The sequence below is a fragment of the Candidatus Tisiphia endosymbiont of Xenochironomus xenolabis genome (assembly GCF_964264705.1).
Lineage (GTDB): Bacteria > Pseudomonadota > Alphaproteobacteria > Rickettsiales > Rickettsiaceae > Tisiphia.
Genome location: NZ_OZ183473.1, coordinates 1,441,789 through 1,531,547, shown reverse-complemented (window position 1 = coordinate 1,531,547; position 89,759 = coordinate 1,441,789). Strand labels below are relative to the sequence as shown.

Genomic DNA, 89,759 nt, shown 5'->3' with positions numbered 1-89,759 from the left:
TTGAACCCATTAGATCACATGAGTTTAGACAAGAAACTAATATTTATTAATGGTAAAGATAGCTTGCAAGTAGAGTGGTTTAGGCAGCAACAAAGCAACGAAGTAATAAAGGAAGAAGACAAATTAATATTAATCGCTGGCAGACCGCTGGATTTACAGAAAGAACTAAATAGAGAAGTATATTTTGATCAAGCAGGAATTTTAACGACAAAATTTAAAATTGAGCAAGTCCCAGCGATAATAGAACAAGAAGGCAAGTTATTAAGAATAAGAGAAGTAGAAATCGATTAGTGGGTGCAAAAAAACAGTTATAATGCACTATGAAACTATTTAACCTAAAGTTTGAGCTAGGTCTAATAATGTTAAAATGGTATTATAACTAAATTAATAAAATTAGAGGTAAATTATGCAAAAATGGCAGTTACAAGAGGCAAAGGAACATTTTGAAGAAATTATTGAACTCGCTGAAAACGGGCAACCTCAATTAGTAAATGATAAGAAGAGGCATAAAGCTGTCTATATTATCTCAGCGGAAGATTATATAGGTGATAAAATAAAACCCCCTATGTCATTTAAAGAATTTTTATTATCCATACCAAAAGTTGATAACGATGATGATGAGGATTTATTTGAAAGAAAACCAAGTAAAGCTAGGGAAGATATTGATATATGAGATATTTACTTGATACTAATATATTGTCAGAGTTCCGTAAGAAAAGTCCAAATAGCCAAGTAATATCTTGGTTATATCAAGTAGCTATAGAATCATTATATATAAGTTACTTAACAATCGGTGAGATTCAAAAAGGGATTGCTAAAAAGAGACAGACAGATTTAGTAGCATCATTAAGTTTAGAAAGGTGGCAAGATATTTTAATTAAAAATTATACCGCTAGAACCATTGGTATAGATAGTATAGATGTATGTAAATGTTGGGGAGAATTACTTGCTATTGATGCTACAAATCAGGTAGATAGCCTACTTGCTGCACAAGCAATAGTTCATGACATGGTTTTAGTTACTCGTAATACCAAACATTTTAATAAATTTGGAGTGAAATTACTAAATCCTTTTGAGGAATTTGGATTTAAATGATGTAAGAGGTAAAAAGTTGATAAATATCAATAATGCAGCCTTGAGCAGAAAGTTTGGCGACCCAGCTCAAGGTGCAAAGACACGGTTAAGCATCATACTGATAGTGGCTCTTTTTATGCCATTTTCAGTATCTGCCAGTATCACATGTAAAGGGCATTTTGTCAATCCAATTACTGACATTTGTTGGAGCTGCATATTACCAATAAGTATAGGCAATGTCATTACTATTGGTAGCGGTGTTATGCCTAAAAAAAGAGACACAAAAAATCCCTCATCACCAGTTTGTTTATGTATTAAATCAAATATTCCTGTACCAGGGATAACCATAGGATTTTGGGAACCAGTAAGACTTATTGATGTTACAAGAACGCCTTATTGTATGACTAATCTTGGTGGAGTACCTATTGGATCGGATGCAAAAAGGATTAGTAGCTTTAATAGAGGATACGATGATAGGCATGTTCACGATAGTTTTTACCATGTTCATTATTATGTTTACCCACTGATTTATTGGCTTGAACTTATCACTGATTTTATTTGTTTAGAACAAAATAGCTTTGATGTGGCTTATATGAGTGAATTTGATGTTACTTGGAATGATGAGAAATTGCAGAGCCTGTTAAATCCTGAAGCTTTTTTATTTGCCAACCCTATAGCCCAAGCAGCTTGTGCTTTAGATTGTGCAAGTAGTACAGTCAGGTTGCCATTAGATAGCATGTTTTGGTGTGCTGGTTGTTGGGGTAATATGTATCCATTTTCAGGAGCAAATGCTGATCATGTTGGCGGAGTTCAGAGTAGTAGTTTACTAGCTACCCGAATAATTGCCAAGATGCACCGAATAGGATTAGCACAGGAGACGTCAACTGATGAAAACACTTCTCTAACAGGTGGAGGTAAATTATGCCGTAAATCTAGGGCATTAAAGATCAAAAAGAGTCAATATAAGTTACAGATGGTCAACCCAGTATCAACATCCAGCAGCATTGGTTGCTGGTCTTTGGGCTTAAGTGACATGATGTATTCAACATTTAAAGAATATCCGTATGACGGACAAGATTGGGGGTACTTAGTATGGCGAAAGAAAAATTGTTGTGCCTTTTAGTTGCATTACTATTTGGCATTAGTCACTTAACTATAGCACAAAATATCAGCAACGCTAATAGCGAATTGCTAAATAATATAAAAAATATTGAGGCAACTGATCAGCAGCGAGATTGGGCTAAAGAATTGGGACAGGCAGGACAAATATTAACAAGAGAAGCTATTTTACAAAAGTTGCGTGAGTTAGATGAGCAACATTGTTTGAAACAACATCAAAATTGCAGTGATAAAGAATTGTGGGACAAAGAACTTATTAATTCAGCAGTGCTTAAGATATTTGTAAGTAGCGGGATGCCAGGTAATTTACTGAGGATATATCATAAACAAGCAGTTAAATATGGTGGAACATTGGTATTTAAGGGATTACCCAATGGTAGCTTTAAAGAACTTACCAAACTAGTTATGTCGATATCAAAAAATGGTGAAGTAGGTAGTATGCAAATAGATGACGAAGCCTTTGACCATTTTGGTATTAATGTTGTCCCAGCTATTTTGCTGGTTAAACAACAAGGTTACTTAGATGGGTGTTTTGGTAAATCTTGCAAAGTCACTTACGATAAGATTACTGGCAGTATCTCCGTTAAAAAGGCTTTAGAGAAATTTGCAATTAATGGTGATTTATCACAAGAAGCTGAGAGGTTAGTGAAAAATGATTAAATTTAAAATGACAAATAATTATATAGCTAACCTGATTAACATTACACCAAATTCACAAGCGTCATTGCGAGGAGGCTTCGAGCCGACGAAGCAATCCATATACAAGCTTCATGGATTGCCACGCTCATGTACATTCGCTCGCAATGACATATATGCAACTCAAACGTCATTGCGAGGAGCTACCTTAGTAGCATTGATGCAATCCAGAAAAGTGATGAGAAATGGATTGCTTCGTAGGCTTACGCCTACTCGCAATGACACCAGTTTATTATGGCTAAATGCTAATCTGGTTAGCTATAAAATAATATTTAAAAACTTTTGGTATATGAGTTGTTGTTTGCTAAGGCTCAGTGTAGCTCTGCTACCCTTTTGGCATCTAACTAGCTTAGCTGTATATACTGAACCTACTGCTAAAACTAATGTCAATAAAGTAGACCCGTTATTTAATGAGAAAATAGAGAACTATAAAGGGTTTGAACAAGTTTTAGAAAGACAAAAGGTATCTGCAGTAAAAGGAGCTGAATCTGAAACAGGTTTTAATGATCTAGTTGGTAGTAAGCAGGCAAGAACTAAAGGAGCAGAATTAAGTAATATTAGGGCAGAAGAGCTTGAAGGTTCTGGAATAAGAGAATCATTTAAAGAAGCTTGGGTTAATGAATATCTAGTTGATTACTCTAGACCTGGAATGATGAGACATAAAGATGATGCAAATAGCATAACTGAAGGAACAGGACAAATGATGTCGAGCTTATTAGGTTTTTTGAAAAGGTTAGATATTGATTGTAAGCAAGTTAAGGGCAATAAGGAAATAGAACCGCAGTATTATATCCAGTTAATAAAGGAACTCGATCGGGATAAGGGAGATACAATCTATGACAAAACTATATGTGAGGAACTACGTAACAAATATCGTTGCGTTGATGAACTAATACCTCAATGTTTGCACTTTGCTGAGAAGGTAGCCGAACTGACAATGAATGGATCGAATATGAAGTACAATCAAGGTTTAGCAGGTTCGGTTAAACATATTAGTTTTGCAGAGAAGTATGGCTCTGGTGGAGATACAACATTTTTTGGTCTCATAAATAAATCAAGTGGAACAGCTTATAGTTATGGTGGAGGTACAGTATTTTTCGGTCTCATAAACAAATCGAGTGGAACAACTTATAGTGCTGATGAAGCAAATTGGTACGTAGATTTTAATGTAACCACTAATCTGCTGACGATCAACAGATTACAGCTAACTGATGTTACTTACGGTATGTTCATTATGATCAAATTAAATGGTGTGGTGATATTTGTTGGTCCTAATGGTGGCAACAACTTATTTTTGAATGGTCATAAGGAAGTTAAGACTAAAGGGAAGAGAAAATATGTAGGTGTGGTTGGTAGGAGAGTAAACATCGTTACTAGTTATCCGAAAGTTAATACTGGTGTTAGTGAATATGCTCTTGGTTTAGATTGTATAGCTGATAGGTCTAGGATTGGAGTAGTAAACTTATTGCCTCATGTTAGGCAGGGAGCGAATAGATTGGAGATTAAGGCGATTAGTCTTGGAGCAAATAGAGTGAGTTTTAATTTAGATGTGAGTGAGCGTATTTGTTTGAACTGGCAGGAGAATTGGAGTGAGAAATGTATACTAAATATCACCCAGCCGTAAAATGGTTAGTATTGCTAGTAACCTTACTACCAATGTTATTGCTGTTTAACAGTAATTTTGTTATGGCGGGGGCGATGAAATATACCGAAGGGATTAAAACAAAGTTTACCCCGTCTTACAGGACGCATGATGGCAAGGTAGGGAGTGTAGAATGTGCTGATACTCCTAGGGTGTGTCTGGATATTAATAGTGAGAAAATTATTCAAGGGGTAAAAGTTACTAGACCATGTTGGCAATATGGTTATGGAAAGACTTGTCAGATATATCCATCTGAAAATGACTGTGTTAAATGGCGGCATTGCTACGTTGTAGCAGATAGGGAGTGTCTGACATGGGATAGCTATGGTAATTGCGTAAACTTACAAAGAGAATTTTCGTGTAAGAGATGGATACCAGCGGAAGTAGAGAATCAAAAGGCAAGAATGGGACTAACTGAAAAAGATGGTCAAGAAGGATTAGTTTGCAGGGGGGTACCTTGTATAGATGGTAACTGTGTTGATAAAAGCTACGAGACTAATGGTGAGATGATGGATTCAGTCTCCAAGCTTTACATGGTGAGCAAAATAAGAGATGCAAAGGATTTTAATTTTAAAATATTTGCTGGTTTTAATAGCCATTGTAGTAAGAAGGCTACTGGTTATATCAATTGCTGTGCAGTTAGTCTAAAGGGTTGGGGCAACCATTTAGGTGCCCACTGCAATAGCGATGAAAAACAATTAATTGAAAACCGCAAGAAGAATCTATGCGTATATGTCGGAAAAGAAAATAGGGGAATAATGAAGACAGTAGTAAAGCATCATTATTGTTGCTTTGGGAATTCACTACAAAAGGTTGTTCAGGTTGAAGGAAGAAAACAATTATATGCCAAGGGACTTATCAGTAGCACGGAAAAGAATTTTGGTAGTGGCGGCAACCCTAATTGTCGGGGATTAACTTTAGCAGAATTGCAGAATCTGGATTTTGACAAAATGGATCTTACTGAATTTATTGAAGACTTTAAGCTTAAGTTTGCTGGAAAATATAAAGCACCAAATGTCGGTGACATTACTATCAGGATAAAAGGTACAGCAACCTCTAACATCAGAAAAGGAGATAATAATCCTCATAATAAAGGAAATAATAAATCTGGTTGGAGTACCAAAATAGGAGACGATTAATGGCAAGTACACCAAATTTACAAACGTCATTGCGAGGATGCATAAGCCGACGAAGCAATCCAAATTTAATCATTTTTCTAGATTGTTTCGTCGCCACTAAAGTGGCTTCTCGCAATGACATATATGCCCCTCAAACGTCATTGCGAGGAGACCGTAGGTCGACAAAGCAATCCAAGAAAGTGATTAGAAATGGATTGCTTCGTCGGCTTACACCTTCTTGCACTAACGTCAGTTTATTATGGCTAAATGCTAGTCGGGTTAGCTATGCATATATTTTGAAAATATTATTAATTTGCATAGTTGCCACTAATTACTGCATCCCTAACTATTGTTATGCAAGTAACTTCTTTGATCAACGTTACCGTGGTTGGATATGGTTTGAGGAAAAAGAAAAAGCTGAGAAGGTGGCTAACAAACAAAAAGAGTTAACCTTAAAGGAAATACAGAAACAAAAATACGCTAAAGCAAGACAAGAAGTAGAGCAGTTTAGCCAGGAACTAGAGGAGTTAAAATTTATGATGATTAGATATCCAGAAAATATTGAACATGCAAGGAGATATAAGGAAAAGGAGGCACAGATGCTAGAAGATAGCTTAAAACTTGCTCATACCTTTAGGATGGTGAATTTTCTTTATCCTGAAATTATCAATTTAATTGATAACCCAATTAACCTATATGGCAGAAGAATAAAAGAAGAGATTAATGAACAGGAAATAACTAACAAGCTTAAAGAGCTTAGTAGCAAGATAGAACTCTTTGTATTCTTTTCCTCAACTTGTCCTTATTGCACAATACTTGAACCGGTACTTAATGATTTTGCTAAAAAATACCGATTTAAGGTAGAAGCAGTAAGCCTGGATGGCAGCACAAGTAAAATTTTTAAAACTCATCAAAATAAAGGGCTGGCTGATAAGCTAAACTTGCAACGTACCCCAACAATAGTAGTTGTAACTAATGACAGTAAGATCAATTTTGAACTAATTAGAGGAGCAGCATCAATGTCAGAGCTTGAGGAAGCTGCAATATTTGCTGCTGAATATCTGAATAAGATGGAAGGAACGAAGAGAATAGCTAAAGAAAAAACTCAGGTAGCGGAAAATGATAATTAGAAACTTCATACGGGAATTATCTATTTATTGCTTATTAGCAATATACTTACTCGCAAGCAGTAATAGTTATGCCGGTATAGAGAAACTGATTAAAAGCGTTATGCCAAAAGGTACCATGAGTAATGTTAGTAAAACTGCGATAGTACATGATCAATTATCGGGGCATATAGTTGGTGGATCAGTGTTAATTAAGTCTCCACCTATAGAAGATTTGCAGCTTGTTAACTTCCAAGCTCCTAGCTGTAAACTTGGTGGTCTTCCATGTGGAATACAACTTGATTTAAGAGGTGGGGCATTATCATTTCTCAAAAGTTCTGCTATGGAACAATTTTTTAAAGAAATGGTACAAAATGTTGGTGGCTATGTGTCGATTATGGCTATTAAAACAGTCTGCCCTCAATGTGAAAACATTATGACTTACTTAGAACAAATGCAAAGAAACACTAACCAGTTCAACATTAATTCCTGCGATATGGCTACTCAGATAAGTAATGGTATAGCTAGCAGAATGAATAAAGGAGCAGAGCTTACTCGCCAGAGTGACTTGGCAATGACCAAAAGCGGAAGCGATATGGCAGATATTAGAGATAAAGCTAAAAAGGATAATGGAGACCCAACCAAAACCAATAAAGAACTCGAAAGTTTACTAGGTGATAATTTTAATTTGGTATGGAAAGCTCTTACCAAGAAAGCAAGTGGTGGTGGAGATGTAACTAGTTTCAAAGAATTACTAATGAGTATATCAGGGACTATTATTGGCAAAAAAGATAGTGAAGGACATCGTTCTATAATTCATAAGAAATCACTAGTTAATAAAGAATTAATAGAGGAATTTATTGGAATAAGAAACGGTAATGTAGATGTTGAGCAGTATCAGTGTGATGAAACAAATTTATGCTTGCTGCCACAAAAAGCAAAAACCAGATTATCAGCTAGCGATACATTATATGGCAGTATTGATAATATGTTAGTTTCGATGGTTAAAAAAATAAAAACTAATAATGGTGATTTTACTGAAGAAGAGGAAAACTTAATAGCTTTATCATCCATAGCACTAACTAACAAGATACAGAGAGAACTTGCCACTAACGCTGATAATAGCTACCTTACAGTCCGCATGGCTGAGTTTGTTGAAACCTTATGCTATGACGTGGTAACTAATTATCTTACCAAATTATTACAGCAAACTTCTGAAGCAGTATCAGAGTTATCTTACTTGCAGCTGGCAGATATAGGAGTATTTACCAGTTTTGAACAGGAAGTAAATAATACTATTAGCTTTTTGGTGGGTAGCAGAGAGAACGCCTTTAGGCGGTATAATATTATCGAACAAACCAAAATGAGAATGTTGCAAGAGGAAAAATACTTTGAGATGAAGTTTCAGGAGTTTATGTCGACTAATGAGATAGATGGATAACTCACCTTACGCATGGCATTTAAAAGTAATAGAGAAAATAGCATGGCGTCATTGCGAGGAGCTACTTTAGTAGCGACAAAGCAATCTAATGAATGTGGATTGCCACGACCTACTTGCGTGGTCTCGCAATGATGTCTTGTACTTTTCTGGAATTTTTAAATTGTCATGGGGTTTATGCGTAAGGTGAGTGGATAAATGTGAAATTGGCATGGATTAAGCATTATGCCGTCATTACGAGAAGGCGTAAGCCGACGAAGCAATCTATTCTTTTATAGATTGCCACTCCACCTACGGTGGCTCGCAATGACGGTGTATTGCAAACTGGTTCCTCGCAATGATGTTGGAGATGTACATACATACGTCATTGCGAGACCATGTAATGGTCGAAGCAATCCATTTTAATTACTTTTCTGGATTGCTTCGACGCTAAAGTGGATTCTCGCTAATAGACGCCAGTTTACTATGACTAAATGCTAATCTGATTAGCTATAATAGAAAGAAGGGAAGAAAAGGAAAATAGGTAGGAAATATGGAACTTGATTTAACAATTCACACTTACGGTTATTACGATGCTTTGTACTATGTGTTAAATGGTCTGGCAATGTTTCGCAATAGTGAATTTTATACAGATTTAGTAAATAGTCTATGCATAATTACCGGATGCTATTATGCAGTAAAAATGTCGTATAGTAATAGTAATATGGTGTGGCGGGCATATGTGTTTAAAGTACTTGGTATGATTATACTAATTAACACATTATTACTACCTAAAACAGAAATGATTGTTAAAGATCATGTCACTAAAAGAATAGGCAAGGTTGATAATATTCCCATAGCTTTTGCTCTTCCTGTTGGAATATTAGAGGAATTTGGTCATTTGATCACTATAGGTTTTGAGCAAGTATATGCACCGATAGAGTCTCTTGTTTCTGGGTCATCTACATTTTCTTATTATAATTATGGGATGTTATTTGGTGCAAGACTAAAAAAGGAATTACGTCAGGTTCGCATAAAAGACCCAGAATTTGTAGAAAATATGCGATCTTTTATCAAGCAATGTATTGTACTTCCAGCAATGATCGGCTACCAATTTACTCCTAAACAATTAATAGATACTCCAGATATTTGGAAATTAGTAAGTAGCAAAGCTGGAACTTTAACTCGTCTTTATCTGCGAATAGGAGATAAAATGCGTAATGTCACTTGTAGAGAGGCAGTAAATTTCTTTGAAAATTATTTTGATGAAGAAATCAAAAGAGTAGTATCAAAAAATGCCAATACAGAATTTGCTTTAGCAAGAGGTGGATCAAATTATACTCCATCAACTAGCTCATCAATTATATCAAATGTTTTAGAGAAAAATATTAAAGCACTCTATGGTGGCAGTCAAAAAGCAGGTGACATACTACGTCAGCAAATGATGATCAATAGTCTATCTGACTATACAGCCGGTAACTATGCAATGGCACGAGCACGAACTAATCAAGAAAGCGGCTGGCTATTATCAAGTGATATGGCAAGCTTATATCTCCCAATGTTACTAGTGGTAATAAAATGTATAGTCTATGCATCATTTATGTTCTTAGTGCCAATGTTGATCTTTAGTGGTGGCATAGCAAAATATACTTCTTACCTAACCCTAGTCGCATCACTACAATTATGGCCAGCATTAAATGCCATCATTAATATGATCATGGGTACGTATAGTCATTTAAAGACTGGCTCAAATTTAATGTTAAGTTTCAGTAGTAGCAGTACAATCACCAATCATGTTGATACAATAGTAACAGTAGCAGCAGGTTTACAAATGGTAATACCATTTTTGGCATTTGCTATTATGCAAGGTGGAGTTAGCAGTCTTGGTCACTTAGCTGGATCAATTATTGGTGGGCTGCAAGCAACAGGTGGTAGTATAGGAGCAGAGGCAGCAAGTGGTAATAGAAGCATTGATAATGTTTCAGAAGGGAACAGTCAGCAATATATGAAATCAGGATATAAGACCGACCATAATATGCAATATGTTGAAGGGGGTAATAGCTGGCAACAGGCTGATGGTAGTATAGCTCGCAATAATCCTGATGGCAACGTAATTTACACTGGCGGTCAAGGTATTAATACTTCGGTTGGTATTACCAAATTTAATCTGGAACAAACAGCCCAAAATCATGTGACTCAAGGCATACACACGTCTGAAAGTTTGTTGAAGTCAGATCAAAGAGCCCTATCAGATGCAAAGAGTAATACCTTTAGTAAAACAGCTGATTTTGTTTCCAGCTTAGCACAACGTGAACATAGTGGGGAAAGTTGTAATTATGATATAATGGGAGAGCAAGGCAAGTCACTTCAACGAGCAATAAACAACGTAAGAACTCTTAAAGAACAATATGGATATAGTTGGCAACAAGCAACAGATGCAGCATTGAAAGCATCTATGACTGCGTCTACTCCACTAAAAGGACTTACTGGTATTGGTGTCTCTGGTAGCGTAGAAGGTTCAGTTACTGCTAGAAATATGAGCGATCAGTCTTTTATGGAGGATAATGATACATCAAAACAAAATAATACTCATGAAGATTACAACAATATAGTCAAAGCAGCATCAAGCGAAGTATGGGGAAAAGATAATAGTGCTGAGAAACATTATAGTGATGCAGTAAGAAACAGCTATGAAAAACAGAAAAGATTAGAGGCACAAGTATCAATGCGTCAAGAAACAGTAGATAATTGGTACAAAACAAAAAGCAAACTTGAATTAGAATCAGCGACAGTTAACAAAGATATGTATCAAGAAGTGTTAGACCGCTGTGTAATAGAGTTTGGTATGGATGCAAACTCCGTGAGGAAGCTAGTAGACAAAAGGCATCCTGACGTGATGAAAGTATGGAATAAAATAGCATCTGAAGAATTACAAAATTTAATGCCTGAAATAAATAGCGGTAAGCAACAAGTATCGGGTCAGCATGCAGAAAAAGCATTGAATGATTTTAGCAATGAACATGATAAGCAAATTAATAGAAATCCTGAATCGCAAGTTAAAGAAGTAGCAACAAAAAGCGGTATTAATATTAATGAATTTGCAGCAAATATTCATGAAAAAGAAGGAGAACTAAAAAACAAGGGTAAAAAAGTAACGGATAAAAATTCTGAACAATATAATAATATCCGGCAAGTTAATCAACTTGAGCGAAAAGATTTACAGGCAGAGATTGATAAGTATGAAGAAGATAGGCTTGGGCAGGGAAAAATAGCCAGAACAACAGCTGGAGCTTTAGACATTGTAACATTTGGTGCAGCTGGTAAGACTATAGGAGGAGCAGCTAAAGGCTCCTCAAAAGGCTGGCAGTTTAACAAAGGAGCTTATCAAAATGCAAGGCAAGGTAAACCAAAAGATTATAAGTGAAAGATTTACTTTCTATGATAATACATATTACCAGGTAGATTACGATGTTCAATGCCAGTGTAATATATGTTATTGGAACTAAAGGTAGAAGAATGGACATTAGAATTATATGTCCCTGCTTTCATACCTATAATTTCTTGTTGCCAAGCATTTTTGTTAAATAAAATAGAAATAGGACAATTTTTATATATGAAATATAAAGTAGGAACAGATAACAAAGTACCAACTATCAAAATTGATGAAATAAAATCGTTAACATCTTTCCAATGGGTATCCAGCATGGAACCAACCCATACGGTAACAGCAAACATCAAAAGTATTACCCAAAATAATTGTTTAGGTAACCTATTCATTAAATTTTGCCCTTCACTATTTAGAAATATTTTGTCCTCTGTATATTTAACTTTATTACATCTAGCAATTAAATATGGTACTAACAATATAGTTATCCAAGCTGATATAAAATTGACAACTTTATTATGTAATAACTCGTCCAGCAATATAACCATAAAGACACTAAAAACCACCCCAGACCAGAACATTAAATTCCAGAAATTATCTTTATTTAGCCGTGATTTGATCCAATTCATAACAAACCTTAAGTTTAGCATACTCAAATCGATGATATCATGGTTTACTATTTTAAGTAAAGCAATAATAAAGATTTTGGTGGTTATAATATTTAGTTTTTCACAAAATATAACATTTGCCCAAGATTTATCTGAATTAATTACCATGGTTGAAAAAGAGCATAATATTCCAAGCGGTTTGTTGAAAGCCATTGTTGAAGTAGAATCTGGACTAAAAGCTTATGCAGTAAATGTAGCAGGTAAAGCTTTCATTGCGAAATCCCAGGTAGATGCAGTTAAAATTATACGTTCTTATCTAAAGAAAGGACATACCAATATTGATATAGGACTGGCTCAAATAAATTGGCACTGGCACGGTTGTAATTTTAGCAGCATCAATGAAATGCTTACCCCTAAAAATAACCTTAAATATGCGGCAAAATTGTTAACTGATTTATATGGGAAGCACGGTGATTGGCAAAAGGTAGTAAGGCTATATCACTCAGCTAAACCTCATCATCATAGGCAATATTCAAGAAAGGTGTTGTTATCATGGCTTGACGATTCTGATGGTACGTAGTCTGGTTACAACCCATAAATGAAAGGAGAAAGAAACAATAACTATGGGATTCATATGCTAAATAATTTTATTGGTGGTGGGCAAATATTCTTACATAAGATCAGGATGTTTTTGCAGGTATTTGGTCGTTCTATTGCTATCTCGTGTGTAGTCAGTGTGATAATTACCATAGTTCTAGCTTATCCCAAGCTAGAACTATATGATTTATCTGCCGCTGTAACTTATCAAAAAGCTTTACTAGTCAGTAAGTTTGATAATAGCATACGTTCTATTAGAACAATAATTAATCCTAAAAGTAAAAAATATGAACATATTACCACCATAAACGCCTATAACCAGGATGGTTTATATAAGTGTAATATTAATCCGAAAGTGATCTTAACTTCTCAGCAATTTAGTAAGAATTATTATCATCTGGTTAGTTTTATCAAAGTTGAGTTATTATTCTGCCTTGGGCTGATGTTTGGTATTTTTGTACTAATTTTCCTACTTTGGACAAAATTTGGTAAGTCGGTATCAATAGAAAAACAGATCAGCGGTAGTACTATCAAATATGCCAAAGAAATCACTAATTATTTACATAAAGCTAATAAAGCAAGTAAATTCATTGTAGGTGATATGCGACTTGTTAAAGATAGTGAAATCAGACATATCATAGCTATTGGTACTACAGGTTCTGGTAAAACTAATTTGTTTAATAACCTAATTCCACAAATCAGAAACTTTAAACAACCAGCCTTAGTGGTAGATCAAACAGGAGAAATGATAGAAAGATACTATAATCCTGATAGAGGAGATATTATTTTTAATCCGTTAGATGCGAGATCTCATGCTTGGGATTTCTGGGCTGACACTAGCTCTGATAGTAATAATATACCTAATTCAGAACAGGCAAAATATTTTGATCCAAAGTTAGATAAATTTGCTAAAGTATTGTTTAAGTTTGGCAAGAAAACTAATAGTGGCTTTGATCCATTTTGGGAGAATAGTGCTGCTACTATTTTCTGTGCTTGTGTACAAGTTTTAGTAACAGAGGGCAACAAGTCAATTATCGAATTGAAAAAGATGTTGAGTTTATCTTCCTGGGATAAGCTTAAGAATAGGCTGACTGGTACCTTAGCTGCTAGATATTTAACAGCTAGTAATAAGACTACTGCTAGTTCTATTTTATCAGTACTGGCAACTAGCACTCAACCCTTAAATCTGTTATTTGAGTCTGAGAAAAAATTCTCACTGACAGAATATTTTGCTGAAATTCAGCAAGGAAGCTCTGCCTGGTTATTTTTAAGTACTAAACCAGATATGCGAAATGTCACGATGCCTATCATTGCTTGTTTATTTGAGCTAGCGATCTCATGTTTAATTGGCATAGGTATCAACGAGAAAAGACGCATGTGGTTTATTATCGATGAGTTAGCTTCTCTAGGCAATTTATCTGGCTTTTCTACTTTAATATCGGAATCCAGAAAATATGGTGGTTGTATACTTAGTGCAACTCAATCAATTAATCAAATATTCGATAATTTTGGCATGCTACAGGGCAGCACTATATTTGGGCAATTTGCTACTAAGTTTCTCTTTAGAAGTGACGAACCAGCTACTGCTAAAATTATTACTGAGATATTTGGGCAACTGGAATATGCCACGTCCCAAAAAAATACTTCTTTTGGTGCTCATGAGTTTCGCGATGGTGTCAGCTATACTGAAGGCACCAAACGTAAAGCTTTGATTACCACCAATGATCTTGCTACTTTAGCAGATTTAGAATGTTTTGTCAGCCTACCAGAGCCAAAAGCTAGAATAGCTAGAATTAAAGTGCCAATAGCCTCTGATGTTCCGCTTAAACATCCTGGATTTGTTGCTGCAAATAGAGCTACTAATAATAATTCCATTATTAATTATCATCTTCAGGAGACCAGTATTCCTCATATTTCAAATAAGCCGACAAGTCAAACAGATAGTGAGCAAGTAATACCTCAAGTGCCACAAGATCAACAAGAAGAACAACCTTGGTGGCAAGAAGCTAGGCAAGAATATGTTGCTATGACTAAAATAAACAATAACGAAACATTTAAGGATAAGCAATGAGTAAAAAAATAACATATGATGTTGATTTACCGCATCAACAAGTGCAATTAAATAATAAAAGCCTAAATAAGCCAAAGAATAAACAAGCTTTATCAAATATCACATTATCTGATTTTGCAATAATTTATGATAAACTAGACCAGCACTTTACCGAATGTATGGAACTTGTTGAAGATTTGCCATATATTAAACGAGAGGTACAAGATATCTTAGCATCTTTTAATGATTCTATCAAACAATGTAGTAATAATATCAATGTTCAGTTAGAAACTTTTAAAAAGAATCTGTCCAAGCTTAGTGAAGAGTGTTATATTTTAAGCAAAATACCAGAAAAGTTAAATGAAAAGTTAAATAAAAGCATAATAACTATTGCTCCTGAAGTGGCTAGGACAATTCAAGATAATAACCAATTGAAAATAGAAGAAATGACTACAGCAATTAATGGCTGCATTCAAACTTTAAACAAGATTAAAGGTAATATTGAATTTTTTAGGATTGATCGTAGTAAAAATTTCTTTTTTATGGTAGCAATTAGTCTTATCTCATCAATTATTACCTCAACCACAGTCCTTTATTTTGTATTACAATGGTTTCCACCACGGCAAAAATATGTGGTTGAAAAAGCTCACGATGTTCATACAGAAGGAGTAGTACAAATATTTGATATGCAAGGTAAATTTTGTAATAAAGCACAAATAATCAAGGATTAAATGCAATCATACTTGATATTTCATAATTCAACAATTTTGAGATTCAATCAGAAAGCTATAAAAAACAGGTGCTTATTGAAAAAATTTGCTATTTTAACCTTAATTCTCGATAAGAATAAGCCTTTTAAAGAATGGGTATACTCAAAATCATTTGATTATAGTGTGTACTATCTCACTAATATATCCACAAATAACAAAATTAGTATTTACGGATCCAAATGTGCGTTATATAATGGATCCGAATATAAGCATTTGTTAATTTTAGGATCGAGTACTATGGTTAAATTTTTAGGTAGACACGAGGAATTGGAAAGACTTACAGCAATTAGCAAAAAGAAACTAGCCTCTTTCATTGTAGTTAAAGGTCGTAGACGAATTGGCAAAAGTCGGTTGATTGAAGAATTTAGCAAACAGTTTAGTAATTTTTATAGTTTTGAAGGATTGTCACCAGAAAAAGGGGTAACAGCTAAGGAGCAGCTTAATGAATTCTCAAGACAAATAGCCCAGCAATTCAAAGCACCCTATGCTAGGTACGATGATTGGAGTGATGCGTTATGGGCAGTTGGTGAACGCCTATTGACAGGTAAGTGTTTATTATTATTTGATGAAATTTCTTGGATGGCTGCGGAAGAGCCAACTTTCTTAGGAAAGATTAAAAATTTTTGGGATAATCATTTAAAAAAGAACGATCAACTTATATTTGTTATATGTGGCTCTGCTGCGGCATGGATTGAAAAGAATTTGCTAAGTAGTACAGGATTCGTTGGACGTATTTCATATAGTTTAACATTAGGAGAATTACCTTTAATAGATTGCCAACACTTTTGGTCTAGCAACATCTCAGCTTACGAGAAACTGAAAGTTCTTGCTATTACAGGAGGTGTTCCCAAATATCTAGAAGAGATTAGCCCTAAATTATCAGCAGAAGAAAATATCAAACATCTTTGCTTTACAAAAGGAGCCATCCTAGTGGAAGAGTTTAGACAAATATTTTCAGATTTATTTTTACGGGATAGTGCAGTTTATCAAAAGATTGTGGAAGTACTTGTTAGCGGTTCTAAAGAAAGAAATGAGGTATGCAATATTTTAAATATAGACCCTGGGGGGCGAATATCTGAATATTTTTTAGAACTTGAGCTATCAGGTTTTATTACCCGAGATCACACCTGGGATATTAAATCAGGAATTGACTCTAAATTAAGTAAATATCGTCTAAGTGATAACTATTTACGTTTCTACCTAAAGTATATACATAAGAATTTAAGCAAGATTAACCGTAATAGCTATAGTCTTAAGTCTTTAACCTCACTTGCTGAATGGAATATAATTATGGGTCTTCAATTTGAAAACCTTATTTTAAATAATAGAACCATCATCCATCAAAGTTTAAATATTAAGCCTGAGGATATTATTTCAGAAAATCCATTTTATCAACGAAAAACATCTCGTTATCCTGGATGTCAAATTGATTACCTAATTCAAACAAAGTTTGGTACCCTTTATATTTGTGAAATTAAGTTTTCTAAGAACTATATCGATTCTTCAATAATCAATGAGATGCAGAAAAAAATTAGTCTATTAAAGTATCCTAAAGGATATTCTTGTCGACCTGTGCTAATCCATGTTAACGGTGTATCAGAAAATGTCATTGATGACGATTATTTTGCTGCCATTATTGACATATCTGAATTTTTAAAGTCATAAAAATACTAGTATATATAATTGGATTTTGGGTTCTGTCCAAAAATATCTTATAATTCACAATCTTTCTGATAGACTCGATAGACCCTCAAATCTAGGAAATATTCACCTAAAATATAAGTTTAATTTCAACTACTTCAGATAATTACACTTCTAGTCTTTTATATTTGTATTAAACCCATAATTAAAACATCTAACACATCTGATATAACACTATTATTTTCAATACTACTAATTCTTATTGTACTGACAATCTTACCAGCCTCTATCATTTCCACAAGTTCTTTTACTACATTATGACTAAGAATATTATCATCAAGCCTTAGTTCGGATAAAGTTCTATTAATTTCTAAAGCCTTAACAAGTTGTCTAGCCCCATCATCACCAATATTATTCCCACTGAGATATAGTCGCTTGATAGTTCTATTATTTTCTAAAAATTTAGCTAGCTTGATTGCACCCTTATCACTAATATTATTATTACTTAGATCTATTTTGGTTACGGTTGTGTTGTTTTGCAAAAACTTTGCAACTATCTTTGCTCCATCATCGTAAATATTAGTATTATGTAGATTTATATGTGTTACCGTTTTATTATTTTTTAAAGCCCCACTAAGTAATTTAAGATCATTACTATTGATATTATAGTTTCTAAGGTTTATTTTGGTCAATTTCTCATTATCTTGTAGCTTTCTAATAAAGTCAGTAGGTTTAATAAGTTTAGTCATAAATTTACCTGCCAAAGTTAATAGATTATTTGTAATAGTTTTTTATTTCAATGGTTCTTAATCTGTTTATCTTTATTTGAACATTTTTTAATATTGTATTTCATAATAATACTAACCCGAATTCTGGATTAGAAAATTCATAAAAACCTTAACATACAAGGCTTACATCGTAGTAAAGCATAATAAAATTGATAATTTTATTCAAAATATTATATCGTATTACGACAATATTCAAGTTTTACTATAAGCTTCTTGTTAAAACAATTTTCTGATCGTATAACTAATTATTATACAGTTGATCCATCTAAGATTAAATAATAATTTGTTAAACAACGTATACTTGCAGCAAAACTGCTTCACCATCTTTCTCAATACAAATCACATTTTTCAACTACCTCGCCAAGTAAATTTTTGGTAAATTCTTCATTTACCAGGTCATAATTGTAAAAATCCTGCTCCTCTGCTTTGGTAATAAAATCTTGTCCCTGAGCAGCGGCATTAACCATAATGTTACCAATTTTCTTGTAAGCTGCAGCCTTAACAGCGTTATCATGACTTAAGCTGAATACATGCTGGTAACATGTTTTGGCTTTTTCAAATAAACCTATAGACTCAAAATACTCAGCCTGTTTTAGCATTATATCGGGATTTCTTTTATCTTGTTTCAGCCATGCTTTAAAACAGGCTTTTATCTCAAATTCATTATTCACTACTTTGTAGCAGTCAATCGCCTTAGCATATTCACCCTTGTTAAAAAATAGTTGCCCTAGATTTTCATATATTTTTGGTAAATGGCTATTCGCCTCTATAGCTTTTGCATAGTAAGCCAATGCAGCTTCATTGGCACTGTCATGCTCAGCAATACTAGCTAAGCAACTATAGGCTATAGCCTTAAGATTCTTGCAAGGCAGGAGAGTCTTGATAATTTTCTAGATATTTTATAGCTTTATGATAATATTCTGGGTTAGATTGCTCCTCATCAATCTTCAAACTACTAACTTGGTACTCAAGATTTTCTGTTACCTTAGCGTGGCAAGCTGTTATTAACTCTGCAATCTTTGCATGATCAGGTAATTTAGTTCCACAGACATTAGCAAAGAATTTCACATATTCATACTGCTGCCGTAAACAATAACCATAGTCTTGTATCTGATGTTGAAGTGGAGAATTATCAAACTCAGCATATTCAGCAAAAATATCCACTGCTTGCTTAAAGGTTGTTATGGCATCTGATATGCTAGACTTTTGCTCATAGTTAAGTACTTCTTGCAATCTTGATAATAACTCCAGCTTCAGAAAATATTCGCCTTCGCTATGTTGCTTTAGCTCATTGTAATTAATTGATGACGGAACCAAATCTTTGACAATCGCATAATTTTCGGAAAATGCATTGAGTGGATTAACATTTAAGCAATGAGTGGCATCACCAATAGCTTTAACTATCACCTCTAATAGTTGATTAAAATTATTACTCGCAGTATTTAACAGATGAGCAAGTGTACTCTTGTCAGCCCCGGTATTACCAAGAAGCAATATCCCCTTTTTGCCATGTTCCTGTAGGTGGTCATTACCATCTCGGATTAAATCTAATACTTGCTTTATAGTAGCCTGATCATCATTGTTAAGCTGATTATCCTCACCTGCTACCTCAAATAATTTTACAACCGGTATATTGGGGATATATTCTTTTACTTCTTGTTCAGCTATGTATTGTTTTACTAGAGCCTCTTTTTTGGCTTTTGCAGGAAAGTCTTTATTAATCTGCAGGGCTGCTTTTATCTCACTTGCTACAATATCTCCTATATTCTTAAAACTAGTGCCAAAATTAGCAATAGATTTATTAATCTTTAAGGCTTCTGCTAGATACCTCACTCCCACAGATCCTATTGGGTTATTACTATCAATGTAAAAATTAGTAATAGCTTTATTAACCTTTAAGGCTTCTGCTAGAGCCTGTGCTCCAGCATCTCCTATCTTGTTATTATTAAGGTTAAAATAAGTAATAGCTTTATTAACTTTTAAGGCTTCTGCTAGAGCCTGTGCTCCAACATTTCCTATCTGGTTATTATGAAGATAAAGAGTAGTAATAGATTTGTTATCCTTTAAGGCTTCTGCTAAAGCCTTTGCTTCAGTATCTCCTATCTTGTTATAACAAAGATCAATAGAAGTAATAGATTTATTAATCTTTAAGGCTTCCGCTAAATCCTTGGCTCCAGCATCTCCTATCCCTGTATTACTAAGATCAAGAGTAGTAATAGAGTTAGTTGTTATTTGATGTATAATAGTTTTGTCTAATGGCATTTTTTCCTCTCTTTATATTTAGGTCAAAATTTATCAATTACGTCATAGTCTCAGGTGGAGTAAACGTAATAGCCATCTACTACGTCCCTCATTAGATACATATCGTACCCTATTAAAGCAATGGGCTATAGCCATTCAACCTGATCTAAAAGATTAAATAATAATTTATCAAACAACGTATACTTGTAGCAAAACTGCTTTGCAATTTTTTAGCAATACAAATCACATTTTTCAACTACGTCGCCAAGTAAATTTTTGGTAAATTCTTCATTTACCAGGTCATAATTGTAAAAAGTATGTTCCTGTGCTTTGGTGGCAAAATTTTGCCCTTGAGCAGCGGCATTAAGCATAATGTTAGCAATTTTATTGTAAGCGGTAGCCTTAAAATTGTCATCATGACTTAGGCTAAATGCGTGCTGATAATATTTTTTGGCTTGCTCAAATAAACCTACAGACTCGGAATACTCAGCCTGTTTTAGCATTATATCAGGATTGTTTTGATCTTGTTTTAGCCATTTTTTAAAACATGTTTTTATCATAAATTCATTACTAACTACTTTGTAGCAGTCAATCGCCTTAGCATATTCACCCTTGTTAAAAAATAGTTGCCCTAGTTTTTCATATATTTTTGGTAGATGGCTATTCGCCTCTATAGCTTTTGCATAGTAAGCCAATGCAGCTTCATTGGCACTGTCATGCTCAGCAATACTAGCTAAGCAACTATAGGCTATAGCCTTAAGATTTTTGCAGGCAGGAGAGTCCTGATAATTTTCTAGATATTTGATAGCTTTATGATAATATTCTGGGTCAGATTGGTTCTCATCAATCTTCAAACTACTAACTTGATACTCTAGATTTTCTGTTACTTTAGCATGGCAAGCTGTTATTAACTCTGCAATCTTTGCATGATCAGGTAATTTAGTTCCACAGACATTAGCGAAGAATTTCACATATTCATATTGCTGCTGTAAGCAATAACCGTAATCTTGTATCTGATTCTGAAGCTGAGAATTATCAAACTCAGCATATTCAGCAAAAAGTTCCACTGCTATCTGCAAGATCATTAAGGCATCTGGTATCTTATCTATTTGATTATAGTTAAGCACTTTTTGCAATCTTGATAATAACTCCAACTCTGGAAAATATTCACCTTCGCTATGTTGCTTTAGCTCATTGTAATTAATTGATGACGGAACCAAATTTTTGACAATCGCATAATTTTCGGAAAATGCATTAAGTGGATTAATATTTAAGCAGTTAGTGGCATCAGCAATAGCTTTAACTATCACCTCTAATAGTTGATTAAAATTATTACTCGCAGTATTTAACAGATGCGATGAACACTCCATAGCTTTCTTTGAAATAGCTATGTCGACCATATCACTATTAGCGTCAGAATATGTGGATGATTTGTCTATTTCTGCAAGTAAGTCAGGTACAGTTAACTCACCTTCTTCAGTTGGTTTATAGAATAGATGTATTGAATTACCATCTTTGAGCTTACTAATCAGTTCCTTACATTTCTTTGTTGCTCCTTGATTATCTGTTAATATTTTCTCTATAGATTTTCTGATATTCTCAATATTTTTGTGTGGTGGTACATGAGTAACTACTAAAGATATGCTACCCTCTATAGAGTCAATGTCCTTAAAACTTTTTATAAAATTAGATAGAGCTGCAAGGAAAATATTACCTCTTTCAATAGCAATATTTAAAACTGATTCAGGTACCACCAACACAAATTTTAGCTGCTCTGTGGTCTCAAAAAGCCTTTTAATATAGAAGCTGTTAGCAATTTCCTGGACAGGGTCAGTATCATTAAAGCCAGGGCAGTCCCATATTATTAGCTCTTTAGCAAGACATTTATTAGGAATCTTAGTCTCAGAAGCTGATTTGTGACCAATGGCAATATTTTTAAGTGGCTGCATCGCCTCAATAACCAGTTCGGCAGTTTCATCATCCATAATCGCCTGTAGTTTTCTGCCACTAAACAAATGAGCGAGTGTACTCTTGCCAGCCCCAGTATTACCAAGCAGCAATATCCCCTTCTTGCCATGTTCTTGCAGGCGGTCGTTACCATCTCGAATTAGCTCTGATACTTCCTTGATAGTAGCCTGATCATCATCGTTAAACTGATTATCCCCACCCGCTACCTCAAATAATTTCACAGCCGGTATATTGGGGATATATTCTTTTACTTTTGCGTCCTCTAGGGCTTTTAATCTAGCCTCCTCTTGTTCTTTAAGTTTTGCCTGCTCGGCTATTTGTTGTGCTAGAGCCTTTTGTCTAGCTTTTTCAACTATAAGCATTACATCCATTGCATCTATTTCAGCTATCACTGCTTTTTGTTGCTGTTTTATTATCTTAGCAGCTTTTTTAGTAGGATCTTTATTAATCTGTAACTCTGTTGCTATCTCTTTCGTTACAATATCTCCTATATTGTTACCAGTAATGTCAAGAATAGTAATATATGGATTAATCTTTAAGGCTTCTGCTAGCTCCTTCGCTCCAACATCTCCTATCTTGTTATTAGTAAGGTAAAGAGTAGCAATAGATTTATTATCCTTTAAGGCTTCTGCTATATCCTTCGCTCCAGCCTCTCCTATCTGGTTATTACCAAGATAAAGATAAGTAATATTGTGATTAATTTTTAAGGCTTCTGCTAGAGCCTGTACTCCAGCATCTCCTATCTGGTTATTTTGAAGACTAAGAGTAGTAATAGAGTTATTATCCTTTAAGCATTCTGCTAGCGATTTCGCTCCAGCATCTCCTATCTGGTTAGTATAAAGGTTAAGAATAGTAATAGAGTGATTATCCTTTAAGGCTTCTGCTATAGCCTGTACTCCAGCATCTCCTATCTGGTTATGATAAAGGTAAAGAGTAGTAATAGATTGATTATCCTTTAAGGCTTCTGCTAGCTCCTTCGCTTCAACATTTCCTATATTTTTACTACCAAGGTTAAGAGTATCAATAGAGTTATTTCTTATTTGTTGTATAATAGATTGTTCTAATGGCATTTTTTCCTCTCTTTATAATTTAGGTCAAAATTTATCAATTATAGCTAACCCGACTAGTATTTATCCCGTGCGTCATTGCGAGGAGCCACTTTAGTGGCATTGATGCAATCCAAAAAAGTGGGTAGAAATGGATTGCTTCGTCGGCTTACGCCTTCTCGCAATGACGACGTAATACTAACCGGGTTAGCTATACGTCATAGTCTCAGTTTGACATAAAAGATTAAATAATAATAATTTGTTAAACAACTAAATAACTACTTATCACTATTTTTTTAGTAAGAGTTGTGATTTTTTTAGCATCACTAAATATACTAAAAATACGAGGTAAAAATATCACGAAATATGATGCAAATGGTGATTTTTTATGGTATAATAATTCCCTTGGAATACAGATACTACAGGGGATTTATATGAGAAAAATTACTGTCAAATTTAACAAGTTACAAGATATCGAAAATCTTAAAAAAATCATGAAAAATGTTTACGCGAGTAATAGCGATCATTTACCAGATATTGCTATAGTCAATTGATGAGAAGTTGGGGGCGTTGTCGCTCGTCGCTCGCCTATTACTTATAGGCGTCGCTCCATCGCTCCTAGCCCCAAATTCTCCTGAATTGACTATAAATTTCATTTGGGCGGAAAGATTTTTACACCTAGCCAGGTGGATAAAGCAGAGTTGCACATAATAAGAGTGATGACAACCTAAGTAGCCTTAGCCTTGAGAGTAGTAAAGATTTAAGCCAAAGCCTAACCTCACTAGCTAGTTTGCACCTATCAGATATTGCGGCAGAAGATAAAACAGTAATTTAGAACAAAGCCTATTTTTGTTCACAGACCCTAGACACTAGACTACTCAATAGATATAATTCTATGAAATTAGAAACTATTATGATATTTTACAAGATATGTATTTTCAAGATTATTATTAACCAATATTAATGAGCTGATGTGCTAAGTAATACTAAAAACATTGAGTTGAATGAGCAATTTGTCAAATCTCTTAATTTCATGGAATCAAATACTAAGAATGTTTTTATTACTGGTAAAGCAGGAACAGGAAAATCTACTTTATTAACTTACTTTAGAAAAAATACTCAAAAGAAAGTTGCAGTATTAGCTCCTACAGGTACGGCTGCAGTTAATATTAAAGGTCAAACTATTCATTCATTTTTTGGTTTTAAACCAGATGTAACCCTGGAATCAATTAAGACAAGAAGGAAAGATTTAGGTAATAAAAAAGAAGACATTTACAGAACTCTAGATGCAATAATTATCGATGAGATTTCGATGGTTAGAGCTGATCTACTTGATTGTATTGATAAATTTCTCCGTCTGAATGGCAAAAAAATAGACAAACCTTTCGGCGGCTTGCAAATAATATTTATCGGTGATCTTTATCAATTACCACCAGTAGTACCAAGTAAAGAAAAACTACTATTTAAGTCCTACTATTCTACCCCTTATTTTTTCAGTGCACATTGCTTTGAAGGGTTAGAAATGGAGTTTATCGAGCTTGGTAAGATTTACCGGCAAAGTGATCTAAAATTTATTCAATTATTAAATGCAATCCGTAATAATTCTATTATTGATACTGATATAGAAATAATTAATGAATGCTATAATGAAGATTTTGAACCTGATATAGATGATTTTTATATTTATTTAACCACCACCAATGCTAATGCTGAACTTATCAACTCACAAAGACTGAGTGTTATTAAAGGCAAAGAATTTACCTTTACAGGTAGAGTAGAAGGTAATTTTGCTAAAGAACAGTTACCTACTCTCATTGATCTAAAACTAAAGCTTGGTTCTCAAGTAATGATGCTTAACAATGATATTAACGGACGCTTTATTAATGGCACTATCGGTAAAATAATGAACATAGATAGAGATTATGAAATTCCTAAACTTATAATTTTACTTGGAACAGGCAAAAAAGTTAGCGTCACGCCGTATAGTTGGGAGTCATATAACTTTTATCTAGAAGGTACCGAATTAAAATCTAACATCACTGGCACTTTTACCCAATATCCTGTGATGTTAGCATGGGCAATTACCATACATAAAAGTCAGGGGAAGACTTTTGACAAAGTTATTTTAGATATCGGAAAAGGTACATTTGCTCATGGGCAAATGTATGTTGCTCTTAGTAGATGCACTAGTTTAAAAGGTTTAGTACTAAAAAAGAAAATTTCCAAAAAACATATCTGGATGGATTTTAACGTAGTAAAATTTGTCACTAATTATCAATACAAAAAGTCTGCAATTTTATGTCCTACAGAAGACAAGATTAAAATAATCCAAGAAGCTATAAAAAATAAATCCACTATTAATGTTACTTACTTAAAAGCTAACGATGAAAAGTCAAATAGGTTAATTCAACCTACTACCATTGGTAAAATGCAGTATTTAGGAAAAACCTATATTGGGGTTAAAGCATTCTGCTTAAAACGTCAAGAATATAGGGTGTTTAAAGTAGAACGGATGTTAGACATCAGCCATTGTCTCAAAAATTAGTAGAGTCAATCATTTATTTTAAACGCTCTACAATTTGCTTTAAATCACAGCAATTATCTTTTATATATATTATCTAATAATAAAAGTACGTTTTTGTTGAATAAGTTTATGGCAAACTTCAAGTAACTTCGCATACAAGCAACTATCGTAACTTTCTTCGGTTTAAAACTGTTAACAAGCCTATCATATAAATTGATTCATTTGAGTTATTACTCTGCTCACTTCTAAAACATTTGACTCATATAATTAAAAATAGTAACCCTTCTTTATTTAATAATTTAAAACCAAGTTTTTTATAATACTTCCTGAGTTTATTTCTTGCTATTTCTTTATCTTGTTCAAGCTCGTTAAGTCTCATTTCCTCGTCCCATTCATTGTTTGGTTTCTTTGAGTCTTGATATGCTAATTGCAATGGCATATAATCAACTATTACTAAATCATTTGCCTTTCCTATTGTATAGAGAGTGTTAGATATCAATGCTTCACCAAATTTCCTACCTCTATATTCAGCTAACACTTCAACAAGGTTAATTAAAACAATATTAGGCGGTCCGGGTAAATCATCCGTATCAATTATACTTTTCAATTTTTTACGATATTTATCTTTAACATCACAATTATTATAAAATAAACATAATAACTTCGCTACATTATCATCTATCATATCAAGTATATCTAAAGGAAGGAGAGCATCTTCATTGTCTTCGTCATAATCCCAATAACAAGAGTGAAGAGAAAAACGATAACCATCTAATTTACCAATTACTTTTTCATAGCCCTCACTATAATCATCATCATAGATTAAATATAACGCCTGACATTCAAACTTCTCCACATATCCTTTAAGTTCAGACATGTCTAATGGAGGTACGGAAATAGTAAATTCAAACCTAATATTTTCATCACAAATATTTATGTTGTGTATGTCCATAAAATTAAATTTTATTTTTTGTATTGTTAGTAACTATCCTTCCCTATGTTCTACTTTTAAACAACCATTAGTAATTTTACTAAAATGGATACCAAAGAAAATACCATTACCAGTTGAACTGTTAAATTTATATTTTGCATATAAGTTCTATCCTAGTCAATATAATAATAAAGTTTTTACAAATTAATCTTTGGTTGATATTTTTTGTATTATTGAGTAGTGTCATACTTGAGTTATTATATTACATCTACAAGGACAATTGTATTCGCTTGTTATTTTAATCCTTTCAAAATTTGGAAAATGTAATAAGATATTGATGGGTTTGAAGAATAAGCTTAATTCTCTATCAGATAAACGTAAGCTATACAGATTGATATGAACTTAAAATACTATAATTAATTATGGCAAGAAACAATGACTATATAAGCAAAATTGATAAATTGATAGGACAAAAAATCTATTCTCTAAGGCTTGCTAAAGGTTTGTCACGTCAGCAACTTGCAAAGACAATAGATGTAACACTTCAACAATTACAAAAATATGAGACTGGTTTCAATAGAATATCAATAGGTAGGCTGATTCTTATTGCTAAAGCATTAGAAAAAAATATTGATTATTTTTATGAAGGTTTAGAAGATATTAAAAATATTGAGCCTATTCAAACTCAGCATCAGCGTTTGTGTATAGAGGTGTCGAGGAATTTTATGAGAATCTGTAACCCAGAATATCAACAGGCTGTTAATGCATTGATACATTCGCTGATTAAAGAGTAGCATAGTAAGAGTAAAGTACTGATACAGTTATTGGTATCTAGTACAACACTTAGTAAATCCAATAGACTTGGCAAAACAAATATGGCAAGATGTTGGGAGTATTAGCTGTACAACCTCTGAGAATTGCTTATACACATTTGTTGAATTGTTTTTTTCAAATATCTAAGTGATTTAAAAATATTGCAAGGTTCTTATAGTTTTGACACTTTAACTTGGCATGTATAAAGTAACGTAACGTAGTTTTAACAAATCCCCCTTATGTAACAAGTGGAAGCAGTAATTTAAAAGAAGAGATATCTAAGAATCTTACTTTAAGAAATCACTATAAAATAAACGCAATAGGTGTTGAAGGGCTTTTTATGGAGTAGGTTATCAAATTAAGAAAGGTGGTAAGGCTTTTATAATTATACCTAACAGCATTTTTAATAGACAAAACGATAAAAAACTAAGGCAATATATTTTGGATAGTTGCTATATTGATGCTATTATTTCCCTCCCAGAGAAAATATTTTTTACAACGCCCAAAAAGACTTATATTTTAGCGATCACGAAAAAATCCAATATTTCGGATGTTCAGACTGATCCTGTATTTACTTATCTAGTCAGTGAAATAGGTGAAAGTAGAGATATTTATATATCTGATATTGAACAAGATGACTTGCAAAAAGCAGTTAATTTGTATAATATCTTTAAAAATAATAGTATGATGGTTGTTATATGTTTTATTGGTTTCCTAGTAGCAGGATTTATATGATTAAAATATTGAGATTTACAATAGGAGTACTGCCTATTATTCTAAAACAACTTATTGCTTTAATAGTTACAGGCTCTTTTATAATAGGGATAACAATCTTTATTAATGAAATTACTGAATATAGTGTTGAACATAGGTCAATCACCAATCAACTTATTAAAGAATTAGAAAAATCTCATAATGAAACTAAGAGCTATTCTACACTTTTTTCTATCAGTACAAAAGCCTTACAAATAAATCAAGTAGATAAATTGATCAGTACAAAGAATAAAGATAATCTTTATAACCCAGGACGTTATGTTGGTGCGACTTTAAAAATAAAAAACTTAACAGATAAAACATGTAATCTTAATCCTTCTTTCTTTGAGAAATTATTTGGAAAATATGATAAAATAGAAATTACAAAAAATACTCTTGTTCCAAGTGAAGAAACCTTGGTATATATTGTTTTTAGAAATATCCATAGTATCCATATATTTGAATCCAATTCTTTAAATTATAAATGGGTTGGATTAAAACAAACTGCCGATGAGAAAGAGTATAATGGGATAAATACACTACTAAATCATTATGATTATATATTACATGGAACTTCAGAATATTATAAAAACTGCATTGGAACTGAGAGTGAGCATTGTAAAGATAAAAATAGTGATAGCTGTAGATTTTATGAAGATAATGTTTCTAAATTAGAATATTTTACCAATTTACAAAATAAGATTAATACAGAAATGCCACTGGTTATTGAGCAACATTTTTGTAAATGATTTTTTTATATAAAAACTATATTATAGACTCATATTAAAGAATTAATAATTTAGGGGAAAAATTGAAAAACCGTTAACTCTCACAAAAATCTAACATCGTTCTTCTATGGCTATTCATTGATCTGCCGCATTTCCAAACACAAGCTCTGAATACTGGATTAATTTTCAGCAACAGTATGATATCTGGAATGCCAAAAAAATATTGATGTTTTCCATATAAAGGGATCGTTGAAAGATAAGAAATTGTTCTAATTTCAAAGAAAATATTTTGTCCAAAAAATTACAAAAAAACAGCTTGTATATTAACTATAAGTTGAATTTTGAAAATCAACTTTACTCTTATACATTTCCAACTATAATTACTTCTGTTGTTCTAAATGTTGTTGTTGCCTATATAGCTCTGTTAGCCTTTTATCTATTGTTGTATTTTTCAAATATGGGGCAAGTAGCTTATCATTCATCCTATATTTTAAATAGTCTATCTCATCATAAGTATTATCGTTAATCTTTACCATTCCATGACTATTTAGCTCTTTTAGCTCAGGACTTATCTCTTTTAATACATGTGCTTGACATGCCTTATATAGTTGCTTAGCCAGCATCCCTACCTGTGTTGTATCTTTTATCTTTTCTACTAGCTTGTCATCTGTTTCTATACTATCTCCTGTATAAATTCCTCCTATCTTAAATCTACTGACATTATTTATATCTCTCGCTAAATTGCTTAGTAGTTCAGGTTGCTCCTTATGCAAGTTAGCTATCGTCAGGAAATAATGATCTTGCTCCTTTTTACTATAATAATCTACCACCTCTTTATATTGCTTATACATATCAAGACAAAAATCTTTTTCTTTTTTTAATAGCTGTAAAACTTCACTCACTGATTTTGCTTCTTCTCTCTCTTTGTTAATTATAGCTCTTTTGGGTGTTACATAATCTTTGAATGCTTTTAACCATTCTGACCCTAGTAAATTAACTACTTCCTTCTCATCTTCTAGTTTTATCTTATTTTTTAGTTGCTCTATATCATATTTTGGCTGTAGTTTAACTATTGTCTCTATTTTACTCTGATACTTAGTAAACACTGATTTAATATACTTTCCATGATTTTTGGTCATCCCATCAAGATCAGTTCCTCTTATATAAGGTCTTATTTCCTTATTATTCATTAAGTCATCTAAATAACCTTGAACAGTCTTAAATTGTTTATTGTCTTTAATTAATACCCCTTGTTCTTCTATTACCTTTATATCTTGAGCAACTTGCTTCTTACAATGAAGTTGACTAAATTTAAACATTAATGGTGCTACTCTACCCTTTAGTTCTGACGTATTTCGCTTTAATTCTTTAATTAATAACTCTTCTTCCCATATATTGTATTTTGCTATATATAAACTATCTCTTTTTATATTCTCTAATAGATCAGGCTGACTGTCATATACTCTACTTTTATCATTTATGCTCTCCCCCTTCATTTCCTCTGATACATTATAAGTTAAGCTCTGATATTCCTTAGATATCTTTAAGCTTAATTCCCTATCTTGCTCGAGGCTATTCAATAATCCGTTAACTTCTTGTGTTTCTTGCCGCTCCTTTTCTATTTTATTAAATTGTGGAATTATCCAATCTCTAAAACTATCAACCCGCATTTGCTCTACTGCCTTTACCATATCATTATATTTTAATGGTTTTATTTTATGTTTTAGATATTCTATAGTTAACTTATCATTAAATTTCTGTATTTCATCTATCCTATCCTTATATACTTCAAATAGCACCCTTAATTCTTTATTCTTATCAGCATTAATACTCACTATTTCTTTCAATGCTTGCTCTAAGCCTTTTCTTTCCCCTATCTTAATAATATTACTTAAACTACCTGCATTATATGTTTTTAGTTCTGCTAATTCTTCAGTCCATTTATTTATCAATTCAGAATCATGGTTTTGTCCTTTATATTTCTCTACTATCTTTTCTATTCTTTCCTCATAACTATTATTTTTTATCTTAATTGGTTTTATAGGTATAGGTTGTGGCAAATTATTAAACTCTTGCTTTTTTGTCCTTTGTACTTCTGGCTGTAGTTCTTATTGTAATTTTTGCATGTAGGTTATATCTTGTACTACTAAACTTTGCCACAATTTACTACTACAAAGATTATCATAGATTTTGCTAGCTATTTTTACTTTATCATCATAATCTAATTTATTGCTTGTCTGACCTCTAGCTTGCTTTACTTGGTAAGTTTTTATTTGCTCGTATATTTTCTGCTCAATGACTTTTTGCTGACTTTTAATTATTCTACCTCTTAGCCCACTTAATTGCTCTTGATGTAACAAGCTTACGTCCCTAACCATAATGTGATATAGCTCTATTCTATCGCTACCGTACAACTCTAAACTTTTGATGTGAGATTGATAATGCTCATCATCACCGAAGCTATGGTGAGAACCAACCTGACTAATCCTGTGCTTTTGCTCATACTCACTTTGCAATTCATGTATTAATTCTGGTAGTTTTAAAGATTCTTTATCCTTAATTTTACCATTTTTGGCTATAGCAACTAATGTATCTCGATATATACCATCTTGTAATCCTAAAAATTCATGTTTACTACCGTCCTTTCCTGTAGTTTCAGCATATTTCATATAGTATTTAGCTTCTGGTGAGGTAAGCTTTTTTTGCCAGTTAAATTCTGTTGTAGCTTCTTGTATTATTTGTTCTCTTGTAAGTAGAGTACCAACACTTCTAGCTTGCCACAATATTCTTTCTCCTATCGCTAATTCTTGGGATTGTGGTAGTAATTGCTGTAGTCCTGCTGCAATAGACTGACTATTATGTAATGAAATATTTTGCTGCTGACCATTTCTAATAGCTTCCTTGAGATTATCTATATTTAAACCTGCTGGTAATCTATCAGCTAAATCCCATTTTTCTGGTAAGATGTTTTCATTGATAGTGCCATTAAATTCTAACCTACTTGGATCAATGATGGTTACATTACCAATACGACCATTAGCCTCATTAATCATCTGTCCTATTGTTTTAGCTGCTGTGATACCTGCTTGATCATTATCAGCCCAAATTACTATTTCCCTACCGGTAAGTTGTTGCCAATTTGCTTTACTTGCTCCATTACTACCACCCAGCCACGATAGTACAATATAATCAGGTAGTGATTCTTGTGCTTTATCACAAGTCTTTTCACCTTCTACTATCAATATAGTCCTTTGCTCATCTTTTATTTTATCTATATGATAGATTGGTTTATAACCATTATCACTAAAACCCTTTAATTTCCATGCTTCTTGATTTAATGATTCATTGTGGCAATAGCTAACTGGTAGTACTTGCTTCTTGCCATCTTGACGGCTGACCAATCTCACTGTTAAACCTATCAGTTGCTTTTGATTATTTCTATAATAATAGATGCCATCAACAGTGTTACTTTTTAGTAAACCAGCCAAATGAATTTTTGGATCGAATTTAGGTGCATAGTCAGGAACGTAAGGCTGTGCATACCATTCATTAATTGATTTCTTTATTACCTCTTCATGCCCCTTACTCTCTTGTGGTTGCTTATTATTATTTCTTTCATTGTCATTATGATAATTATAATAATTATTTTCTTTAGCACTAATACCAGCTGTCAACGCTACTCGTTCTAACGCTTCTAATTTACTACAGTATAGAGCCTTCTGAACAAAAGAAAATATATTACCTCCTTCTCCAGTGCTATGACGAATCCATAATCCTGTTCTTAAATTCATAGTTAAACTACCAAGACTAATCTCAGAACTAGTCTTTTTAAATCTTACATTGTCACCATTAATCCTTCTAGCATAACTCTCAAAAATATTACGATAATTATATTCAGTTAAACTTTGCTTAACTTCATTAAAGTCTAATCTGTTCTTTCTAGTTGCATTAACTCTATTATATTTGTTAGTTTTATTTTCATTAGTTTCTGTTTTATCTATTTTAATTGGTAGGCTGCTAGTTATTTCTTGCTGATTTTCACCTTGTATGTCAGCTGATTTAGTTGATTCAGCCAATTTTGCATTATTATTGGCATTATTAATATATCTATAATATTCATAAAGAAGACCTCGTAACTCGTCTGTCTTTACTATTGCTGCCAAATTTTCTATATTTAATTTGCCATCCTTTTGTAAAAGATCAAGCTGATCTAAAAATCTCTGTTCATATTCATTAGGCAAACTATCAGTTAACAACCTTATTTCTTTTGCTAAGCTTACAAGTAACTTCTGATAATTTCTTGTTGTTAGTTTGTCTTGCAGTTCTTGTGCTTTAATTGCCCCTTGTTCATAATTTCTAAACCTTTTTGCTATGACCTCGAAATTGCTAATAGCATCTTTCCGACGCCGGCTAATACCCAGAACTGTACTAAAGCCAATACCTCTCAAACTACCCAGTAAATTAGGATTTTGCTTTACTTTAGAAATGGCATCTGCTAATTGTTCATACCGACATTCTACTAACAAATTTTGCCATTTCTGCAATATTTCTGGTATAGGGGTTTTATATATACGGCTTAAGAATTCTGGGAATAATTTCTCCCGATAATGAGTTACTTCCTTTAACTCTTTTTTTATCTCTTGATGTTCAACGTTAGTCTTCTCTAATAGCTCAGTTTTTTCTATTAATGACAACTTAGTTTCATTAATAAATTCATGCAAGTCAGCTAAATTAGTAGTAAAAATATTTAACCAATCAGTGTTAATATTGCTTGTACTAACTATCTCTTGGCTATTTAATATATTTGGTACTGTAATATTTTGCGTCCTTAAACCATAACAAATTTCCATCATCTTTCTCCAATGGTTACTTGTAATTAAGGTCGCTCCTTGATTGATCTTTTTAAAAAAATACTTATCAGCTGAATAACCAGCATGCTTTTGAATCGTCTGATAATTTAAATCAAGTTGGATAATTCTATCACCCATACTTACTTGATCCTTAATGTCAGAATTATCAATAGCTTTATCCTTAACACTACCGTGATAATTATCACAAATAATTTTAGCCCATTGTTTTAACTCCTTCTTGCTCTCTGCTAGCTCTTCATATGTAGCTGCAAGTATCTGCCTATCATGTTCTGAGAGATGATTCCAAATAAGCTCATTTCGCTTTTCTCTTGATAATTTTGACCATGATATTTTTTCACTATTTTTATTAATAGGAGTCTTTTGTAATTCTACTTTTTTAAATTCCTTGCTAGATTGTAGTTCAGAGGGAGTGGTTTCCTCCTGAGTAGATCGATTAAGTATTAAACCATATGAATCTATAGTAATTTCTCTCGCATTTTTTATCTCTACATTAGCAGTTGTGGTTAATCTTCCATATAATCCAGCCAGTTTAATAGGTCTTTCTTGTTGCTCTTGCCATTCTTGCATTTTACCGTGCAAATCAAATACTACTTGTCTAAATTCTAGATAATTCTTAATGACTTGTTCATTAGGACTTAATTTATCAAATTTACGATAATTAATTGCTAAATTATTATTGACTCTTTTACTGACCCCTATAGTTAAACCAATATACCAGCTAGGCACCGGTTGTTTTCTTCGTTCTTTACCTTTACCTTGTAGGCTATATCCTTCTACACTAAATCGTACTCGTCCTTTTTCCGCATCTTCTTCCACTCTCTTATAAACAATATCTTCTAATACATCTTGAGCTGCATACAGATTTACCTCGTATCTGTACCTACTCATTAGCACGTTAAAGGCTTCATAACCTATAGTAGATTCATAATATACTTTCATATAATCCACCGTCTCACCTTGCAACTTATAACCAGTCACCGCATAACCATGTTTAAACCTAACTGGATATAGTGAGTCAGCTGTATCAATCTTGACTATCTTTTTACTGCCATCTGCTTTATGTACCAACAAATTCACTATGCCATGACCAAATTTATCTGGAGCAGTAAAATCTATAACTGTTGCTAATTCGCCATTTAGTACTCCATAAAAACCCTTATATTCTGCCTTATTACTGACGAAAACTATTTGCTCACCTCGCAATAATTCTACCATCTCATGACCAGATTTAAAGTTGCCACCCAATCCCTTTAAAATACCAGCCTGTTTTAGTCTTTCTCTTACTTCTATGTTAAAATAGTTCACCGATACATTAGTATAAGCACCTATTACTATCGACCTAATCGATACTAAATCATCCCTGGCTAAATTCTTGGCTTGTACTAGATACTCACTAACATAATTTTCTACCAATGCTTCTTTAGTTATTTTCTCATTCTCATAAATATTAAATATTTCAAGTTCTTGGTAAATCGCTAATGCTTCTTCTATTTTATAAAGACCCATTAGCTTGGTAGCTTCTCTCTGTAGTTCCCTAGTATATTCATCGGGATGTTTATGACGCATTACTGCAGTTAATTTACTAATATCAGCAATAGTGCATATCTTCTTAAAAGCACCTGCCATACCAATAGCAGAAAGCTGATTGTTATCACCTACTATTATGACTTTTGCCCCTGACTTTAATACTTGAGTTAGCAAATAATCCATATTCGCCAGCTCAATCATGCTTGCTTCATCTATGATGAATACGGTCTTATTGTCTAACTCGGCACTAACATTTTTCTGCTGACTAAAATTACTCTCCACTCTATCTGGATATTGGTATTCTCTTTCTGTATAATAATCAGTTCGTAAAGGCAACTCGAACTCATGCCCCCTAGCTTCTTGCCACTCTTTACGCCATAGTGTTGTATTCTTTGCTTCAATGCCAGTAGCACCTTCCAGAACTTTTGTAGCACTACTACTTTGGGCAGTCCCTACTACCCGATAACCAGCTTTTTGATATTGTCGTACTATTTCCCGCATGACAAATGTCTTACCAGCTCCTGGGTATCCTTCCAATACGCTAATATCTTTACCACATACAATATCTATTATTGCCTTGCGTTGTTCCTCTGTTAAAGAATGATTTTGTTCCTTGATTAGCTCGATCTGTAACCCAACCTTGTTGTTTACTACCTCCTGCACAGCCATACCAACTTTTTGAATACTGCCAATTAATTTATCTTTCATAGAACCTATTGCCCTATCATCAATAAACAAATTATGGTTCTGACTGTGCTGTAACTCTTCTACTGTGGTAATAAATCTCTGTTCTAACTTTACCCTTTTGGTTAATGCATACAAAGTACGACCTTTTAAATCACTAGGATTTATTAAACTAATCTTATCAGACGCCAACAAATTACTATAGAGTCGCATAAATTCAGTAGAATATGCTTGATCCAATAGCTCAACATTTGATAGTCCTGTACTATTATGACTGCTATGATCAATAGTAGTAATACTACCAGTAGTATTACTACCTTCTACAATACTAGTGCTAGATAGCTCACTATCTTGCTTACTACTACCATCTGCCAAAATAGTTAAATCTTGGTTAGGACTTTCCTTTACATTTTCTGTTACTAAACTTTCTATTAGTAAATCTTCTACTACTAATTGTTTGCTTATTTCTCTTAAACGTTGCTGAAATCCTTGTTTATTACCACCATCTAATTGTTTATCTGTTTGCCCTAACTCAATATCTATAGTTAACGCATCAGATAAGGCTATAGCAATTTCTTCCCTAGTAAAAACTGGCTTATTAATCGATAATTTATCAAATACTAACTCTGGATTTGTTCTAATCTTGGCAGCATTTTTTTTTAGTATTTGTTCATTTATTAATCTTAATTTTGAGTCTTTTATATAATGGGCTGCTCCTTCATGGATAGTTGGTACTAAATCAATGCCCCGTGCCTTATGAGATAAATGTGATACCCTATCTAAAGCCCCATGTTTTTCTAAATACAAATTGATGAAATGAGCTACATTTTCTCGGTAATAATATAAAAATTTCCTCCTTCCCCAATCGCGTCCTTTTTCACCAAAAACTACTTGGTCATTTTCCAGTGAACGTATTAGTTTTCTGGTAGTCATTTGAATATGAACATGTGGATTATCTTCACTGTCATAATGAATGTTTATATCTGCTACCATGCCATGACTAACTAAACACTCCAAAGCAAATTGTTCGATAAGTTCAATATTCTGTTGTAGGGTTAATTCTTTCGGTAAAGCTATGATTAGCTTTCTAGCTGTTTCAGCATTTTTTCTTGTTTCTACACTTTCTGCTCTGTTCCATAATTCTTGTCTATCGTATACCCAACTAGGAGCGTCATCTGAAGCTAGAATTATGCTATGAGCAAGCCCCTTTCTGCTGGTAGAATTATAGCTAATAGTTTGTTTCTCTTTTGTACTATTATCAGTTGTAATAAGCTGCAATTTACTTCTTGAAATATAGCTACTTGCTGCAACGGCATTATGTCCCTTGCTTCTTTGTACTTCTGATTTACTACAATGATATATTGCCATACTATCTAAGCCGTGAGTTTTGGGTAATAGCAAAGGCAAGAACCGAATCTTTGAACGCAGGCAAACTAGGTAAACCTAGTTTGCCCAAGTGCGCCTATCGGAATTCCAGCTGTCAATGCTAAAACCTTGGACGTAAATAAATCAGCTTATTTTGTGTGGTAAGATTCATATAGGCAGCAAAATCTCCATAGTGGCTAATGGACAGGGTGTCGGCAGAGGGAATGGGAAAAAGGCATATGTATGTTTTACAACGTATACTTCTAGTAAATTAAAGATTGTAAAAAGTTAGAGTAATGCAGTTATTAATTAAATAAAGCCGGACACTAGACTTTACGCTAAGCTAAGTACAAGTTGTTTTATAAGATCAAAAATACAAAAATATGTTAGTAAAATGTTTACCATATCGATAATTCAAAAGATAATTAGATAATTGCTGGAGCTGTTAGCTTATTTATGTTATAATTTCTTAAAGCGAATGTTTATAGTAACTCTTAAATGTAATAGAATAACATGACCTCTAAACTTTCTGATCTTAATACAACCGATCAAGATATTCATATCGGAAGTAATACGCTGCCGAGAATGAGAACAGGTACGGATGATTTTAAGACGTTATTGTTAAATAGTGATGTATTTGTTGATAAAAGCTTAATGATTAAAGAGTTATTGACAGATAGTGGAGATGTCATCCTAATCACTAGACCAAGGCGTTGGGGTAAGAGTTTGAATATGAACATGCTTCAGAAATTTTTTGAGATAGAGGTGGATGAGAGAGGTAAGGCTTTACCGTTGGAACAGAAGATCAATAACAAGCTATTTACAGGTGGTACAGTAGATTTAGGATTTGACGAAACTAAAGAGCTAAAGTCTTTAAAAATTGCAGGTAATGCTAGTAGCATGAAACGTCAAGGTCAATTTCCTGTGATTCTGTTCAATCTTAAAGATGTAAAAGGCAGTAGTTACCAAGAAATTGAAAGCGGGATAAGAAATCAAGTAACTAAGTTATTTGTAAACCATCGATACTTAAATCATTATATGGCAAAAGATGAAAATTTACTAGATGATGTACAAAAGGAAAAGTTAAGTCGATATTTTACAGGAAAGCTTGATAAGGAAGACTTAAAAGATAGCTTACGTTTTTTAAGTGAAGTACTGTACAAACATTTTAATCAAAAAGTGTATATATTGATTGATGAATATGATACACCGATTAATAGTTCTTACATTGAGTTTGGTGATAAATTAAAAGAATTTGATGATGTACTCAAGATATTCCGCGGAATGTTTGGTAATAGCCTAAAGACTAATCCCTGCTTAGAAAAAGGGGTAATTACTGGTATATTGCGGGTTGCTAAAGCTAATTTATTTTCGGATTTGAATAATGTTAGTGAGTATACCTTACTTGATGAAGAATTTTCTAAGTTCTATGGCTTTACTCAAGCAGAAGTTGATGAGTTATTAATTAAAGTACCAACAGCAACTAATCCTGAGAAAATTAAAAATTGGTATAATGGTTACAATTTTGGTGGGGAGATTATCTATAATCCATGGTCGATTATGCAATGTTTGGCTCATAAAGGGAAACTTGATCATTATTGGCTAGATAGTGGAGGAACGGGTCTTATTGATAAAACATTATTGTCAGATGAGATGCAAGCCGATCTCCAACAATTGGCTAGTTGTAAGAGTATTATCTCACCTATTACCAAACAAATCAGTTTCAGCGATATTAATACGCGAAGTGGGTTATTTAGTTTGCTATTATTTAGTGGTTATTTAAACCCAACAGCTATCGAACCTGCAAAGGATATCTATGAATTATCAGTGCCTAATAAGGAAGTAGAATATATATATGAAACCAGGCTATTACAATGGGTGAGCAGCAAGTTACAGATGGATAGTTCTTTATATTATTCATTTGCTAGTTTGTTGCCTGCAGGTAAAATAGAAGAATTTAAAGAGAAATTACAAGAGTTACTACTAAATGCCACTAGTTTTCATCAAACTGGCGAGAAAAAAGCAGAGCTATTTTATAGCGGCTTTATGCTAGGTTTAATTAACACCTTATCTCCTGGCTATATCATAGATAGTGAGCGAGAAACGGGCAGTGGTAGAGCTGATATTATGTTAATACCTAAAGCTGGAAAGCAGAACAATGCTATTATTATAGAATATAAAATATGCAAATTTTCTGATATTCTAGAATCAGTTGCAAAAGATGGGTTAGATCAAATCATAAAAAAACGATATGAGGATAAAATAAAAGAATACTCACATGTTCAAAAAATCATCAAAATTGCTATGGCTTTTTTCGGCAAGGAAGTGGCATTAAAATACCAAATAGAAATATCAAGTGCTAATTTCATCTGATAATTTGTGTGATTGTATCTTGAAATAAGTCTTTAAAGAAGTAGAGTAAAAGCAAGGAGTGATACCGATCGTGTGATAGGTTAAGAAAGACCGAGTGAATCTAAGGTACCTTTTAGCAACAAACTTAGCATAATTTTCTAGTAAGATAGCATCTAGTTTTCAAGTTGCTTTAATTTTTAATATTAGTAATTTCTTCTTTTTTAATTAAGGTAATTCGTTCAATAATATCCCCATTATGGCACTAGATGCCGAATATATGACTTCTTCCTTCGTGGCTCTATTTTTTTATTTTCTTTGTTAACAAATTCACTTGTCCATATATGACATTGCATCCTCTAATCTCTGCTTAGATCAACATCGCTATCAAGTCTCTTATGGATAGAGTCACAAGTAGTGCCAATAACAAATATGTGGTTCGTTTTAGACGAATTACCAGCTTTGCAAAATACCATCCCTCTGCCAACTACTCTTACCGAAAGTAGGAAATATGGCGATTGTTTTGTTGCAGGTTTGCAAAATATTTACCAACTGGAAGAAATATACGGCTCTGCAGGAATTAGCTCTATGCTCGACTTATTCAATACTAAATTCATCATTTCGTGTTGTTGAACAACAAACTGCTCATAGGTATGCACTTATGATCGTAGAACAAGAGACTCCTGAGAAAGCCTGTCTTACAGCTCTAACACTATGCACTATGGCTTGAATACCAATAACATCGAACAGTAAAAGACTGTTAGTCATGCCATCTAAAATCATGACTCTACCAGATATTACTTGCTACGTCAAATTGACCGGTAACTAAGTTAACGATATAGTTGCAAAATATACCATCATTTACAATTTTTTACAACTAATAATATATCAAAATTTATCCTATGCAAATTATTACCATGTTATATTAATTAAAATTACTCATCTATATTATGCTCTCCCATTAATTGCTGCATAACATGCATTGAACTATGAACTACTGGAAAAGTATCAAATTCACTTCGTACTTCAATTAATTTGTCTTCTGTTTCTGCATTTCTATGGAATACTGCCCAAAGCATAGCGGCTTTATCACCATCTGTTAAGGATTTAATATTATTTGGTTGTTCTTTGTAACGAGCTAATTGCTTTTCAGCATCGTTAGCTTTTGCTGTTATTTCTGTACCACTTACTTGATGTTTATTAGTTTGGGGAACACCTTTGGTATCATCCCACTTAAGCTCTATTCCTACAAACACTTTTTTCCCAACTAATCCTATATCAACACGATACCCTCCACCAGATTGCATTTCTGGAACAACACTGATACGCTCACCACCTTGAAATTGAGCATCACTATAGTGTGAAAATACCCCTTGTACTACAGCTTGAAAATCATCTTCACTGTTAATTAAATTCTTAAATTCAAATAAATATTTAGCTATCTCTTTAAATAACTTTACATAATATTGTGCATCATCTGCCTCTATAGTATCTTTCCTCATTACAGTTACAGCTTCACTTAATACAAGATTTAAGGCTTCTGTATCAATATCTAATACTTCAGAAAATTGTCCTAAAAATCCCTGGGTCTTTTTGTTATTATACTCACCTAAGCTATTATAAGAATTTATATCAATACCCTGATCGCTACACCAATCTTCAAATTTCTTTTTGTCACCTTTTGTAAAATTTTTAAGTTTTAAGTTAACTTCTGTTATTTTTATGTTGCTATTTCCTCCAATTATACTCTCTATACTAACTTTCTTACCTTCTGGTATAGGATATTTTACGTTACTTCGGGTTATATTAAGTAAAACTAACATTTTTTGTTCTATATCTGGATTTATAAACCCAAATGTTGCTGTATTCTTAGATACATCTTCTGTACCTCCTGTGCGAGACTCTCCTCTTACTTCTTGTCCATATTTAAAAACATGTTTTTCCCATGATTCTTCTCTTGGAGTTGTAGAAATTAACTGCCCCAATAACATCTTTACTGTATAAAAATAATAATCTGGAACCTCATTTGGTATAGAATAATAAATATACTTTAATTGCTCGTTTATTCTTGCCCTATCAGTTGTTTGTAGTACTAGCCGTGAGAAAGGTTGATGATTAACATTTTTTGTATCTGCTTGAATCCACAATCTTTTATTCTCTTCCAAATCACAATTGAATACCGAATAAACAATATCTTCACTGTTTGTAATCATTCTCTGCGATCCATACCAAAATGCATCAGCATATTTTTTAGCCTGCTCCTTGTCATTTTGAGAAATATCACTTGTTCTTCCCTTTTTAAGTTCGACAATCACAGGGATAGTATTCAGTGACCGTTCATATCCGCGTACTAAGATAACGACATCAGCAAAACCTTCACCTAAAGATAATTCAGTATAACATTTAAGATTATGGCTATACTTAAATAGCATAACAAAAAATCCAGTTAATAATCCATGATATTCATACTCTTTAGTAAATTTGATTCGTAGGTTTTGAACTAAATGTTTATGAACTTCTTGACCAAAATATTTAAGAATTTCTGTAGCATTATCTTTGACCTCTTTTTTATCTGTTGAAGAAAGCTCAGACACCCAATTTTCTATATTTTTTTCATGCTCTTTAATACTAAAATGATCACAGCTAATTCCTGAGTCAGGAGCCAGATTACCAGTAAATTGGGATGTCTCAATCCACATCTTTGTTGATTTAATGACCGGATCTTTTGCGTGTCTTATTGCAACAGAATAACCTTTTTTATTTAGCTCGGTATAATTTGCTATCTGATTACTTAGATAATTTATTTCTGATTGTGTAAAACGTTGTGGAACATTATATTTAAAATGGGTTTGAACAGTAGAATCTGTATCAAAACATTCTATAAATATTAATTTATCTTGTTCTTGTGTTGGTACTCTATCTTGTGGTTTTCGTACTAGAACAGCTAACTTTACCCCTTTAGTAGTACTACCTACCTTTTCAATATGACAGAATACTTTTTTAACTCCTAATTTTATTCCTAAAGTAGTATCTGGTAAAGCTAAAAAACTAGCCAAATTAAACAATGGAAAAAAACCATCCTTATTAACTGAGCGTTTATTATCTGGTATTTGATTAACAAATGACTGAAACCTTTGTTGAAAGGTACGAATATCACCTGACAACAACATTTCAACTAATTCAGGATATCTTTCATTTATTGGGTTAGCTGGTTGCATATTTTACCTATTTTTTATAATTAATTCATAGTCCTATTCTCTTTATTTTACTTAAAAACATTAGCTATCACTGTTCTTCAACAATATCAAGCTTTCCTAAACATTCTAGTGCATCACTAGTATCACTACCATTATTTGATGAAATAGGAGAAGCATCTGTATCATGGAGAGTTCTTTTTTCATTAAAAACTTCCATTAGCTGTGGTAAAGTTTCTTTAATCTTATCGTTTATAATACTAAATTTATTATTTTTTGTATCACCAGTGGATATATAGTTATTGACTGAAATATCTATATTATTAATAAATTGATTAATATCTTCTAATACTGCTTTGTTATTTTTAGCATAACAAAATAAAAATTCTTTTAGTGATTCTTTATTATCATTCTCATAAAGAATACTACAAATAATTTTACCTGTGCTACAAAGAAAAACATGTTGACGTTGATCATCACTATAGGCGTGCCATAATTCTTGAAGAGCTTTCTTATATCCATTTTCTGCACACTTATTCAACAAGAGATTAGAATAGTTATTATTATCAAATTCAGTCACTTGCTGCCAAAATTTCTCCCTTCCTAACTCTATAATATCATGTAAAAACTTTTCTCTAAGTTCAGCACACTTTTCATCACTGATAGCAGACAATAAGCTGTAATATTTGTTAATATTATAAAATTGAGCTTGTATTGGAAATAATTGGCACACCGTATCAAAATATCCCTCTTCAATTAACAACTTAAGTATCGATGGACCACGAGGATGACTAAACTTTTCAAGAAAAGAATCTAGTTGTTGTTTATCTTTCATTGCCTCCTGTAAGCAAAAGATAGCTACATCTTTTCCCCTATTACCTGCTGTACTACTAGCAGAATATAATGCCGCTTCAACAAGTAAGTTTAATCTAGTCTCTGCAGAAATACTCGAATCTTCTAATAGTCTTGTAGAAAAAAATGCAACTGCTTCACGCTCATTATTGTAATAAGCTAATTTAAGCCCATAAATATTAAGATTAGGATCATAATATCCAAAATATATGTCATTTTCTTTTATTTGCTCTAGCTTATCAGTAATATAATGCCCCCAAAATCTTTCTAATATAGTTACTTCTTGTTTTAAAATATTATCTTCAGATACATTGCGTACTTTTTGATATTTTGCTTTTTTAAGATCAAATAAGTTACGGATTAGCGTTTCATCTAAACAATTCAAACAAGCTAGCCTAAAACAATAGGTAATATCAAATGAATCTTTAAAATTACTTTTTAAACTATTATCTATTAATCTTTGTGCAAGTATTTTTGTATTTAATCTTTTTCCATATATATTATCATCAAGCCAGCAATCATCTGCAGAAATAGCAGCTGACACTACAGCTTCAAAGTAATCACGAACTTCATAATTTTTGTAAACCCATCTTGTAATTTGTTTTGTTTTAGATTCCTTAAAAAGATCATCATCCTTTATAACCATTGGCAAAATTCTATTAAGAGAATATGTTCCTGGTTGACCTACAGCTTCTTGTTCCATGATATGCCTCTATAGTAATTATGTAAATATAGTAAAGATTTACCTACTTTTAATACTAATAAATTACGTAATATAATGTCAAGTTTTTTCTACTTTGATTATCATGGTGGTTAAAAACGATACTAATTTTAAACCACTATATTTTAAACAATCAAGATACAAGATTTAATATTACAGACACCACAAATTATTGATCTGATTATCAAATAAACTTTGGCTGTCAGAGGAATATTCAAGAACTAATAATGACAAACATTATAAATTACCCCATCTGATTATTCTAATATAAGCATAGAGGTTTGAATAATTAATAGTTTTATGTCTGATTGGGTTCGGAAATTGTTCACTACGCCCCGCCATTCGGTACGAGTGGTCGTTTTTTCAAAAATATCGAACGGGAAACGTAGAGAGGTCTCAAGTTTTTTGCCCCTAAGCTTCAGGTTCTGAAATACGAATTTTATCATTTTGCGTTTTTGAGGCATTTCAGAACCTTTAAAAGTTTCATAGGCTTCAGAAGCTAGAGTTATCAATGTTGAGACGGTATCAGTAAATTTGTCATCTGCTTCATCATAAATTTTCAATAATCGATTAATTTCATATTGACGATCTTTTAATTGTTGTTTTTTTGCTTGAAATTCTTCTGTACTCAATTCACCATTAAGTCGTAAATCTATTAATGAGTTCAATCTTTTTTCGTTTTCAGTATGTTCTTTCTTTAAACTAGCTGTCGCTTCATCATGTTCATCTTTTTTTAGCTCATTAGTGTTTTTAAGGTGTTCTAGCGTGTCTTTTAATAGCTCTGGGGTCTTATACCTATTTTCTTAAAAATCTCTTCTATCTTTGCTAAAACCTCATCTTCCCTAACATATATTTTTTTGTTTGGATTTTTTGGATCCCATGCTGCCAAATAAACCCATTGATCTACCTTACCATTGGAATATGTTTTACTATGAATTTCCGATGTCACTATCTTGCCTGTTGTTGCACAAGTAATTAACCCTCTAAATAGGAAATCTTTACCTCCATATTTGAAAGGCTTTTTATTCCAACCTAAACGTACTTCTTTACATGCCATAAATGTTTCTCTTGTAATAATTGGTGGATAATTATGCAACCACATCTCTCCTTTTACTAACATTTCACCGTAATAAAATGGCTGCTGCATTAAACGGTGTAATACTGTTTTATTTAGGTAATAATTCTTTTTACTCCTTAACCCTAACTCTTTTGCCATGGTTACTATGCTTCCAAGAGTATATGCTCCTGTAGCATATTCTTCAAATAATTTTTTTATAATAAAAGCTCTAGATGAATCTAGAATTACTGTACTATTGCCATGTGCATCTCTGCTATTTAGATAACCAATAGGAGCAGGACCTATCCATTCTCCTTTACGTAATTTATGATCTAAACTCCTTTTGACATTATCACTTAAACTGTCAACATAAGATTGAGCCATTAATACGTTCATTCCCCATACCAATTTTTCATGAGATTGAGAATCTTTTGTTAGTATATAACCTTCAGTTCTAAAATGTAATTCTATTTTACCATCTTTTATTGGCCCTTCCAATAATGAAATTTCTGAAATTCGTCTTTGAACGCGATCAACTTTATCAGCTACAATAGCAATGGTTTCTCTATGGATTTTAGCAAATTTGATCATCTCTTTAAATTGTTTGCGATCACCTCTGCTTAAAGATTCGATAATTTCAAAAGTTTTGATAGCTTCAAGATTTTTACGTTGGCAATATTCTACTAATCTATATTTTTGAGCTTCAATTGAATGCCCCTCTTCTTGCTCCCTTGTTGAAACACGAACTAAAATTATAGCATTTGTTGCTTTGTCTGTCATATATTCTTCTCATTATAATGTTAGTTTAATTGCTTAAAACAATCTCCATCAGGGATAGACCATATAACTAGAACAGTCAAGTAAAGTATATGCTTAATTGTCGCATTGTAGTGAGCCATTGCAGCTAAATGTAACATTTTTAGCCTATACAAATTCTATTGATTAGTTTTAAGAGATTTTGGAGCTTTATCTTCTGGCAAATCAGATTCTTACTTATTTTTCTTGTTCTTTTTTCTGTTTCATTTTGTGGTCAATAATTATTTGATAAAAGCCAATTAAATTCTTAGCTGATTCATGAAGTTCTTCGTCACTCAATTGGTTGTTAGACATAGTTTTTAGTTTGTTAACTATTGACAGGTAAGTTTCTTTGGAAGAGCGTTTATCCTTATCTATTTCCTTTGTTATTTGCTGCATATAGGCATTTTTCATAATATATATTTCCCATTTTTATAAGCTTTCATCTTACTGTTAACTATTTTTTCTTGATTTACAATGGTCATTTCATGGCATGAAATAATTCTATCATTGATAAAACTTAGATTTACTTCCCTTGATATGCAAAATTTATTTATTTGATATATAAAAATTTCATGACATGAAATTTAAAAAAATATTCCTTGAATTTAGACAACCAAGGGCGTTTTTCTAATAAGGATAAAAAACTTTTAGGCGAACACTATGACTATGCAATTAATCACATGGTTAAAACTGCAAGAAATGTCTGTACAAGAATTTGCCAAAAAAATAGGCAAACATCCGAGTTTGGTACATAAATACATTTATGCAGATGTAATACCCAAGCTTGATACAATGAAAAAAATTTTCCTAGCAACTAGTGGATTGGTTTCAGCAAATGACTTTTACCAACTTACTGAAGAAATGCTTAAGCAGGAATTAGTAAAAAGAAAAAATAGCACATCAGAGCCTGAAATGGATTTTAGCGACTAATTCTAAAGTTGTTATTAATAGCATCAATTAATTCAAATTCTTTAATTTTAAGTAATAAATAATATAAATTTACCCACAAAATTTGTGGATAAATATGTGTATAATACGTGGATATCACGTGGATAAGTTTTTTTAGCCTGTGGATAAGAGGTAAAATTTGGATTTTTTTATAATTTTTTTAGGATTTTTTCAGGTTTTTTTGTGTGTTATACGCTCGTATAGTTTTTTTTTGCCATTTTTTGAAGGTCTTTTTATGAATTTTTACAGCTAAATTATCTAAAATTATAGGAGATTATTATGTTAAAATCTAAGAACAAACCCTTTTCTTTGTTAGCTTTTCTTCATGGTACTAATTTACTTGGACATGATGAATTAGGAATTTACATTAGACTGCTTGAACATATGTGGATAAGTGGTGGAAAATTGCCAAATAATGACCAAAAATTGGCTCATTTTTTAAATATTTCGCTAAAAAAATGGCAAAATTTTTTTATTTTTTCTGATAAAACTTTTACACATTTGAAGTTGAAAAATGAGTACCAAAAACTTATAAAAGTGTCACAACAAAATTCCTTGAATATAGCAAAAAGATGGGAAAAACATCGTAGTCAACTTATCGAATTTGCAGAAGAAAAAGCTACCCCCTCTAATGATACGACCGTATATACGAACGTATATACGACCGTAATACGATCGTATTACCTACGCGTACGTACGTCTAAAGATAAATCTATTGATATAAGATTAGATGATATAGATGAGCATGTGGATAACTCGCTTGGGACTGCAAAATTGGCAAAATCCGAAATAGCAGAATTAACTCAAAAGCTACAAGTACTGTTCAACGAACACAATATGGTTTTACCAAAAGATACATTGTTGGTTGTAGAATGGCTAAAAAGCGGTATTAGCAAAGATTATATTTATCAAAAGATTCAGCAAGTACTAGCACGTATTGGCAAACAGCAACTTGTACCTCCAAGGTCATTTGCTTACTTCACACCAGAGATAAAACGTGATCGTTATGAGCCATAGCTCTAGGAATAAAGCTATTTTTATGCTTTGGGTTTAAGGTTTTAAGGGATAACATCCAGCTCAAAGATTTATTTGGCAACAATCAACTGACAAAATTATTTCATTACAAATTTCATCACATGAAATAATTTTAATTATTTTACAGCTCTTGTCTTATATTTCTATATAAAATAGCGTTTCACGTAATGAAATACCTATTGTTTTCAGAAAAATCCCTGTCATAATCTGAATAACAACAGCAATTAAAGAAAAAATTATGAACAAAAAAGCTATCAAATATGGGCTACAACTTGCTTTAGTCGAGCAAGCTCCTGATGAATTTTATCAAAGCAATAAGAGTGACCATGAACAAAGGGATAAAAAAATAGCTGAAGGTGTAATGAGTAAATGCCTAATCAATCAATTTATTCTTGCACAATTAGTAAAAAATGAATTACAAGCAAAGCTAACTGACCAATTGATGGCGATATTTGGTTTAAATATTCAGGAATTTGGCTATCGTCAATTTCTAAGCGATGGAACAACTATCGGTTTTTGCACAAGAAATATTGACAATATCAAAAACACCCAAAGCAAAAATCTAGGCTACGAATACGAAACTTTGAGAAGATTCTATAATCAGGAAACATGTAACAGCTTTATCATCTACCAAAGAACAAAAGATAAAATTGAAGGTTTTTACTTTTTGTCTTCAAGCAATAATTCAGAGATTATTAGCTATTACATTAATCACCTTGAATCTTTTGAACAGTTTATTAACATTGTCAGTCTTTATGTTAGTATAGTTCTGAGTAGCATAAGATGCAATAATTCATACTGCGAAACTTTACAGCACAATGATTTATACGTAAAAATTTTTAGTCAAAATAGCTTGGACGAATTATTTCCTGCAAAGCTTTCAAGCAGTAACTAAAAATGTTTCCATTATGAAAATAACTAAACTTAACATAAACTATCTAGGCAAATCTTTCATTCTTACCCAAAGAGCTATGGAATGTCTTATACTTGCAGCTCTTGGGTTTCCTAAAAAGCACATAGCAAGTAGATTAGGCATATCGTACAGAACTGCAGAAAAACATATAACAAATGCTAAAAATAAAATTGGCATTTATAATCATAGACAATTAATTGATTTTTTATTTTCTAGTGAAATATTTAAGCACCCTACTACTGCTACTATTGCAAGCAACATCAATCAATATAAAAATTAATTATTTTAAATTGCTCATTCCTTAATTTTCTATAACATGAGGTTTATTAGCAAGAATAATAGGTGAAAATGCCAACTATTCGTTTTTAGTTAATCTCTTATGCTTTTCTAGAGAATAATTAAAGAATGAACTAACATGATGCAACAACAAACTTTTATAAATGACAATACAAGCACAGCGATTGCTAAAATAACTACTATTAACCCTACTAACCCAATTATTAGACCATTTTTCCAATGGGTAGGAGGCAAAAGAAAAATAGTTGATAAACTGATAGAACGCATTCCACTAGGTTTAAATAATTATTATGAGCCTTTTCTTGGTGGTGGAACACTGTTTTTCCAAGTAAAGAATAAATTCAATAAATGTTTTCTATCTGATATTAATCTTGAGCTTGTCACCAGCTATAATGCTGTCAAAAAGTATCCAGCAAAAATTATAGAGTTATGTGAATCATATCGGTTAAAACATAGTAAAGAATATTATAAACAAGTTAGAGATAATAATATTAATAGCAATGATCCTACTGAAATTACTGCAAGATTTTTATATTTAAATCGATATTCTTTTAGGGGAATATACAGAGTTAATAAACATGATCAAGTCCGAATGTCTTGCTCTACCAGAAACTATGCTACTTCTGGTAATTTTACTACTATACTTAACCAATGTAGCAGTATTTTACAAGATACGACAATTTACGCAGGAGATTTTTCTTTTATAGAACCGCAAGCGAATGATCTTGTTTACTTTGACCCACCATATCACAAATCAGGTGAAGTTTTTTATACCAGATTACCATTTGGCGAAGATGATCAAATAAGACTTAATAAATTTGCTATGGAATTATCTAATAAAGGAATCAAGCTTATGATTTCTAACAGTGATACTAGCTTTATTAGAGAGTTATATAAAAATTTTAACATTAGTACTATTACAATCAAATATCCGATATCAAATTACCGAAGAACGTCTAATGAACTGTTAATAACAAATTATGCGTAATAATAAATACCGAACAGTAATGGTGACATATACTAACTCGAAAAGGTTTTAGTCATAGTAAACTTTCGTCATTGCGAGACCACGTAGTGGTCGTGGCAATCCATTTCTAATCACTTTTATGGATTACCCGCGTCGCCACTAAAGTAGCTCCTCGCAATGACGTCTGTAATTAGCTATAGTAACCGTTTCAAGTAACTTTAATTTTTAATATTGGTAAATTCTTCTTTTTTAATTAAGGTAATTCGTTCAATGATATCAAAGTCAACCCCTGCTTGCAGTAATTTCTGTGCTATATTTAACCTGTCGTCCTTTTGTGCCTGTAAAAATATTTCCGCAATCTTTTTCAAACTCTCAATCCTTATATCAGGTAAATCCATTACTTTAGGTCGAATCTTCTTAATATCAGCAGGAATAGTGATATTATAATTTATACCTTTATCTTGGTCTTGGTTATTATCGACCTTAACATTTCCATAGTGAGCATCTATGACATTAGAACACTCAAAAAAAGTTAATTCATTAGTTTGCCTAAAAGTTGGAGTAAGAATTAATTGAAGTTGTTGCTCAGTAAGTGTACTTCTTTGATTTTTCATTGTTAGTCTTACTGCTTCAATTGACTTTTTACTTTTAGTGGTTTCTGATATATTTAGCTCAAAATCTAGAATATCATCCTCTAGAAAAATACTCACAATATTACTATCGACATTATTGTTGATATACTCAATTAACCTGAAGAGTTGCAGAAATGGTTAACAGTAATAGTTTGGAAGTTATCATTTATTAAGGTACGTAACCTATCTTTATAATCGCCGATGTTGCTAAAAAATTTGTTTATTGCTTCCGAAAATTGTTCAAAATTATGATAGAATTTATTAGTATTTGTAATACTGTGCATAAACTTCCATAATCTCTCAATTGGGTTAAGATTTGGACTATATGGTGGCAAAAATACTAGCTCTATTTTGGTATTTACTAGGTATTCCTTAACTTTTTTGGATTTGTGGTAACTAGCATTGTCACAGATTAAATATATTCTTTCCTTCTCACTATTCTCCTCTTCCAATCTTTGCAGGAAATTAACTACCTGTTCCCCATTTATTTTTGGACTCTCTGTGCTTACTAACTGTAAATTGGCTAGGTTAATAGCACCAATCATGTGCTTTCTTCTCCAGCCACTGAATGTTGGTAAGGTCTTATTTTGGTTCTTTCTTATCCAACCGCACCTTGCCCTTGCTTGATACTGAGGATGAACACCGTCCATAAAATATATGGCTTCCTTATCTCTGAGATTCCCTTTTAGTAAACTGTAGTTTAACTTAAATAATTCTTGCTTGTCAAAATCCAGATTAGCTGGTACTACTTTCGGCTTCTTGTAAACAAAACCCAGTTTGTATAGTAATTTTGTTACTCCTGTTATCGTATATGTCACACCATATATCACGGTAATAGCAAAGGTGTTAATGTCTATCGATTTATTGATGAACGGGGAATCCTATTTTACACCGATGTATTTAGCAGTTCTGAAAGAGATGCGGCTTATGTGATTGACGGTTTGCTACACAATGAAATCATTAAGAGTGACCTACACTCGACAGATACTCACGGCTATACCGAGATGATTTTTGCCGTATCACATCTAATCGGTGTAACATTTGCACCTCGCATAAAAGATGTTACTTCACTAAATTTAGTAAGTTTTGATAAGATTAAATCTAAATTGGCTAATGACAATTATCCTGTTAGACCTGCATATTATGTCAAGGAAGATAAAATAATAAGAAACTGGGACGATATATTACGACTGGTTGCAACCATTATGCTTAGAAAACACCGAGCGTCAGTAATATTAAAAAGATTAAGTAACTATGCTAACCAACATCCTCTCCAAGAAGCACTAAAAGAATTTGGTAGGATTATTAAATCTATCTTTGTACTAAAATATATCGATGATATTACTTGGCGACAAACCATTCAGAAACAACTAAACAAAGGCGAGTTAGCTAACAAATTTGCTACTGCTGTTTCATTTGCAGGCGAAGAAATCACTGCAGCCTATCGAGAAGATCAGGAAATATCGGCTATGTGTAAAACCATTATTCAGAATATAATTATTTTATGGAATTATATAGCACTTACAAAAATAATTATGCGATCAGATAGCATCACCAGACAAACCTTATTAGAGAATATTCCTAATGCTTCAATATTAAGCTGGAGACACGTCAACCTACATGGAATTTACGATTTTAGCAATTTATTAGCAACAAATGATCAAGATTATTCTTTTAATGAAGTGGTTAATTTTAAAGCGGCATAATGCTTATTATACGATTAGATATACCAAAATATAAATGCGTAAAACATGATCATCCTGCAGGGATAAGGCATTTGAGTAAGATAACTTATTGCAGGATATTTTTCTATAACAGAGAAGAAATTAACAGCAATTCCTACTCCTAGTTCGCTTTTGCCCCGTTTCTGTAATTTAACCCTTAGTAGCCGTAATTAATTTATTAATAAATCAATAGAAATTTGTCATAAAAGACTCCTAATCTATCATTCTACTCTGCCATTAGACAATTTGGATAATAGATATATTTTAAATATGAAGTATATTCTATTAATAATAGAAATGCTAATACTTTTTTATATTTTAAAAAATGATATAATTTATTTTTTCATATGAGGTAAATATTATGTATATACTTAAAAAAATTATTGCAGATTTGAACGTAGGAAAAGATGTTAAGGAAATATGGTTGAATAGTAAATGTACAGGCAGCAATACGGGAAAGAATCCACTAGAACAAGCCTTACAAAATTGGTGGAACAACTGGATAGGCGATGAGGGAGCGAAGGCATTAGCACAAGCATTACAAAACAATAACACTGTGACAACAATTCATTTAAGTAGCAACCAGATAGGCGATGAGGGAGCGAAGGCATTAGCACAAGCATTACAAAACAATAACACTGTGACAACAATTCATTTAAGTAGCAACCAGACAGGCGATGAGGGAGCGAAGGCATTAGCACAAGCATTACAAAACAATAACACTGTGACGACAATTCATTTAAGTAGCAACCAGATAGGCGATGAGAGAGCGAAGGCACTAGCACAAGCCTTACAATACAATAACACTGTGACAACAATAGATTTGCAGTACAACAAAATAGGCGATGAGGGAGTGAAGGCACTAGCACTAGCACTAGCACTAGCACTAGCACTAGTATTACAAAACAATAACACTATGACAACAATAGATTTGCAGTACAACAAAATAGGCGATGAGGAAGCGAAGGCACTAGCACAAGCCTTACAATACAATAACACTGTGACAACAATAGATTTGAGGAACAACCAGATAGGTGATGAGGGAGCGAATGCACTAGCACAAGCCTTACAAAACAATAACACCGTGACAACAATAGATTTGGGTGTCAACAATATAGGAGGTAAGGGAGCGAATGCACTAGCACAAGCATTACAAAACAATAACACTGTGGCGACAATTCATTTAAGTAGCAACCAGATAGGCGATGAGGGAGCGAATGCACTAGCACAAGCATTGCAAAACAATAACACTGTGACGACAATAGATTTGGGTGTCAACAATATAGGAGGTAAGGGAGCTAATGCACTAGCACAAGCATTACAAAACAATAACACTGTGACGACAATTCATTTAAGTAGCAACCAGATAGGCGATGAGGGAGCTAATGCACTAGCACAAGCATTACAAAACAATAACACTATGACGACAATTCATTTAAGTAACAACCAGATAGGCGATGAGGGAGCGAAAGCACTAGCTAAAGCCTTAGAACACAATAACACTGTGACGAAAATATATTTGTGGAACAACCAGATAGGCGATGAGGGAGCGAAGACACTAGCACAATCATTACAAAACATTAAAACTGTAACGACAATAGATCTAGGTAACAACCAGATAGGCGATGAGGGAGCGAAGACACTAGCACAATCATTACAAAACATTAAAACTGTAACGACAATAGATCTAGGTAACAACCAGATAGGCGATGAGGGAGCGAAGGCACTAGCACAAGCATTACAAAACAATAACACTGTGACAACAATAAATTTGCCCTTGAACCAGATAGGCGATGAGGGAGTGAAGACACTAGCACAATCATTACAAAACAATAACACTGTGACAACAATAAATTTGTCCTTGAACCAGATAGGCGATGAGGGAGCGAAGGCATTAGCACAAGCATTACAAAACAATAACACTGTGACAACAATAAATTTGTCCTTGAACCAGATAGGCGATGAGGGAGCGAAGGTACTAGCACAAGCATTACAAAACAATAACACTGTGACGGCAATAAATTTATATAGGAACGAGATAGGCGATGAATTACTAAATGATATAAATAAACTATTAGAGAAAAACATATTACAATTAGAAGAATTATCTAAGAAGATCGATCAAGGAATAGATTCTGTACAAGAAAAATTGGTTTTTGGCGATAATATAAAAGCAGAAGAGAGGCAAGAAATTTCCAAAAGAATACAGCAAATTAAAGAAATCGTACAAAAGCAGAAATTAGAACAAAAAGAAGATGTACATGATACTGTACTTGCTCAAATAAATAACTGTAAGAATGATGTTCTGAAAGCAAGGGGTAATAAAGAAATACAACAGCTTGTTAAGGAATTTAAGTATGATGTTATGCTAGTAAAATTAAAAAAAATGCACCAATCACAACAAACAGAACATAGCTCGGGAACAAAAATTATTAGTGATCCTAATCTTAAGTTGTTATTATCAAGTAATCCTGATGATTTGTATAAAGCGTTAGGGAATTTGTTAATTGGAGATATTACGTCTCTATCAGAAGGGGTTTAGGGGTATATTACAAAAACCTGAAGAAATATTAAGTTAATTGTTATTATTCAGGTTTTTGTATTTATTAGAGATAGTGTTGTAACTTATACCAATTCCCAAATTTAATTTAGTATAAAGATGAGAAAAATAGGTTATAATGTAAAAGATAGATAAAATTAGGAATGTAATGGGTACTCATCAAAAATTAATAACAGAAGATTTATACAAACAGGCTATAGCTCAACTTGCAAGTACGAACAAAGAGAATAGGATCGCTATTAGGTTAAGAGCTATAGTAGCTGCAAAAGAGCATGGTATTGGTACGGTGTCTAAAATATTTGATATCACAACTAATACGCTAAGAAACTGGATAAAAAGCTTTGCCCAAGGCGATGATAAAAATCTTGAATATAAAAAAGGTAGGGGAAGGAAAAGCGATTTAACAGAAAGCTGCTATGAAGCAATAAACAAATGGATACAAGAAGATTGTAACATAACAATAAAAAGTATCGTCATAAAACTTAAAGAAAATTTGGGAATTAATGTAAGTAAATCGGCTGTACACAGGGCATTGCACAAGCTTAAGTTTGCGTACATTACTCCAAGACCAGTGCATTACAAACAGAATAAAGAAACTCATGAACAGTTTAAAAAAAATTCAAGAAAAAATAACAAGCAATCCAAGAAGTTTTTTGTATTTCTTTGATGAATCGCGTTTTGGAACTCATTCTAAATTAGGTCATGGTTGGTTTCGCAAAGGTATCAGAACTCAAGTTAAAATCAAAATAGGTTTTCAGAATTTTTATGTTTACAGTGCTGTTAACCCAATAACAGGAGATGATTTTAGCTTAATGATGCCAAATGTTAATACTATGTCTTTGAACATGTTTCTTGCGGAAATGTCTAAACATATAGGCGATCAAAAAGCCATTGTTGTTATGGATTGTGCTGGATGGCATAAGGCTAAGGACTTAGTGGTTCCTGCTAATATAGAAATTCTTTATTTGCCACCATATTCTCCTGAATTAAATCCTGCGGAGCGATTATGGGAGCATTTAAAGTCTGAGACTATAAAGAATAAAATATACAATACAATTGAACAATTAGAAATAGTAGTATCTTCCTCTATTAAAAATTTAAATACCTTGCTAATTCAATCTATTTGTTGCATGAATCATTTACTAAATTAAATTCGGGAATTGGTATTAGATACTGATTTATTAAGCGTATTGTTAAATTCTAAGCTTTTGCTCTCAAACGACTTTGATGCAAAGCCAATTTCCAGATGTAACTTTTCTAATACCTTTTCTACTCTTTCTTCAAATAGTTCCCCAAATAGCAAGTGAGGTTGAGAAAATCCATAGTGAGAAAGTGGAAGGAATTAACAAGAAATTTGAAAAGTTGCACGATATAACAGCTAGTGAAATTACAAAGCATGAAGAAAGTTTACAAAAGATAACAGATGATTGCCTATCTAAGATGTATAGTACTACGGAAGTAGCTTACAGATAATTTAGATAAAAAGTCTAATGAATTTGCCAATAAGTTACAAGAAAGTGCAGAAACGACATCGTCTAATAATCGAACAAAGTTCTTTAAGAGATTAATGTTAACTATAATATTTTCTGGTATGGTATCAGGTATTACATCTTATGTGGTAAACAATAAGTTTCCTAAATTTATCTGGTTGGGATCAGTGAACGATGTTATTATACATGATAGTAAAGTTGAGCTATACGGTGGAACAGCCCCACCAATAGAGTACAAGAAAAAAGAAACAAAGAAAAAATAAAAGATGTTCTACGAAGCCTAAATTGTTACAATATAAGATGAAAGAGTTAGCACTGTTGAGAGTATTATAAAAAAACTTTATGAAAGAGAACAAAAAAAATAGCTCCATGAAGTAAGGTGGTCCCCTTTGTCTAGACAAAAATTTAGATAAATAGAGATATAATTCACAAAAATTAAATTGTTGTTTTTATACAATATTTTTTTCAAAATATACACATTCTGGAGTTTTATAATCCAAAGTTTGATGCATCCTTTGTCTATTATAAAAGTCCATATATTCGTTAATTGCTGTCTTTGCCTCCTTTACTGTTGTTAAAATAATCCGATAAATTTTTTCCTGTTTTAATGATCGCCAAAAACGTTCAATAAAAATATTATCTAAGGCTCGTCCCTTACCATCCATACTAATCAAGATATTATGTAGCTTTAGCATACTAATAAAATTCTCCGAGGTAAATTGTACTCCTTGATCAGTATTAAATATTTTTGGCATACCATATTTTTCTATAGCGTCTTCAAGGGCTGTTACACAAAATTCACTTTCCAAACTAATGGAGATTCGCCAACTTAGAATATAACGACTATACCAGTCAATAATAGCTACTAAATATACGAACCCTTGGCTCAGTCTTATATACGTTATATCTGCACTCCAAACCTGGTTTGGCAATACTATTTCTAATCCTTTTAGTAAATAAGGATATATTTTATGTGCCTGATTCCTCTTGCTTAAATTTATTTTAGGATAAACAGCTTCAAGACCCATTATCTTGTAGTAACGTCTAACAGCTTTACGACCTACCGAAAAACTATAATGGTTCCAATATTTTGGACAGAAAAATAAGAAAAATGAGATAGAATTCTTTAGCAAACAAGGAGAGCTAGAGATGAAAAAACAAGTAAGGCAATATAGTGCTGAGGAGAAAGGCAAAATTGTCATAGAAGCAATTAAGGGAGAGCTAACAATAGCCCAGATAACCAGTAAGTATGGTGTTCATGCAACACAGATAAGTAACTGGAAAAAACAAGGTCTTGAGTTGTTAGTACAAGGTTTTAAGAATAAAACACAGAGTGCTGACCCAAATCAGCAGGGGTTAATCAAGAATCTATATGAGAAAATTGGTCAGTTAAGCGTTGAGTGTGACTGGCTCAAAAAAAAATCTGCATTGTTTGGAATTAAAGGTTAGGTGTAATATGATAGAGCCTAATCATAATAAGTTAACAATTGTACAACAGTGTAAGTTATTGGATATTAGCAGGTCAACCTATTACTACCAACCTACTGGTATTAGTGAACAAGATATCAAGATTATGGCAATAATTGATGAGACCTATACTATGCATCCATATTATGGTATGCGGCGGATGGCTAAATATTTACAAGCCCAAGGTTTTTCGGTAGGTCGTAAAGCTGTTAGACGTTACTACAAGATAATGGGTCTTGAAGCTGTTTATCCTAAAATAAATTTAAGCAAGAGGAATCAGGCACATAAAATATATCCTTATTTACTAAAAGGATTAGAAATAGTATTGCCAAACCAGGTTTGGAGTGCAGATATAACGTATATAAGACTGAGCCAAGGGTTCGTATATTTAGTAGCTATTATTGACTGGTATAGTCGTTATATTCTAAGTTGGCGAATCTCCATTAGTTTGGAAAGTGAATTTTGTGTAACAGCCCTTGAAGACGCTATAGAAAAATATGGTATGCCAAAAATATTTAATACTGATCAAGGAGTACAATTTACCTCGGAGAATTTTATTAGTATGCTAAAGCTACATAATATCTTGATTAGTATGGATGGTAAGGGACGAGCCTTAGATAATATTTTTATTGAACGTTTTTGGCGATCATTAAAACAGGAAAAAATTTATCGGATTATTTTAACAACAGTAAAGGAGGCAAAGACAGCAATTAACGAATATATGGACTTTTATAATAGACAAAGGATGCATCAAACTTTGGATTATAAAACTCCAGAATGTGTATATTTTGAAAAAAATATTGTATAAAAACAACAATTTAATTTTTGTGAATTATATCTCTATTTATCTAAATTTTTGTCTAGACAAAGGGGACCACCTTAGTAATGGGACTTGGTTCAATGGCATTGAAGCAAATGACGCCATATTCAGATTTAGAATTTGCTATTCTTACGGAGAACGATTATTACAAACAAAGTAATGATCCAAAGATAAAACAATATTTTAAGAACCTAAGCCATTTGGTAAACTTCAAGATGAGCAATCTAGGGGAGACCATAATTCCTACCAGTAAGTATGGTTTAGATATGAGTCACCTAGGTTCTGTTGACAAAATTTTTAACGTAACCATATTAAAGCTCCAACAAAATTTAGAAAGGCTAAAAAGGTGGCTGGGGCTTTATCAAACCTAGAAAATATACGCCTAAAATGTTTGATTTTACCAAAGAAACATTCAATTAAATGGCGTTCTTTATAAATATGTTTATCATATTCACGTTGTACTTTACGATTAGATTTTGGTGGTATAACAACCTCACACCCCTTATTTTCTAGGCTTTCTACAAACGCACTACTATCATATCCTTTATCACCTATCACCGTCGTATTCTGAACATCTTTAGTAAGATTTTCAGCCTGAGTGATATCATTTCTTTGCCCAGCAGTTAGTATAAACTTCAGTGGGTTCCCCAATGCATCAACGAGGGCATGAATTTTAGTACTAAAACCACCTTTGCTTCTACCTAAAGCTGCTTCCTCTTGATTACCTTTAATATATCCAGATGAGCAAGCATGTGCTCTTACAATAGTTGCATCAATCATCATTGATTCAATATCTACATCTACTTTAACATGATCCATTAAAGCTTCCCATATACCTTTGTCAACCCATCTCTTAAATCTGCGATAAACACTGTACCAACAACCATAATAATCAGGCAGAAGACGCCATTGACAACCTGTTCTAGCAATAAACCATATTGCTTCAATAAACTGTCTTATTTTTTCCTCATTCTTGTTGTGTATAGCTTTTTTTTTCTTGAAAAATGATAAAATTGCTTCCCATGCTTGGTCTTCTATGTAATACTTCATATCGGTAGTTTCTTGGTTTCGATAACTAGAAACTACCATTTCTTCTTACTATTGCAACTTCTTTATTCTACTCTGATAACTTAACATAAAATTTTGTCAACAGAACCTAGTACACAGAGGAGTTAACTTTGATCTTGGAGGGAAAACACCACTTGGCAGAATAGAAAAGGATAAACCATATGAGTTAATAAAAACAATAAATGAAATGCTGTATTATGTACGTAATGAAGGAGATAAAGCAAGTCATATAGATAAGAACTTACCATATATACTAGAAAAGGTTTGTTATGTGCATGGTAACGAGCAGCTTGTTAAGAGCTATAAAGGCAAAGTTACAAAATTTTTGCATAGTAAGAATGAAAATGATCCTCAAGGTAGATTAAACTGCGAAAGCAGAGTCCTTAAGCTACTAGAAGAAGGGGCAGTAGAAATTGACTATTTACACCAACCATCAAGTCAAAAACAGAAGAAAGGTGACTTAGACGCATTACAACCTAACTTATGGGGGGCTGAAGGTAGATTATTTGATGTTAAGCAGGAAATATACCGATTACCTGACCGTATATTATATAATCTTAGTATGTATTATGGTCTTGAAGGAGATAGTGCTTGGGATACAATTGATAAATTACGGGACAAAAAAGTGATAATTTCTGAAGCAGCAACAAACCTAAAAAATGCTGTAACTTTTGCAACTACTCTAAGATTAAAGACCTATCTGCACCATAAGGCACAAACAGAAGATATGTCAATATTTACTAAACCAGCTGAAACTGAATCGGAACTCAAAGCACAAGCAAAACAGATATTCTACTTATCGGAAGAAGATTTAGGAGAACAAGGTGGGTTGTTTCAATATTTTTATACTGCATTACCATTACATGAAAAGTTAAAATATTTCTGTGAGCAATATCAAACATTAGATAACACAAGTAAGCAAACATTTTTTCAGGAGAATAAGTTCTATATAGACGATCATGCTAATAAAGGGTTTATTCATTATAGGTTGGCACAATATAAGAAAGCACAGACCAATTTAGAGGAAGCGTTAGGTAATCCAGGAAATCAATATAATTTCCAAATAAGAAATACTTTAGGAAAAATTTATAATAATTTTGGTAATGGAGATAAATCTATTGAACAATTTCAATATTGTTTGGAGATGATGAAACTGATTTATAAAGACCAACCTCATCCAGATGTTGCTACTTCTCTTAATAACCTAGGGATAGCTTATAATGCTAAAGGGCAATATGATAAGGCGATAGAGTATTATACTGAAAGCTTGGAGATGATGAAACTGATCTATAAAGACCAACCTCATCCAGATGTTGCTGCTTCTCTTAATAACCTAGGGAGTGTTTATGCCAGTAAAGGGCAATATGATAAAGCGATAGAGTCTTCTACTGAAAGCTTGGAGATTTATAAACGCATCTATAAAGACCAACCTCATCCAGATGTTGCTGCTTCTCTTCATAACCTAGGGAATGTTTATTACAGTAAAGGGCAACATGATAAGGCGATAGAGTATTACACTGAAAGCTTGAAGATTTATAAACGCATCTATAAAGACCAACCTCATCCAGATGTTGCTGATTCTCTTAATAACCTAGGGGTGACTTATAAGGCTAAAGGGCAATATGATAAGGCGATAGAGTATTATACTGAAAGCTTGGAGATGAGGAAACTGATCTATAAAGACCAACCTCATCCAGATGTTGCTGCTTCTCTTCATAACCTAGGGAGTGTTTATGACAGTAAAGGGCAACATGATAAGGCGATAGAGTATTACACTGAAAGCTTGAAGATTTATAAACGCATCTATAAAGACCAACCTCATCCAGATGTTGCTGATTCTCTTAATAACCTAGGGGTGACTTATAAGGCTAAAGGGCAATATGATAAGGCGATAGAGTATTACACTGAAAGCTTGGAGATTTATAAACTCATCTATAAAGACCAACCTAATCCAGATGTTGCTGATTCTCTCAATAACCTAGGGGAAGTTTATCGTGCTAAAGGAGAATATAAGCAAGCCATATATTATGCTAGTCAAGCTTTACAAATGATATCTATTTTCCAAGACCATCCTTATCAAGAGAGCATACTAAAATATTTAGTACAATCTACTAAGTTGTTTGCTGAAAGCTATTGTTTAAATACACAGCAAATTTTAAACAAGATTGTTTTTTTTCTTACAAAGATTAGATTTTACAGACTATAAACTGCATTTTTTCCTACATTATCACAAGATAATAGTAATGCAAGTGAACAGCAAGTAGAAGAAATGATAGAAAAATATAAGTTAGCACTACTATTTCTTCCTAAAGAGGAATCAGCAATTAAACTGGAAATATATAATAAATTAACTGAGCTAACAGGAGTGAATCAAAAAAGTATTGAACTATGGCTAGCTGTGGCAGAAGGAGATGCATCTAAAGTACAAGAATTAATTAATGCTGGGGTTGATCTTGATAATGTACCGTTCATAACCACTACTCCATTAATACAGGCAGTGATTAAAGGAGATGTGGCTATGGTTAGGTTAATTTCAGAAAAGGCTGATATCAACAAAGCTGATAATGATGAAAATCAAGCTAGCCCTTTATATTATTCTTTAGGTTATGAAGACCAACCAGTAAATATGAAGATAGTTGAATTGTTACTAGCAAACGGAGCTGATGTTAATAAGCCAATGTATGATGGAAATACACCAATGCATATGACACATTACAAAGGTAACAAAGAGGCTATCAAGTTATTATTACAGTATGGAGCTGAGATTAATGCCAAGAACGATGAAGATAAGACACCATTACATTGTTTATTAAAGCAACCAGATGTTGGCTCAGAAACTAAGCTAGACATAATAAAAGAATTTCACGGGATGTATGATGTAACTGCTCAGGATAAAGATGGCAAAACTGTAATAGATTATGCCAAAGAGCATTGTCCAGAATTATTGTCATTATTTTCTGATAATGTTGTTGAGTCTAGTAATTCATCTATCACTAATACCATCACTAGTGATAATATTGATATAGATATACCTACACTTGGTGATAGTAATTCTCATCCAGAATGCTAAGTTTAAGTTTACACGATTACTTCTGAGTAGTAGTGTAGTACAATTAAACTAGAGTATTATTGTACTACACCAAGCCTACTAACAAGTGGTACAATTATAAGAAATATTAGACTTGTTTGTACTATTGTGGTACAATATTATTTTTTAAATAAAATTGTACCAGAGTTATTATGAAAATTGGATATGCAAGAGTAAGCAGTAATAATCAAGATTTAGAATTACAAAAAGAGGAACTACTAAAGGCAGGATGTAAAAAAATATATAGCGAATCAGTTAGTGCTAAAGATAATAACCGAATTGAGCTAATGGCAATGATTGAATCATTACGTTCAGGTGATATTGTAATGGTTTATAAAATTGATCGGATTGCTATATCTCTAAAAGGACTAATTGAGCTAATCGAACTACTAAATAACAAATCTGTTGAGCTTGTGTCCCTTGATTCAGGAGATAAAGTAGATACTACTTCGCCTATGGGGAGAGCATTTTTCCAAATAGCTGGAGTATTTGCTGAATTAGAACGTAGCATGATTAATAGCAGAACTAAAGCAGGAATTGCTAAGGCTAAGCTTAATGGAGTAAAATTTGGTAGAAGAGTTGGTAGTAGCAACAAAACAACTTTAGGCAAAATAGAAAAAATAAAGATTTTTCTGCAAGCTGGTAAAACTTATAGTTGGATTAGCAAGGAATTGTTTGTCAGTAAAAAAACAATATCTGATATTAAAAAATTGTTACAGAAAAATGACCGAGCGTTTAAAACATGAGCAAATCTGATAGATTAATAAGTTAGTAAAATGACAAAAAAGTTAAAGCATGATTCATTAGTCAAAACAATAATGGCTGATCCTATAGCAGCCCAAGAATTTTTGGAATATTATTTGCCTAATGATTTTAAGAGTTTAGTAGATTTATCAAAAATAACAGTAGAAAAAGAAAGTTACATAGAAGAATCTTTAAACAAGAAATATAGTGATATAGTGTATGGAGTTGCTACCAAGAATCAGGGTAAGGCTTTTGTGTATGTGTTGATTGAGGCTCAGTCGAGCGTTGATTATTGGACAGCTCTACGATTATGGAAATACACATTGTTATTATGCGAAAGGCATAAGAAAGGAAGAAAGAAATTACCATTAGTATATAATTTAGTAATTTATAATGGTAAAGAAGTTTATACTGCCCCTAGGAATTTATGGAGTTTATTTACCGATGCAGTTATAGCCAAGAAAGTGATGACAGAAGATTATCAATTGGTCGATTTACAAAGCATGTCTGATGATGAAATAGTGAAGAAGAAGCATGTTGGTATGTTAGAATATATGCTAAAACATATCCATAAACGAGATATGATAAAGCTTTGGGAAGAATTTCTGCAGAGATTTAAATTAGAGATATTAGTAGATAAGGAAAAAGGCTATATTTACATAAAATCGTTTTTATGGTACACTGACGCTAAGCTTCCTGAGGCAAAGCAATCAGAATTAGAGCAAGTACTAACCAAATATTTATCAGAAGAAGAACAAGGTGTTATTATGAGAACTGTTGCACAAAAATATATCGAAGAAGGTGAAGCCAGAGGTATCCATATAGGTAAAGCTGAGGGTAAAGCTGAAGGTAAAGCTGAGGGTAAAGCTGAAGGTAAAGCTGAGGGTAAAGCTGAGGGTAAAGCTGAGGGTGAAAAACAAAAAGCAATCTCTATAGCTAAAAATTTACTAAATGCTGGTTTATCTGTTGACTTTATTACTCAATCCACCGGCTTGAGTCTATCGCAAATTGAGTCTTTATCCAAATAAGTGGAGAACGTTCAGTGAGGAGACCATTCAAAACTTTTTCGGTAATTCGATGACTTAAGGTTGTTTGCAACGTATAATGCTTATTATACGATTAGATATACCAAAATATAAATGCGTAAAACATGATCATCCTGCAGGGATAAGGCATTTGAGTAAGATAACTTATTGCAGGATATTTTTCTATAACAGAGAAGAAATTAACAGCAATTCCTACTCCTAGTTCGCTTTTGCCCCGTTTCTGTAATTTAACCCAAATATAGCAGATTCTTTAAAACCAGAAAAATAAAAAGATGCGGCAGCATGACTTAAATGGTGATCGTAAGTTCTAATTACATTCTCGTAACCTAAAACTTCTCTTATCTCCCGAAGAGGTAGATCATAATCAAGCCATTTATACTCATTGTCTGACTCACTTGCAAAAGGATATTGCAACTGCCTTGACAGCTTCTTCTGTGGACTTTCGTAAAAGCCAATATAATCAATATCTTTTATTGATAAATTAGCTTCCTCAAGGCAGTACCTAAAAGATCTTACTGGAAGACGAGGATCATTTTTGAATCTTGAGAATCTTTCTTCAGCTGCTGCTGCGACGAGCTTACCATCCTTAAGCAACGCACAAGCTGAATCATGAAAATGAGATGAAATTCCTATAACATTCATTAAATATTATCTCAATTTAATATTTGCTTTTTCAATTCTATTAAGTAGTTCACCATCTTTTAACCTACTAAATATATTTTCAATATCATTACTCATGTAACGATCTCCATTTAATGTTTCAACATATTCTCTAATAAAGTTGTAAGTGATTTTTCCTGCCTCACTTAGGCTGCTACAACCGTCCATAATGTCAACTGCCTGTACTCCACATATAGCCTCAATTGCTAAAATATAATAGTTATTGTCTAAAATTTTTCGATTATTTCTTGATGCAATTAGCCCCATACTTACAACATCCTGATTATCTCCATTTGACGGGATACTCTGTATACTTGCAGGAGAGCATATGCACCTATTTTCTGCAACTAAAGCTGTGGCTGGATATTGAGCCCCTTCAAATGCACAATTTAGACCAGGATCAGACTTTGCCAAAAATTCTGGTAATCCATTACTTAAGTGTTTGTTCAGTAATCTATTTATTCTCCTCTCTGACACTACGCCAAGCTGTGTGAGTGCTATTGAACAATAGTCCATTACGAATGATACTGGTTGCCCATGGAAGTTTCCACCATGAAATATTTCTTTGCCCTCAAAGAACAACGGGTTATCGTTAGAAGAGTTCACTTCTATTGTTACAACATTTCTTGCATGTTCTACTGTATCTCTGACAGCACCTAAGATTTGTGGTACACATCTTAATGTATAAGCTTTTTGGATGTACGTTTTAGTTTCAGTAGTAGAACCATCTTGTTTTTGGCTTATTAGCTCATTTTTTAAATTACTGTGTGATGAGATTAATTTACTACCCTCGAGTAATTTAAGTAAATTTTCTGCACAATCTAACTGACCTTTATGAGGTCTAGCAAGATGACCTTCTTTCTGAAATGCACCACTAGAGGAATTCAAAACTTCAAGTATAAGTGCAGTAATTATTTCTGCTTGTTTTACTTGCTCAATGGAGTTTTCTAAATTTAAACAAGCTATTCCAGTCATAGCAGAAGTACCGTTTATCAGGGCTAAGCCTTCCTTGTACTTCAACTCTAATGGTGCTATATTGTATTTTTTAAGTAAATTTATAGTATCTGTCTTATTTCCGTCCTCATCAAAAACATAGCCCTCACCGATACATGTTAATGCAAGGTGAGCGAGCTGTCCCAGGTCTCCACTAGCACCAAGTGAGCCTATCTCAGGAATAGCTGGTATTATGTCATGCCTTAGATATAGGAGTAATTGCTCAACTAATTTTCTTCTAACGCCTGAGTTACCTTTGCAAAAAGCATTTATTCTTACTGTAAGAATCGCTTTACACTGCTCTTTAGACAAAAGATTACCAACGCAAGCAGCATGACTCCTTATTAAATTTGTTTGCAACTCTTTTTCTAGATTTGTACTTATGAGTTGGTAGACCATTTCACCATAACCGGTTGTTACACCATAAATTGGCTCTTTATGGACTGCGTCTTCTAGTATAGAACGTGACTTCTCAATTTTTAAGTAAACTGATTCATCAATGTAAGGTATAGCTCTTCTTTTAACAATCTGACAAACATCCCTTATGCTGAGGGATTCCCCATCCAAAATAATATTTTTCATAATTGTACCTGTTGCTAAATAACTTAATTTATGAAATGCTATAAAAATTAGTACTATCAATATTTTTAGTTTATATTACCAATAATACGCACTATAAGGTTAAATCATCCCAAAATTATTGTCAATAAAACTTTTGTATTAAAACTTTTGTATTACGTATGAACTCAATAAAAAGCAAAGTGATGCAACCAAGATTGGTAACTCTATAAAAGATGATAAAGTAGCAACAAGAACTATACTACTGATCAAAAAAGATATGCACATTATCGAAGTAAAACCTCCCATTGCCTACCAAGGTCATGACTTGGCATTATATTTGTGAGCATTAATATTAACATTGTATAGCTTGTTAATTCAAAAAATCCATATATAAAATATAAAAGTAAAACTATATAAATTATTTTCAGTGAGTTAACCACTCTGCACTGCAAGTGCAGAGCTTAATATTACGGCATAAATGCCTTTAGCCTGGATATTGCATGATGAATTATCAGTAAATCTTTCTATCCCTTGAGTAATAAAGGTTACGAGATTAAATTTGATAAAACTCAAGAATACAATTTGTATTTTTGTATAATTCCTCTGAACCCCTTATATTACAAGGGGTTCAGAGGTGAATTTTGCTACCTTCATGCAATATCCGGGTTAGCCACAGCTAATTTTCAACTTGAAAGTCTCCGATATCTTCATCTTTACCTTCATGTTTTTCTATATAGGCTTTGATCATTTGATCAGTGACATTACCTGTAGTCCTTACAAAATATCCAACAGCCCATAGATGTCTACCCCAATACCTCTTTTTTAATTCCGGAAATTCTTGCTGAATCTTTCTAGGTTCTGTTGACAAAATTTTTAACGTAACCATATTAAAGCTCCAACAAAATTTAGAAAGGCTAAAAAGGTGGCTGGGGCTTTATCAAACCTAGAAAATATACGCCTAAAATGTTTGATTTTACCAAAGAAACATTCAATTAAATGGCGTTCTTTATAAATATGTTTATCATATTCACGTTGTACTTTACGATTAGATTTTGGTGGTATAACAACCTCACACCCCTTATTTTCTAGGCTTTCTACAAACGCACTACTATCATATCCTTTATCACCTATCACCGTCGTATTCTGAACATCTTTAGTAAGATTTTCAGCCTGAGTGATATCATTTCTTTGCCCAGCAGTTAGTATAAACTTCAGTGGGTTCCCCAATGCATCAACGAGGGCATGAATTTTAGTACTAAAACCACCTTTGCTTCTACCTAAAGCTGCCTCCTCTTGATTACCTTTAATATATCCAGATGAGCAAGCATGTGCTCTTACAATAGTTGCATCAATCATCATTGATTCAATATCTACATCTACTTTAACATGATCCATTAAAGCTTCCCATATACCTTTGTCAACCCATCTCTTAAATCTGCGATAAACACTGTACCAACAACCATAATAATCAGGCAGAACACGCCATTGACAACCTGTTCTAGCAATAAACCATATTGCTTCAATAAACTGTCTTATTTTTTCCTCATTCTTGTTGTGTATAGCTTTTTTTTTCTTGAAAAATGATAAAATTGCTTCCCATGCTTGGTCTTCTATGTAATACTTCATATCGGTAGTTTCTTGGTTTCGATAACTAGAAACTACCATTTCTTCTTACTATTGCAACTTCTTTATTCTACTCTGATAACTTAACATAAAATTTTGTCAACAGAACCTAGAACTCTTACCCTTTAAATATTGTACCAATTTGCTAATACTTTGATAAGGAGGTATCGATACATATATATGCACGTGGTTCGCAGCAACCTTACCTCTTATTATTTCAACTCCATTATCTTTACATATCTCCTGTACTAGATATTTGGTACGTCTACCAATATCTCCTATTAATACTTTATATCTATACTTCGTTACCCAAACTATGTGATAGGTACAGTCGTATATTGTACAGGGCTGTAATTTAGGTATTGCTGTAATTTCATTACTTTTATCATATACTTTCTCTTGTGCTAAAACTGTTCGACATTCGCTAGGGTGTGTCGTCACGAGATTTGAGCCCACATTAGTAAAGCCCTTAAACAAAGACCCGCCATGTATGATTTTGTATTTTTAGCATATCTTGTTGCTATACCACGCCATTCTTTAAATTTTTGAAATGTATTTTCAATAATGTGCCTTAGCTTATATAGATATTTATCTATCTCTCTTTGAATCTTCCTGTTTCTTTTTGATGGTATTACAGGAATTATGTTTGCATTCACAGCCGATTCTATTATGGCGTTTGTATCGTAAGCTTTATCAGCCATAAGATGTTGTGCCTCCATATTCTGGATTAACTCACAAGCTTGAGTACAATCATTTCTGGAACCTTCTGTAACAATAATTCTGACCGGCATACCATACGCATCCACGGCCATATGTACCTTTGTATTGAGTCCCCTTTTGTGCGACTAACCGTTTGATTCCCGCCTTTCGCTCCAAGTCCTGCTTTGTGAGTTTTTACAAATGTAGAATCTATCATTAACCATTCAAAATCAGGAGCATTTATAAAAATATTTAGCAAATTCTCCCATATCCCATTATCACGCCATCTACAGAATCTTCTGTGTACATTCTTCCAATTGCCATAATCAGGAGGCAAATCTCTCCATGGAGCTCCCGTTCTAAATATCCACATCACTGCATTTATAAAAGTTCTATTGTCTCTTGCAATACCTCCCCAACAACCTTTCTGACCAGGTAAATTACTTTCTATCTTATTCCAAAGCTCATCGCTTATATCATGTCTTCTATGTGCTAAACTCATTGCTTCTTATCGCCTATTTTTATTACTACAATTATAATAACAAATCACATAAAATTATGCAATCACAATCTCGTGACGACATATCCTAGTATCAAGGAGAAGGCACATAAAATATATCCATATTTACTTACTGGTTTAGTGATTGACAGAGCTAATCAAGTATGGGCTACTGATATTATATATATTGCCATTGAAGGAAAGTTTATGTACTTTATTGCAACAATTGATTTATATAGTAGATATATTATAACTTATGAATTGTCGCCATATATTGAAGCTGGATTTTGTGTATCTACACTTAGAGAGGCGTTAACAAAGCACAATCCTGAGATTTTTTAATAGTGATCAAGGGGTGCAGTTTACTAGTAATGATTTTATTAAAGAGTTAAGTTCTAGAAATATAAAAATTAGTATGGATCACAAGGGGAGATGCTTTGATAATATATATGTTGAGAGGCTTTGGAGAACCTTGAAACAAGAAGCGATATATTACTATAAACCAAGTAGTATTAGGGAATTAGAAATAGTAATAAAAGATTTTGTTAGTTGGTATAATTACCAAAGACGACATCAAAGTTTACAGTATAAAATACCAGCTGAAGTGTATTATACAGTGTAAAAAAAGATATCTGTATTTTATAGATAAAAAAATTAAAAAAACGGATCATTTATGAAAATTTGGTCTAGACAAATGGGGGTAGTATAAGGAATAGATATATAATGGATTCACGATTATTCCCTTTAAAACAAGGATTTTTTGGAAATGAAATAGAACCAATCATAGAGAAGAATTATATTTGGAAAGGACGCCCCCAAAGATTAGCCATTATAAGGTATTTTGTACAATAATGTATGTGTTAAGAACCGGGATACTGTGGAGGGATTTACCAAAATGCTATGGATGTTGGTACACCATCTACCAACGCTTTAAAAGAGGCAGCGAAAAAGGAATATGGTGGAAAATCTTAATAATCTTACAACAAAGTAAAAATTATTAATTAACATAGTAATTACGGATAGCACAACCTTTAAACTATATCGACACAGTGGTGGGTTAAAAGGGGGATGCAAAGCAAAGGAAAAAGTAAAGGAGGAATGAGTACAAAATTACATCTTGCTATGACTACGTCATGGCACATAAAAAGGATTTTTAACTGCTGGCAATAGGAACGATATTGCTGTAGCAGAATAGTTAACTGCAGACATCGTTGGATGTGATGTTATCCAAGATCGTGGATATGATAGTAATAAAAATAGACCAAACCTTGAGTCTCAGAATAATATTACCGTTATCCCTGGCAGAAAAAATAGAAAAACAGAAATTGTTTATGATAGAGAAAAATACAAACTTAGAGGAGCTATTGAAAGATTCTTTGGAAAAATAAAAGAAAATTAGAGGCTTACTGTCTGATATGAAAAAGATGATCTTTCTTTCCTCTCGTTTATCGCTCTTGCTGCTATTAAATTATACCTTTGTTAACAGTATCTAGGATATGTCGTCACGAGATTGTGATTGCATAATTTTATGTGATTTGTTATTATAATTGTAGTAATAAAAATAGGCGATAAGAAGCAATGAGTTTAGCACATAGAAGACATGATATAAGCGATGAGCTTTGGAATAAGATAGAAAGTAATTTACCTGGTCAGAAAGGTTGTTGGGGAGGTATTGCAAGAGACAATAGAACTTTTATAAATGCAGTGATGTGGATATTTAGAACGGGAGCTCCATGGAGAGATTTGCCTCCTGATTATGGCAATTGGAAGAATGTACACAGAAGATTCTGTAGATGGCGTGATAATGGGATATGGGAGAATTTGCTAAATATTTTTATAAATGCTCCTGATTTTGAATGGTTAATGATAGATTCTACATTTGTAAAAACTCACAAAGCAGGACTTGGAGCGAAAGGCGGGAATCAAAAGGTTAGTCGCACAAAAGGGTGCTCAATACAAAGGTACATATGGCCGTGGATGCGTATGGTATGCCGGTCAGAATTATTGTTACAGAAGGTTCCAGAAATGATTGTACTCAAGCTTGTGAGTTAATCCAGAATATGGAGGCACAACATCTTATGGCTGATAAAGCTTACGATACAAACGCCATAATAGAATCGGCTGTGAATGCAAACATAATTCCTGTAATACCATCAAAAAGAAACAGGAAGATTCAAAGAGAGATAGATAAATATCTATATAAGCTAAGGCACATTATTGAAAATACATTTCAAAAATTTAAAGAATGGCGTGGTATAGCAACAAGATATGCTAAAAATACAAAATCATACATGGCGGGTCTTTGTTTAAGGGCTTTACTAATGTGGACTCAAATCTCGTGACGACACACCCTAGCAAAAGCCGATACCATATGCAATGGGTTCTTGTCGTCATCAAATGTATGAGTGCGTCAAGATAAGGTGCATTAATCTTACGGGTGAAAGTCCCGTTATGGAAGGGGTAGCTAGCTTCACCATATAGCGAGTCTTGTGCTGCTGAAGGTAACGACAGTAGTAAAGCGTAGATAGCGAAACAATCGAGCCGAAACCAAATGGTGAACGTGATAGCCCCGAAAATTAACTTGTAGTGGGAGTTGATGTTTTTCATACAACAGTAAACAATAGGAGATTGGAGGTCAAACTAGCGAAAATCCAAAAGTCTTCAACCACCGGGGTCGCAGGCCACAACTGTTGAAAGTTAGAAGGTAAAGAGGGTTTTAGATAGGTTTTCTGTCATTGCGAGACCACGTAGTGGTCGTGGCAATCCATCTTTGGTTACTTTTATGGATTGCTTCGTCGACCTAATACCAATTGAAATAATTAACGCGGTATATTAATCCACTCTCTATACATAATTGATTTTACTAAAGTTACATTTTTACTAAGTTGATTCCAGGCATAGCAAGCATTAGCAACGATATCTTCGTATACACCGTAACATTGATTAGATAGGAAGTGATTTTTGATCCACTGCCAAATTTGTTCCATCGCATTTAATTCCGGTGCGTATGGCGGAAGCGGTACCAAGGTAATGTTACTTGGAATAATTAATTTTTTCGCTGCATGCCACCCGGCATTATCTGTTAATAATGCAACATGCATACCAGAATCAATAGTCAAAGAAAATTCATCTAAGAACTTATTCATTGAATCAGTATTGGTATATGGTAAAATTAACGCAAAAGATTCGCCCGTATCTGTAGTGGCTCGCTTTCGAAATGACATTGGCTTGCTTTCATTGTAAAAACCGGCTCAAATTAAATGACTTTTTAAATTCAATCTGGCTCACTTTAATTGACCACCAAAAATATCTAGCTCAAATTAGACGATTCTATACTTTCCTTTGGCTCACATTATTTGACATTATCATTTGACAATATTATTAATTTTTTGGGGTGTAATATAATAGGGTGTGCCGTCACGAGATTTGAGCCCACATTAGTAAAGCCCTTAAACAAAGACCCGCCATGTATGATTTTGTATTTTTAGCATATCTTGTTGCTATACCACGCCATTCTTTAAATTTTTGAAATGTATTTTCAATAATGTGCCTTAGCTTATATAGATATTTATCTATCTCTCTTTGAATCTTCCTGTTTCTTTTTGATGGTATTACAGGAATTATGTTTGCATTCACAGCCGATTCTATTATGGCGTTTGTATCGTAAGCTTTATCAGCCATAAGATGTTGTGCCTCCATATTCTGGATTAACTCACAAGCTTGAGTACAATCATTTCTGGAACCTTCTGTAACAATAATTCTGACCGGCATACCATACGCATCCACGGCCATATGTACCTTTGTATTGAGTCCCCTTTTGTGCGACTAACCGTTTGATTCCCGCCTTTCGCTCCAAGTCCTGCTTTGTGAATTTTTACAAATGTAGAATCTATCATTAACCATTCAAAATCAGGAGCATTTATAAAAATATTTAGCAAATTCTCCCATATCCCATTATCACGCCATCTACAGAATCTTCTGTGTACATTCTTCCAATTGCCATAATCAGGAGGCAAATCTCTCCATGGAGCTCCCGTTCTAAATATCCACATCACTGCATTTATAAAAGTTCTATTGTCTCTTGCAATACCTCCCCAACAACCTTTCTGACCAGGTAAATTACTTTCTATCTTATTCCAAAGCTCATCGCTTATATCATGTCTTCTATGTGCTAAACTCATTGCTTCTTATCGCCTATTTTTATTACTACAATTATAATAACAAATCACATAAAATTATGCAATCACAATCTCGTGACGACATATCCTAATTTGCCGATAGGGATATTTAAAATATCTGATGGTGTATTTATTGAGTTAGTTGTTGATGTATTGATAGGTTGTTTAGTCATAATAGTCTCTTTTTTAAATAAAATTGTAACTATATAATTTTATTAAACCCCAGCTATTGCAATCTTAAATTACCAAAAATAATTAATTTTTTAGTTAATTTCTAATACTAAAGTGTACTTATTAATACAACTAATTATATAAAATTATCTTCCTCCGCAAGTTAATAATTTTATTTTATAAGTAACCTTAAGTACTAGACATTAGGCTAAAAACTATTCCTCTAGATATATTCACATTACAATTAATTTTTATTTAAAGGTTATTATGAAACTATCAATTTGGATGGAAGTAAATAATTTAAAAATCGGTAAGGTAGCTAAATTATTTAAAGTCTCACCAGCTCACATTTACAAATATCTCTACGAAAAAACCATCCCAAGACCCAAAGTGATGGAAAAAATTTTTTTAGCAACCTATGGAGTTGTTACTCCTAATGATTTCTATGAAATTAATACAGAACTTTTGGAAAAAAAATTACTCGAACAATTAAAATATAAAGTAATAAAAAAATGAGAAAAATATGAATAAAGATAAAAGAACACCAGAAGAAATATTTAATAATTTAGCATTAACCATTCGTAATTCACATGATCAAGAAATAAGTGAAGAAGAATCAAGAAAGCTAGCAAGAAATCTTATAAGGTTTTGCCAAAGGTTTATCGAGATTCGACTTAGAATAGATAAAGAAAAAGAGTCGGCAACTAAAGATTGACTTTATTAGGAAGCTGGTTAGAATAACAGTTGGAATGACAAACGTTATTCTGGGATGTCAAAATCTCTAGCAAATTAGTATTTAAAGATATTTAGTAGTTCGCCATATGGTCTTTCATCAAAAATTACCATTATGCAGAACATTATAGTATCTTTTACAATAAAAAAATTATCAGAAATAAAGGAGTTTGAAATGACTGACAAAGCTGTAAAGGCAATTATTTTATCGCGTGTCTCTTCTAAAGATCAAGAAGAAGGTTACTCACTTGAGGTACAAAAAGATCGGCTAGAGAAATATTGTGAACGTAAAGGCTTGCATATTATACAAACCTTTAAACTTGTTGAATCCTCTACCAAAGGTGATCGTAAACATTTTATGGAAATTATCAAATTCATCAAGAAAGAGCGAGAGCCTATCGCTTTTGTTGCTGATAAAGTTGATCGTGTCCAAAGAAGCCAAAAAGAATCTCCTATACTAGATGAGCTAGTTAAACAAGGTAAATTGGAATTACATTTTAACAGTGAAGGTTATGTTATTCATCAGCATTCAAGTGCTCATGAATTAATGATGTGGGGCATGGGCGTGGTATTCGCTAAATGCCACACTGATTTATTAAGTGAAAATGTTAGAAAAAGTTTTAAGCAAAAAATAGAAGTTCATGGGGAGTGGTATGGTCCCGCTCCTATTGGATATTTAAATAAACGGGATGAAAGAGGTAGAGGGATAATAGTAATTGATCCAGTTAATGGTAGTATTATTAGCAAGATATTTGACACCTATGCTACAGGAGCATATACTTTATCAGAAATGGTAACCAAAGCTAAGGACTGGGGATTACGTAGTAAGAAGGGTTATCATATTGCTAAGTCAGTTATATATCGCATACTACAAAATCCTTTTTATTATGGAGAAATGAGGATAAAAGGAGATTTGTGGTTGCATCATTATCAAACACTTACTAATAGAGAAATTTTTAAAGCTTGTGAGGCAGTACGTATGGGTTGGCATAAAAAACCTTTTCAATATCGAGGTAAAGAATTTTTATTTAGAGGCATCCTTAAATGTGCCGTTACCGGTAATTTAATTACTTCTGATACTAAGAGCAAAAAATATAAAAATGGCGAAATATCAGAATGGACTTACTTAAGAGCTTGGAGTCCAAAATATCCTAAAAAAGCTATTTGGGTCAGGGAAGATGAAATATTAAGGCAAATTGAGGAAGTATTAAAAACCTTACAAATAAAAAATCCTGAGATATTAAAACAAATAATGGATTATTTAACAAGTGTCAATAAAGACAAGGCTCATGAATTTAACCGTGAAGTTGGAGAATTAAAACAAGAGCATACCGTTATTCAAAATAAACTCGATAGATTGATGGATTTCTTAGCAGATGACACCTTAACTAGAGAAGAATTTTTTCGTAAGAAAACTCAATTAAAGGAAAGACAATATGAATTAACTGAATTAATTAAGAGTTATGACAAAGTAGATGATAAGCTTTCTAAAAAGCTTGCAGACCTTATAAGTATCAGCAAAAACGCCTATGAAACTTTTAAAGGTTCGACAATTGTTGAAAAAAGGGAATTATTAAATTTTATGTTTTCGAACCTAACACTCGAGGGCTGTAAGCTGCATTACGTTCTGGCTTTTCCATTCACAGAAATGCAAAAAGTAGCAAGTTGTGCCGAATGGCGGATAGGGTGGGATTCGAACCCACGGTACGGTTGCCCGTACGCTAGTTTTCAAGACTAGATCCTTAAACCACTCGGACACCTATCCAAGGTAATACATATCAGATAAACTGAATAAGTTCAAGTATAAATATTTATATAATATAATTTGAGATAAGTTAAATTAGACTTCCTGCAAAGAAATATCAACATTCTAATTTAATCAGTTAACGATTTTGCTATTAGACAATATAAATTATTGTAAGAAAACTTGAATATTTTTTAACTGACGTTTATACTGTCCCCATCATGCATTTATTAATACTATTCCCATCATTTTATAAAAATAACTAACTATGATAAATTCACGCTTTTATAAGAAATCTGCCTCTTATAAATTATCAGAAATTATAAAGTTAATAGATGCTGAGATATCATGTTTCACTGACTTGTTAATCCATGATGTTAAGTCTTTAGAAGAGGCTGATGTTGGTGATATAACTTTTTTAAGTAATAGCAAATATATTACCCAATTTCAAAACACTAAAGCTTCATGCTGCATAGTTCCAGAGAATTTTTTACAAGAATCTAACAATGGAACAATATTATTAAAAGTAAAGAATCCGTATTTCTTTTATGCAAAATTAGTGGATTTGTTCTATAGTAAAGCAAAGACTTATCCTAACAAAATTATGCAATCTGCCTATATTTCGGATTCTGCCACTATAGGAAATAATTGTTATATAGGACATAATGTTGTTATTGAAGATCATGTTGTAATAGGTGATAATTGCGTTATAGAATCTGGGACGAGTATAGATTATGGAGTAGTAATAGGTAATAGAGCATTAATATACTCAAATGTTTCAATAAGTTACAGCATAATAGGTGATGATGTGGTAATATTACCTGGAGCAAGAATTGGACAAGATGGTTTCGGTTTTGCAACAGATAAAGGGGTTCACAAGAAAATTTTCCATACAGGTATAGTTAAAATAGGTAATAATGTTGAAATAGGTAGTAATACTACTATTGATAGGGGATCAATAAATGATACTGTGATAGGAGATTTATGTAGAATAGATAACTTAGTGCAGATAGGACATAATGCTATAATAGGAAGGGGGTCGATTATTGTTGCACAGGTCGGTATATCAGGTAGTACTACAATAGGGGCATATTGTGCTCTTGGAGGGCAAGCAGGACTAGTCGGACATATAGTACTGGGTGATAAAGTACAAGTAGCAGCAAAAGCCGGTGTTATAAAAGATGTTGAATCAGGAGTAACAGTTGGTGGATACCCTGCCGTATCGATTAGAGATTGGCATAAACAATCAGTAATTATGAAACAGCTTATAAAAAATGGAATGTAGATGAAGATTAATATTAATATTATAGAAATAATGGAAATGCTACCTCATCGCTATCCATTTTTATTAATAGATAGGGTGCTAGAATTTAAGCTTAATGAATCAATTGTTGGTATTAAAAATGTTACTGTTAATGAACCACAATTTACTGGTCATTTTCCAACAAGACCAGTAATGCCCGGTGTGTTGATTGTTGAGGCTATGGCTCAGCTTTCTGCTATTTTAGTAGCAAAATCAATGGATTTTACAAAAGATAAGGATATATTCTTTATGTCTATTGAAGAGACAAAATTTCGTAAAATTGTTGAGCCAGGTGATACGTTACATATTTATGCTAAAATAGAGCAAAATAGAGGTTCTGTTTGGAAATTCTCAAGTAATGCTAAAGTTGATGAGCAGATAGTTGCAGAAAGCAAATTTACGGCAATGTTTAAAAATAGGAATTAATGATGGGCTTACTAGCTATACACGCAACTGCCATAGTAGATACAAGAGCTTCAATTGGTAAAAATGTCAGTATAGGTCCCTTTTGTACTATTGGATCAGAGGTGGTTTTGGCAGATAATGTTGAGCTAAAATCACATGTAGTTATAGAGGGGAAAACAAAAATTGGTGCTAATACAGTTATATATCCATTTGCTTCTATTGGTCAACCCCCTCAAATAGTTAAGTATGAGGGAGAAAAGTCAGAGGTTATCATAGGTAGTAATAATACTATTAGAGAATATGTAACTATTCAAGCTGGTAGTAAAGGTGGTGGGATGGTTACCACTGTAGGTAATAATGGTTTATTTATGGTTGGAGTACATATAGCCCATGATTGTATTGTAGGAAATAATGTAATTTTTGCAAATTATGCTAGCCTAGGTGGTCACGTTAAAGTTGGTGATTATGCTATTATAGGAGGACTTGCTGCTGTTCTGCAGTTCGTACGTATAGGACAGCATGCGATGGTAGGTGGTGGGTCTGCAGTGGTGAGAGATTTGATTCCATTTGGGTTAGCTACAAGTGAAAGGGCATTTCTTGAAGGTATAAACTTAGTTGGGATGAAAAGACGTGGCTTTGATAGTCAGGAAACGCTTGATACTATAAAAGCTGTAGATGAGCTTTTTATTAGCGAAGGTATTTTTACTGATAGGATTGAGAAAGTTTTAAAACGATATAAAGGCAATTCTATTGTAGAACAAATTATTTCCTTTGTAAAACAGGATAGTACCAGAGTGTTTTGTCAGCCAAGACAAGTCGATCAAGATAGGGCAAACAGCTAAAATGTTGCAAATATATTCTTCTGTTTTCAAGAATTGGCTTCACAAAATTTGGTGGTATTTACGTACTCACATACAAAGAATACGATTTACTCGTTTTCCCCTTGCTTTTCGTTCTCATCCTACAAATCCTCTAACTATAAAAAATGTACTTGACCAAAATTTGCCCCTAGCTTTACATTCTAATTTTTCTAACCCTTTGAGTATAGTTGGAATTATAGCAGGAAATGGTTCATTGCCAATTTCACTAGCTGAGAGTTTCATTAAACAAGGAGGACAATGTTATATCGCAGCCTTAGAAGGAGAAGCAGATCCGATATTATATAAGAATCTTACCCACCAATTTTTTAAAATCGGTATGGTTAGACCAATAATTGAATATTTTCGTAAGTATGATATAAAAAATATAATTCTTGCTGGTGGTGTGAAGCGTCCTAATTTGAGATCAATTAAAGTAGATTTAATGGGATCAAGGCTACTTGCTCGCATATTGAAACAAAAATTTTTAGGAGATGATAAACTTCTTAGTATAGTAACAGATTTTCTAGAAGAGAAGGGATTTCAAGTAATTTCTAGTTATGAAATATTGAGTGCAAAGAAGGGTATTATGACCATAATTGTTCCATCAGCAACAGATAATACAGATATTGAGTTAGGAATGAAGCTATTGGATAGTATAGGACATCTTGATGTAGGACAATCAGTAATTGTTGATAATGGATATATTATAGGTATTGAAGCAGCGGAGGGTACAGATAATTTAATAAAAAGATGTTCATATTTACGTAAGAATTCTACAGGTGGGGTACTTATTAAAATGATGAAGAAGGGACAAGATACTAGAATTGATATACCTACAATAGGACCAGAAACAATAAAGAATTTAGCTAATTATGGTTATAAAGGGGTAGCAATACAGAAAGAAAAAGTGATTGTTATTGAGCTAGAAAGAGCTATCGAGCTAGCTAATAAATTTAGGCTTTTTATTATAGAAAAATAAAATATTTATTAGAATGATCTGTGTGGGAATTACTGGTAGTTATGCTTCAGGAAAAACTTTTGTCTTAAATTATTTAGATGATTTAGGATTTATGACTTTTTCTGCTGACGAGTATATTAAGGAACTCTACAAAGAGCTGTCAATACAAAATATAATTCTTAACTTACTGCCTGATCTAAAAATTTTTGATAAAAGAAAAATTGCAGAGCTAATCTATGTTAATGATTTATCAAGAAGCAAATTGCAAAATTTTATTCATCCATTTGTAGTGGAAGGTTTATCTCTTTTTAAGTGGCAAAATAATGATTCAGAAATTACATTTGCTGAGATTCCATTACTTTTTGAAGCCGGATTCGATAAATATTTTGATTTTTATGTTACAACATTCTGCTCAGAAGAATCTAGGTTAAAACGTGCAATGTCTAGAGAAGGGTTTAGCTTAACAACTTACAATAAGATTGCACAAATTCAATTGTCACAACAAATTAAAATAGCAAAAGCAGATTTTGTTATTAATACTGATGTTAATATAGTAGATTTAGATAAACAAATAACTCAACTAATACAAAAATTAAAATGCCGCAATTAAGAGAAGTAATTTTAGATACTGAGACAACTGGCTTAGATCCCAAAAGTGGTCATAGGATCGTTGAGATTGGGGCTATTGAAATGGTTAATAAAGTTTTAACCGGTAAACAATTTCATTTTTATATCAATCCACAACGAGATATGCCAACAGAAGCTTATCGAATACATGGTATATCAGGAGAGTTCTTAAAAGATAAACCACTCTTTGCAGAAATTGCCGAGGAGTTTTTAGCATTTATTAGTAACAGCCAGCTTGTTATACATAATGCAACATTTGATATTAAGTTTATTAATTATGAGTTGTCTCTGCTCAAAAGACCTAATACAGATTTTTTAGAACTTGCTAGTACTATTGATACTCTTGCTTTGGCTCGCAAGATGTTCCCTGGAATGAAGGCTAATCTTGACTCATTATGTAAAAGATATAAAATTGACAATTCTTCGCGTAAGTTGCATGGAGCCCTTAAAGATGCGGCATTACTGGCAGAAGTTTATGTTGAGCTTACTGGAGGTAGGCAGATAAGTTTTAACATTAATAGTAAAAAGGTACAAAATACAGATGAGCTGTTGGTTAGAACTACTATGGCAAATAAAAATAATACTATAGTTATCAAACCAACTAAGGAAGAATTACAAAAACATAAAGAATTTTTGTCAAAAATTCTTTCCCCTATGTGGTTGTAGAATTATATAACATCAACTAATTACTTGCAGGGGGTTAACTCCTTAAAAATCCATCTGCAAGTTGTAGCAGAAAATAGTATGAGGTAATTTAAATATAATAAGGTGAATAGGTGATGGGATATCAATATGAACAAAGAAGCCTAACTAAAGAACAGAAAGAAGCAATAGGAATACTCTCAGTTGGTACATTCCTAGAATATTTTGACTTAATGTTATATGTTCATATGGTGGAGTTTTTTAATGAGTTATTTTTTAAACCTACCGATTCTCATACAGCCTCTTTAATAAAGGCTTTTGTCTTTTGTTCTACATATATTCTTCGACCTGTTGGTGCCTTAATATTCGGTTGGTTAGGTGATAATATAGGTCGTAAGTCAACAGTGATCATTACAACTTTTTTAATGTCTACATCATGTTTTGTTATGGCTAATCTGCCTACTTATACTCAGATAGGAAGCATGGCAGCTTGGATAGCGATAATTTGCCGTGCTGTTCAAGCTATCTCTTCTATAGGAGAGGTGACAGGGGTACAACTTTATTTAACTGAGATGATTAATCCACCAGTTCAATATACAGCTATAGGATTAATATGGGTCTCCTGTATCATAGGGTCGTTATGTGCTTTAGGGATTGCATCACTTGTTACTTCTCATGGTTTTAACTGGCGTCTGGCATTTTGGATTGGTGCAGTAATTGCATTGGTTGGTTCTGTTGCAAGAAACAAACTTAGAGAAGTACCAGAATTTGCTGATGCCAAATGTCGAATAAAAAGAGTTTTTGAAAGAATTAATACAGATACAACTGTATTAAAAGACAATCCCCTTTGGCAAGCAAAAGTTAATAAGAAAACATTAATATCTTTCTTTTTATTACAATGTGCTGCACCGGTATGTTTTTATTTTACGTATATACATTGTGGTAATATTTTGAAAACTAGCTTTGGTTATACAACGTCTGAGGTTATTCATCATAATTTTATTGTCTGTATAATAGAGCTGTTAGTCATGTTAATATTAACTTATTTAAGTTTAAAAGTACATCCGTTATTAACTGTGCGAATTATACTTATAATATTTTCTATTTTTATCATCTTTTGTCCATATTTATTGAATAATGTTAATTCTCCTTACCAATTATTCTTGATTCAATTCTTTATGGTCTTACTGCGTGAATGCTTAGGTCCTGCTTTTCCCATTTGTTATAAAAGCTTTCCTATATTTAAACGTTTTACTTGTGCTACTATGACATTCGCTTTATCTCGGGCTTTAATGTTTGTTATTACCTCTTTTAGTTTTGTCTATCTTATTGAATATTTTGGCAATTGGGGATTATGGTTTATTACGATTCCTACAATCATCGGTTTTGCCTATGGGCTATTGCATTTTGAACAATTGGCAAAAGAATCTGGGAATTATCAACACAAAGGAGTCGCATAGCTATTGGGTAGCTATATATTAAATAATCCATTCCTGGTCATTTCTGGGATTGCTGCGTTGCCGTAAAGCACTTTTTCACAATGACGCCTGAGACATCTAAAACTTCTTAAGGTTTATAATGCAAAGAACTCCTACTAATTAACTCCTACCCAATTTTGTTTTTTTTGCTTGGGGTATAAGATTTTTTGTTTGGATTACTTCTTTACTTACTCTAGGTTTTAGCAATGTTTCTTTAAATTTGATGCTCTCAGTTAAAACATTTTCTATCTTCTTGATATTAGATAAATTTTCAGGAGTAATCTTATTCATAAGATGGTTAGATAAACTAGAAAGCCCTATTTTTTTACAAAAATTTGCTGCCTTATAACACATCTTATCTATATTAGTTAAATTAGGTGTTGTTATTTCTATTAATTTAGTTGTATTTTGAATATTTAGATTATACTCTGTATCTGCCTTTATTTTTTCAACATCCTTATTAGTGAGATATTGTTCTTTGTTAAGATGAGTTAATAATTTGTCATAAAACCGTTCTATTTGTTCTTCAGTGATTTCTTTACTTTTTACTGTCTTTTGTACGAAGTCGTCAATTTTATCTCCAAGAGATTTTAGACGTTTTTCTACATCTGTAACATATTGTGCTGGATCCAAACTTGTTACACTTTTTTGATTTTTAGGTACTGAGACTTTTTGCTCTTGCCATGTTCCATCCTCACTTCTTTTCCATTGTACTTCCTGAACCATTTCTGTAACAGAATGAACAGGAACTTTAATTTGATAATTATTTTCACTAGCCCATTCTAGAGCAGTTTTCCCTTCAATTTGAATATTATGGTGAGCTGCGTATGCTATTGGATCTTTAATAGGTGAGCGAGCAAAAGCTTCTAACCACTGACCTTTTTTAAATTCAGGAGAGACGTCACTAAATTTGCTCACTATATCTGCTGATTTTGCAATCTCTTTCATGTTATTAAGATTTTCCTTTATATTTTCTTTATAAAATATTCTTAATTCATCAAAGTTATTAATAGATATGTTTTCAAAGTTATTATCCTGGAGTCTTGCACTAACAGTTAGACCTTTTGGATCAAATCCAACTTTTTTCAATTCATCAACTTTTTGATCAACCATAGCCTCTATTTGCTGCTCATCTAACTGATGTATCATTTGCTCTAATGATTTACTATATTTTTCAATGCTAAATGATAAGTTATCTTGCCTAATAGCTTCAGTATATCCAACTCCATCATGGGAAAACATTTTATATGTTTCTTCGATCATAGAACCAAAATCTTGATGAAAAGTCATAAAAGATTTACCGTGATCTATTTTCACTACAGTTTTGCCGTCTTGTACCATCAAATTACCGGCATGGTAATCCCCTTCTCCTAACATATGACAAGCAGCAATGACTTTTTCAAACCCTTCCAATTTTTTTAAGTTTAAATCATTACCTCTAACTCTGGTCCAACCTAATAAACCAGAGAATTCTGAAAGTTGTACCACATTGTCAAAGAATTTGGAGCGGACGTAAAGTGAGTTTTTGTTGGCTTTATTAGGTACTACTAATTCCTCTTTAGGGGCACGATCATACAATAAAAACTGATACATAGAAGAACCTATTAACTCCTGTACACCGTCAGTTCTGTCTGATAAAGCTTGGTTATCCCACTTTTGTTTATCTGGAGTTAAACAATCCTTATAGCTTTTATAGAAATGTTTTAAAATAAAAGTATTACCTGTCTTATTTTCTTGAGCAATATATCCGGCAGATACACCAGCTTGCTTATTGCCCTTTCGTGAGAAACCACTCTGCTTTATAATTGCTCTATCACGTAACATAGATTCAAGTTTGTTTGTTCTAGGTGCTGGTACTGGTTTATTTTTTTTATTCTAGGTACTTTACTTTCTTTAACTAATGCATCCATAAGAGGGATATCTATTATCTCCCTTATGTCTTGATTTTGCTCTCCAGGAAACATCTCTTTTATTATCTTTAATGTTTTACCTAAAATGTGTCCAGAATATGGAAAATTCTTCAATTCCTTTTTATACAAATTAATATTAGATTCTGATGGTTCTTGAGAAAGTGCTATTACACTATCGGCAATTTTTTCACATTTTTTAAGTAGTCTTTTATCTGGGTTTTTACCATCTACAATTACCATTTCTTTTAAAGCTTCAAATAGCTGATTGCGTAAGAGTATTTTAACTTCTTCATGATTTGCCATAGAGACCTATTTTTTTTATTTATAACTAATGGTTCATTATTAATCTAAGAAAACTTTTTGAAGAGATTTTTTTGCTAAATTTCCTTCAGTAAGAAAGTCCTTATTTAAATGAGTAATCTCATTATTCAATAATCTCGATTGTAAGTAATCACTAATTGCCTGGGTAAATTCACCAATTTTATTCCGAAAGAAATGATCGGCTCCTTGGATAAGCTTATAGTCAACAGTTATATGTTTCTGCTTAGACAATTTACCTACTAGTTCAAGCACTGATTCTTCTGACACTATACTATCTTTGTCACCTTGTATTACAAAGCCGGAAATAGGGCATTGAGATAAGAAGGAAAAATCATATTTATTTACTGGTGGAGATACCATAATAAAATTATTAATCTCTGGTCTTCTCATGATAAGTTGCATGATTATCCATGCTCCAAAAGAAAAGCCTGCTATCAAATTTATACTACCACTAGGATTGTTAAGCTGTAACCAATCAAGTGCTGTTGCAGCATCGGTCATTTCACCAACACCATTATCAAACTCTCCTTGGGAACGTCCAACTCCCCGGAAATTAATTCTGAGTACTGTAAATCCATTAGACACTAATGTTTTATACACATAATAAACCACTTTGTTATTCATAGTGCCACCGTAAAGTGGATGTGGATGTAATACTAAAGCAAGTGGAGCTTTAGAATCACTAGATTTAGTATATAGTCCTTCAATCCGACCGGCAGGACCATTAAAAAAAACTTCAGCCATAATTATACACTATCATATATTACTTTATATCGATCACTAAGACAAATTAGTAAAAATTATAGCATGCTACTTGATATATTTCAAGCTAACTAAATACATTAATATGTTAATCGGGTTGGTTATATTTAATTTTACTAAATTTATAATAAGTTGTATTTTAGTAATTTAAACTATTAGTTGCCATTTAAGTGAAAATAACAATCATTTTTATATTATTATTTATAATTTCTATAGCAAATAAGGTTTATGGATCAGCTTGGTTAATCGACTCAGGTAGGTATAGATATATGGCTACTACTGCTACTATCGATAAAAATTCTGAAAATATTAAGCAAATAAGAGCCGATCTCTTTTTACAAATTCAGCGTAAACTAGCCCATTTAAGAGAACGTATCAAGTTGGTTAACAATTCATCAGCTCTGTATAATAAGTTATTTTGCCAAATTCAATCTTTAGAACGTAGCTCAAGAGAAATATCTTCATACCAAGATCAATTAATGAGAATTTTTACTATCGAATATGGCATTAATAATAACCAAAATTTAGCTATTCAATTGCTTTATAAAGAAAATAAATTTCAGGGAAGTAATGATATGAACTACCTATCTAATAATAAAGAAATTGGTATATTTTATAAAATTAAGCTTTTTCAAAATATTCATCGGGTAGTCTCAGTTCAGCCAAGAATATACATAACTCAAGATGGGTGTGAGCAGCAATTTTCTTATGAATTATTATTGTTATCAGCAATATCCAAAAAAATTCGGACAATTTTAGGTGAAACTTCAGTATTTGCTCAAGGTATTTTGAGTTTTGGGCAGAGCTTAAATAATCCATATGGCAAAAGAAGTCATTATAGTTTTTCAATATCTGAGGGCGTTGAATTTAAAAATGGCATTATGTTAGTAAGCTTTGCAAAATATTATATTAGAAAAAATTACGGCAATATTTATAATAAAACTTTATATAAGCAATTTTCAATTGCAAAAAAGATTAAGTTTGGTAATCTAAAGAGAAATAGTATAACAACACAAATAGGGTATTTTTCGGATAAAAGCCTGATTAAACAGCGTTATAAAATATCGGGAGTAATATTTTCAATATGGATGGATATATAAGGAGCCTGAATATAGAATTTTTAGATATTCTAGCAAAAGAACAGCTAGTTACTGATTTACAAATATCTCATATTAAGCTCAAATTAGCTGAGAATGATTTTTTTAACACGATAATCGAAGAAGGGATTATTAATAATGAGATGATTATAGAAATTTTATATAAGTATAAACTATTACCACTATTAAGTGTCCAGGAATCTCAGGTTAAGATTTATGATTACTCAAAAATTGATCAATATGTCAGAAATGGTTATTTCATTTATGAAAATGATGAAAGTAATGAGGTGCATGCTATAAATGACCTAGCCTATTTAGGAAAGTTATCAGCCATACATTATAACGTGCAAATTAAGTTGGTTAGAAAGAATGATTTTTATCAATTACTTGAACAAAATTTTAGTCATTTGAATATCATAAAATCCAAATATTTTCTTGAATTTCTCTCATTATACATGATAGCAAAAAACATCAATTACACTAAGTCAATTATCATATTTTTTTTGATATATTTTGCTATATTACTTAATTTTAAACATCTTTTTCATATAATTAATATTATCTGTTATTTTTCACAAAATATTTTAAAAATTATACTATTTAACCAAGCAGCAATTACGCCAGATACCATATTTAAAATTAGTGATATATATTCCAATGATTCCCTACCTATTTATACTATCTTACTGCCGTTATATCAAGAATCAGGCAAACTAAAGTCAATAATTAGTTGTATCACTAATATTAATTATCCTAAACATAAATTAGATGTCAAAATCATTGTTGAAGCGGATGATTATTTAATGATCAAGGAAAGCATCCTATGTGAATTACCCTCTTATATACATTTGATTAAAGTACCATTTACTCTACCTAGAACTAAACCGAAAGCTCTTAACTATGCCATGCAATATTGTAAAGGAAAATATGTAGTAATATATGATGCGGAAGATAGACCTGATACTGATCAACTTCTTAAAGCAGTAATAGCCTTTGATAGTTTACCAAAAGAATATGTCTGTTTGCAAGCTAAACTTAATTTTTATAATGAGAATGAAAATTTACTCACTAAGCTTTTTAGTATAGAATATTGCTTATGGTTTAAATACCTTCTGAAAGGTTTAAGTATAATGAACTTACCGGTGACTCTTGGAGGAACTAGCAATCATTTTAAGGTTGATGCTTTACAAAAAATAGGCTTCTGGGATGCTTATAATGTTACTGAGGATGCTGATTTAGGGATTAGGCTATATTCATTTGGCTATAAAGTTCATATGATCGATTCTTATACTTTAGAGGAATCGCCTATAGATATTATCAATTGGATAAATCAAAGGTCTCGTTGGATAAAAGGATTTATCCAAACATTTTTGGTATTCCTTGCCCAAAAAGACAAATATAAAAGGTTTAAATTCTATCAAATAATTACTATTTTCATTTTTATTGGTTTTTCTTCTTATGGTTTTTGTTGTGTACCATTTCTAATAATAACTATTAAAATTAATAAATTGGCTGTAGTTAATTATTTATGGATAGTTAATAGTTTTTTTGCTTTTTCGTACCTTTATGGTAGTGCTTTTTTTATTTTACTGAGCAAAAAAGGCAAAATAACTAATTTTCGAGTATTAGATGTTGCTGCCTTGTTAGTATGGCCTTTGTATTTTTTGCTACACACGATAGCAAGTTACAAGGCTATTTGGCAGATTGTTTTTATGCCCTTCAAATGGGATAAAACTCAGCATGGGATTAGCACCTTAGACCTTGAATAGAGCTATATAGCTAACCCGAATAGATTTTTGATATTATTAAGTTCCTAAATGTCATTGCGAGAAGGCGTAGCCTACGAAGCAATCCAGAAAAGTAATTAGAAATGGATTGCCACGCCACCTACGGTGGCTCGCAATGACGCTTGGTGAGTAGATTGCTTCGTTGCCACTAAAGTGGTTATTCACAGAGCCTAATAGACGTTTGTAAACTTTGAGTACTCCTGTTTTAGCTATAGAACTTAACATGCTGTAATATATTCCTTGCAGCCTCACTAGCAGAGAGATTTGTAACATCAAACTCAAATAAATTAGGATGAGAAATTTGAATTAATGGATATTCTGGATAAACATCTTGTACACCGATTGATTTATAACGAAGCAGCCTATCTAGATGTTGAATTCTCTTAATATTTTCTTCTTCTGAAATTAGTAATTTTACTGGAATAAACACAGAACTACGATTTATTGCTAGCTGTTGTACTTGGTTAAAAAGTTTACGATCACCATCAACTTCATACAGACAATTGGTAAGAACATA

The 89,759-nt window shown here is 32.7% G+C and carries 80 protein-coding genes, 1 tRNA gene and 5 pseudogenes (1 of these 86 running past the window's edge); 55 read left to right on the top strand and 31 right to left on the bottom strand.

The features are described from left to right. The 10 genes and pseudogenes from ACFELY_RS07465 to ACFELY_RS07420 all read left to right on the top strand — a co-directional run. Positions 1–291 (top strand): annotated as a pseudogene (locus tag ACFELY_RS07465) (conjugal transfer protein TraW); the annotation flags it as partial. Between the two features lie 115 nt (positions 292–406). After that, positions 407–673 (top strand): type II toxin-antitoxin system prevent-host-death family antitoxin, encoded by a 267-nt coding sequence (locus tag ACFELY_RS07460; protein WP_094649825.1) that lies wholly within the window; start codon positions 407–409, stop codon positions 671–673. Beyond that, the gene (locus tag ACFELY_RS07455) at positions 670–1,095 is read left to right on the top strand and encodes a type II toxin-antitoxin system VapC family toxin (protein ID WP_341750032.1); all 426 of its coding nucleotides are present in this window, start codon (positions 670–672) and stop codon (positions 1,093–1,095) included. The genes ACFELY_RS07460 and ACFELY_RS07455 overlap by 4 nt, the downstream gene beginning before the upstream one ends. Further along, complete coding sequence (gene traU, locus ACFELY_RS07450) at positions 1,082–2,197, top strand: conjugal transfer pilus assembly protein TraU (protein WP_341759827.1); 1,116 nt, start codon at positions 1,082–1,084, stop codon at positions 2,195–2,197. Before ACFELY_RS07455 ends, traU begins: the two co-directional genes overlap by 14 nt. Further along, a complete protein-coding gene (trbC, locus tag ACFELY_RS07445) occupies positions 2,167–2,853 on the top strand; it encodes a type-F conjugative transfer system pilin assembly protein TrbC (RefSeq protein ID WP_341759828.1) in 687 nt (228 codons plus the stop codon). The genes traU and trbC overlap by 31 nt, the downstream gene beginning before the upstream one ends. Positions 2,854–3,049: 196 nt before the next feature. Further along, entirely contained in the window at positions 3,050–4,513 is a 1,464-nt protein-coding gene (locus ACFELY_RS07440; protein WP_375333257.1) for a hypothetical protein, read from the top strand. After that, positions 4,486–5,670, top strand: coding sequence for a conjugal transfer protein TraN (traN, locus tag ACFELY_RS07435; protein ID WP_341759830.1), 1,185 nt, complete (start codon positions 4,486–4,488; stop codon positions 5,668–5,670). Before ACFELY_RS07440 ends, traN begins: the two co-directional genes overlap by 28 nt. Then, on the top strand, positions 5,670–6,779 hold the full coding sequence (gene traF, locus ACFELY_RS07430) for a conjugal transfer protein TraF (RefSeq protein ID WP_341759831.1): 1,110 nt from the start codon (positions 5,670–5,672) through the stop codon (positions 6,777–6,779). The genes traN and traF overlap by 1 nt, the downstream gene beginning before the upstream one ends. After that, positions 6,769–8,196, top strand: coding sequence for a conjugal transfer protein TraH (locus tag ACFELY_RS07425; RefSeq protein ID WP_375333258.1), 1,428 nt, complete (start codon positions 6,769–6,771; stop codon positions 8,194–8,196). Before traF ends, ACFELY_RS07425 begins: the two co-directional genes overlap by 11 nt. A 529-nt stretch (positions 8,197–8,725) precedes the next feature. After that, positions 8,726–11,596 (top strand): conjugal transfer protein TraG N-terminal domain-containing protein, encoded by a 2,871-nt coding sequence (locus tag ACFELY_RS07420; RefSeq protein ID WP_375333259.1) that lies wholly within the window; start codon positions 8,726–8,728, stop codon positions 11,594–11,596. Between the two features lie 5 nt (positions 11,597–11,601). Here the strand turns inward: ACFELY_RS07420 and ACFELY_RS07415 are convergent, their stop codons facing one another. Next, positions 11,602–12,186, bottom strand: coding sequence for a hypothetical protein (locus ACFELY_RS07415; protein ID WP_375333260.1), 585 nt, complete (start codon positions 12,184–12,186; stop codon positions 11,602–11,604). Between the two features lie 31 nt (positions 12,187–12,217). On the opposite strand from ACFELY_RS07415, the gene ACFELY_RS07410 reads away from it, so the two are divergent. From ACFELY_RS07410 to ACFELY_RS07395, 4 genes are all read left to right on the top strand, one after another. Then, complete coding sequence (locus ACFELY_RS07410) at positions 12,218–12,745, top strand: transglycosylase SLT domain-containing protein (RefSeq protein WP_341759836.1); 528 nt, start codon at positions 12,218–12,220, stop codon at positions 12,743–12,745. Positions 12,746–12,799: 54 nt separating this feature from the next. Further along, the gene (locus tag ACFELY_RS07405; RefSeq protein ID WP_375333261.1) at positions 12,800–14,833 is read left to right on the top strand and encodes a type IV secretion system DNA-binding domain-containing protein; all 2,034 of its coding nucleotides are present in this window, start codon (positions 12,800–12,802) and stop codon (positions 14,831–14,833) included. Next, complete coding sequence (locus ACFELY_RS07400) at positions 14,830–15,543, top strand: hypothetical protein (RefSeq protein ID WP_375333262.1); 714 nt, start codon at positions 14,830–14,832, stop codon at positions 15,541–15,543. The genes ACFELY_RS07405 and ACFELY_RS07400 overlap by 4 nt, the downstream gene beginning before the upstream one ends. Positions 15,544–15,819: 276 nt before the next feature. Further along, entirely contained in the window at positions 15,820–17,247 is a 1,428-nt protein-coding gene (locus ACFELY_RS07395; protein WP_375334085.1) for an AAA family ATPase, read from the top strand. A 158-nt stretch (positions 17,248–17,405) separates the two neighbouring features. Here ACFELY_RS07395 and ACFELY_RS07390 read toward each other — a convergent pair whose 3' ends face one another. The 4 genes from ACFELY_RS07390 to ACFELY_RS07375 all read right to left on the bottom strand — a co-directional run bounded on the left by ACFELY_RS07390 (position 17,406) and on the right by ACFELY_RS07375 (position 23,290). After that, on the bottom strand, positions 17,406–17,972 hold the full coding sequence (locus ACFELY_RS07390; protein ID WP_375334084.1) for a hypothetical protein: 567 nt from the start codon (positions 17,970–17,972) through the stop codon (positions 17,406–17,408). A 368-nt stretch (positions 17,973–18,340) separates the two neighbouring features. Further along, positions 18,341–18,802, bottom strand: coding sequence for a hypothetical protein (locus tag ACFELY_RS07385; RefSeq protein ID WP_375334083.1), 462 nt, complete (start codon positions 18,800–18,802; stop codon positions 18,341–18,343). 61 nt (positions 18,803–18,863) lie between these two features. Beyond that, on the bottom strand, positions 18,864–20,273 hold the full coding sequence (locus ACFELY_RS07380; RefSeq protein ID WP_375334081.1) for a hypothetical protein: 1,410 nt from the start codon (positions 20,271–20,273) through the stop codon (positions 18,864–18,866). 209 nt (positions 20,274–20,482) lie between these two features. Then, positions 20,483–23,290: a hypothetical protein gene (locus tag ACFELY_RS07375; RefSeq protein WP_375334080.1), complete on the bottom strand. Its 2,808-nt coding sequence runs from the start codon at positions 23,288–23,290 to the stop codon at positions 20,483–20,485. Positions 23,291–23,574: 284 nt separating this feature from the next. Here ACFELY_RS07375 and ACFELY_RS07370 point away from each other — a divergent pair, with 284 nt between their 5' ends. Then, a complete protein-coding gene (locus ACFELY_RS07370) occupies positions 23,575–23,820 on the top strand; it encodes a hypothetical protein (RefSeq protein WP_375334079.1) in 246 nt (81 codons plus the stop codon). Here ACFELY_RS07370 and ACFELY_RS07365 read toward each other — a convergent pair. After that, positions 23,794–23,922 carry a palindromic element RPE2 domain-containing protein gene (locus ACFELY_RS07365; protein WP_375334078.1) on the bottom strand — a complete coding sequence of 43 codons (129 nt, stop codon included), beginning with the start codon at positions 23,920–23,922 and terminating at the stop codon, positions 23,794–23,796. The two genes, ACFELY_RS07370 and ACFELY_RS07365, sit on opposite strands and share 27 nt — an antisense overlap. Before the next feature lie 317 nt (positions 23,923–24,239). Here ACFELY_RS07365 and ACFELY_RS07360 point away from each other — a divergent pair, with 317 nt between their 5' ends. After that, positions 24,240–25,811 (top strand): AAA family ATPase, encoded by a 1,572-nt coding sequence (locus tag ACFELY_RS07360; RefSeq protein ID WP_375334077.1) that lies wholly within the window; start codon positions 24,240–24,242, stop codon positions 25,809–25,811. 238 nt (positions 25,812–26,049) lie between these two features. Here the strand turns inward: ACFELY_RS07360 and ACFELY_RS07355 are convergent, their stop codons facing one another. Then, complete coding sequence (locus tag ACFELY_RS07355) at positions 26,050–26,742, bottom strand: hypothetical protein (protein WP_375334076.1); 693 nt, start codon at positions 26,740–26,742, stop codon at positions 26,050–26,052. Positions 26,743–27,143: 401 nt separating this feature from the next. Here ACFELY_RS07355 and ACFELY_RS07350 point away from each other — a divergent pair, with 401 nt between their 5' ends. The 3 genes from ACFELY_RS07350 to ACFELY_RS07340 all read left to right on the top strand — a co-directional run bounded on the left by ACFELY_RS07350 (position 27,144) and on the right by ACFELY_RS07340 (position 29,036). Further along, complete coding sequence (locus ACFELY_RS07350) at positions 27,144–27,515, top strand: helix-turn-helix domain-containing protein (protein ID WP_375334075.1); 372 nt, start codon at positions 27,144–27,146, stop codon at positions 27,513–27,515. A 376-nt stretch (positions 27,516–27,891) separates the two neighbouring features. Continuing rightward, entirely contained in the window at positions 27,892–28,269 is a 378-nt protein-coding gene (locus ACFELY_RS07345) for an N-6 DNA methylase (RefSeq protein WP_375334169.1), read from the top strand. Next, positions 28,266–29,036: a hypothetical protein gene (locus ACFELY_RS07340; RefSeq protein WP_375334074.1), complete on the top strand. Its 771-nt coding sequence runs from the start codon at positions 28,266–28,268 to the stop codon at positions 29,034–29,036. Before ACFELY_RS07345 ends, ACFELY_RS07340 begins: the two co-directional genes overlap by 4 nt. A 359-nt stretch (positions 29,037–29,395) precedes the next feature. Here ACFELY_RS07340 and ACFELY_RS07335 read toward each other — a convergent pair whose 3' ends face one another. Both ACFELY_RS07335 and ACFELY_RS07330 read right to left on the bottom strand, forming a co-directional pair. Continuing rightward, positions 29,396–31,075: a hypothetical protein gene (locus ACFELY_RS07335; protein ID WP_375334073.1), complete on the bottom strand. Its 1,680-nt coding sequence runs from the start codon at positions 31,073–31,075 to the stop codon at positions 29,396–29,398. Positions 31,076–31,123: 48 nt separating this feature from the next. Further along, entirely contained in the window at positions 31,124–37,465 is a 6,342-nt protein-coding gene (locus tag ACFELY_RS07330) for a MobA/MobL family protein (RefSeq protein ID WP_375333273.1), read from the bottom strand. Positions 37,466–37,975: 510 nt separating this feature from the next. Here ACFELY_RS07330 and ACFELY_RS07325 point away from each other — a divergent pair. Both ACFELY_RS07325 and ACFELY_RS07320 read left to right on the top strand, forming a co-directional pair. Beyond that, the gene (locus tag ACFELY_RS07325) at positions 37,976–39,835 is read left to right on the top strand and encodes an AAA family ATPase (protein ID WP_375334072.1); all 1,860 of its coding nucleotides are present in this window, start codon (positions 37,976–37,978) and stop codon (positions 39,833–39,835) included. A gap of 408 nt (positions 39,836–40,243) precedes the next feature. Next, a complete protein-coding gene (locus ACFELY_RS07320; RefSeq protein WP_375334168.1) occupies positions 40,244–40,444 on the top strand; it encodes a type IV secretion system DNA-binding domain-containing protein in 201 nt (66 codons plus the stop codon). A gap of 302 nt (positions 40,445–40,746) precedes the next feature. Here ACFELY_RS07320 and ACFELY_RS07315 read toward each other — a convergent pair whose 3' ends face one another. The 5 genes from ACFELY_RS07315 to ACFELY_RS07295 all read right to left on the bottom strand — a co-directional run bounded on the left by ACFELY_RS07315 (position 40,747) and on the right by ACFELY_RS07295 (position 46,844). Next, positions 40,747–43,029 (bottom strand): hypothetical protein, encoded by a 2,283-nt coding sequence (locus ACFELY_RS07315; protein ID WP_375334071.1) that lies wholly within the window; start codon positions 43,027–43,029, stop codon positions 40,747–40,749. A 67-nt stretch (positions 43,030–43,096) separates the two neighbouring features. Further along, positions 43,097–44,560 (bottom strand): hypothetical protein, encoded by a 1,464-nt coding sequence (locus tag ACFELY_RS07310; protein ID WP_375334070.1) that lies wholly within the window; start codon positions 44,558–44,560, stop codon positions 43,097–43,099. 275 nt (positions 44,561–44,835) lie between these two features. Then, entirely contained in the window at positions 44,836–45,246 is a 411-nt protein-coding gene (locus ACFELY_RS07305; protein WP_375334069.1) for a hypothetical protein, read from the bottom strand. Positions 45,247–45,350: 104 nt separating this feature from the next. Next, positions 45,351–46,415, bottom strand: a complete 1,065-nt coding sequence (locus ACFELY_RS07300) for a recombinase family protein (protein ID WP_375334068.1) — start codon at positions 46,413–46,415, stop codon at positions 45,351–45,353. A gap of 213 nt (positions 46,416–46,628) precedes the next feature. Further along, on the bottom strand, positions 46,629–46,844 hold the full coding sequence (locus tag ACFELY_RS07295; protein WP_375334067.1) for a hypothetical protein: 216 nt from the start codon (positions 46,842–46,844) through the stop codon (positions 46,629–46,631). A 249-nt stretch (positions 46,845–47,093) separates the two neighbouring features. On the opposite strand from ACFELY_RS07295, the gene ACFELY_RS07290 reads away from it, so the two are divergent. From ACFELY_RS07290 to ACFELY_RS07270, 5 genes are all read left to right on the top strand, one after another. Next, positions 47,094–47,363 (top strand): helix-turn-helix domain-containing protein, encoded by a 270-nt coding sequence (locus ACFELY_RS07290; protein WP_375334066.1) that lies wholly within the window; start codon positions 47,094–47,096, stop codon positions 47,361–47,363. A gap of 297 nt (positions 47,364–47,660) precedes the next feature. Next, the gene (locus tag ACFELY_RS07285) at positions 47,661–48,398 is read left to right on the top strand and encodes a DUF1376 domain-containing protein (RefSeq protein WP_375334065.1); all 738 of its coding nucleotides are present in this window, start codon (positions 47,661–47,663) and stop codon (positions 48,396–48,398) included. A 256-nt stretch (positions 48,399–48,654) separates the two neighbouring features. After that, the gene (locus ACFELY_RS07280; RefSeq protein ID WP_375334064.1) at positions 48,655–49,311 is read left to right on the top strand and encodes a hypothetical protein; all 657 of its coding nucleotides are present in this window, start codon (positions 48,655–48,657) and stop codon (positions 49,309–49,311) included. A gap of 13 nt (positions 49,312–49,324) precedes the next feature. Further along, on the top strand, positions 49,325–49,609 hold the full coding sequence (locus ACFELY_RS07275) for a helix-turn-helix transcriptional regulator (protein ID WP_341759797.1): 285 nt from the start codon (positions 49,325–49,327) through the stop codon (positions 49,607–49,609). A gap of 135 nt (positions 49,610–49,744) precedes the next feature. After that, the gene (locus ACFELY_RS07270; RefSeq protein WP_375334063.1) at positions 49,745–50,614 is read left to right on the top strand and encodes a DNA adenine methylase; all 870 of its coding nucleotides are present in this window, start codon (positions 49,745–49,747) and stop codon (positions 50,612–50,614) included. Between the two features lie 197 nt (positions 50,615–50,811). Here ACFELY_RS07270 and ACFELY_RS07265 read toward each other — a convergent pair whose 3' ends face one another. Next, positions 50,812–51,303: a hypothetical protein gene (locus ACFELY_RS07265; protein WP_375334062.1), complete on the bottom strand. Its 492-nt coding sequence runs from the start codon at positions 51,301–51,303 to the stop codon at positions 50,812–50,814. A 35-nt stretch (positions 51,304–51,338) separates the two neighbouring features. Then, positions 51,339–52,055, bottom strand: coding sequence for an IS630 family transposase (locus ACFELY_RS07260; protein ID WP_375334061.1), 717 nt, complete (start codon positions 52,053–52,055; stop codon positions 51,339–51,341). On the opposite strand from ACFELY_RS07260, the gene ACFELY_RS07255 reads away from it, so the two are divergent. The 6 genes from ACFELY_RS07255 to ACFELY_RS07230 all read left to right on the top strand — a co-directional run bounded on the left by ACFELY_RS07255 (position 52,035) and on the right by ACFELY_RS07230 (position 57,262). Continuing rightward, positions 52,035–52,931: a Tn3 family transposase gene (locus ACFELY_RS07255; protein WP_375334167.1), complete on the top strand. Its 897-nt coding sequence runs from the start codon at positions 52,035–52,037 to the stop codon at positions 52,929–52,931. The genes ACFELY_RS07260 and ACFELY_RS07255 overlap by 21 nt on opposite strands. Before the next feature lie 379 nt (positions 52,932–53,310). Then, on the top strand, positions 53,311–55,491 hold the full coding sequence (locus ACFELY_RS07250) for a hypothetical protein (protein ID WP_375334060.1): 2,181 nt from the start codon (positions 53,311–53,313) through the stop codon (positions 55,489–55,491). Positions 55,492–55,657: 166 nt separating this feature from the next. Next, a complete protein-coding gene (locus tag ACFELY_RS07245) occupies positions 55,658–56,176 on the top strand; it encodes a helix-turn-helix domain-containing protein (RefSeq protein WP_375334059.1) in 519 nt (172 codons plus the stop codon). Further along, positions 56,109–56,660, top strand: coding sequence for an IS630 family transposase (locus ACFELY_RS07240; protein ID WP_375334058.1), 552 nt, complete (start codon positions 56,109–56,111; stop codon positions 56,658–56,660). The genes ACFELY_RS07245 and ACFELY_RS07240 overlap by 68 nt, the downstream gene beginning before the upstream one ends. A gap of 76 nt (positions 56,661–56,736) precedes the next feature. After that, entirely contained in the window at positions 56,737–56,982 is a 246-nt protein-coding gene (locus ACFELY_RS07235) for a hypothetical protein (RefSeq protein WP_375334057.1), read from the top strand. A gap of 94 nt (positions 56,983–57,076) precedes the next feature. Continuing rightward, positions 57,077–57,262, top strand: coding sequence for a hypothetical protein (locus ACFELY_RS07230; RefSeq protein ID WP_375334056.1), 186 nt, complete (start codon positions 57,077–57,079; stop codon positions 57,260–57,262). 186 nt (positions 57,263–57,448) lie between these two features. Here ACFELY_RS07230 and ACFELY_RS07225 read toward each other — a convergent pair whose 3' ends face one another. Then, entirely contained in the window at positions 57,449–58,132 is a 684-nt protein-coding gene (locus tag ACFELY_RS07225) for an IS3 family transposase (protein ID WP_375334055.1), read from the bottom strand. A 16-nt stretch (positions 58,133–58,148) separates the two neighbouring features. On the opposite strand from ACFELY_RS07225, the gene ACFELY_RS07220 reads away from it, so the two are divergent. Beyond that, a complete protein-coding gene (locus tag ACFELY_RS07220; protein ID WP_375333457.1) occupies positions 58,149–58,448 on the top strand; it encodes a transposase in 300 nt (99 codons plus the stop codon). Between the two features lie 7 nt (positions 58,449–58,455). After that, positions 58,456–59,274 (top strand): IS3 family transposase, encoded by an 819-nt coding sequence (locus ACFELY_RS07215; protein WP_341758831.1) that lies wholly within the window; start codon positions 58,456–58,458, stop codon positions 59,272–59,274. Positions 59,275–59,583: 309 nt separating this feature from the next. On the opposite strand, the gene ACFELY_RS07210 is transcribed toward ACFELY_RS07215, so the two are convergent. After that, positions 59,584–60,336: an IS5 family transposase gene (locus ACFELY_RS07210; RefSeq protein ID WP_375334093.1), complete on the bottom strand. Its 753-nt coding sequence runs from the start codon at positions 60,334–60,336 to the stop codon at positions 59,584–59,586. A 205-nt stretch (positions 60,337–60,541) separates the two neighbouring features. On the opposite strand from ACFELY_RS07210, the gene ACFELY_RS07205 reads away from it, so the two are divergent. The 4 genes from ACFELY_RS07205 to ACFELY_RS07190 all read left to right on the top strand — a co-directional run bounded on the left by ACFELY_RS07205 (position 60,542) and on the right by ACFELY_RS07190 (position 65,214). Next, positions 60,542–62,560 carry a tetratricopeptide repeat protein gene (locus ACFELY_RS07205; RefSeq protein ID WP_375334054.1) on the top strand — a complete coding sequence of 673 codons (2,019 nt, stop codon included), beginning with the start codon at positions 60,542–60,544 and terminating at the stop codon, positions 62,558–62,560. Between the two features lie 63 nt (positions 62,561–62,623). After that, on the top strand, positions 62,624–63,424 hold the full coding sequence (locus ACFELY_RS07200) for an ankyrin repeat domain-containing protein (protein ID WP_375334053.1): 801 nt from the start codon (positions 62,624–62,626) through the stop codon (positions 63,422–63,424). Positions 63,425–63,594: 170 nt separating this feature from the next. Beyond that, the gene (locus ACFELY_RS07195; protein ID WP_375334052.1) at positions 63,595–64,188 is read left to right on the top strand and encodes a recombinase family protein; all 594 of its coding nucleotides are present in this window, start codon (positions 63,595–63,597) and stop codon (positions 64,186–64,188) included. 30 nt (positions 64,189–64,218) lie between these two features. Continuing rightward, entirely contained in the window at positions 64,219–65,214 is a 996-nt protein-coding gene (locus ACFELY_RS07190) for an Rpn family recombination-promoting nuclease/putative transposase (protein ID WP_375334051.1), read from the top strand. 216 nt (positions 65,215–65,430) lie between these two features. Here the strand turns inward: ACFELY_RS07190 and ACFELY_RS07185 are convergent, their stop codons facing one another. The 6 genes and pseudogenes from ACFELY_RS07185 to ACFELY_RS07160 form a co-directional block, all read right to left on the bottom strand. After that, the gene (locus ACFELY_RS07185; RefSeq protein ID WP_375334050.1) at positions 65,431–65,874 is read right to left on the bottom strand and encodes a carbamoyltransferase N-terminal domain-containing protein; all 444 of its coding nucleotides are present in this window, start codon (positions 65,872–65,874) and stop codon (positions 65,431–65,433) included. A gap of 6 nt (positions 65,875–65,880) precedes the next feature. Continuing rightward, complete coding sequence (gene cmdF, locus ACFELY_RS07180) at positions 65,881–67,467, bottom strand: tyrosine 2,3-aminomutase (RefSeq protein WP_375334049.1); 1,587 nt, start codon at positions 67,465–67,467, stop codon at positions 65,881–65,883. A gap of 655 nt (positions 67,468–68,122) precedes the next feature. After that, the gene (locus tag ACFELY_RS07175) at positions 68,123–68,332 is read right to left on the bottom strand and encodes a transposase (RefSeq protein WP_375334048.1); all 210 of its coding nucleotides are present in this window, start codon (positions 68,330–68,332) and stop codon (positions 68,123–68,125) included. Then, positions 68,320–69,072, bottom strand: coding sequence for an IS5 family transposase (locus tag ACFELY_RS07170; RefSeq protein ID WP_375334166.1), 753 nt, complete (start codon positions 69,070–69,072; stop codon positions 68,320–68,322). The genes ACFELY_RS07175 and ACFELY_RS07170 overlap by 13 nt, the downstream gene beginning before the upstream one ends. Positions 69,073–69,177: 105 nt before the next feature. Then, positions 69,178–69,432: pseudogene (tnpA, locus tag ACFELY_RS07165) on the bottom strand (IS200/IS605 family transposase); the annotation flags it as partial. A 74-nt stretch (positions 69,433–69,506) separates the two neighbouring features. Continuing rightward, a protein-coding gene (locus tag ACFELY_RS07160; RefSeq protein WP_375329687.1) for an IS5 family transposase occupies positions 69,507–70,270 on the bottom strand; the annotation gives its coding sequence in 2 pieces (ribosomal slippage) (positions 69,507–69,913 and positions 69,913–70,270; 765 coding nt in all). An 87-nt stretch (positions 70,271–70,357) separates the two neighbouring features. Between ACFELY_RS07160 and ACFELY_RS07155 the strand changes: the two are divergent. The 4 genes and pseudogenes from ACFELY_RS07155 to ACFELY_RS07140 form a co-directional block, all read left to right on the top strand. Then, positions 70,358–70,889: pseudogene (locus ACFELY_RS07155) on the top strand (IS3 family transposase); the annotation flags it as partial. 178 nt (positions 70,890–71,067) lie between these two features. Continuing rightward, a complete protein-coding gene (locus tag ACFELY_RS07150) occupies positions 71,068–71,268 on the top strand; it encodes a transposase (protein ID WP_375333963.1) in 201 nt (66 codons plus the stop codon). Between the two features lie 206 nt (positions 71,269–71,474). After that, entirely contained in the window at positions 71,475–71,666 is a 192-nt protein-coding gene (locus ACFELY_RS07145) for a transposase (protein ID WP_375334161.1), read from the top strand. A 179-nt stretch (positions 71,667–71,845) separates the two neighbouring features. Then, positions 71,846–72,609 (top strand): IS5 family transposase gene (locus ACFELY_RS07140; RefSeq protein WP_375333312.1). Its coding sequence is split into 2 segments (ribosomal slippage): positions 71,846–72,215 and positions 72,215–72,609, totalling 765 coding nucleotides; the frame shifts between segments, so codons are not numbered across the junction. Positions 72,610–73,086: 477 nt separating this feature from the next. Here the strand turns inward: ACFELY_RS07140 and ACFELY_RS07135 are convergent. Together ACFELY_RS07135 and ACFELY_RS07130 are read right to left on the bottom strand one after the other, a co-directional pair. Further along, the gene (locus ACFELY_RS07135; RefSeq protein WP_375334047.1) at positions 73,087–73,491 is read right to left on the bottom strand and encodes a transposase; all 405 of its coding nucleotides are present in this window, start codon (positions 73,489–73,491) and stop codon (positions 73,087–73,089) included. Between the two features lie 193 nt (positions 73,492–73,684). Then, positions 73,685–74,448 (bottom strand): IS5 family transposase gene (locus tag ACFELY_RS07130; RefSeq protein ID WP_375334046.1). Its coding sequence is split into 2 segments (ribosomal slippage): positions 73,685–74,091 and positions 74,091–74,448, totalling 765 coding nucleotides; the frame shifts between segments, so codons are not numbered across the junction. A 72-nt stretch (positions 74,449–74,520) separates the two neighbouring features. Between ACFELY_RS07130 and ACFELY_RS07125 the strand changes: the two genes are divergently transcribed. The 4 genes and pseudogenes from ACFELY_RS07125 to ACFELY_RS07110 all read left to right on the top strand — a co-directional run. After that, on the top strand, positions 74,521–74,655 hold the full coding sequence (locus ACFELY_RS07125) for a hypothetical protein (RefSeq protein ID WP_375334045.1): 135 nt from the start codon (positions 74,521–74,523) through the stop codon (positions 74,653–74,655). A 228-nt stretch (positions 74,656–74,883) separates the two neighbouring features. Then, positions 74,884–75,132 (top strand): helix-turn-helix domain-containing protein, encoded by a 249-nt coding sequence (locus ACFELY_RS07120; protein ID WP_375334044.1) that lies wholly within the window; start codon positions 74,884–74,886, stop codon positions 75,130–75,132. Between the two features lie 7 nt (positions 75,133–75,139). Next, complete coding sequence (locus ACFELY_RS07115) at positions 75,140–75,331, top strand: hypothetical protein (RefSeq protein WP_375334043.1); 192 nt, start codon at positions 75,140–75,142, stop codon at positions 75,329–75,331. 132 nt (positions 75,332–75,463) lie between these two features. After that, positions 75,464–76,300, top strand: a pseudogene (locus tag ACFELY_RS07110) (recombinase family protein); the annotation flags it as partial. A 723-nt stretch (positions 76,301–77,023) separates the two neighbouring features. Here ACFELY_RS07110 and ACFELY_RS07105 read toward each other — a convergent pair. Beyond that, positions 77,024–77,113, bottom strand: a tRNA-Ser gene (locus tag ACFELY_RS07105). A gap of 247 nt (positions 77,114–77,360) precedes the next feature. Between ACFELY_RS07105 and lpxD the strand changes: the two genes are divergently transcribed. The 7 genes from lpxD (at position 77,361) to ACFELY_RS07070 (ending at position 83,347) form a co-directional block, all read left to right on the top strand. Beyond that, positions 77,361–78,377: a UDP-3-O-(3-hydroxymyristoyl)glucosamine N-acyltransferase gene (gene lpxD, locus ACFELY_RS07100; RefSeq protein WP_375334042.1), complete on the top strand. Its 1,017-nt coding sequence runs from the start codon at positions 77,361–77,363 to the stop codon at positions 78,375–78,377. Next, complete coding sequence (gene fabZ, locus ACFELY_RS07095) at positions 78,378–78,821, top strand: 3-hydroxyacyl-ACP dehydratase FabZ (RefSeq protein WP_375334041.1); 444 nt, start codon at positions 78,378–78,380, stop codon at positions 78,819–78,821. A gap of 2 nt (positions 78,822–78,823) precedes the next feature. After that, positions 78,824–79,642, top strand: coding sequence for an acyl-ACP--UDP-N-acetylglucosamine O-acyltransferase (gene lpxA / locus ACFELY_RS07090; protein WP_341759871.1), 819 nt, complete (start codon positions 78,824–78,826; stop codon positions 79,640–79,642). Position 79,643: 1 nt separating this feature from the next. Further along, the gene (locus tag ACFELY_RS07085) at positions 79,644–80,639 is read left to right on the top strand and encodes an LpxI family protein (RefSeq protein ID WP_341758978.1); all 996 of its coding nucleotides are present in this window, start codon (positions 79,644–79,646) and stop codon (positions 80,637–80,639) included. Between the two features lie 13 nt (positions 80,640–80,652). Further along, the gene (gene coaE / locus ACFELY_RS07080) at positions 80,653–81,228 is read left to right on the top strand and encodes a dephospho-CoA kinase (RefSeq protein ID WP_341758979.1); all 576 of its coding nucleotides are present in this window, start codon (positions 80,653–80,655) and stop codon (positions 81,226–81,228) included. Next, positions 81,216–81,911, top strand: a complete 696-nt coding sequence (dnaQ, locus tag ACFELY_RS07075; RefSeq protein WP_375329682.1) for a DNA polymerase III subunit epsilon — start codon at positions 81,216–81,218, stop codon at positions 81,909–81,911. Before coaE ends, dnaQ begins: the two co-directional genes overlap by 13 nt. Before the next feature lie 113 nt (positions 81,912–82,024). Further along, positions 82,025–83,347, top strand: a complete 1,323-nt coding sequence (locus tag ACFELY_RS07070; RefSeq protein WP_341758981.1) for an MFS transporter — start codon at positions 82,025–82,027, stop codon at positions 83,345–83,347. Positions 83,348–83,923: 576 nt separating this feature from the next. On the opposite strand, the pseudogene ACFELY_RS07065 reads toward ACFELY_RS07070, so the two are convergent. From ACFELY_RS07065 to ACFELY_RS07055, 3 genes and pseudogenes are all read right to left on the bottom strand, one after another. Further along, positions 83,924–85,198 (bottom strand): annotated as a pseudogene (locus tag ACFELY_RS07065) (hypothetical protein); the annotation flags it as partial. Continuing rightward, the gene (locus ACFELY_RS07060; RefSeq protein WP_375334039.1) at positions 85,165–85,578 is read right to left on the bottom strand and encodes a hypothetical protein; all 414 of its coding nucleotides are present in this window, start codon (positions 85,576–85,578) and stop codon (positions 85,165–85,167) included. The pseudogene ACFELY_RS07065 and the gene ACFELY_RS07060, both read right to left, overlap by 34 nt. A 39-nt stretch (positions 85,579–85,617) precedes the next feature. Further along, positions 85,618–86,340, bottom strand: coding sequence for an alpha/beta hydrolase (locus ACFELY_RS07055; RefSeq protein ID WP_375334038.1), 723 nt, complete (start codon positions 86,338–86,340; stop codon positions 85,618–85,620). A 188-nt stretch (positions 86,341–86,528) separates the two neighbouring features. Here ACFELY_RS07055 and ACFELY_RS07050 point away from each other — a divergent pair, with 188 nt between their 5' ends. Both ACFELY_RS07050 and ACFELY_RS07045 read left to right on the top strand, forming a co-directional pair. Continuing rightward, positions 86,529–87,458, top strand: a complete 930-nt coding sequence (locus ACFELY_RS07050; protein WP_375334037.1) for a hypothetical protein — start codon at positions 86,529–86,531, stop codon at positions 87,456–87,458. After that, positions 87,443–89,224: a glycosyltransferase family 2 protein gene (locus ACFELY_RS07045; protein ID WP_375334036.1), complete on the top strand. Its 1,782-nt coding sequence runs from the start codon at positions 87,443–87,445 to the stop codon at positions 89,222–89,224. The genes ACFELY_RS07050 and ACFELY_RS07045 overlap by 16 nt, the downstream gene beginning before the upstream one ends. Before the next feature lie 223 nt (positions 89,225–89,447). Here ACFELY_RS07045 and ACFELY_RS07040 read toward each other — a convergent pair whose 3' ends face one another. Then, positions 89,448–89,759 carry the 3' portion of a hypothetical protein gene (locus tag ACFELY_RS07040; RefSeq protein ID WP_341758987.1) on the bottom strand. Its footprint extends 234 nt past the window's final position, so 312 of the gene's 546 nt are visible here — the last part of the coding sequence; its start codon lies beyond the right edge, outside the window; its stop codon occupies positions 89,448–89,450.

Coding starts and splice junctions, on each gene's coding strand:
- ACFELY_RS07400 (WP_375333262.1), top strand. CDS start 14,830: ATGAGTAAAAAAATAACATATGATGTTGATTTACCGCATCAACAAGTG.
- ACFELY_RS07300 (WP_375334068.1), bottom strand. CDS start 46,415: ATGACAGACAAAGCAACAAATGCTATAATTTTAGTTCGTGTTTCAACA.
- ACFELY_RS07055 (WP_375334038.1), bottom strand. CDS start 86,340: ATGGCTGAAGTTTTTTTTAATGGTCCTGCCGGTCGGATTGAAGGACTA.
- ACFELY_RS07390 (WP_375334084.1), bottom strand. CDS start 17,972: ATGACTAAACTTATTAAACCTACTGACTTTATTAGAAAGCTACAAGAT.
- ACFELY_RS07120 (WP_375334044.1), top strand. CDS start 74,884: ATGAAACTATCAATTTGGATGGAAGTAAATAATTTAAAAATCGGTAAG.
- ACFELY_RS07170 (WP_375334166.1), bottom strand. CDS start 69,072: ATGAAGTATTACATAGAAGACCAAGCATGGGAAGCAATTTTATCATTT.
- ACFELY_RS07235 (WP_375334057.1), top strand. CDS start 56,737: ATGCAAAGCCAATTTCCAGATGTAACTTTTCTAATACCTTTTCTACTC.
- ACFELY_RS07045 (WP_375334036.1), top strand. CDS start 87,443: ATGGATGGATATATAAGGAGCCTGAATATAGAATTTTTAGATATTCTA.
- ACFELY_RS07395 (WP_375334085.1), top strand. CDS start 15,820: ATGGTTAAATTTTTAGGTAGACACGAGGAATTGGAAAGACTTACAGCA.
- traN (WP_341759830.1), top strand. CDS start 4,486: ATGTATACTAAATATCACCCAGCCGTAAAATGGTTAGTATTGCTAGTA.
- ACFELY_RS07350 (WP_375334075.1), top strand. CDS start 27,144: ATGGCAAGAAACAATGACTATATAAGCAAAATTGATAAATTGATAGGA.
- cmdF (WP_375334049.1), bottom strand. CDS start 67,467: ATGAAAAATATTATTTTGGATGGGGAATCCCTCAGCATAAGGGATGTT.
- ACFELY_RS07340 (WP_375334074.1), top strand. CDS start 28,266: ATGATTAAAATATTGAGATTTACAATAGGAGTACTGCCTATTATTCTA.
- ACFELY_RS07185 (WP_375334050.1), bottom strand. CDS start 65,874: ATGAATGTTATAGGAATTTCATCTCATTTTCATGATTCAGCTTGTGCG.
- ACFELY_RS07355 (WP_375334076.1), bottom strand. CDS start 26,742: ATGGACATACACAACATAAATATTTGTGATGAAAATATTAGGTTTGAA.
- traF (WP_341759831.1), top strand. CDS start 5,670: ATGGCAAGTACACCAAATTTACAAACGTCATTGCGAGGATGCATAAGC.
- ACFELY_RS07060 (WP_375334039.1), bottom strand. CDS start 85,578: ATGGCAAATCATGAAGAAGTTAAAATACTCTTACGCAATCAGCTATTT.
- ACFELY_RS07135 (WP_375334047.1), bottom strand. CDS start 73,491: ATGTCATTTCGAAAGCGAGCCACTACAGATACGGGCGAATCTTTTGCG.
- ACFELY_RS07220 (WP_375333457.1), top strand. CDS start 58,149: ATGAAAAAACAAGTAAGGCAATATAGTGCTGAGGAGAAAGGCAAAATT.
- ACFELY_RS07245 (WP_375334059.1), top strand. CDS start 55,658: ATGGGTACTCATCAAAAATTAATAACAGAAGATTTATACAAACAGGCT.
- ACFELY_RS07250 (WP_375334060.1), top strand. CDS start 53,311: ATGTATATACTTAAAAAAATTATTGCAGATTTGAACGTAGGAAAAGAT.
- ACFELY_RS07200 (WP_375334053.1), top strand. CDS start 62,624: ATGATAGAAAAATATAAGTTAGCACTACTATTTCTTCCTAAAGAGGAA.
- lpxA (WP_341759871.1), top strand. CDS start 78,824: ATGGGCTTACTAGCTATACACGCAACTGCCATAGTAGATACAAGAGCT.
- ACFELY_RS07290 (WP_375334066.1), top strand. CDS start 47,094: ATGACTATGCAATTAATCACATGGTTAAAACTGCAAGAAATGTCTGTA.
- coaE (WP_341758979.1), top strand. CDS start 80,653: ATGATCTGTGTGGGAATTACTGGTAGTTATGCTTCAGGAAAAACTTTT.
- ACFELY_RS07210 (WP_375334093.1), bottom strand. CDS start 60,336: ATGAAGTATTACATAGAAGACCAAGCATGGGAAGCAATTTTATCATTT.
- ACFELY_RS07375 (WP_375334080.1), bottom strand. CDS start 23,290: ATGCCATTAGAACAATCTATTATACAACAAATAAGAAATAACTCTATT.
- ACFELY_RS07410 (WP_341759836.1), top strand. CDS start 12,218: ATGATATCATGGTTTACTATTTTAAGTAAAGCAATAATAAAGATTTTG.
- ACFELY_RS07425 (WP_375333258.1), top strand. CDS start 6,769: ATGATAATTAGAAACTTCATACGGGAATTATCTATTTATTGCTTATTA.
- ACFELY_RS07175 (WP_375334048.1), bottom strand. CDS start 68,332: ATGGTTACGTTAAAAATTTTGTCAACAGAACCTAGAAAGATTCAGCAA.
- ACFELY_RS07230 (WP_375334056.1), top strand. CDS start 57,077: ATGTTAACTATAATATTTTCTGGTATGGTATCAGGTATTACATCTTAT.
- ACFELY_RS07190 (WP_375334051.1), top strand. CDS start 64,219: ATGACAAAAAAGTTAAAGCATGATTCATTAGTCAAAACAATAATGGCT.
- ACFELY_RS07115 (WP_375334043.1), top strand. CDS start 75,140: ATGAATAAAGATAAAAGAACACCAGAAGAAATATTTAATAATTTAGCA.
- ACFELY_RS07280 (WP_375334064.1), top strand. CDS start 48,655: ATGAACAAAAAAGCTATCAAATATGGGCTACAACTTGCTTTAGTCGAG.
- ACFELY_RS07205 (WP_375334054.1), top strand. CDS start 60,542: ATGCTGTATTATGTACGTAATGAAGGAGATAAAGCAAGTCATATAGAT.
- ACFELY_RS07285 (WP_375334065.1), top strand. CDS start 47,661: ATGTTAAAATCTAAGAACAAACCCTTTTCTTTGTTAGCTTTTCTTCAT.
- ACFELY_RS07455 (WP_341750032.1), top strand. CDS start 670: ATGAGATATTTACTTGATACTAATATATTGTCAGAGTTCCGTAAGAAA.
- ACFELY_RS07315 (WP_375334071.1), bottom strand. CDS start 43,029: ATGCAACCAGCTAACCCAATAAATGAAAGATATCCTGAATTAGTTGAA.
- ACFELY_RS07440 (WP_375333257.1), top strand. CDS start 3,050: ATGCAATCCAGAAAAGTGATGAGAAATGGATTGCTTCGTAGGCTTACG.
- ACFELY_RS07320 (WP_375334168.1), top strand. CDS start 40,244: ATGTGGTTCGTTTTAGACGAATTACCAGCTTTGCAAAATACCATCCCT.
- ACFELY_RS07310 (WP_375334070.1), bottom strand. CDS start 44,560: ATGGAACAAGAAGCTGTAGGTCAACCAGGAACATATTCTCTTAATAGA.
- dnaQ (WP_375329682.1), top strand. CDS start 81,216: ATGCCGCAATTAAGAGAAGTAATTTTAGATACTGAGACAACTGGCTTA.
- ACFELY_RS07270 (WP_375334063.1), top strand. CDS start 49,745: ATGATGCAACAACAAACTTTTATAAATGACAATACAAGCACAGCGATT.
- ACFELY_RS07415 (WP_375333260.1), bottom strand. CDS start 12,186: ATGAATTGGATCAAATCACGGCTAAATAAAGATAATTTCTGGAATTTA.
- ACFELY_RS07420 (WP_375333259.1), top strand. CDS start 8,726: ATGGAACTTGATTTAACAATTCACACTTACGGTTATTACGATGCTTTG.
- ACFELY_RS07365 (WP_375334078.1), bottom strand. CDS start 23,922: ATGAAATTTATAGTCAATTCAGGAGAATTTGGGGCTAGGAGCGATGGA.
- ACFELY_RS07405 (WP_375333261.1), top strand. CDS start 12,800: ATGCTAAATAATTTTATTGGTGGTGGGCAAATATTCTTACATAAGATC.
- ACFELY_RS07215 (WP_341758831.1), top strand. CDS start 58,456: ATGATAGAGCCTAATCATAATAAGTTAACAATTGTACAACAGTGTAAG.
- ACFELY_RS07460 (WP_094649825.1), top strand. CDS start 407: ATGCAAAAATGGCAGTTACAAGAGGCAAAGGAACATTTTGAAGAAATT.
- ACFELY_RS07195 (WP_375334052.1), top strand. CDS start 63,595: ATGAAAATTGGATATGCAAGAGTAAGCAGTAATAATCAAGATTTAGAA.
- ACFELY_RS07070 (WP_341758981.1), top strand. CDS start 82,025: ATGGGATATCAATATGAACAAAGAAGCCTAACTAAAGAACAGAAAGAA.
- fabZ (WP_375334041.1), top strand. CDS start 78,378: ATGAAGATTAATATTAATATTATAGAAATAATGGAAATGCTACCTCAT.
- ACFELY_RS07085 (WP_341758978.1), top strand. CDS start 79,644: ATGTTGCAAATATATTCTTCTGTTTTCAAGAATTGGCTTCACAAAATT.
- ACFELY_RS07330 (WP_375333273.1), bottom strand. CDS start 37,465: ATGGCAATATATCATTGTAGTAAATCAGAAGTACAAAGAAGCAAGGGA.
- ACFELY_RS07295 (WP_375334067.1), bottom strand. CDS start 46,844: ATGAAAAATGCCTATATGCAGCAAATAACAAAGGAAATAGATAAGGAT.
- ACFELY_RS07275 (WP_341759797.1), top strand. CDS start 49,325: ATGAAAATAACTAAACTTAACATAAACTATCTAGGCAAATCTTTCATT.
- ACFELY_RS07380 (WP_375334081.1), bottom strand. CDS start 20,273: ATGCCATTAGACAAAACTATTATACATCAAATAACAACTAACTCTATT.
- ACFELY_RS07240 (WP_375334058.1), top strand. CDS start 56,109: ATGAACAGTTTAAAAAAAATTCAAGAAAAAATAACAAGCAATCCAAGA.
- lpxD (WP_375334042.1), top strand. CDS start 77,361: ATGATAAATTCACGCTTTTATAAGAAATCTGCCTCTTATAAATTATCA.
- ACFELY_RS07325 (WP_375334072.1), top strand. CDS start 37,976: ATGACCTCTAAACTTTCTGATCTTAATACAACCGATCAAGATATTCAT.
- trbC (WP_341759828.1), top strand. CDS start 2,167: ATGGCGAAAGAAAAATTGTTGTGCCTTTTAGTTGCATTACTATTTGGC.